This is a genomic window from Shewanella sp. Iso12, assembly GCF_012030025.1.
Lineage (GTDB): Bacteria > Pseudomonadota > Gammaproteobacteria > Enterobacterales > Shewanellaceae > Shewanella > Shewanella algae.
The window spans coordinates 344,605-452,655 of the sequence record NZ_JAAUHW010000003.1 but is presented as its reverse complement, the minus strand read 5'-3'; the positions used below and the strand labels follow the sequence as shown (position 1 = coordinate 452,655).

At 53.6% G+C, this 108,051-nt stretch carries 87 protein-coding genes, 4 tRNA genes and 2 pseudogenes; 44 read left to right on the top strand and 49 right to left on the bottom strand.

What is annotated here, in order from left to right; translation table 11 throughout:
• The 7 genes from HCX89_RS08745 to HCX89_RS08715 all read left to right on the top strand — a co-directional run.
• The coding region (locus tag HCX89_RS08745) for a type I secretion C-terminal target domain-containing protein (RefSeq protein ID WP_273643484.1) at positions 1-5,274 on the top strand (5,274 nt) is incomplete at its 5' end.
• Positions 5,275-5,376: 102 nt separating this feature from the next.
• The gene (locus HCX89_RS08740) at positions 5,377-7,548 is read left to right on the top strand and encodes a type I secretion system permease/ATPase (RefSeq protein ID WP_028780118.1); all 2,172 of its coding nucleotides are present in this window, start codon (positions 5,377-5,379) and stop codon (positions 7,546-7,548) included.
• A 1-nt stretch (position 7,549) separates the two neighbouring features.
• Positions 7,550-8,932: an HlyD family type I secretion periplasmic adaptor subunit gene (locus tag HCX89_RS08735; RefSeq protein ID WP_045283239.1), complete on the top strand. Its 1,383-nt coding sequence runs from the start codon at positions 7,550-7,552 to the stop codon at positions 8,930-8,932.
• A 33-nt stretch (positions 8,933-8,965) separates the two neighbouring features.
• The gene (locus HCX89_RS08730; RefSeq protein ID WP_045283240.1) at positions 8,966-10,369 is read left to right on the top strand and encodes a TolC family outer membrane protein; all 1,404 of its coding nucleotides are present in this window, start codon (positions 8,966-8,968) and stop codon (positions 10,367-10,369) included.
• A complete protein-coding gene (locus HCX89_RS08725) occupies positions 10,369-10,974 on the top strand; it encodes an OmpA family protein (RefSeq protein WP_025010062.1) in 606 nt (201 codons plus the stop codon). Before HCX89_RS08730 ends, HCX89_RS08725 begins: the two co-directional genes overlap by 1 nt.
• A 17-nt stretch (positions 10,975-10,991) precedes the next feature.
• The gene (locus HCX89_RS08720) at positions 10,992-11,699 is read left to right on the top strand and encodes a transglutaminase-like cysteine peptidase (RefSeq protein WP_025010063.1); all 708 of its coding nucleotides are present in this window, start codon (positions 10,992-10,994) and stop codon (positions 11,697-11,699) included.
• 8 nt (positions 11,700-11,707) lie between these two features.
• Positions 11,708-13,627 (top strand): EAL domain-containing protein, encoded by a 1,920-nt coding sequence (locus tag HCX89_RS08715; RefSeq protein WP_062793964.1) that lies wholly within the window; start codon positions 11,708-11,710, stop codon positions 13,625-13,627.
• A gap of 160 nt (positions 13,628-13,787) precedes the next feature.
• Here the strand turns inward: HCX89_RS08715 and HCX89_RS08710 are convergent.
• The 5 genes and pseudogenes from HCX89_RS08710 to HCX89_RS08690 form a co-directional block, all read right to left on the bottom strand.
• Positions 13,788-13,876: pseudogene (locus tag HCX89_RS08710) on the bottom strand.
• Between the two features lie 102 nt (positions 13,877-13,978).
• Positions 13,979-14,055, bottom strand: a tRNA-Pro gene (locus HCX89_RS08705).
• A gap of 47 nt (positions 14,056-14,102) precedes the next feature.
• Positions 14,103-14,179, bottom strand: a tRNA-Pro gene (locus HCX89_RS08700).
• 132 nt (positions 14,180-14,311) lie between these two features.
• A tRNA-His gene (locus tag HCX89_RS08695) sits at positions 14,312-14,387 on the bottom strand.
• A 44-nt stretch (positions 14,388-14,431) separates the two neighbouring features.
• Positions 14,432-14,508, bottom strand: a tRNA-Arg gene (locus HCX89_RS08690).
• Between the two features lie 221 nt (positions 14,509-14,729).
• Between HCX89_RS08690 and HCX89_RS08685 the strand changes: the two genes are divergently transcribed.
• A complete protein-coding gene (locus HCX89_RS08685; RefSeq protein ID WP_144226297.1) occupies positions 14,730-17,378 on the top strand; it encodes a diguanylate cyclase in 2,649 nt (882 codons plus the stop codon).
• Between the two features lie 21 nt (positions 17,379-17,399).
• On the opposite strand, the gene rep is transcribed toward HCX89_RS08685, so the two are convergent.
• Positions 17,400-19,412, bottom strand: a complete 2,013-nt coding sequence (rep, locus tag HCX89_RS08680) for a DNA helicase Rep (protein WP_129979327.1) — start codon at positions 19,410-19,412, stop codon at positions 17,400-17,402.
• 261 nt (positions 19,413-19,673) lie between these two features.
• Here rep and HCX89_RS08675 point away from each other — a divergent pair, with 261 nt between their 5' ends.
• Positions 19,674-19,928 (top strand): accessory factor UbiK family protein, encoded by a 255-nt coding sequence (locus tag HCX89_RS08675; RefSeq protein WP_025010065.1) that lies wholly within the window; start codon positions 19,674-19,676, stop codon positions 19,926-19,928.
• Between the two features lie 63 nt (positions 19,929-19,991).
• Here HCX89_RS08675 and HCX89_RS08670 read toward each other — a convergent pair whose 3' ends face one another.
• Positions 19,992-20,957, bottom strand: coding sequence for a DUF3187 family protein (locus tag HCX89_RS08670; RefSeq protein WP_037436802.1), 966 nt, complete (start codon positions 20,955-20,957; stop codon positions 19,992-19,994).
• A 272-nt stretch (positions 20,958-21,229) separates the two neighbouring features.
• Here HCX89_RS08670 and creD point away from each other — a divergent pair, with 272 nt between their 5' ends.
• Both creD and HCX89_RS08660 read left to right on the top strand, forming a co-directional pair.
• Entirely contained in the window at positions 21,230-22,651 is a 1,422-nt protein-coding gene (gene creD / locus HCX89_RS08665; RefSeq protein ID WP_025010066.1) for a cell envelope integrity protein CreD, read from the top strand.
• A 168-nt stretch (positions 22,652-22,819) separates the two neighbouring features.
• A complete protein-coding gene (locus tag HCX89_RS08660; protein ID WP_044735363.1) occupies positions 22,820-23,587 on the top strand; it encodes a phosphatase PAP2 family protein in 768 nt (255 codons plus the stop codon).
• Between the two features lie 43 nt (positions 23,588-23,630).
• Here the strand turns inward: HCX89_RS08660 and HCX89_RS08655 are convergent, their stop codons facing one another.
• The 6 genes from HCX89_RS08655 to ilvC all read right to left on the bottom strand — a co-directional run bounded on the left by HCX89_RS08655 (position 23,631) and on the right by ilvC (position 32,161).
• A complete protein-coding gene (locus HCX89_RS08655) occupies positions 23,631-24,761 on the bottom strand; it encodes an alanine--glyoxylate aminotransferase family protein (protein ID WP_167715719.1) in 1,131 nt (376 codons plus the stop codon).
• A 127-nt stretch (positions 24,762-24,888) separates the two neighbouring features.
• Positions 24,889-26,442 carry a threonine ammonia-lyase, biosynthetic gene (gene ilvA / locus HCX89_RS08650; protein ID WP_107352465.1) on the bottom strand — a complete coding sequence of 518 codons (1,554 nt, stop codon included), beginning with the start codon at positions 26,440-26,442 and terminating at the stop codon, positions 24,889-24,891.
• Between the two features lies 1 nt (position 26,443).
• Complete coding sequence (gene ilvD / locus HCX89_RS08645; protein ID WP_167715717.1) at positions 26,444-28,300, bottom strand: dihydroxy-acid dehydratase; 1,857 nt, start codon at positions 28,298-28,300, stop codon at positions 26,444-26,446.
• A gap of 36 nt (positions 28,301-28,336) precedes the next feature.
• A complete protein-coding gene (ilvM, locus tag HCX89_RS08640; protein ID WP_025010070.1) occupies positions 28,337-28,594 on the bottom strand; it encodes an acetolactate synthase 2 small subunit in 258 nt (85 codons plus the stop codon).
• Positions 28,591-30,267 (bottom strand): acetolactate synthase 2 catalytic subunit, encoded by a 1,677-nt coding sequence (gene ilvG, locus HCX89_RS08635; protein WP_167715715.1) that lies wholly within the window; start codon positions 30,265-30,267, stop codon positions 28,591-28,593. Before ilvG ends, ilvM begins: the two co-directional genes overlap by 4 nt.
• A 412-nt stretch (positions 30,268-30,679) precedes the next feature.
• The gene (ilvC, locus tag HCX89_RS08630; protein ID WP_167715713.1) at positions 30,680-32,161 is read right to left on the bottom strand and encodes a ketol-acid reductoisomerase; all 1,482 of its coding nucleotides are present in this window, start codon (positions 32,159-32,161) and stop codon (positions 30,680-30,682) included.
• Between the two features lie 148 nt (positions 32,162-32,309).
• On the opposite strand from ilvC, the gene ilvY reads away from it, so the two are divergent.
• The gene (gene ilvY, locus HCX89_RS08625) at positions 32,310-33,182 is read left to right on the top strand and encodes an HTH-type transcriptional activator IlvY (protein ID WP_167715733.1); all 873 of its coding nucleotides are present in this window, start codon (positions 32,310-32,312) and stop codon (positions 33,180-33,182) included.
• A 375-nt stretch (positions 33,183-33,557) separates the two neighbouring features.
• On the opposite strand, the gene HCX89_RS08620 is transcribed toward ilvY, so the two are convergent.
• Positions 33,558-34,889 (bottom strand): hemolysin family protein, encoded by a 1,332-nt coding sequence (locus tag HCX89_RS08620; RefSeq protein ID WP_167715711.1) that lies wholly within the window; start codon positions 34,887-34,889, stop codon positions 33,558-33,560.
• A 174-nt stretch (positions 34,890-35,063) separates the two neighbouring features.
• Here HCX89_RS08620 and HCX89_RS08615 point away from each other — a divergent pair, with 174 nt between their 5' ends.
• A complete protein-coding gene (locus HCX89_RS08615) occupies positions 35,064-35,867 on the top strand; it encodes an ABC transporter substrate-binding protein (RefSeq protein ID WP_071238989.1) in 804 nt (267 codons plus the stop codon).
• A 31-nt stretch (positions 35,868-35,898) separates the two neighbouring features.
• Here the strand turns inward: HCX89_RS08615 and HCX89_RS08610 are convergent, their stop codons facing one another.
• The 4 genes from HCX89_RS08610 to HCX89_RS08595 form a co-directional block, all read right to left on the bottom strand.
• A complete protein-coding gene (locus HCX89_RS08610) occupies positions 35,899-37,689 on the bottom strand; it encodes a diguanylate cyclase (RefSeq protein ID WP_167715709.1) in 1,791 nt (596 codons plus the stop codon).
• Positions 37,686-38,762, bottom strand: a complete 1,077-nt coding sequence (locus tag HCX89_RS08605) for an ABC transporter substrate-binding protein (RefSeq protein WP_167715707.1) — start codon at positions 38,760-38,762, stop codon at positions 37,686-37,688. Before HCX89_RS08605 ends, HCX89_RS08610 begins: the two co-directional genes overlap by 4 nt.
• Positions 38,763-38,843: 81 nt before the next feature.
• Complete coding sequence (locus HCX89_RS08600; protein ID WP_025010076.1) at positions 38,844-39,092, bottom strand: hypothetical protein; 249 nt, start codon at positions 39,090-39,092, stop codon at positions 38,844-38,846.
• Positions 39,093-39,247: 155 nt separating this feature from the next.
• Positions 39,248-40,063, bottom strand: coding sequence for an EAL domain-containing protein (locus tag HCX89_RS08595; protein ID WP_096142467.1), 816 nt, complete (start codon positions 40,061-40,063; stop codon positions 39,248-39,250).
• A gap of 318 nt (positions 40,064-40,381) precedes the next feature.
• Between HCX89_RS08595 and HCX89_RS08590 the strand changes: the two genes are divergently transcribed.
• The 4 genes from HCX89_RS08590 (at position 40,382) to HCX89_RS08575 (ending at position 44,341) form a co-directional block, all read left to right on the top strand.
• The gene (locus HCX89_RS08590; protein WP_025010078.1) at positions 40,382-41,179 is read left to right on the top strand and encodes a winged helix-turn-helix domain-containing protein; all 798 of its coding nucleotides are present in this window, start codon (positions 40,382-40,384) and stop codon (positions 41,177-41,179) included.
• Complete coding sequence (locus HCX89_RS08585) at positions 41,167-41,667, top strand: hypothetical protein (RefSeq protein WP_025010079.1); 501 nt, start codon at positions 41,167-41,169, stop codon at positions 41,665-41,667. Before HCX89_RS08590 ends, HCX89_RS08585 begins: the two co-directional genes overlap by 13 nt.
• Positions 41,668-41,824: 157 nt before the next feature.
• Positions 41,825-43,345, top strand: a complete 1,521-nt coding sequence (locus HCX89_RS08580) for a YifB family Mg chelatase-like AAA ATPase (RefSeq protein WP_167715705.1) — start codon at positions 41,825-41,827, stop codon at positions 43,343-43,345.
• A gap of 99 nt (positions 43,346-43,444) precedes the next feature.
• Entirely contained in the window at positions 43,445-44,341 is an 897-nt protein-coding gene (locus tag HCX89_RS08575) for a LysR substrate-binding domain-containing protein (protein ID WP_093983872.1), read from the top strand.
• A gap of 102 nt (positions 44,342-44,443) precedes the next feature.
• Here HCX89_RS08575 and phnX read toward each other — a convergent pair whose 3' ends face one another.
• From phnX to HCX89_RS08545, 6 genes are all read right to left on the bottom strand, one after another.
• Positions 44,444-45,253 (bottom strand): phosphonoacetaldehyde hydrolase, encoded by an 810-nt coding sequence (phnX, locus tag HCX89_RS08570; protein ID WP_054744203.1) that lies wholly within the window; start codon positions 45,251-45,253, stop codon positions 44,444-44,446.
• Positions 45,241-46,368 carry a phosphonoacetaldehyde reductase gene (locus HCX89_RS08565; RefSeq protein WP_167715703.1) on the bottom strand — a complete coding sequence of 376 codons (1,128 nt, stop codon included), beginning with the start codon at positions 46,366-46,368 and terminating at the stop codon, positions 45,241-45,243. Before HCX89_RS08565 ends, phnX begins: the two co-directional genes overlap by 13 nt.
• 18 nt (positions 46,369-46,386) lie before the next feature.
• Entirely contained in the window at positions 46,387-47,190 is an 804-nt protein-coding gene (gene phnE / locus HCX89_RS08560; RefSeq protein ID WP_028780103.1) for a phosphonate ABC transporter, permease protein PhnE, read from the bottom strand.
• Positions 47,184-48,011, bottom strand: a complete 828-nt coding sequence (gene phnC, locus HCX89_RS08555; RefSeq protein WP_167715701.1) for a phosphonate ABC transporter ATP-binding protein — start codon at positions 48,009-48,011, stop codon at positions 47,184-47,186. The genes phnE and phnC overlap by 7 nt, the downstream gene beginning before the upstream one ends.
• Positions 48,012-48,027: 16 nt before the next feature.
• The gene (phnD, locus tag HCX89_RS08550; RefSeq protein WP_025889647.1) at positions 48,028-48,876 is read right to left on the bottom strand and encodes a phosphonate ABC transporter substrate-binding protein; all 849 of its coding nucleotides are present in this window, start codon (positions 48,874-48,876) and stop codon (positions 48,028-48,030) included.
• 109 nt (positions 48,877-48,985) lie between these two features.
• On the bottom strand, positions 48,986-50,089 hold the full coding sequence (locus tag HCX89_RS08545; RefSeq protein ID WP_167715699.1) for an OprO/OprP family phosphate-selective porin: 1,104 nt from the start codon (positions 50,087-50,089) through the stop codon (positions 48,986-48,988).
• A 215-nt stretch (positions 50,090-50,304) separates the two neighbouring features.
• Here HCX89_RS08545 and HCX89_RS08540 point away from each other — a divergent pair, with 215 nt between their 5' ends.
• Both HCX89_RS08540 and HCX89_RS08535 read left to right on the top strand, forming a co-directional pair.
• Positions 50,305-51,732 carry a PAN domain-containing protein gene (locus HCX89_RS08540; RefSeq protein WP_167715697.1) on the top strand — a complete coding sequence of 476 codons (1,428 nt, stop codon included), beginning with the start codon at positions 50,305-50,307 and terminating at the stop codon, positions 51,730-51,732.
• A 116-nt stretch (positions 51,733-51,848) separates the two neighbouring features.
• Positions 51,849-52,217, top strand: a complete 369-nt coding sequence (locus HCX89_RS08535) for a hypothetical protein (protein ID WP_051541835.1) — start codon at positions 51,849-51,851, stop codon at positions 52,215-52,217.
• A 4-nt stretch (positions 52,218-52,221) separates the two neighbouring features.
• On the opposite strand, the gene HCX89_RS08530 is transcribed toward HCX89_RS08535, so the two are convergent.
• Together HCX89_RS08530 and HCX89_RS08525 are read right to left on the bottom strand one after the other, a co-directional pair.
• Positions 52,222-52,833 carry a response regulator transcription factor gene (locus HCX89_RS08530; protein WP_368039293.1) on the bottom strand — a complete coding sequence of 204 codons (612 nt, stop codon included), beginning with the start codon at positions 52,831-52,833 and terminating at the stop codon, positions 52,222-52,224.
• The gene (locus HCX89_RS08525) at positions 52,808-54,562 is read right to left on the bottom strand and encodes a PhnD/SsuA/transferrin family substrate-binding protein (RefSeq protein ID WP_167715695.1); all 1,755 of its coding nucleotides are present in this window, start codon (positions 54,560-54,562) and stop codon (positions 52,808-52,810) included. Before HCX89_RS08525 ends, HCX89_RS08530 begins: the two co-directional genes overlap by 26 nt.
• A gap of 179 nt (positions 54,563-54,741) precedes the next feature.
• Here HCX89_RS08525 and HCX89_RS08520 point away from each other — a divergent pair, with 179 nt between their 5' ends.
• Genes HCX89_RS08520 through HCX89_RS08510 form a run of 3 tightly spaced genes read left to right on the top strand, consistent with a single transcriptional unit; the run spans position 54,742 to position 57,690 of the window.
• Positions 54,742-56,262, top strand: coding sequence for a flavocytochrome c (locus HCX89_RS08520; protein WP_167715693.1), 1,521 nt, complete (start codon positions 54,742-54,744; stop codon positions 56,260-56,262).
• 10 nt (positions 56,263-56,272) lie between these two features.
• Positions 56,273-56,644 carry a cytochrome c3 family protein gene (locus HCX89_RS08515; RefSeq protein ID WP_167715691.1) on the top strand — a complete coding sequence of 124 codons (372 nt, stop codon included), beginning with the start codon at positions 56,273-56,275 and terminating at the stop codon, positions 56,642-56,644.
• 14 nt (positions 56,645-56,658) lie between these two features.
• On the top strand, positions 56,659-57,690 hold the full coding sequence (locus tag HCX89_RS08510) for a porin (RefSeq protein WP_167715689.1): 1,032 nt from the start codon (positions 56,659-56,661) through the stop codon (positions 57,688-57,690).
• A gap of 69 nt (positions 57,691-57,759) precedes the next feature.
• On the opposite strand, the gene caiA (HCX89_RS08505) is transcribed toward HCX89_RS08510, so the two are convergent.
• On the bottom strand, positions 57,760-58,896 hold the full coding sequence (gene caiA / locus HCX89_RS08505) for a crotonobetainyl-CoA dehydrogenase (RefSeq protein WP_028780099.1): 1,137 nt from the start codon (positions 58,894-58,896) through the stop codon (positions 57,760-57,762).
• 348 nt (positions 58,897-59,244) lie between these two features.
• Between caiA (HCX89_RS08505) and HCX89_RS08500 the strand changes: the two genes are divergently transcribed.
• The gene (locus tag HCX89_RS08500) at positions 59,245-59,892 is read left to right on the top strand and encodes an MBL fold metallo-hydrolase (RefSeq protein WP_156018591.1); all 648 of its coding nucleotides are present in this window, start codon (positions 59,245-59,247) and stop codon (positions 59,890-59,892) included.
• 75 nt (positions 59,893-59,967) lie between these two features.
• Here the strand turns inward: HCX89_RS08500 and HCX89_RS08495 are convergent, their stop codons facing one another.
• The 5 genes from HCX89_RS08495 to fixA all read right to left on the bottom strand — a co-directional run bounded on the left by HCX89_RS08495 (position 59,968) and on the right by fixA (position 65,017).
• Positions 59,968-61,287 carry an MFS transporter gene (locus tag HCX89_RS08495; RefSeq protein WP_145839360.1) on the bottom strand — a complete coding sequence of 440 codons (1,320 nt, stop codon included), beginning with the start codon at positions 61,285-61,287 and terminating at the stop codon, positions 59,968-59,970.
• Positions 61,288-61,644: 357 nt separating this feature from the next.
• Positions 61,645-61,932: a 4Fe-4S dicluster domain-containing protein gene (locus HCX89_RS08490; RefSeq protein ID WP_025010089.1), complete on the bottom strand. Its 288-nt coding sequence runs from the start codon at positions 61,930-61,932 to the stop codon at positions 61,645-61,647.
• Positions 61,929-63,221, bottom strand: coding sequence for an FAD-dependent oxidoreductase (locus HCX89_RS08485; RefSeq protein WP_167715687.1), 1,293 nt, complete (start codon positions 63,219-63,221; stop codon positions 61,929-61,931). The genes HCX89_RS08490 and HCX89_RS08485 overlap by 4 nt, the downstream gene beginning before the upstream one ends.
• Before the next feature lie 60 nt (positions 63,222-63,281).
• A complete protein-coding gene (locus tag HCX89_RS08480; protein ID WP_167715685.1) occupies positions 63,282-64,232 on the bottom strand; it encodes an FAD-binding protein in 951 nt (316 codons plus the stop codon).
• 11 nt (positions 64,233-64,243) lie between these two features.
• Positions 64,244-65,017 (bottom strand): putative electron transfer flavoprotein FixA, encoded by a 774-nt coding sequence (gene fixA / locus HCX89_RS08475; protein ID WP_144164998.1) that lies wholly within the window; start codon positions 65,015-65,017, stop codon positions 64,244-64,246.
• A 533-nt stretch (positions 65,018-65,550) separates the two neighbouring features.
• On the opposite strand from fixA, the gene HCX89_RS08470 reads away from it, so the two are divergent.
• From HCX89_RS08470 to HCX89_RS08435, 8 genes are all read left to right on the top strand, one after another.
• A complete protein-coding gene (locus HCX89_RS08470) occupies positions 65,551-66,657 on the top strand; it encodes a hypothetical protein (RefSeq protein ID WP_129586084.1) in 1,107 nt (368 codons plus the stop codon).
• Between the two features lie 127 nt (positions 66,658-66,784).
• On the top strand, positions 66,785-68,305 hold the full coding sequence (gene caiT, locus HCX89_RS08465; protein ID WP_025010093.1) for an L-carnitine/gamma-butyrobetaine antiporter: 1,521 nt from the start codon (positions 66,785-66,787) through the stop codon (positions 68,303-68,305).
• Between the two features lie 62 nt (positions 68,306-68,367).
• Positions 68,368-69,510 carry a crotonobetainyl-CoA dehydrogenase gene (gene caiA / locus HCX89_RS08460; RefSeq protein ID WP_025010094.1) on the top strand — a complete coding sequence of 381 codons (1,143 nt, stop codon included), beginning with the start codon at positions 68,368-68,370 and terminating at the stop codon, positions 69,508-69,510.
• A 118-nt stretch (positions 69,511-69,628) separates the two neighbouring features.
• Positions 69,629-70,855 (top strand): L-carnitine CoA-transferase, encoded by a 1,227-nt coding sequence (caiB, locus tag HCX89_RS08455; protein ID WP_167715682.1) that lies wholly within the window; start codon positions 69,629-69,631, stop codon positions 70,853-70,855.
• A 73-nt stretch (positions 70,856-70,928) separates the two neighbouring features.
• Positions 70,929-72,485: a crotonobetaine/carnitine-CoA ligase gene (gene caiC, locus HCX89_RS08450; RefSeq protein ID WP_144191437.1), complete on the top strand. Its 1,557-nt coding sequence runs from the start codon at positions 70,929-70,931 to the stop codon at positions 72,483-72,485.
• Between the two features lie 239 nt (positions 72,486-72,724).
• Entirely contained in the window at positions 72,725-73,510 is a 786-nt protein-coding gene (gene caiD, locus HCX89_RS08445) for a crotonobetainyl-CoA hydratase (RefSeq protein WP_025010097.1), read from the top strand.
• A gap of 65 nt (positions 73,511-73,575) precedes the next feature.
• A complete protein-coding gene (gene caiE, locus HCX89_RS08440) occupies positions 73,576-74,166 on the top strand; it encodes a carnitine operon protein CaiE (RefSeq protein WP_115389631.1) in 591 nt (196 codons plus the stop codon).
• Between the two features lie 25 nt (positions 74,167-74,191).
• Positions 74,192-75,133, top strand: coding sequence for an alpha/beta hydrolase (locus tag HCX89_RS08435; RefSeq protein ID WP_167715679.1), 942 nt, complete (start codon positions 74,192-74,194; stop codon positions 75,131-75,133).
• 158 nt (positions 75,134-75,291) lie between these two features.
• Here the strand turns inward: HCX89_RS08435 and HCX89_RS08430 are convergent, their stop codons facing one another.
• Positions 75,292-75,753, bottom strand: coding sequence for a conjugal transfer protein TraF (locus HCX89_RS08430; RefSeq protein ID WP_096142479.1), 462 nt, complete (start codon positions 75,751-75,753; stop codon positions 75,292-75,294).
• A gap of 2 nt (positions 75,754-75,755) precedes the next feature.
• Positions 75,756-77,924: a TonB-dependent siderophore receptor gene (locus tag HCX89_RS08425; protein WP_093983885.1), complete on the bottom strand. Its 2,169-nt coding sequence runs from the start codon at positions 77,922-77,924 to the stop codon at positions 75,756-75,758.
• Positions 77,925-78,220: 296 nt separating this feature from the next.
• Here HCX89_RS08425 and HCX89_RS08420 point away from each other — a divergent pair.
• Positions 78,221-78,501 (top strand): annotated as a pseudogene (locus HCX89_RS08420) (IS4 family transposase); the annotation flags it as partial.
• A 58-nt stretch (positions 78,502-78,559) separates the two neighbouring features.
• Here the strand turns inward: HCX89_RS08420 and yjjG are convergent.
• From yjjG to HCX89_RS08405, 3 genes are all read right to left on the bottom strand, one after another.
• Entirely contained in the window at positions 78,560-79,252 is a 693-nt protein-coding gene (yjjG, locus tag HCX89_RS08415; protein ID WP_028780088.1) for a pyrimidine 5'-nucleotidase, read from the bottom strand.
• An 84-nt stretch (positions 79,253-79,336) separates the two neighbouring features.
• Positions 79,337-79,822 (bottom strand): DMT family transporter, encoded by a 486-nt coding sequence (locus HCX89_RS08410; protein ID WP_223828871.1) that lies wholly within the window; start codon positions 79,820-79,822, stop codon positions 79,337-79,339.
• An 18-nt stretch (positions 79,823-79,840) separates the two neighbouring features.
• Positions 79,841-80,362, bottom strand: coding sequence for a DMT family transporter (locus tag HCX89_RS08405; protein ID WP_217351525.1), 522 nt, complete (start codon positions 80,360-80,362; stop codon positions 79,841-79,843).
• 173 nt (positions 80,363-80,535) lie between these two features.
• Here HCX89_RS08405 and HCX89_RS08400 point away from each other — a divergent pair, with 173 nt between their 5' ends.
• Positions 80,536-81,429, top strand: coding sequence for a LysR family transcriptional regulator (locus HCX89_RS08400; protein WP_167715677.1), 894 nt, complete (start codon positions 80,536-80,538; stop codon positions 81,427-81,429).
• 154 nt (positions 81,430-81,583) lie between these two features.
• On the opposite strand, the gene HCX89_RS08395 is transcribed toward HCX89_RS08400, so the two are convergent.
• From HCX89_RS08395 to HCX89_RS08370, 6 genes are all read right to left on the bottom strand, one after another.
• A complete protein-coding gene (locus HCX89_RS08395) occupies positions 81,584-82,747 on the bottom strand; it encodes a VWA domain-containing protein (protein WP_167715675.1) in 1,164 nt (387 codons plus the stop codon).
• Complete coding sequence (locus HCX89_RS08390; RefSeq protein ID WP_167715673.1) at positions 82,735-85,044, bottom strand: DUF5682 family protein; 2,310 nt, start codon at positions 85,042-85,044, stop codon at positions 82,735-82,737. The genes HCX89_RS08395 and HCX89_RS08390 overlap by 13 nt, the downstream gene beginning before the upstream one ends.
• A gap of 27 nt (positions 85,045-85,071) precedes the next feature.
• Positions 85,072-86,151 carry an AAA family ATPase gene (locus tag HCX89_RS08385; protein WP_044735391.1) on the bottom strand — a complete coding sequence of 360 codons (1,080 nt, stop codon included), beginning with the start codon at positions 86,149-86,151 and terminating at the stop codon, positions 85,072-85,074.
• 4 nt (positions 86,152-86,155) lie between these two features.
• Positions 86,156-87,625, bottom strand: a complete 1,470-nt coding sequence (locus HCX89_RS08380) for a DUF5691 domain-containing protein (protein ID WP_167715671.1) — start codon at positions 87,623-87,625, stop codon at positions 86,156-86,158.
• A complete protein-coding gene (locus HCX89_RS08375; RefSeq protein WP_167715669.1) occupies positions 87,619-88,998 on the bottom strand; it encodes an SWIM zinc finger family protein in 1,380 nt (459 codons plus the stop codon). The genes HCX89_RS08380 and HCX89_RS08375 overlap by 7 nt, the downstream gene beginning before the upstream one ends.
• Before the next feature lie 375 nt (positions 88,999-89,373).
• Entirely contained in the window at positions 89,374-89,523 is a 150-nt protein-coding gene (locus HCX89_RS08370; RefSeq protein ID WP_167715667.1) for a hypothetical protein, read from the bottom strand.
• A 401-nt stretch (positions 89,524-89,924) separates the two neighbouring features.
• Between HCX89_RS08370 and HCX89_RS08365 the strand changes: the two genes are divergently transcribed.
• Entirely contained in the window at positions 89,925-90,359 is a 435-nt protein-coding gene (locus HCX89_RS08365) for an HNH endonuclease (protein WP_167715665.1), read from the top strand.
• 43 nt (positions 90,360-90,402) lie between these two features.
• Here HCX89_RS08365 and HCX89_RS08360 read toward each other — a convergent pair whose 3' ends face one another.
• The 3 genes from HCX89_RS08360 to HCX89_RS08350 form a co-directional block, all read right to left on the bottom strand.
• Positions 90,403-91,467, bottom strand: a complete 1,065-nt coding sequence (locus HCX89_RS08360) for an aminoglycoside phosphotransferase family protein (protein ID WP_167715663.1) — start codon at positions 91,465-91,467, stop codon at positions 90,403-90,405.
• Positions 91,460-92,395, bottom strand: coding sequence for an NTP transferase domain-containing protein (locus tag HCX89_RS08355; RefSeq protein ID WP_117200081.1), 936 nt, complete (start codon positions 92,393-92,395; stop codon positions 91,460-91,462). Before HCX89_RS08355 ends, HCX89_RS08360 begins: the two co-directional genes overlap by 8 nt.
• Positions 92,396-92,506: 111 nt before the next feature.
• Entirely contained in the window at positions 92,507-93,958 is a 1,452-nt protein-coding gene (locus tag HCX89_RS08350) for a hypothetical protein (RefSeq protein ID WP_117200082.1), read from the bottom strand.
• A 230-nt stretch (positions 93,959-94,188) separates the two neighbouring features.
• Here HCX89_RS08350 and gmk point away from each other — a divergent pair, with 230 nt between their 5' ends.
• From gmk to HCX89_RS08315, 7 genes are all read left to right on the top strand, one after another.
• Complete coding sequence (gmk, locus tag HCX89_RS08345) at positions 94,189-94,812, top strand: guanylate kinase (protein ID WP_025888535.1); 624 nt, start codon at positions 94,189-94,191, stop codon at positions 94,810-94,812.
• Between the two features lie 59 nt (positions 94,813-94,871).
• A complete protein-coding gene (gene rpoZ / locus HCX89_RS08340) occupies positions 94,872-95,153 on the top strand; it encodes a DNA-directed RNA polymerase subunit omega (protein WP_025010112.1) in 282 nt (93 codons plus the stop codon).
• 25 nt (positions 95,154-95,178) lie between these two features.
• A complete protein-coding gene (gene spoT / locus HCX89_RS08335) occupies positions 95,179-97,287 on the top strand; it encodes a bifunctional GTP diphosphokinase/guanosine-3',5'-bis pyrophosphate 3'-pyrophosphohydrolase (protein WP_028780077.1) in 2,109 nt (702 codons plus the stop codon).
• 22 nt (positions 97,288-97,309) lie between these two features.
• On the top strand, positions 97,310-97,693 hold the full coding sequence (locus HCX89_RS08330; RefSeq protein ID WP_025888534.1) for a RidA family protein: 384 nt from the start codon (positions 97,310-97,312) through the stop codon (positions 97,691-97,693).
• Between the two features lie 57 nt (positions 97,694-97,750).
• The gene (gene trmH / locus HCX89_RS08325; protein ID WP_025010113.1) at positions 97,751-98,443 is read left to right on the top strand and encodes a tRNA (guanosine(18)-2'-O)-methyltransferase TrmH; all 693 of its coding nucleotides are present in this window, start codon (positions 97,751-97,753) and stop codon (positions 98,441-98,443) included.
• Between the two features lie 160 nt (positions 98,444-98,603).
• Positions 98,604-100,259 carry an AMP-binding protein gene (locus HCX89_RS08320; RefSeq protein ID WP_044735397.1) on the top strand — a complete coding sequence of 552 codons (1,656 nt, stop codon included), beginning with the start codon at positions 98,604-98,606 and terminating at the stop codon, positions 100,257-100,259.
• Positions 100,260-100,429: 170 nt separating this feature from the next.
• Positions 100,430-101,359, top strand: a complete 930-nt coding sequence (locus tag HCX89_RS08315) for a calcium/sodium antiporter (RefSeq protein ID WP_167715661.1) — start codon at positions 100,430-100,432, stop codon at positions 101,357-101,359.
• Between the two features lie 150 nt (positions 101,360-101,509).
• Here the strand turns inward: HCX89_RS08315 and HCX89_RS08310 are convergent, their stop codons facing one another.
• On the bottom strand, positions 101,510-101,812 hold the full coding sequence (locus HCX89_RS08310; RefSeq protein WP_368039294.1) for a DUF3332 family protein: 303 nt from the start codon (positions 101,810-101,812) through the stop codon (positions 101,510-101,512).
• Positions 101,813-101,904: 92 nt separating this feature from the next.
• Here HCX89_RS08310 and HCX89_RS08305 point away from each other — a divergent pair, with 92 nt between their 5' ends.
• From HCX89_RS08305 to HCX89_RS08295, 3 genes are all read left to right on the top strand, one after another.
• A complete protein-coding gene (locus tag HCX89_RS08305) occupies positions 101,905-102,582 on the top strand; it encodes a tetratricopeptide repeat protein (RefSeq protein WP_232786061.1) in 678 nt (225 codons plus the stop codon).
• A gap of 136 nt (positions 102,583-102,718) precedes the next feature.
• A complete protein-coding gene (locus HCX89_RS08300; RefSeq protein WP_167715659.1) occupies positions 102,719-103,909 on the top strand; it encodes a sensor histidine kinase in 1,191 nt (396 codons plus the stop codon).
• Positions 103,906-104,502 (top strand): DNA-binding response regulator, encoded by a 597-nt coding sequence (locus HCX89_RS08295; protein WP_025010119.1) that lies wholly within the window; start codon positions 103,906-103,908, stop codon positions 104,500-104,502. The genes HCX89_RS08300 and HCX89_RS08295 overlap by 4 nt, the downstream gene beginning before the upstream one ends.
• 126 nt (positions 104,503-104,628) lie before the next feature.
• On the opposite strand, the gene HCX89_RS08290 is transcribed toward HCX89_RS08295, so the two are convergent.
• Complete coding sequence (locus HCX89_RS08290) at positions 104,629-106,182, bottom strand: L-lactate permease (RefSeq protein ID WP_167715657.1); 1,554 nt, start codon at positions 106,180-106,182, stop codon at positions 104,629-104,631.
• Positions 106,183-106,306: 124 nt separating this feature from the next.
• Complete coding sequence (locus HCX89_RS08285; protein WP_123117104.1) at positions 106,307-107,599, bottom strand: amino acid permease; 1,293 nt, start codon at positions 107,597-107,599, stop codon at positions 106,307-106,309.
• Between the last annotated feature and the right edge of the window lie 452 nt (positions 107,600-108,051).

The window sequence follows — 108,051 nt, the reverse complement described above, 5'->3', positions numbered from 1 at the left end:
AACCCACCAAGCATAGGTAACATCACCAATGTTGCCGTATCTGAAGAGGGGCTGACCGATGGTGCGCCGGATGATGTAGGCGACACAGATACAACAGATGCCGTGATAGCCAACGGTACCATTGAGCTGCAAGATCCTGACAACGATGAGCTGGAAGTTACGCTTAGCGGCCCATCAGGTATAACCTCCGGAGGCGTCGATGTAACCTGGAGTTGGGATGCCAGTACTCAGACTTTGACAGGCTCTGCCGGTTCAACTGTGGTGATGACCATATCGCTCACGGCTCCTGCGGGTAACAGCAGTGGTACTTGGGGTTATGAGGTCACACTGCATGCTCCACTGGATCATCCTGTAGCCAATGTTGAAGATGTGCTCAATTTGAACTTTGGCATTGATGTCGCGGATGGTTCAGGAGCGACAGACTCAAGTTCATTCCAGGTTACAGTTGAAGACGACTCACCTGTTGTCGATGTTGAACCTATCTTGGATGGGGTCAACACTGTTGGCACCTATACTGGGGTCATGAACACATCAGGAGCAGATAAAGACTATAGTGCCGATCTCAGCGGCAACGTAAACGGCTGGGATGCTGGTTCTCAAACCTACTTTGGTGCTTCTGATATCACGGCCGGAGGCAAAACAGTCTTCTTCTTTGTCGATCCAAACAACCCGGATCAACTGTTCGCTTATACAAGCGATGAAAGCCCTGCTACGGCCTATGATGCGTCTAACCCTGATCAGACGCTGATCTTTACCCTCAACACAGATCCAAACAGCGACAGCTATCAACTGGATATATTGCAGAGCATAGACAAGCTGGAAGAGATAGACATTGGCGCGTTGGACGGAGGTAAAGGAGGCATCAGCGGTACCGTGTATGTCACTTATGACAACGCTACCGGTGCCTACAACATATACAACGATCCAAGCAAAGTGCCCTCTGATGCCGAAGTTGCTTTCACGCTTTACGGCCGTGATGGCAACGGAGACTTGGCCGATGTCAATGGTACAGACAACGGCTTTGGGGTGGCTAACCCTTGGGTTTCAGGTGATGAGACCCTTATCGTTGACTATGCAGACACAGTAGCCAGTGCCAGCTTTAACTTCAACGTCGGTAATAACGACCCTGTGCTGGTGCACTACAAGGCCTATGATGCCAACGGTCAACTGCTGGGTGAAGGCGAAATCGGCCCCAACGAAGTTATCAGTGATTTGGGCGCTATCGCCTATATCGAGCTGAGTGCTGTAACGCCTGACGGTGCCAAGTTCCAACTGACCGGCACAACCGCTCAGGAGATCGTCAGCTCCACAGAGCCTCTGGATCTGGACTTTGGTGTAGTGGTCACTGACAGTGACGGCGATCAGACCAACGGCAATCTGGATATTCACCTGGATGCTCCAGGAGGCGCTCCAGTCGCGATTACCTCCTATGCACTGGCCAGTCTGGATGAATTTGGTTTGCAGGATGACAACCTGGATACCGATCAACAGTCACTGCGCTTCAAGGCTGGTGACAGTGAACTTTCAGACTTCGGCTTCAACTATCAAAATGGTGACTTCAGCGGTATTACAGTGGAAGGGATAAGAGAAAACTTCCCATTGAGCTGGCGCCTTGAGGGTGAGTACCTGATAGCTTCAATGCCGGGTAATGGTCCAAATAAAGACGTATTGAAGATCAGTCTGGATTGGTCTGCCATAGCGGCAGGCAGTGAAGGCAATATCATAGTCAACGCTGAGCTGATAGGGAATCTCCCCCACAACATAGATGTCGACTCTCTGAAGATTTCAGGTATTGAGATTGTTGGTACAGATAACAACAACCAAACCGCAGTATCGACTCTGGATGTTAAAGTCGAGAAGTACACGGCTGCTGTGGATGATTACCAGGAAATCAATGAAGATCAGCTGGCAACCGGCAACATTTTTGACAATGACACAGGTGAATTCAGCGATGGCCAAGACATTGAACTGGCCAGCTTTACCGTAGCCGGGGATAGCCAGGTCTACAGCGCAGGAGAAAATGTCACAGTTGAGGGCGGCACTCTGGTTATCAATCTGGATGGTAGTTATACCTTTACACCGGAAGCCAACTGGAACGGTACTGTGCCCGTTATCACCTATGTGACCAACAATGGTGATACTGCGACCCTGACCATCAAGGTCAACAGTGTCAACGACGCACCGACTATTGTTACCACTACCAATGCTGTTGTCTCTGAGGAAGGCTTGACCAATGGCCTGCCGGATTCAAACGGCAGCAGTGATACCACTGACAGTGCCACTGCAAATGGCACTATCCAGCTTCAGGATGTGGATGGTGATGCACTGACTGTTAGCCTGACACCACCAAGTGGTATCACCTCAGGTGGCCAGGCTGTTACCTGGCAGTGGGACGTTGCGACTCACACCCTGACAGGCTCTGTAGGTAACCTTGCAGTAATGACTGTGGTACTGACACCGCCAGCGGGTAATGGCAGTGGTGATTGGGATTATCAGGTCAATCTGTTGGGACCAATAGATCACCCTGATACCAGCATTGAAGATGTTAAAGATCTGACATTTGGTGTCAGTGTTAATGACGGCAATGGCGGTACTGTCTCCGGTAGCTTCGTGGTCAGTGTCGAAGATGATGCGCCTTACATGCCTGATACAGCTCCGGTAACGGCTACGGTAACCGATATTCCGGATACTCTCATAGGCGCCTTCGATCTGACAGGTTACACAGGTAATAGAGGGGAACTGGACTTTAATGGTTTCACCATCACTGCCAGAGGTTTTACCTCATCTACCGACCACACTCTGACCTCGGCAAATATTAACGGCAGCAGTTCAGGCATAGGGGTTGCCAGTGTTGGCTCGCCATACCACAACATAGCCAACGAAGTAGATTTCCGTGAATTTGCTGATGGCACCGGCGTTTCTGAAGAAGTCATCATAGATCTGGATCCCAACACCCTGGCGTTCGGCATGAAGATAGAGTTTGCCAACATCTTCGGAGGTGAGCTTGAAAGCGGTGTGGTTGAGTTCTGGCGTGATGGCCAACTTATATCGACCCAAACCTTCAGCTCTGATGCCAGCAACGGTGACTATGCGGCTGACTTTAACGTGCAGGATGGTGGCTTTGATAGAGTTGTTATCAAGGCAACCGACAACGGCACAGCCCCCAGCCATGGAGACAACAGTGACTTCACGATTTCCTCCATAGAATTCACTGGTACAGGCAATGCCCCGGCAATCGCCTATGCTTCCGGTGAAGTAACGGCCCAATGGGGCGCTGATGGCCAAGGCAGCCTTGCATTGGCAGGTGTGACCGACACGTCCCTGGTTACCGCCAGCGGGGAAGCCGTTGAAGTGACCCTTTCAGGCAATACTTTGCTGGGCCAAACAGACTCGGGCGACTTGGTCTTTAAGCTGGAATTCACCCCAGGTACAGGCCACTGGGACTTCTATCAGTACCAGACCATGCAGGGCACCGAAGACGGCGACCTGGACTTTGCAGTAACGGTAACCGATGCCGATGGTGACTCTTACACCGGCAATATTGCGGTGGTGCCTGTATTTAACTATCAGGTCACTGAAGCGGGTCCAGGCGATCAAACGGTCAATTTGGGTAACGCCGAAGATATCGTTATCGGCGACCTGGATGGCACAGTCGTGGTTCCCGGGCAGGATTACAATATCGCCTTTATGGTCGATAGCTCGGGGAGTATCAACACCAGCACACTTAATACCATGAAGTCCCAGTTGGCACAGGTATTTGAAACTCTCAAAGACAGTGCAGGTGGTGAGCAAAGCGGCACCGTGAAAATATTCTTGGTCGATTTTGATACTCATGCCAAGGGCAGCATCAGTGTAGATCTCAATGACCCCAATGCATTGAGCACTCTTCAGAATGCCCTGAATGACATGAGCAGCGGTGGCGGCACCAACTATGAGGATGTCTTCACCACCACAGCCAACTGGTTCGCCAATGGCGATGCTCAAGATAATAGCGGTGCCACTAACCTGGCCTTCTTTATCACTGACGGCAAACCAACTTACTACAACGCCAATGCCGGTGGGAACCCGAAGATCTACGACACGTGGTGGAGTGGTAATGATCGTAGCTTGTCACAAGTCATTGGCGCAGCCTACGTATTCGGCCAAGTCTATACCGTTAACGGACATGTGGTAATTGACGAAAGCGGTAACGTGTTCAGTGTAGAAGACTTTAACAACGTGAGCAGAAGCCCTGTTGGAGCCATGCGACCCGATGCCCAAGGTAACTATGATTACTATGCCTTGGCTGGTACCGGCAGCAGTACCAATTCGGACACTACGGCGAATTCCGAAGCTGGTTTTGCTCTACTCTCTGGCCTGGGTGTCACGGTTGAAGCCATAGGAATGGGCTCCAATATCGATGAGGATGACCTGCAGTCTTACGATACAGATGGCAACGTCCAGACCAACATCGATGCCGATGAACTTGCCGACGCTATTCTCGGCAATGAAATCACCAATATGCCTGGCTCAGATACCTTGGATGGCGGTGCGGGTAACGACATCATCTTCGGTGACGTGATTCGCTTTGATGGTATTCAAGGTCAGGGTTACAACGCGCTCAAAGCCTTTATTGCCGGCGAGTTGGGCCAAAGTGATGTGACCGATGCTGAAATTCACAACTATATCAGCGAGCATTCAAACCTCTTTGATAAGTCAAGCGCCAACGACAAGGGTGATATCATCCGCGGCGGTGACGGAAGCGATATTCTGTTTGGCCAAGGCGGTAATGATGAACTCTACGGCGGCAATGGTAATGACATGCTGTTCGGTGGTAATGGCAACGACCTGCTGGTTGGCGGCAATGGTGATGATTGGCTCACCGGTGGCCAAGGCGTAGATACCTTCAGCTGGAAAGCGGGTGAAACCGGCACCGACCATATCACTGACTTTGAGCTCAACAAAGATCAGCTGAACCTCAGTGATCTGCTGTTGGGTGAAGAGCACAACTCACTGGAGCAATATTTCGAATTCAGTGTTGCTGATGGCAATACCACTATCTCGATCGATGCAGATCTGGATGGTGAATTCGATCAGCACATAGTGCTCGACGGTGTCGACCTGTTTGCGACATACGGCAGTGATGAAAGCGACATTATCAATGGCTTACTGGGGAACAGTGGCGATGGCCCTCTGATTGTCGACACTCAATCGGGTAACCCTGGTTCCTCCTATGTCAGTCAAACCAGCTCCAGTGGGCTGGATGAGCAAAAAACGCTGGATTCAGTGTTTTAAAAGCTCTGTTGTTTGAATGCTAGCCCATATTGCAATTCGCAATATGGGCTAGCATGGCTGATACTAGAATTAATCATATAAAACGAAAGGATAAGTCGTTCTGTGACCGCATCCGCTTCACCTAAACCTGAGCAATGGACTATCTCGGCTTCCCAGCGAGTCACTGTGGATCCCCTGCTCGACAGTCTGGTTCTATTGACGGAATACTTTGGCAGCCCCTGTTCCAGTGAATCTCTGGCGGCAGGCCTGCCCCTGTCTTCGGCTATTCTGTCCCCGGAACTGGTGCCTCAGGCAGCTGCAAGGGCCGGCCTAACCGCCAAGCTTTCACGTAAAGGCTTGAATCAGGTTACTGCCATTCAGCTTCCCTGTATCTTGCTTTTGAAAGACAAGAAAGCCTGCATTCTTCGCGAGCTGGATCTGGAGCAACAGCATGCCGTGATCCAATTACCTGAAACCGGCGGCGAACAACGCCTGTCCATGGAGGAGCTGGAAACTCTCTATGTAGGCTATCTGTTTCTGGTTAAACAGCAGTACCGTGGCGATATGGGGTTTGATGTTTATCATCACGACCACAGTAAACACTGGTTACTGCAAACCATCAAAGACTCGGCCCCCATCTATCGTGATGCCCTGATTGCCTCAATCCTGGTGAACTTGTTTGCCCTAGTTTCACCGCTGTTTATCATGAACGTCTACGATAAAGTGGTGCCCAACCTGGCATTCGAATCACTGTGGGTACTGGCCATCGGAGCCGGTATTGCTTATCTGTTTGATTTGGTCATGAGGCAGTTGAGGAGTTACCTTATCGATGTTGCCGGTAAGAAAGTCGACATCATCGTCTCGTCGCGACTGTTCTATAAGGCAATCGGCATTCCCCTCGAAAACCGCTCGGCCAGTGTCGGCGGCATGGCGCGTCAGTTAGGTGAGTTTGACAGTATCAGGGAGATCCTTACCTCGGCGACCATCACCACCTTGGTCGACCTGCCCTTCGCCCTGCTGTTTATGTTGATCATCTATCTGGTCGCCGGCGATCTGGCGCTGATCCCATTAATCGCCAGCTTAATCATCATCAGCTATACCCTGATCATTCAGCCCAGGCTCAAGACTGCCATTGAGGAAAGCAATAAATTTGCCAGCCTCAAACACGGCCATCTGATCGAAAGTCTGGCCTCTCTGGAGTCCATCAAGTCATACGGCGCGGAAGGCCTGGTACAAAAAGCCTGGCAGCAGATGATAGGCCACACTGCCAACTGGCAGTTGAGATCGAAAAAGCTCTCCAATTCAGTGGCCAACGTTGCCAACTTTGTGGTGCAGTTGACCGTCGTCAGTGTCGTCATTCTCGGCGTCTACCGGGTTGCCGACAATGATATTTCCATGGGTGGGATCATTGCCGCTGTGATGCTTGCCAGCAGAGCAGTTGCCCCCATGGCGCAACTGGCCGGCTTGATGACTAGAGCCAACCAGACGGCCAGCGCGCTGAGACAGCTGGATCAGATAATGACCCAGGAAGACGAGTTTGAAAACAAAGGCCACCTGGTCAGCAAACAGCGCCTGATGGGCAAGATAGAAGCCGACGACCTCAGCTTCAGTTACCCTGGTTCGGAAAAACCTGTATTGCATCCCTTCGCCTTGAGGATCCGCCCGGGCGAGCGGATAGCCATTATTGGCCGTAATGGCAGCGGCAAGAGCACCTTAGCCAAGCTGCTGGTCGGGTTATTCAAACCCAGTAACGGCAGCCTAAGATACGATGGCATAGACAGTGCCCAGATCCACCCCAGCGATCTACGCCGTAACTTCGGTTATCTGCCACAGGATGTCACCCTGTTCCACGGTTCGGTCAGAGACAATATTCTTTTCGGCACCCGTCAGGTCACCGAGCACCAGTTGATCCGAGCGGTACAGCTTTCCGGGGTCAACCTGTTTACCGATATGGAATCGGAAGGCCTGGATCAACAGGTAGGTGAAGGCGGCCACTCTCTGTCCAGGGGCCAACGGCAAACCGTGGCCTTGGCCAGAGCCATACTCAATGACCCACCCGTGCTGTTGATGGATGAACCCACAGCCAGCCTGGATGCCAGAGCCGAGAAGCAATTCATGCGCTCAATGCATAATGTCAGCCGAGACAGAACCTTGCTGATCATTACTCACAAGATGCACCTGCTGAATCTGGTGGATCGCATCATAGTGATGGATAGAGGCCACATCATTGCCGACGGTCCTAAGGATAAGGTGCTTGAAAAGCTCAACCAAGGGCTGATGGCAGGAGGCAAGTAATATGAATAAGCACCTGACTTCTGATGACTTGGAAATGGTAGACGATGTCTACGGCGCCATGATGACAGATGCTCCCACCAGCCACAGATTGATCATCTGGTCGCTGGCGATAATGATGCTCTGCTTCCTGACCTGGGCCTATTTCGCTTCTCTCGACCGAGTTACCAAGGGCACGGGTAAAGTGATCCCCTCTTCCCAGGTACAGGTCATCCAAAGTCTGGACGGCGGTATTTTGAAAGAGATGTACGTTCAAGAAGGCATGCTGGTCAAACAGGGTGAGCCCTTGGTTCGCATCGATGACACACGTTTCCGTTCCGATGCCGCCCAGCAGGAGCAAGAGGTCTACAGCCTTCAGGCCAACGTTATTCGCCTGCAGGCCGAGCTGAACAGTATCTTTATCTCAGACATGGCCAACGATTGGCGGGAACAGCTCAAGATCACCAAGATCCCGCTGGTATTTCCTGCCGAACTGGCCGAGAAGGAGCCTGAGCTGGTCAAGCGCCAACAGGATGAATACGCCGGCCGTCTGGACAACCTCAGCAACCAGGTCGAAATCCAGGCAAGGCAAATCCAGCAGCGGCAGCAGGAAACCGAAGAGTTAACCTCAAAAATCGGCACCCTGAGTACCAGTTATCGCTTGGTCAGCCGCGAGCTGGAACTGACCAAACCTCTGGCACAGAAAGGCATAGTGCCCGAGGTGGAACTCTTGAAGCTGGAACGTACAGTTAACGACATTCAAGGCGAGCTGGCGACCCTCAGAGTAATGCGCCCTAAGCTCAAAGCCAACATGGATGAGGCGATACTCAAGCGCCGGGAAGCGGTATTGGTTTACGCCGCCGATTCCCGCGCACAACTCAATGAAATGCAGGCCAAGCTGGCAAGAATGAATGAGGCCCAAGTGGGAACCAAGGATAAAGTCAGCAAAGCCGTTATCACTTCACCGGTCAACGGAACCATTAAAACAATAAATATCAATACATTGGGCGGCGTTGTTCAGCCAGGTATCGATATTATGGAGATAGTTCCTTCCGAAGACCAATTGCTGATCGAAACCCGAATTTTGCCAAAGGATATCGCCTTCCTGCATCCGGGGCTGCCCGCCATAGTTAAGGTTACCGCCTATGATTTTACCCGTTACGGCGGGTTGAAAGGCACTGTGGAACAGATAAGTGCAGACACTACTCAGGATGAAGAAGGCAACAGCTTTTATTTGGTAAAAGTGCGGACCGAAGAGTCCAGTTTAATTAAAGACGATGGCACTGAGATGCCCATTATTCCCGGCATGTTGACCTCTGTTGACGTAATTACCGGGAAAAGAACTGTCCTTGAGTACATACTTAATCCCATTCTAAGGGCCAAAGAAACAGCGTTAAGAGAACGCTAGGCTCAAAGTCACAATAAACCTGGAGGGTTTAGCATGAACAAGAAAGTTACTCGGCTGGTGAAACCCAGTGCCTTGGCACTGGCGATTACCGGGCTGATGTTGCCCACGGCAGGGTTTGGTCAGACCCTGGAACAAGCCGTAGCGCAGACATTGGATACCAACCCGGAACTACGGCTCGCCTTTAACCGCTTCAAGGCTCGTGAAGAGCAGGTGAACCAGGCCATAGCCGGTTATATGCCAACGGTAGATATTACCGGTGGCTACGGCTATGAATACACAGACAGTCCGGCCACTCGTCGCCGTTTGGCCGGCACCCTGGATGATGAAATTGAACTCAAACGAGGCGAATTCGGTGTCAGCATCAAGCAGATGCTGTTCGACGGCTTCTTTACCAGCAGTGAAGTCGACAGATACAGCTTCGAAGCCAGTGCCGATCAATGGGCGCTGTTTGCCGCTGCCGAAGATATGGCGCTGGATGTTGCCAAGGTCTATATCAACTACATACGTACCGAGCAGGTGCTGACACTGGCAGAGAAGAACCTCAAGAGCCACCAGGATATCTACGAGCAGATCAAGCAGCGTACTGATTCGGGCCTGGGTTCTACTGCGGATCTGTCGCAAATCACAGGTCGTCTGGCCCGTGCCAACGCCAACGTAGTGTCGGCGCGCAATAACTTCCTCGATGCCAAGAGTCAGTTTTTCCGCATCACCCATCAGCAGCCGGAAGACCTGATAGTACCGGTTCCGGATGCCGATATGTTGCCGGCAGATATAGATGCCAGTATCAAGATGGCTCAGGAGTACCATCCTATTCTCAAGTCGGCCACCAGTGATATTCGCGCCGCCGAGTATGAGAAGTCGTCGGCTCAGTCCAACTACTACCCCAAGATCACGCTGGAGGTGGAAGGCAACCTGAACAACAACCTGGACGGTGAAGACGGCTTTAGCCGTATCGCCAGCCAAAATGTCGGCGGCTACAACAATGACATTCTGGCCATGGTCAGGGTTCGTTATAACCTGTTCGCCGGTGGCCGCGACTTGGCTCGTGAGAAAGAGGCCAGCTACAAGATAGGTGAAGCGAAAGAGATCCGTGAGCGCGCCTATCGTGAAGTGGTTGAAGGCGCCAACCTTGCCTGGAACGCTTATGAGTTCCTGGGGCCACAGAAGCAGTATATTCGCGAGCATGTCATTGCAGCCAAGGACACTCAAGTCGCCTACTCACAGCAGTTCAACCTGGGTCAGCGCACCCTGCTCGACTTGCTGGATACCGAGAATGAGCTGTTTGAAGCCAGAAAAGACTATCTGACCGCCGAGTACGACGAAGTGATTGCCAAATACCGCGTACTCAATGCCACAGGTCAACTACTAGACTCGCTTAGAGTCACTCGCCCCGATGTATGGAAAGGGGAGCGTGAATATGAAGGAGGAGTTAAATAATGAAACTCTTTATCACCCTGCTTAGCGTCGCCATACTGGCGGGCTGCTCAATGCGTGACACGGTTTCCATGGATCAGCCGACAGCTCAGGTCAACGATCTCAATGATAATGACAGAGACGGTGTTATCGAAGCCCGTGAGCGCTGCTCAGGTACCGTTGAAGGTGCCAACATTGATAACTATGGTTGTGGTAAGATCAAGCCTATCAATGAGCGTTCCGAGTTGAAAATACTCTTTGCCAACGACTCCTTCTACATAGATCCTCAGTACTATGATCAAATTGGTGTTATTGCTGACTTTATGAAGCAATATCCCAGCACCAAGGTGACGATTGAAGGACACTGTAGCCGTACCGGCAGCTATGAGCATAACCTCGAGCTGTCACAGAATCGGGCAAACGCCGTAACCAAAGTGCTTGAAGATCAATTCGGTATCACTGCCGATAGACTGACAGCCATAGGTTACAGTTACGATAGACCAGTAGATCCAACAGATACGCAATTGGCCCACAAACGTAACCGCCGAGTGATCGCCGAAGTAACAGGCGAAGACACTATGGCCGATATGAAGTGGAACATCTACACTGTGGATCAAGAAGTGAAATAGGACCTTGATATCCCCATATGACAGGCAGGCTCAACCAGTATTCACTGCTCAGACGGGTCTGCCATTACACAGTACTGGCATCGACTCTAGCAGTGTCATGCCTGTACGCCGCTTCAACCCAACAGCTCGACCCCAACAGCATTACCAGGACACTGGAAGCTCGTTATGGCGAGCGGGCAGGCCTCAGAGCCAGAGCTTGGTTCAAGATATTGGACGAGGCGCAAGGGTTGGACGATATGGGGAAAATCACCAAGGTAAACAACTTCTTTAACCTGTTTCGCTTTGTAGATGATATCAAGCTCTGGGGGATGGCCAACTACTGGGCCACCCCTTTAGAGTTTATCGGAGTAAATGGTGGTGACTGTGAAGACTTCTCCATCGCCAAATACTTCACTCTGCTGCAGTTGGGCATACCTGAAGACAAGATGCGCATCACCATGGTTAAGGCAACCAGTGTTAATCAGTACCATATGGTGCTGGCCTATTATGAGACGCCCTCCTCTGTTCCTCTTATTCTGGACAACCTGGATCGCGAGCTCAAACCGGCAACTCAACGCAGAGACCTGATCCCTGTGTACAGCTTTAACGGTAAGCAATTGTGGCTAAACAAAGAGAAAGGACGCGGTGTATTGGCAGGCTCATCCGCTCGCTTGGAAAAGTGGAATGACCTGAGACACAGATTAGGGGCTGATCGCTTACGTCAGCCAAAATTAAAACTGGAGTAGCTACAGCAATGACACTGTTTCGACAGATATACTCGTTACTGTTTGGGCTGTTTCTCTTGGTTGTAGCCAGTGTGGGCTATGTGCAATTCAATGAGACCCAGAACTTTCTGACCGAGCAGATGGAGTCGGACCTCAATAATGTCAGCCATTCATTGGGATTGATGTTGGTTCCATCGCTGGAGGCCGGTGATCTCGCCACCGCAGAAACCATGGTGAATGTCATCTTCGAGGGTGGCTATTACCAAGAGGTGAAACTCACCTGGTTGGTCGACGGTAAACAGCAGGTCTGGAATAACAATATCCGCATCGAAGATGTGCCCCAATGGTTTATCGATCTGGGGATCTTCACCCCGTTACGCAAGGAAAGCACCATCACTTCGGGTTGGTTGCAGTTGGCCAAGTTGGAAATTACCGCGCACCCGGGTTTCGGCTACCATGAACTGTGGCGCATTATGAGCCACACCCTGATAGCCTTTTCAATCCTGTTTTTGGTCGCCATTCTATTCGCCCGTCTGGGCCTGACCTGGATCCTCAGTCCACTGCATGCCATTGCCGAACACGCCAAGAGCATTGCCAAACGGGAATTCGGCCCGGATATGCCGCTCCCCAAAACCCTGGAACTCAGGGATGTGGTTAACGCCTTCAACAGCATGTCGGCCCAGTTGAAGAAGATCTTCAGCTCTCTGGACGAAGAAGTTACCGCACTCAGGAAGAAGAATCTGGTGGATCAGGTATCCAACCTACCCAACCGTCAATATATGATGGGCCGAATTGGTGGTTGGCTCGGTGAACCCGGCAGCGGTGCCCTGATGATGACCAAGTTCGATTGGCTCGAAGAAGTGCATAGCAAGTATGGCTATCAGGTAAGAGACGAAACTATCAAGCTACTCTCGGAAAAACTGCAGCATGAGCTGGGCGAAATCTGTGAATCTGTCATTGCCCGTATCGCCGCCTATGAATTTGCTTTCCTGGTCACCAATGTTGAGCGTGAACAGTTAAGTAAGTATCTGCAGACGTTGATCCGCACCATCAACCAGGAAATGGTCAAGGCGGGTTGCAAACCCAATGAAGACTACGCCATAGGTATTGCCGAGCGCATAGGACAGATGAACAGCTCAGAACTGCTGGCACGCTCGGACAATGCCCTGCAAATCGCCCTCAAGGAAGGCAAGGTTTATCACTGGTTGGAGACCAATGAGCAGCAGTTGTTCAGTCGCGAACAATGGCGCGACAAGCTTACCGAAGCAATTAACCGTAAGCAGTTCCGTTTCCGTTGGCAGCCAGTGCACTATCAGGACTCAGACAACGTACTGCAGCGGGAGCTTTTCTGTCAGCTGCAGATAGGTGACAAACTGGTACACGCCGGCCAGTTCATGCCTTATGTCGAGCTATTGTCCTTGGGTAGCCTGCTCGACCGCTGCCTGATTGAAAAGATCAGCGAAGATGAGTTGTTGGAGAAAAATGCCGAAGCAGTTGCGGTTAACCTCACCCATCACAGCATCAGCGATCCCAAGTTCCACGAATGGCTCAATCACTTCCTGCGTAACAGTCGCCATGCAAGCCGGTTGGCCTTTGAATTACCGGAAGCCGCCATCTATACCGATATCGATGCCTGCCAGGCGCTGTGTACCGTTATCCGCGACAATGGCGCCAGCATAGGGATAGACCACTTCGGCCGTCAGTTCGGCTCCATGTCTTATTTGCAAAGCCTGCGGCCGGCTTACGTCAAGCTGGATCAATCCTTTGCACAATATGATGAAAACCAGCACAACAGCGAACTGTGCCGGGCACTGGTGAACGTGGCCCGAGGACTGGAAATCGATGTGATAGTCACAGGTATTCAGGAGAAAGGTCAGTTGGAGCGCTTTACGCCACTCAAGACCCAAGCATACCAAGGCTTTATTTCACCGCCGGTGAATGTTGCGTAACTGATATAAGGCTCCCTTCGGGGGGCCTTTCCTTTACCAGAAGCTGCTAGAGACAGCGAAGACCCAAGACACTTAAGCATCTAGAAGATGAAAAAAGGAAGGCGTTGAGTACTCAGAAATCAACAAAAAAGCCCCTGATTTCTCAGGGGCTTAAATGTTTTGGTCGGTGATAGAGGATTCGAACCTCTGACCCTCTGCTCCACTCTGGTTTCCAAGTCAGGATACGCTACCAGACCGCGCTAATCACTGAACTCCACTTGTACCCATGAGAATATCTTTAAGGTCATCACAAGTTCGAAACTATCAAGATAAAAACAAAAAGCCCCTGATTTCTCAGGGGCTTAAGTGTTTTGGTCGGTGATAGAGGATTCGAACCTCTGACCCTCTGCTCCCAAAGCAGATGCGCTACCAGGCTGCGCTAATCACCGAAATACTTTCCAGCTTTTACCCGACTTTAAGTCAGATAAATCAAATTTGGTCGGTGATAGAGGATTCGAACCTCTGACCCTCTGCTCCCAAAGCAGATGCGCTACCAGGCTGCGCTAATCACCGAAATATTGTTTTATTGGGCACCTAGAAAGGAAGAGGGTCACCCTCTGCTCCACTCTGGTTTCCAAACCGGGAGGCGCTATCAATTGCGCTAATCACCGTAAGATTTGAAGCTGACTCGCTTCACGAAAGAAGTGGGGTGACTGATGGGACTTGAACCCACGACAACCGGAATCACAATCCGGGGCTCTACCAACTGAGCTACAATCACCACTGATATTTCTTTCACTGACTGGCACAGCAGTTGAATCAAACTGGTGCGCCCAGAAGGATTCGAACCCTCGGCCTCACCCTCCGGAGGGGTGCGCTCTATCCAGCTGAGCTATGGGCGCCCGCCGTGTCAGCGCCGCATATAGTAGGAGGATTTACTCCCCGCGTCTACACCTGATTTGCTTTTTTTCGGCTGTTTGCTCAAGTTTTGACTTAAATAGCACAACAATTATCCGACACCAGCCAAAAAATTGACTTGGATAATACCGTATTTCATGCTATTCCTATCCTTTGATTGAAAACCACACAACAATTATATTGCAATTATTCCTTGGCGGATAACATGTTTAGGGATGAAACTCTCCATCAGCATTCGGCTCAGGAAGTCTCGAGTTTAGAAAAAAGGGTTGCCAGACTCAGACGACTGGCGGCCAAATACAAAAGAGCCGAAGCCACTCAGAACGCGCTGCTGGAGATCTCCAATATTGCCAATAAGGCAACCTCAATGGAGAGCTTCTACCAAGGCATGCACTTGCACCTTCAGCAACTGATCCCTGCCGACAACTTTTATATCTCCCTGCTCGATGCCCAGAGGCAACATCTGGAACTGCCGTTTTTCTCCGATGAAAAAGACTCCCACCCTTCTGAGCTCTATCCGGAACAGGAGCTATCTGAAATTCTGATGCAGGGTCTCACCGGTTATGTGCTGCGAACGGCCAAGCCCCTGTTGTGTGATGAGCGCAAAGCTGAAGAGCTGGCCGCCGCCGGGGAAATCATGTCCCTCGGCTCTCCCTGTCATCAGTGGCTCGGCGTGCCGATAATGCAAAATGACAGAGCAATCGGTGTCTTGGTGGTACAGAGCTACAATCCTGCCAGTTCCTACGGCGAGATGGAGTTGGAGCTGATGGCCTTCATCAGCCACCACATAGCCGGGGCCATGGAGCGATTACGGCATCATGAACAACTGGAACAAGCCATCACCCAGAGAACCCAGGAGCTGAGCCAGGCCTACGATAAGCTGAAACAGGAAGTCTATGAGAGGCGCCGCGCCGAGAGACTGCAAAAGTCTCTGTTTGAAATCGCCGAACTCTCCTCCTCCAACCTGGATGACAGCGAGTTTTATACCGAGCTGCACCGGGTCCTCAGTCATCTGTTGCCCGCCAATAACTGTTACATAGCCCTGCTGGACGACACGGCAACTGAGCTGCACTTTCCCTTCTATGTTTCCCAGCTCAGTGACCAGCCACCCAAATGCCGTCCCTTAATGGACGGACTGGTGGAATACCTGCTCAGATTGAAACGTCCCGTATTACTGGATCAGAGTGATATCCAATCTTTGGTGTGCGCCAAAGAGATATACAGCAAGGCTCCTGAGCTCAATCACACCCAGAGCATGCACCAGTGGATTGGTGTGCCACTGTTTATTCAGGACAGAATTGCCGGCGCCCTGACTATCTATAGCTTCAGCATGCACCAGAACTATCAGTTCAAGGATCTTGAGCTGCTGACCTTTGTGTCGCAGCATATAGCTACGGCCATAGAGCGTAAGCTGGCCACCGAGGCACTGAAACGCAGCAACGAAGAGTTGGAAGAAAAGATCCTGGAGCGCACCCGCGAGCTGGCCACCACCAACCAAGAGTTACAAAAAGAGATCTCCCAGCGCCGAAAGGCAGAGCAACAACTGCTGCATGATGCCAAACACGACGCCCTGACAGGCTTGCCCAATCGGCTGATGTTTATGGAGCGTTTGAGCCAGGCCGTTAAGCATAATCGCCGACACATGCAGGACAAATTCGCTCTGCTGTTCGTCGATCTCGACCGTTTCAAGCTGATTAACGACACCCTGGGGCACCTGGAAGGCGACAAGTTTCTGGTTGAGACAGCCATCCGCCTCAAGTTTTGTATTCGCGACAACGACACCCTCGCCCGTCTCGGTGGCGATGAGTTTGTTATTTTGCTGGACGGGTTACGCACGGCCGACGATGCCAAGGAAGTCGCCGAGCGGATCCTCAAAGAGCTGTCACGCCCCTACGAGTTGGCCGATAAACAGTTCAACTCAGGCGCCAGTATCGGTATAGCCGTCAGTGGTCATCACAGAGATGACACCAGCGAGTCCATTCTGCGGGATGCCGACACCGCCATGTATATGGCCAAGACCCGAGGCAAGGGTTGCTATGTGGTATTCGATGAGAAATCGCATCAGCAACTGATGCAGGATGTGAGCCTGGAAAATGAACTGAGAAACGCCCTGGATACCCAGCAAATTCGGCTCAGTTACTTCCCGGTGCAGGATCTTAAGACCGGGCAGCTACAGGCACTGGATGTACGCCTGTATTGGCCTCATCCACAACACGGCAAAATCAAACAGCAACAACTCGCCAATTTGGCAGAGCAAGCCAACTTACAGCTGGAACTGGACAGGTATGCGATAGAGGCGCTGAACAGCGAACTTCCCAAGCTGCAACTGGCCGCAGGTACCAAGTTGCATCTGGCCATCTGTAGCCAGCACCTCAAACATAAACACGCGCTGCGCAGTCTGAAAAACTGCCTGAGAAACTGCCGCTTCCCGCTTAACGACCTCTGCTTGTTTTTCAACGAGCAATCCTTGTCACGGGATCTGGAAAACCATATCAACGGCTTTGAAGTGCTCAAACGCTTGCAGGTCACTCTGGGGATCACAGGCTACGGCAGTGGTTACAGCCCCTTGATCAGCCTATCCTTCCTGCCTGTCAATGTGCTGAGACTGGATGCCAGCCTGGTGTCACATCTGCAAAGCCCCCACCACAGACGCTTGCTCAAAGCGATACGCTTGAGTGCCGGCGCGCTGGAGCTTGAATTGGTATTGGATGGCGTCAATACCCAAGAGCAGAAACAGCAACTGGCGCAAATGGGCTTTAACTCAGGCCAGGGACAAGCCTTGGGGAGTCGCTTGAGCGCCGCTGACAGCAACAACACCGAGGTCATAGATACGGCAACCCAGGTTTGTGCCTGAGTCGGGTCTTGAAGCCAAGGCTTACTTCTTGAACATATCCCGCAGGTTGGCAATATTGGCCTTGCCGGTTTCCATCCGTTGCTGCTCACTCTGCTGCGGCTTGCGGTTTTCCCAGATAAGGTCGTCCTGAGGCAGTTCCATCAAAAAGCGGCTGGGTTCGCAACGCATGGTTTCGCCGAATTGGCGCCGCTCACGGCAAAGCATAAACCACAGCTCTTTCTGGGCCCGGGTGATGCCAACATAAGCTAGACGCCGCTCTTCATCGACATTGTCTTCATCTATGCTGGTTTGATGCGGCAGAATCCGCTCTTCCACTCCCACCATAAACACATAGGGAAACTCCAGCCCCTTGGAGGCGTGCAGTGTCATCAACTGCACCTGATCGCCGCCCTCATCCTCATTGTTTCTTTCCATCATGTCCCTGAGCGTCAGCCTATTGACCACTTCGGGTAGGCTCATGGGCTCATCCAGATCGTCACCGGCCAGCATCTCTGTCACCCAGCGATACAGCTCGGAGATATTTTTCATCCGCATCTCGGCCGCCTTGGCGCTGGCACTGGTTTCGTAGAGATAGTCTTCATAGTTGATTTTGCGGATCAACTGCTTGATGGCATCAACCCCTTCACCACGCTGAGCGATTTCACCGGTATCGACAATGAAACGACCAAACTCATACAGTGAGCCCATGGCCGCCGGTGGCAGATGATGGTTCAATTCAGCGTCGAAAATCGCCTCAAACATGGAGATATGCTTCTGATTGGCAAAATTCCCCAGTTTTTCCAAAGTTGCCGGACCAATTCCGCGTTTAGGGAGGTTGACGATACGCAGGAAGGCATTGTCGTCATCCGGGTTCACCACCAAGCGCAGATAGGCCATGATGTCCTTGATTTCGGCTCTGGCAAAGAATGAGGTACCACCACTGAGCTTGTAGGGAATACGGTTGGTCATCAGCGCCCGCTCCAACAAACGGGATTGGTGATTTCCCCGATAGAGAATGGCGTACTCGCCATAACTGGTCTTGCCCATAAACTTGTGGCGAATAATTTCGGCCACCACCCGTTCCGCTTCCTGCTCTTCGTTGGCGGCAAACAGTACCCGCAGCGGCTCGCCATAGGCCAACTCACTGAACAGCGACTTATCATACACATGGGGATTGTTGGCGATCAGAATATTGGCCGCCCGCAATATTCGCTGACTGGAGCGATAGTTTTGTTCCAGCTTAATGAGCTTGAGCTCGGGAAAGTCTTTGCCCAGCAGCACCAGGTTTTGTGGCTTGGCACCGCGCCAGGAGTAGATGGACTGGTCATCATCGCCCACCACAGTAAAACGTGCCCGCTCTCCCACCAGTAATTTAACCAGTTCATACTGGCTGGTGTTGGTATCCTGATATTCATCTACCAACAGGTAACGGATCCTCGCCTGCCAACGGACTCTGACATCGGCGTTATGCCGCAGCAACAGGGTTGGCAGCAGGATAAGGTCGTCAAAATCCAGCGCATTGTATGCCTTCATATGCTGGGCGTAACGCTGATAAAGGAGCGCGAACAGTTGTTCCTGTTCACCCTTGGCTATCTTGCGGGCATGATCCGGGATCACCAAGCCCCCCTTCCAATTGGAGATCATGGTCGCCAGCGCCCGCAGCAGATCTTTGTCCTCCTGTAGCTCGTCCTGGGTCAGCTCTTTAAGCAGAGCCAAGGTGTCCTGATCGTCAAACAGAGAGAACCCGGCCTTTAGGCCCAAAGTCTTGTGTTCACGCTTGATGATTTCCAACCCCAGGGTATGGAAAGTAGAGATCCACAACCCCCTTGCTTCTTTACGGCCCATGGATTGAGCCACCCGCTCTTTCATCTCCCGTGCTGCCTTGTTGGTAAAAGTCACAGCGGCGATATGCTTGGCCTGATAACCACACTTCTGCACCAAATGGGCTATCTTGTTGATGATAACCCGTGTTTTGCCACTGCCGGCTCCAGCCAATACCAGGCAGGGACCGGAAACATAATGGACGGCTTCATTCTGGGCAGGATTGAGCTTCATGGGTTATCGATATCTCACACAAGGAAGGTTTAGAGGCTGAGATCATACCAGAATCAGTGCCGGAGGCAGCCCCAAAATCCCCTTAGGGAAGTGCTTCTTGCAAAGGACTAGGGCCATTTGCTGCGAACCACGCCTTGCATCCGGCCTGTAAGCCGACGCAGAGCACACATGGGACTTGTTCGCACCTTCCTTAGGTTAACCTTGGGTTCAGTACGGCCTATAAGTTACAATCAGTTAAAACCTTGCCAGTGGATTAAAGAGATGATCAACCCCAAGAAAATTGAAGAAATGGCCAAACAGCTGAGCGAAAACCTGCCTTCAGGGCTGAAGCAATTTGCCGGCGAGTTTGAAGAGCGCAGCAAGCAAGTACTGCAACACCAGTTGCTGAAACTGGATCTGGTCTCCCGGGAAGAGTTTGAAGTGCAGCAGCATGTATTGCTCAAGACCCGCGAAAAGCTGGAAGCCCTGCAAGCCAGAGTCGAGGCACTGGAAGCCAAGGCTGAACAGGCAGAGTAATACCTCTCACCCCAAAATGGATAAGGCCGCTCATGAGCGGCCTTATGTTTTAACACGGCTAAATTAGAGCATATGCCGATAGCCCAGAGTAAAGGCGATATCCGTGCTGTTATCCATGTTGAGGAAGTTTTCAATCACAGTGAACTCTATGGCGCTGCGATCCAGATAATAACGGTAGCCCAGCAAGGCTTCATTTGAGGCTTCAGAGAAGTCGTCATCCGACTCGGCCATTCCCTCGTATCTGTGGTACTCCAGCATCCAGCCATGACGCCCGACACGGTATTCATAGCCCAGGCCGACCATCAAAGCGTTGGACTTATAGGGTACATCCGACAACACCTCTTCGTCCTGACGAAAGCTCAGACCAAGTGTTGAATGGAAGTTGTGCCGTCCGTTGCGATAGCTGTAATTAAGCTGCAACGCCTGTTCAAAGTTCTCATTGGCAAAAGGCCCCGAGCCCACATAGTTGTAATACAGGCTGCCCCCCACAGACAGGCCGTGGTGCTCATTTTGCAGCAGTTGATACCCCAGATAGACGTTGAAGGCGTTATTCATCGTCTTGCCGCCAAAATCACTGAGATCGATACCGTGTTGCTTGGAGTAAATCTGATTCTGGTTTCGCGGCTGATGCTCACGACCGTTCTGATCGAAACCGAAGGAATCGTGGAACCACATGGTCAGCGAATCCAAGTGGTTATTGCCACTGAAACGCCAAGTGTAATTGGCGTCCAGCATCCAACGGTCATCGATTTGCCACTTGAGACCACCAGTTAAGGAGTTGTGATAGTAATCGGCCAGATAATCGTCCGTCTCGGCCCACACACTGGCGATGTTACCGGTCAGATACCATTCTTTTTGTCCCTCAGCCATGGAAAAGCCCGAGCGCAACATGGGGGCCAGGCTACTGGATTGCAGGGGAGACTGGGCATAGACCCGCAGCGGCCCATAGTCATCAAAATCGGCCAGTTCAGCATGCAGGGGCAAACTGAAAAAAAACGGCAACCAACAGATTTTGGAAAAGTTCTTCATAGGTATCTTCACAGCAGATTGTATAGGCGGTTATTTTAAATGACTGCAGCATTGATTCACACTCATTATAGATGATTCAATCACGACCACATTGTCATAATAAATGTGACAGTAACAGCAGAATCCCTTGAGCATAACATCCAAGAAGCCAAATCAGACCGGGGCAAAAAGGGCCGTGCCATAATTTCGCCATTATTGATCAGTGACTTGTCATGATATGTCAGGTCAAATCTGTTCTAATACTGCCACTATAGGTTAAAGGAACATACCTCATGTTTGAAATTATCGTCCTGGTGGTAGCGCTGGCCTTTCTTGGTGCCATGGGTTTCGGGGCTTATCTGCTGCTGAAAAGCGTGATGAAGAAACAAAACGGCCAAGCGGCGCTGCCTCAATTCAAATCCAAATTAACGCTCAAACTCTTTGCTGTGGCCATGGTGGGCCTGTTGTCATTGATACCGCTTGGGATGATCCAGGATCTCAGCCAGGACAGAGAAAGCCTCTATCGCCAAGTGGTGCGCGAGATAGGCCACACCTGGGGCGATTCCCAAACCTTGGCCGGTCCGGTTTTGGTACTGCCGTTTCGCTATGAAGTGATCTCCGACAGCAATATCGACGGCAAACAGCACCGCAGTCGCCAGGTTTACAGCGATGAACTCTTGATCCTGCCCAAAGGCATGACACTGGATGCCGGTCTGCAGCACGAATTCCGCCATCGCGGTATCTATCAGTCACTCGTATATCTGGGACAAGTCAAGGGTCAGGCCAACTTCGAACTGCCCAAGGTCAATATCCCAGGCTTACTCGGCTTTGATTATAACCAGGCCCGGCTGGTGTTCGGCGTTTCAGCCAACCAGGCTATTGAGACTGTCAGCCGTTTTAATCTGGCTGGAGAGCAGGGCATGCCCAGCTTGATGTCAGGTACAGGCCTGGATAACACAGGCGGCCTTGGCCGCGGCTTTCATCGCACCATAGCGCTGGATCCGAGCCAAGGTGAATATCAACTGACCTTCCAGCTCAGCCTCAGGGGTTCTGAAGGCTTGGAGGTACTACCGCTGGCGGAACTGAGCCAGATAGATATCCATGCCGATTGGCCGCATCCCAGCTTCCAGGGTTACCTGCCCGCCAGCCGTAATCTCAGCACTGAAGGTTTTGATGCCAACTGGCAGATAAGCCATCTGAGTCGTAACTTCCCTCAGGTATTCCGCGCCAGTGATGGCCGGGATCTTACCGAGATCAGTGCCAGTGTTACCCTGTTCGAACCCGTGACTCACTACGGCAAGATAGAAAGGTCGCTCAAGTACGGCATACTCTTTATCTTACTGACCTACATACTGCTGCTGATCTTCGAGCTGGGCAACAAGTCACGCCTCAGCGCAGTACAGTATCTGATGGTGGGTGGCGCCATGTGCCTCTTCTATCTATTGCTGCTGTCGCTGTCAGAACACCTGCTGTTTTTAACCGCTTATCTGGTGGCCGCGGCGGTTCCCCTGCTCAGCATTCCACTTTATGTCGCCAGTGCCAGTGGCAGTCGACGCCAAGGAGCTATAGTTGCGGCCATGCTGGCGAGTCTCTACGGCGTACTCTACTCCATACTCCAGTTGGAAGATTACGCCCTCTTGATGGGAACCGGACTGTTGGTACTGATCATGCTGGTGCTAATGTACCTCACCCGTCACCAACAAATTGAAGAGTAGTATTTACTGCCAACCAACGGCTGCCACACTTGGGCAGCCGTTTTTTTACAAGTGTGCTGACAAACTGCCGCCCAAAGGGCCTACTTCGACGGAGGACGCCATTAATGCTTGCCGCGTTCCTCCCCTCTGGCACAATGGCGGTTTGTCCGTTCCGATAAGGGTGTATTAATGAAATATGCAGCCGTCCCTTTGACCTCTCTGGCCATTTGTTGGCTGTTTCTGCTCAGCTTGCCGCTGGCGCTGTTTTCCCTGTCAGAGCCGCTCTTCCCTTGGCTCAATCTCGATAGCGCCGCCGCTCAGTTTTGGTACTGGTTAACCGTGTCCGGTTCGGCGCCCTGGGGCGTAAGCACCGTGTTGTTGGTGTTTGCCATCAGCTTTTTTATCCTGCCAAGGGGCAGCTGGCTGAAGATGATGTTCTGCACTTCGCTGGGCTTGGTGCTGTGTTTGCTGCTCAATGAACAGCTCAAGCTGGTATTTGCAGAATCCCGGCCCTATATCGAATGGCTGTCCCACCAGCAGCATCTGGATATCAAGGAGTTCTACAGCATAGACAAGTACGCCCGCAGGGAACTGCTGGCACAGGTTCTTCCCGGGGTATCACCGCTGGATATGCCCATCTCGGCACAGATCCAGCGCCACTGGCAGATAGAAACTGGGTTTTCCTTTCCCTCCGGCCACACCATTTTTGCCGTGACCCTGACTATGTGCAGCAGTTTCTTTCTGCTGAGGCACAACAATCTCTGGCTTCCGGCGCTGCTTATCTGCTGGGCGCTGTTGATGGGGCTGAGCCGTATGTTGCTGGGGATGCATTGGAGTGTCGATGTATTGACCTCGACCCTGCTGGGAGGAATATTGTCGGCCTTGGCTATCTATGTCGGCAGCCACAGCTATCGCCGCCTGGAACCTTGGTTCACAGGGGCTGTGAGTAAAGGCTGAAACGAAAACGCCCCGTCATTGAACGGGGCGTTTATCTATAGGATCAGTTGAGCACTTCGGCCAGGGCCCGCAGGCACAGGGCAACATTTTCCCGTCTGGCACCGTAACCCATCAGGCCGATACGCCAAGCCTTTCCGGCCAAGGCGCCGAGACCGGCACCTATCTCCAGATTATAGTTATCCAACAACTGCTTTCTCACGGCGCCATCATCGGCACCTTGCGGGATATAAACCGCGTTGAGTTGCGGCAAGCGGCTCTGCTCGGCCACCACAAATTCAAGCCCCATGGACCCAAGCCCCTGACGCAGCAAAAGGTGCATATCCCGGTGGCGTTGCCAGGCATTTTCCAGCCCCTCTTCGGCCAGTAACCGCAACGCTTCGTGCAGTGAGTACAGAGCATTAACAGGCGCCGTGTGGTGATAACTGCGCTTGCCATCACCGCTCCAATAACCCATCACCAGGGACTGGTCCAGGAACCAGCTCTGCACCGGGCTCTTGCGCGCCTTGAGTTTAGCCACTGCGGCCGGTGAGAAGGACACGGGGGACAACCCAGGCACACAGGAGAGGCACTTCTGACTGCCGGAATAGATGGCATCTATGCCCCAATCATCAACTCTGAGCTCGACGCCTCCGAGGGAAGTTACGGCATCGACAATCGACAGACAGCCGTGCTCACGCGCCAGGGCGCACAGTGTTTTGGCGTCGGAAAGCGCGCCGGTGGAGGTTTCGGCGTGCACAAAGGCCAGGAAGGCGGCATCGGGATGCGCCTTCAGTGCGGCTTCCACCACTTCTGGGTCAACCGCTGTGCCCCATTCGAAATCCAGCATCACCGCATCGGCGCCAATCCGCTCGACGTTCTGGCGCATTCTGTCGCCAAACACCCCGTTACGGCAGACAATCACCTTTTCGCCCGGCTCCACCAGGTTGACGAAGCAGGTCTCCATACCGGCGCTGCCCGGGGCAGATACCGCTATAGTCATCTCGTTGCGGGTTTGAAACGCATATTGAATGAGGCTCTTGAGCTCATCCATCATGGCCACAAACAGAGGATCCAGATGCCCGACCGTCGGCCGCGACTGCGCCGCCAATACCTGAGGATAGACATCCGAAGGGCCGGGGCCCATCAGGATCCGGCGGGGAGGGTTGAAAGCGCTAACCGAGGGTGCAGCAAACATCTTGGCTCTCCTTACAAGAGGTTTCAGGGTACGGATTAGAATAATAACTCAAGACCATAGCATAAAACTGACCGCCGGACTGCCCCTGCTTTTGGCGAAGACAGTCGACCTTTTCCCTTTCAGGATCTCACTGGCCTGGGCGCGCCAGAAACAGCCGGTAGGCGGGGTTATCCGTCTCGTCCTGACAGACAAACCCCAACTCATCCAGAAACTGACCAAAGGCGGCTTCATCGGCCTTGGGCACTTCAAAGCCGGCCAGCACCCGCCCAAAGGCGGCGCCATGGTTGCGATAGTGAAATAGACTAATGTTCCACTTGCTCTTCAACGTCGTGAGAAACTGCAGCAAGGCTCCGGGATGCTCCGGGAATTCAAAGCTGAGCAGTTTTTCTTCCAAAGGCTCGGGTGGCAAGCCGCCCACCATATAACGCACATGCAGTTTGGCCGCCTCATCGGCAGACAGATCCTGCACCGCAAAACCGGCACTCTCCAGAGATGAGATAATCGCCTGCAGCTCGCTGATACCTTCGCTAAGACGGATCCCGGCAAAGACCACAGCGCGATCGCGCCCGCTGAAACGGTAGTTGAACTCTGTCATCACCCGCCGCTCCAGCAGTTCACAAAAATGCAGGAAGGAACCAGGCCTTTCCGGAATGGTCACTGCCAGCACCGCCTCTTTGTGCTCGCCCAGCTCGCAGCGCTCAGACACATATCTCAGGCTGTGAAAATTGACATTGGCCCCGCTGAGAATCGCCGCCAGTTTCTCGCCCTTGCCCTTATCACCGACATACTTTTTCAGCCCGGCCAACGACAAAGCACCGGCCGGCTCGGCAATGGCGCGGGTATCTTCGAAGATATCCTTGACCGCGGCGCAGATTTCATCCGAGCTGACAGTCACCACTTCATCGACATATTCCCGCGCCAATCGAAAAGGCTCCTGACCTATACGCTTAACCGCCACCCCATCGGCAAACAAACCCACCTGCTCCAGCGTCACGGGTTCATCCGCTTCCAGCGCCGCCTTGAGACAGGCGGCATCTTCCGGCTCGACGCCGATAATCTTCACCTCAGGCATCACGGCTTTGTAGTAAGCGGCAATTCCGGCGATTAAGCCACCGCCACCCACTGGCACAAACACCACTTCAAGATCTCTTTGCTGCTGCAGCATCTCCTGGGCAACCGTGCCCTGCCCGGCGATCACCGCCTCATCATCGAAGGGTGGAATAAACACCCGCCCCTCATCCTGGGCCAGCGACATGGCATACTGATTGGCCTGATCGAACGACTGCCCATGAAGCACCACATTGCCGCCGAGGCGGCGCACCGCATCTATCTTGATGTCCGGAGTGGTGGTTGGCATCACTATCACGGCGTCGACGCCGCGACTCGAAGCCGACATGGCAACGCCCTGGGCATGATTACCGGCCGAGGCACATACCACTCCGTTTTCGCACTCAGCGGGGCTCAAGGCGGCGATACGATTATAGGCGCCGCGCAGTTTGAACGAGTGTACCGGTTGCATATCCTCGCGCTTGAGAAACACCTGGCAGCCCAAACGGGCCGACAGCTTGTTCAGACTCGACAGCGGGGTAACCCGCGCCACATCATAGACATGGGACAAGAGGATCTTCTGTAGATAATAGTTGGCCAGCGACAGCTGACTCTTGGATGCCAGCGCCAACATACTAGCCCTCCAACTTAGTGCGATCGCGCACGGCGCCCTTGTCGGCACTGGTGGCCAACATGGCATAAGCCTTGAGCGCCAACGACACAGGGCGCACCCGTGCCAACGGCTTCCAGGCCAAAGGCCCCTTGGCCTGCATCGCCTCACGGCGCTGGGCGAGCTCAGCATCGCTCAACTTAAGTGTGATGCTGCGGGCCGGGATATCGATTTCAATGGCATCGCCATTTTCAATCAAGGCGATAGTGCCCCCTGAGGCGGCTTCCGGTGACACATGGCCTATGGACAGCCCGGACGTACCGCCGGAGAAGCGGCCATCTGTGATTAAGGCGCAGGCCTTGCCCAAACCGCGGGACTTGAGGTAACTGGTGGGATAAAGCATCTCCTGCATGCCAGGGCCACCTTTGGGGCCTTCGTAGCGAATAACCACCACATCCCCGGCGACCACTTCACCGCCGAGGATCCCGGCAACGGCCTCGTCCTGGCTCTCATATACCCTAGCCACGCCTTTGAACCTCAGGTTGGATTCATCCACCCCGGCGGTTTTCACTATGCAGCCATGCTCGGCCATATTACCGGACAGTACCGCCAAGCCCCCTTCCTGACTGAAGGCAAACTCGCGGCTGCGGATACAACCTTCGCGGCGATCTGTATCCAGTGATGGCCAGCGGCAATCCTGGCTGAAGGCCTGGGTAGTAGGGATCCCCGCGGGACCGGCGCGGAAGAAGTCTTTTACCTTCGCAGACTCGGTGCGCATCACATCATAATTGGCCAACACAGACTCAAGCGAGCCATCATCAGAAGCCACATGGTTAACATCCGTATGCAATAAACCGGCGCGCTCCAGCTCACCCAAGATCCCCATTACGCCACCGGCTCTGTGGACATCTTCCATATGGTATTTGGGGGTCGAAGGTGCCACCTTGCAAAGGTGCGGCACCTTGCGGCTGAGACGGTCGATATCCGTCATGGTGAAATCCACTTCGGCTTCCTGAGCCGCCGCCAACAGGTGCAGCACAGTGTTGGAAGAACCGCCCATGGCGATATCCAAGGTCATGGCATTCTCGAACGCCTTGAAGTTGGCGATATTGCGCGGCAATACCGAGGCATCATCATCCGAGTAGTAACGCTTGGCCAGCGCCATCACTCTTCTGCCCGCCTCCAGAAACAGTTCGCGTCGATCACTGTGGGTCGCCAACATGGAGCCGTTGCCCGGCAGCGACAGCCCCAACGCCTCGGTCAGGCAGTTCATCGAGTTGGCAGTAAACATGCCGGAGCAGCTGCCACAGGTTGGGCAGGCGCTGCGTTCGATTTTCTCGCTGTCAGCATCGGATACCCTGTCATCGGCCGCCGCCACCATGGCATCCACCAGATCCAGCTTGATAAGTTTATCGGACAGTTTGGTCTTGCCCGCTTCCATAGGCCCGCCGGAAACAAATACCACGGGGATATTGAGCCGCAGCGCCGCCATCAACATGCCGGGGGTGATCTTGTCGCAGTTGGAGATACACACCAGAGCATCGGCGCAGTGGGCATTGACCATATATTCGACGCTGTCGGCAATCAGTTCACGGGAAGGCAGGGAATAGAGCATGCCGCCATGACCCATAGCGATGCCGTCATCGACCGCTATGGTGTTGAACTCTTTGGCGATGCCGCCGGCCTCTTCGACGGCCGATGCCACCAGAGAGCCCATGTCTTTCAGATGCACATGACCGGGGACAAACTGAGTGAAGGAATTAGCAATGGCGATAATGGGCTTACCGAAGTCGCCTTCCTTAACCCCAGTGGCACGCCAAAGGGCTCGGGCTCCGGCCATGTTGCGGCCTTCGGTACTGGTTGCTGATCTGAGTTTGGGCATTGCTCAATTCCTTACGCTTATTCTGATGATTCTTGGTTAGCCGTTGACGGTACGGGAGAGGCTGCTCGCGGGCCGCACAGTGCAGCGGGCCACGTCTACCAGCTTAGTCAACTGACGGCTCAGCAACTCGATAGCTCTGTCACTGTCGACCGCCATTGCCAGCTGCAGGCGCTGATCCTCGGCCAGTGTCATATGCATATCGCGGACGGTAAAGCCGCGGTGGCGGGTTACCCGCAATACACGTTCCAGTACTTCGGGGCGTTGTTCCAGGGTCAATTCCAGATTATGGATCATGATCGCTTCTCCGTTTGTTCCATCATTTCACAGTTGGAGGCGCCGGGGGGAACCAGCGGCCAGACATTAAAGGCATCGTCTATGGCGACGTGCAGCAGGAAGGGGCCTTTGGCACCGAGCATCTCATCCAGTGCCTGCTCAACCTCATCGGCCGAGTAGATGGTGCGTCCGGGGATATCGAAGGAGGACGCCAGGGTAACAAAGTCGGGGTTATCGGACAGGTCGGTTTCGCTGTATCTCTCTTCAAAAAACAGCTGTTGCCACTGCTTCACCATGCCCAACTTCTGGTTATCTATCAAAAGTATCTTCACCGGCAGTTTACGACGCTTGATGGTGGTCAGCTCCTGCACATTCATCATGAAAGAGCCGTCGCCGGAAACCGTGACCACAGTGGCATCCGGCCGGGCCATCTGCGCGCCTATGGCCGCCGGCAAGCCAAAGCCCATGGTGCCAAGCCCGGCACTGGAAAGATGATCTTCCGGGCGGCGAAAATGCATATGCTGGGCAACCCACATCTGGTGCTGGCCGACATCACAGCTCACCACAGAGTCGCTCGGCAGCTTGTTGGCCAGACGGCGCAACATGGCCGGCGCATAGATGAGTGAGCCTGGATGGGCGTAATCCCACTGGTGCAGCGCCCGCAGGTGCTCGACTTCAGCCTGCCAGGGCGCTATTTGCAGCGCTTGCGGCGCCAGTTGCGTCAATATGCTTCTTAAGTCCCCATCCATGGCCACATCCGGCTGACGCAGTTTGCCAAGTTCGGCGGCATCGATATCCAGGTGGATCACCTTGGCCTTGCTGGCAAAGCTCTCCAGCCTACCCGTGACCCTGTCATCGAAACGGGCACCGACCACCAGCAGCAGATCGCACTGCTGCACCGCCAGATTGGCGGCCTTGTTGCCGTGCATCCCCAGCATCCCCAGGTAACCTTGAGTGCCATGGGCTATGGCGCCCAGCCCCTTAAGCGTTGCCACCGAAGGAATACCGCTACGCTGGATAAAGGCCCGCAGCGGCTCCACTGCGCCCGCCATACCGACGCCGCCACCGACGTACAACATGGGTTGGCGCGCGGCCGCCAGCAAGGCGTTGGCTTCCGCCAAAGCCGCCTGGTCCAGCTCCGGCTCATCGGGCACCGCCTGCAACGGCGCCTTGTATTCCACTTGGGCAAGCTGGATGTCTTTGGGGATATCCACCAACACAGGACCGGGACGGCCGGAGGCGGCGATTTCGAAGGCGCGGTACAGGGTAGCAACCAGTTCCTCGGCGCGGGTCACCATAAAACTGTGTTTGGTACATGACAGGCTCATGCCCAGCACGTCCATCTCCTGAAAGGCATCTGTGCCTATCACAGAGGTGGAAACCTGGCCCGTGATGGCCACCAGCGGCACTGAGTCCAACAGCGCATCGGCCAAGGCGGTGATCAGATTGGTCGCCCCCGGGCCCGAGGTGGCCAGGCAGACGCCTGTCTTGCCGCTTGAGCGGGCATAACCGACGGCAGCGAAGGCGGCGCCCTGTTCATGACGGGAGAGCAGATGTTCGACCTGGCTGTCGTAGAGAGCATCATAGATAGGCATGATGGCGCCGCCGGGATAACCAAAAACCGTGTTCACCCCATGGGCGGCCAATACCTTGATAACCGCTTCACTGCCGCTGATCTTCTGCCCTTGTTCCATCTTGTTGTCTCGCCTATTTTTGCTGCTGTTTAAGTTTTCAATGGCCCTGAAACGACAAACCCCCCGGTCCTTTCGGAGCGGGGGGTTTGTTTGCAATTTCTGACCCTATCTGGTCTGTCGTCGCGCCACGAGCCGCCCCCGCTGTGATGGAATAATCACGACGGTAATAATCACGAGGAGGAGCTTGGCGCTTAAGTTAAACATTTCTCAGACAGTTTCCTGTATTCAATTTATCTGCTTGGCGAGCCCTTTGGCAGCGCACTTATTAACCATTACCATAAAGTGTTTTCAGAACACAACAAAAAAATTCACAACCTGAAAATCTTCCAACTTGGCCTGGCTATGGCACCCTCGGCAATGGCTCGCCTAAACAGCTTAATTGCCGCCGGCGGCAATCAAGCTAACGCTTACGTCAATCTTGCAGGTTTATCCTTTTCATTTCAGTCATGTAACCGCGAAGTTCGGCACCGACATATTCGACGGCCGTATGGCGAATCGCTTCGTTGACCTCGATCAGACGCAGATTATCGACCCCATTGCCCGAATCCTTGAGACCGGCGCCCAGGACCTCGGGAGAGAGGGCGTTAACATAGTCACGCAGCAGCGGCACGGCGGCATGGTTGAACAAGTAACAGCCATATTCGGCGGTATCCGAGATCACTACGTTCATCTCATAGAGGCGTTTGCGGGCTATGGTGTTGGCAATCAGCGGCGTCTCGTGCAGCGACTCGTAATAGGCCGACTCTTCGATGATCCCGGCATCCACCATGGTATCGAACGCCAGTTCCACCCCGGCCTTGATCATGGCCACCAGGAAGATCCCCTTGTCGAAATAGGTCTGCTCATCTATCTGCTCGGCGCAGGTCGGCGCCTTTTCAAAGCCGGTGTTATTGGTCTCTTCACGCCAGCGCAGCAAATTGGCGTCGTCATTGGCCCAGTCGGCCATCATAGTGGCGGAAAACTCGCCGCTGATGATGTCGTCCATATGTTTTTCAAACAGCGGAGTCAGCAACACCTTAAGCTCTTCGGCAATCTCAAACGCCTTGATCTTGGCCGGGTTGGACAGGCGATCCATCATATTGGTGATACCGCCATGCTTGAGCGCCTCTGTGATGGTTTCCCAGCCCTGCTGGATAAGCTTGGCGGCATAACCCGGCTCAACGCCATCGGCCACCATCTTGTCATAACCCAGAATCGCTCCCGTCTGCAGCATGCCGCAGAGAATGGTCTGCTCGCCCATCAGATCCGACTTCACCTCGGCGATAAACGAGGAGTGCAGCACGCCGGCGCGATCGCCGCCGGTAGCACTGGTATAGGCCTTGGCTATCTCCAGGCCGTCGCCATTGGGATCATTCTCAGGATGCACTGCGATCAGTGTCGGTACCCCAAAGCCACGCTTGTATTCCTCACGCACTTCAGTACCGGGGCACTTGGGCGCCACCATGATGACAGTAATGTCCGGGCGCACCTGCATCCCCTCTTCCACTATGTTGAAGCCATGGGAATAGGACAGGGTCGCACCTTGCTTCATCAAGGGCATTACCGCATTGACCACAGGAGTGTGCTGCTTGTCAGGTGTCAGGTTCAGTACCAGATCGGCCCCGGGGATCAGCTCTTCGAAGGTGCCTACCTTGAAACCGTTTTCGGTGGCTCGCTGCCAGGAGGCGCGTTTCTCGGCTATGGCTTCGCTGCGCAGGGCATAGGCGATGTTCAGCCCTGAGTCACGCATGTTCAACCCCTGATTCAGGCCCTGGGCACCACAGCCAAGGATGACAATATTCCAGTCCTTGATATAGTCACAGCCGTTTTCAAACTCGCTGCGCTCCATAAAACGGCACTGGCTCAACTGTGCCAACTGTTGCCGCAGATTCAGGGTATTGAAGTAATTTGCCATCTTAGCCACCTGTTTAACCGAATTCCTGGGACCAAGCCGAAACGGCTCAGTGATGCAAATCACTATAGCCCATGGTTTAAATTGCTTGAAATGATATATTCGGCATGTCATGTTGCACAAAACGCAACAAAAAGAGAGGCAAAACGGCATGGATATTCGGGCGATAAAACTCTATCTGGATCTCTGCGACACCCTGCATTTTTCCCGCACCGCCACCCGGATGCATGTCAGCCCTTCAACCTTAAGCCGCACCCTGCAAAGGCTGGAAGATGAAGTGGGCAGCAAGCTGCTGGAACGGGACAACCGCAGCGTTACCCTGACCCACGCAGGCGAAGCCTTTCGCCGCTTCGCCAGCCAGACATTGACTCAGTGGCAGGAGCTGCGCCGCGAGCTGGATCCGCAGCAAAAGCTGCTGAGGGGCACATTGCAACTCTATTGCTCAGTCACAGCCGCCTACAGCCACCTGCCGGCCCTATTGGATAAGTTTCGCCGCCAGCAGCCCCTGGTCGATATCAAACTCACCACGGGTGATGCCGCCGATGCGGTGCAGGAAATTCAGCAGCAGAGGGCGGATATCGCCATCGCCGCTCTGCCGCAGGACTTTCCGCCGAGTCTGCACTTTGCCCCCATAGGAGAGGTGCCACTGTCGGTTATCGCGCCCACCATCAACTGTCAGTTGCAGTCGCTGCTGGCGCAAAATCCTATTCCCTGGGAGCAACTGCCCTTTATCGTGCCAGACCACGGCCCCGGGCGTTTACGGGCCGAGCGCTGGTTCAAGGCGATGGGGATCAAGGCCAATATCTATGCCCAGGTATCGGGCCACGAGGCGATAGTGCCCATGGTGGCTCTGGGCTGCGGTGTCAGCATCACTCCGGATGTAGTGGTAGCCAACAGTCCGCTGGGCGAGAGGATAAAAACCCTGGCCTCACCGGCCGAGATAGCCCCCTTTGAACTGGGGTGCTGCTGCAAGGCCAAGCGGCGCCAGGATCCCTTGGTGAATGCATTTCTGGAAGTGATTTAGCTAAGGAAGGTGCAAACAAGTCCCATGCGTGCTCTGCGTCGGCTTACAGGCCTGGATACAAGGCGTGGTTCGCAGCAAATGGCCCTAGTCCTTTGCAAGAAGCACAACACCGCAGGCAGGCTTGTAAGCCACGCCCTTCGGGGCTTGCACAGCAATCGGCTCTCTGCGTTATCCGACTTCGACAGGCCCCGGCATGCCTTCAGTCAGATGCCTTGAATGCCAATTGCTGTGTAAGCCAGAGTGCCGCGAGGACTTATTCGCACCTTCCCTAAGCTCGGCTTGGAAAGTCGGGCGGGCTTTACCGCCTATGACTGAGCCCTCTGCAAAATGCATAACTCAGTCTATGGTCTGTATGCCACGCCCTTTAAGCTTGCCTTAAATATCGAGTGACTCTTCATCCTTGGGCAGTTGATCTTCCTGAGGCAAGAGGCGGGTAACCAGCAACTGGTCTACCTTGTAGGCATCTATGTCCACCACCTCAAACTTATAACCTGCGTAGTTGACCGAATCGGTGCGCTTGGGGATCTTGCGTAATGTGTACATCATAAAACCGGCGATGGTTTCATAGTTTTGGTTTTGCGGGAACTCCTCAATACCAAAGGCACGCATCACGTCGGTTATCGGCGTCACCCCGTCCACCAGCCAGGAATTGGCGTCACGGGGCACTATCTGCTCTTCACTTTCATGCAGCGACCAGGCGCCCATTACCGCACTTTGCAGATCATCAGTAGTCACTATCCCCACCACCAGGGCGTATTCATTCATCACCACGGCAAAGTCGGCCCTGTGATGACGGAAGTACTCCATGGCTTCCGACAGGCTCAGGGTGTCGGGAATGATCAGGCTGCTGCGCACTAACGAGGTATCTTTCAAATCTATCTTGCGACCGTTGATCACCCGGATCAGCAGCTCCTTGGCGTCTACCACCCCTTTAATATTGTCCAGCTGACCATCACAGACCAAAAACTTGTTGTGCGGATCTTCGGCGATTTTTTTCTTGATAGTGTCTTCGTCATCCTGCAGCAGAAAATACACCAGGCTCTCACGGGCGGTCATCGCCGAGGTAACGCTGACAGATTGCATCTCGAACACATTCTCTATCATCTGCTGTTCGCCCTTATCCAGCACACCGGCCTCGGCACCGGCATCCATGATGGCGTAGATATCGTCCGGGGTGATCTCATCATTGCGGGCAGTAGGTATCTGCAATAGCTTGAAGATACCGTTGGCCATGCCGTTGAAGATCCACACAAAGGGGCGCAGTAGGGTGATGCATATCAGCATGGAGTTCACCAGGTTAACCGCCACTTTTTCCGGTAAGGCCATGGCGACCCGCTTTGGCATCAGGTCGGCAATCAAAATAAACAGGCTGGTCACCAGCACGAAGGACAACACAAAGCTTAGCTGTCCGACCCAAGCCTGAGGGATCACATGGGCCAAAGCTGCTGCGAAGTAAGGGGTAAAAGCAGACTCACCGACAATCCCCCCCATGATGGCGACGGCATTGAGACCAATCTGCACTACGGTGAAAAAACTGCCCGGAGTGGTTTGCAACGCCAATACTTTTTCGGCGCGCAAGTCTCCCTCCTCGGCCATCTGCCGTAAACGGATTTTACGGGATGCGGCCAGAGCAATTTCAGACATGGAAAAAAAGCAGCTGGTTCCGATCAGGCAAAAGATAATCACCAAATTATCGAATAAACTCATACAACACCTTAGGTTAGTTACAAAGCGCTTCTATGCCGTGCCCTTATCCAGGCCTGAAAATGGAATGACTGGGAGGTCAGAAAGGCGAACTGGTTACCGGTATGGACAATTACATGGCGAATTGAGTGGCTTTGCTATACTCCAAGAAACCCATTGCAGGCCTCTTTTACCGGAATGAAGTTCACATTATATCCGTTTGCGGCATTTTTGACAGTGATGCTTATCTCACCGGTTTCAATGGCTGAAGAAGACTCTAACGGCATTAAGTTAAGGATATGTGTCGAAGAGTCTGAATTTCCCCCCTTCAATTACTTTTCCAGAGTCGATGGTTACAAGACCCACGATAGTGACGGCTATGACATTCAGCTGCTTTATCGGCTGTTTACGCCACCACGCTGGCAGCTGCAAATCATCACCCTTCCCTGGCCAAGGTGCATGCTGGAAGTGGAACAGGGCAAGATAGACGCAGCCATGAGCGCCTCGGCCAATCCCGAGCGACGGCGAAAGTTCCTGCTGTCGCGCTCCTATTACTATCTCACCCCGGGGGTGGTCTTTCTCAAGCGTCGTTTCCCGCAGGGCTTGAGGTTCAACTCACTGGCCGAGCTGGCACAGTTGGGCACAGTTTGCGGCATTCGCGGTTTCAATTATCGTAACTTCGGTTGGGACAACTCTCAGCCATTGTCCCTGAGCAAAGATCTGCCGTTGATCCCCGAATTATTGATCCGGGGCCGGTGTGACTTCTTTCTGGCACGACTGGAGATTTTCAGCGGCACCTTAAAGCTGATGGATCGCGACCCACAGGTCATAGGGCTGGCAACGCAAGCCATTCCCAACACTCGGCCAGAACCCTTCTATATGCTGGTTTCCAGGCAAAGCCCACACAAGATGGCGCTGCTGGAAGAGTTCAATACCGGTGTAACCCAATTGGAAAAAAGCGGCGAACTGCAGCTGTTACTGCAAACATTCACCGGCCACTGATCCCCCGCGTTACTCCGTCAAAAACCAAGTGTTATTCCGCCAGAAACCACGTGTTGCGTCCCAAATGCTTGGCCTGATAAAGCGCCTTGTCTGCCACTCGAATAACCTCACTCAAATCCAGTTCATCCCGGGGCAGAAGTGCCAGCCCAAGACTTATGGTGACTATGCCTGCGGGCGATGCTGCGTGAGAGATCTGCAACGCCCTGACTCGATTCAACAGGGTTTCAGCCAAACCCTTGGCTTGCCGGCGGTCGACTCCCGGCAAGACCAAAGCAAATTCCTCGCCGCCGACCCTGGCCAACAAGGCTGATTCAGGAAGCGCTTTTTGCATGGTCTGTGCCAGGCGCTGCAGCACACTGTCACCGGCCGGATGACCGAAACTATCGTTGAAGGCCTTGAAGTGATCCACATCCAGCATGATCAGTGCACCGGCTTCTTCCGAGGCCAGCAGCCGCGCCAGGGATTCGGTAAAGGGGCGGCGATTGGCCAGCCCGGTAAGTTCATCGGTTTCCGACAGCTGCTTGAGCTTGTGATTCAGCCCCAAAAGTTCCCGCTGCAGCCCCAGCATCTGCAAGTCCCTGCGCTCCCTAACCAAGAGTTCATTGAGCGCAGCGGCAAACTGGGTCAACATGGCACGGCGGGACTGTGGCCACGGCTGAGGTGATTGACCATTACTCAGCGACAATACCCCCAACAGATCGTGACCATCGGTAATGGCAAACAGTGCCAGGGAACGTAACTGCAACTGCTTGAGCAGACGATATTCCGCATCCGCCTCTGGCCTCAGGGTTTCCACATCTTCCACCACCATCATCTGGCGGGAGTTGAGCTGCTCTGAAAAACGATTCAACTCACTGATATCTATATAGCGTGAAGCCTGAGGGTCACCCCGGCGGCTCCAGACACTGCGGTAGAAGAGTTGCTGCCCCTTTATCTCCAACAAGGCGACCCGTTCGACGGCAAACAATTCGGCAATCTGACGACCAACATCGGCCAGGGCCTGATTGACTTCTCCCGGCTGCAACTTCAAAAATTGTAATGACAGATCCGCCAACAACTCATTGGCTCTGGCCTGCCAAGCCAGCTCCTTATGGCTTAGCTCTACCAACTCAGACAACTGCCTTTGCCCCCGGGCCAGATGTCTCTGTTGCCAACGTTTGCGGGCAAAATCGGTTCTAATACGTCGATACATCTGCTCTATGGCGCGGGCGACACTGCCAATTTCATCCTGATTCGCCGCACCAACCGCATCGGGCAAGGGCACTTTTCGCGGTTGCCCCAAATCTATGCGGTTAACGTATGCGGCCAGCGCCGCCAGCCTTCCTGTAACCAGGCTGCGCACCAGCGTCAGAATCACATAGATCATCAGCAGGGTTTTCAAGCCATTACCCACGACGATCAGAATCATCTGTCGCCACAACTCATAATAGAGTTGGTTGCGGCTGCGCTGAACCTTGAGCTCACCTATCTGTTGCTGACGGTAGATGATTGGAAACAGAAAGGTCTCATTATCCTGGGCCTGATTATTTCCCACCTGCAGGGCAATCCCGTCGGCACTGGACAAAGACGCGCCGGAAACATAGGGCTGCATGCCTATGCCAATCAGTATGTCCCGCAGCAGCTTATGGTCCACATCCCAAATAGCCTGCGCCATGCCGGGCAGATTTGCCTCGACATATTCATGTAACCTGCGATTGCTGCCTTCAACGCCATCCTGATAGTTCCAGAACAGCTGGGCCGCCATGGTCACCAAGGCAAAAAATGAACTGACACCTATGATAACCAGGGTCATCTTGTGACTGATGACGGAGCTTTGTTTCAATGCGTTACTTCCGATGTCTGTTGGTACCAGGCGAGCAGTGCCCGCCAATTTCGTTGCTCGAGCAGATTGAAAGGCTCAGTGCCCGGCACCAGAAGCCTGAACATTGGGGGAACCTTCTCATTCCATGGCCTGGCCTCGCTGTCGTCACGGATGCGCATGAGCGCCTCTGCCCCCGCCAGCAAATGACCGCCGCCCAAGACACTGATGTGCCCCTGACTACGCCAATCAAGTACCTTGGAGGAAGTGTTGATACTGGCGATGAAAATATCCTCTCCAGGTCTGAGCCCCTTGTCCTCCAATGCCGCAATGGCACCAAAGGCCATATGATCGTTGGCGGTCCAAATCCCTTCCAGCCCGGGGTAACGATTCAGCAACACCTGAGTCTGCGCCCTGGCTCTCTGTTCTTGCCAGTGACCATAGACGAGTTGCAGCGGTTCTATCCCCGCCTGCCGAAAACCGTTTAAAGCTCCTTGAGTCCGTTCGATAGACGCCGGTGTCCCCTTGTCACCTGAGATCAATAATACCTTGCCCTGCCGCTTATTCCCCATTTGCATTAACAGTGCCTGGGCGGTCAGAAAACCTATTCTTTCATTGTCCGGTACCAATGGCGGTAGCAAATGCTGCTGCCAATAAGGCTCCTGCAACAATGAATGACGCGCCTTGGGCTCAATATCATTGAGCAGCAGTAGCGTTTTAAAGGGTAGCCCTTCAAAGGCTGCCAGCATTTTTGCAGCAACATTTTTTTCATTGACCAAAATGACATACCGGGGCAATTGCTCGCGAGCCGCCAACTCTTGTGCCAGGGCTATCATCCTGAAATGATCCCTGTTGGCATGCAGTATTTCCAACTCAATGTTGAGCTCGGCCGCCGCCACCAACATCAGCTTATCTATATCGCCCCAGAAACTCTCCTGAGCAGAGCCTGGATTAATAAAGCTAACCCGTAACGGCTGAGCTTGAGCCAATACCTTGGTCGGGTAGTTCAGAAAAACCGTCAGCAAAAGCAGAAAAAGGGAAAGGAGTTTACGTGGTGGGGTGAATAAATCACCCCACCACGTATTAAATAGACTCAACAGCAAGGCATCCATCCCCCAGCAAACAATGCATATCGTATACCGGAGAATTAAAACACAGATGGGCTGCCCTTGTGGAGATTAATTAACCTCTGGCAAACTTTCCAGAAGCTGATAACCCATTTCGTTGAGTTGATCATTAACGCAAGTCAGCAGATATTCCTGACGTTCTTCGGCTGGCACCGCGTCTTCATCGGCCATTTGCAAACAGGCTTGCTGCAGTTGTTGAATATCGGTTTCACTGGCTTGAGGCAGGGCGTTTTCTTCATCGGCTGCCAGGGCAGCACCACTGAGTAACATACCGGCCAGCAGCAGAGTTAAGCTTTTCATCTTGTTTCCTTGTGTGAGTAAAGTGCCATCCCATGGGGCAGCACAGAGAAGTCTCACACAATCTATCAGTAGATTTTACATTCAGATAACGAGAAATTTTTGCCGTGACAGTGACCTTTTTTATCCGTTAAACAAGTGAATTAGCGCCTGCGATGTCACCCAAAGGCATGCCGGTGCAACTCTATTTGCGCCAGCTTTTCCGGCTGGGAAAACAGGTATCCCTGCAAACCATCATAGGGTACCAACTCCATCGCCAGAAATTGCTCCAGCGTCTCTACCTTTTCAACAATCACCTTAACCTGAGCCTGATTTTTTAATTGATATATATAGTCAATAAAATCCAGCCTGACTTTTTCTGATTTTTCAAAACCGCGGGGAAGGATCAATTTGATATAATCGACGCAAGCAGTATTAATCCAATGCCGTCTCAAATCACCTTTAGGCTCAAAGTCATCCAAAGCAAATTTAACACCAAAATCATGTAACTTGGCGATACTGGCAAAAGCAGTTGTAGCAATCTTGGCTGACAAACGTTCCGTAATTTCAACAACCAACTCCACCTCTTGTTGTTTCAATGTTTCTTTTAGCCAAACCAATTCAGCCTCTAAAGAGGAGATGATTCTAGCTTCTATATTGATAAACAGACGTGCAATTTTGTGGCCAGCCAGGGCCAAAACATCGAGATGCCTGTAATCAATAGCCGCCAATTGATGCAACTGCTCCAGAGATAAATTCAATAGCTCTTTTTGATGCAGATTAGCATAGAAGCCTTCCACACTTAAGCATAGCTTTCCAGGCCTGAATAATACTTCATAAGCCACCTCTTGGGCACAGCCGCTTATTTTTCTGGCAACTATCTCCTGAAAATGAGCTTCAGTTAATGGTGCGTTATTGTACTCATTAAACAGCTTGCCTATGCTGCCCGGCTCATTGCCGGAATCCGTATTGTCACATCTCTGCTGCGTAAGCATGTTTCCCCCTTGATAGCACTGAACAGCAACAACCCGACAAACAGACCAGCATTCGGTTAACACTATGCATTTTGCGGGATCAAGGCGGAGATTCTCACCAGTGGAGTTAATCCCGCAGTTATAAAAACTAATAAATGGAGCCTAAGGGATACCCACTATTGACAACACAGGCATTGAGCTTAAGAATCAACAACTTGCAAAATTAACACTCTATTGATTAATGAAACATTATCTCAACAACAGGATTTTTTATTACTTATTATTAGGGCGTAAAACATGTAGAAACTTAAATTAAAAACAAAAACAATAGGAATAAAAATGGACATCACTAAAGGTAGGAAAATAATCACAGCTCGCCAAAACAACGACAACCCAATTATCAAAACAGACACCAAAGGATATAAATGTTCAATTCCAGAATTTTATATATTAAAAGAGCTATACCTCAGTCGAGGCCAAGCAGTAAGCAGAGATAAACTCTTGGATGCCGGCTGGCATGGAAGAATTGTTTCCCCCAATTCCATTCCAGTTGCCATTGCCAATCTGAGAAGAATATTCAGAGAAATTTCAGGCAACAACATTATATTCACCAAGAAAGGTTTTGGTTACGGCCTTGATACACTTCAGGGCAATATCCAGCTGGAGTTCATCAATGACAACATCAATCCCGTTTATACCGAAGCGGTAACGCCTACCCCACAAAAGACCAACTTCAGCTTAAGACGAATTCTGTATATCACAAGCATATCATTGGCATTATTCTTTGTACCATTCGCAATAACAAAAGCGCTGACACACACACCACCCAGAATAAAAATATACACCAACGGAATAAATAAGATAATTACTATATCAAGGATCAAGAACACAATAGACAAGCAAGCCATAAACTCAGTCATTGAAGAACTAAACTATCAACTCATTGGCACTGTAGACTTCTATGAAATTGGGAGAACAATAAAGGATAACAGAGACACTATTATCTTGAGCCATAGATCAGGTTTATTTTCTATCGACTGCATTAATAAATCGCATAACAGTATTAATACCTATGTCAGTTATGCAGATGCCTCAATACTCAATAAGCTGAAGGATGGAACTGTATGCCAAAGTTAAAGAAACTGCTGCCAATCACCATCCCTCTAGCCCTCTTGCTGAGTTCCATCATCATTAACCTTCTATATGACTATCACGAGGTTCAGGACATAGATGGCATGTACCAGATGATCAAGGAAGTAGAAGGCCCTGATAAGCAGGTCAAGCGCATCACTTTTTCCCTCTACATAGATATTGATTCAGAAAGCTTCTGGGGGCTGTTGCAACTGAGTGACAACAAAGAAAAAACGGATGGGAAAATACTCTTTTCCGGCAAGGTCTCCAGGCTGGTACTGCACGACAATGCAGTTCAGGTCGAACAGGTTAAAGTCTACCCTGTCTCAGCCGATTCGCTGGAAGTCTTGTTTGCCAACCCTGCACTGTCACTGTTGAAGCTCTTGCTGGCGACTGACTATAAAGTGGTGTGGCACTACACTTTGGTCGACCAAATTTTCTGCTTCTCCAATGAAACAGACACCAGTCTAAGGTGTATGAAGAAAGTCATCTAATCCCGCCTTCCAGGGTGATAGCTATTGGTGCAGTCCATTCCCGGGTTCTGGAAACCTCTGTCGATAAGGCCAGAACCGCTATTCCCTCAAGCCACTGTAAATCCAGGCAACTGCTACACTCTACTGAATCAGGGAAGCGCACTACAAAGGAACTGTTATGCCCATAGCCAGAGTTGCCACCCGAGCCGCCAAAGGTGTGGAGGCGCCTCAGGTACTGGTCGAAGCTCACCTCTCCAACGGCCTGCCGGCCTTCAATCTGGTGGGGTTGCCGGAAGCTTCGGTCAAGGAAGCCAGAGAAAGAGTCCGCAGCGCCATAATCAATGCGGGTTTTGAATTCCCCATGCGCAGGATAACCATCAATCTGGCACCGGCCGATCTGCCCAAGCAAGGTGGACGTTACGACCTTCCTATTGCCATTGGTATTCTGGCAGCATCCGGGCAACTGCCACTGAAATCTCTGGACGATCATGAATTTGTCGGTGAGCTTGGGCTGTCAGGTGAGGTCAGGCACTGCACTGGTATCCTGCCGGTGATCATCGCCGCCCGTCAAAGAGGCATCAAACTGGTATTGCCACAGGATAACCGCAGTGAGGCGGATTTGGTGGGCTACCGGCAATGTTGCCTGGCCCAGCACCTGCAACATATCGCCGCCTATCTGCATGGACAGCAAACTCTGCCGGGGATAGTACCGGGAACCGAATGGCTGGAACAGTCAAAGCCGCACTCGAGTGACTGCCTGTCGGAGGTCATAGGCCAATATCAAGCCAAACAAGCGCTGGAAATCGCTGCCGCCGGCGGGCATAACCTGCTGATGCTGGGGCCACCTGGCACAGGCAAAACCATGCTAGCCAGCCGGATAATCTCACTCCTGCCCCCCATGAGTTATGAAGAGGCGCTGGAAGTGGCTGCGATTCATTCAGTGGCCGGTATGGCTACTGAGCCGGGGGAGTTTTATCGCCGCCCGTTTCGCGCTCCGCACCACACCAGCTCGGCCATCTCTTTGGTGGGTGGAGGCTCGATTCCCAAACCCGGCGAAATTTCACTGGCTCACCTGGGAGTACTGTTTCTCGATGAAATTGCCGAGTTTCCCCGCAAGGTACTCGACTGCTTGCGTGAACCCATGGAAACCGGCCATGTCATCATCTCCCGCGCCGCAGCCAAACTGCGCTTCGATGCCCGCTTTCAACTTATCGCCGCCATGAACCCCAGCCCCTGTGGTGATGCTGGCCCGGGAAGCCGCGCCAGCCCAGAGCAGATCCGCCGTTACCTGGCCCGGCTGTCAGGCCCTTTCATTGACAGATTCGACCTCACCATAGAGGTGCCCAAACTCCCGCCAGGCGCCTTGACCTCAGAGGCGGCGCAGGGTGAAACCAGTGAGCAGATAGCCGCCAGAGTAGCGGCAGCGCGGGAGCTGCAACTCAGCCGCGCCGGCGTACTCAATAGTCAGTTGGGCAGTAAGGCATTGAAGCAGGCAGGTTTCAAACCAAGCGATCTGGCGTTTCTCGAACAGAGTGTCAATCAGCTAGGATTATCGGTGCGCAGCTTTCATCGGCTGCAACGAGTGGCGCGCACCATAGCCGATCTGCAGCTCAGCCCCATGGTCGAGCGGCGCCATCTGGCCCAGGCCCTGGGTTATCGGGCGATGGACCGTTTGCTGGCCAGCCTGCAACAGCTCTGATCTCTGCTCTTATGTCCTAGTTGTATCCAGGTCATGTCATAGTGGCGTCATAAATTGGTAGCAAAATTATGCCATCAGCCCCTGTTTACTCGCGAAAAGATGCCCAAGCCTCAAATTTCACTCGCTCAGATCCGCGCCTTCTGTGCTCTGGCGCAGCAGCGCAGTTTTAAAGAGGCCGCCGAACACCTGCAAGTATCGCAACCCTCTATCATCAATCAGATAGCCTCTTTGGAAGAAGCCTATGGCGCCAAGCTATTTCTGCGCCAGCGGGAAAATAATCGCCTGACCCAGCTCGGGGTGGCACTGTTGCCTTCATTCAGGGCAATTCTCAGCCAGCTGAAAGAAGCCGAGTTTATTTTGCTTTCCCACAGCATAAGCCAAACCGGCGAGCTGCATATCGCCGCCGTCAACCCTGTCAGACTGTCGGCCATAGTGCGCGAGTTTCGGCTTATTTACCCCAACATCAAGGTCAATATCACCTTTGCCGCCTCCAACAAGGTATTGCAACTGCTGGAGACAGAAACTGTGGATGCCGGTTTCTTTGTTCTGCCGCAGAGTCAGCCTGGGCTGCAGGCTTTCCATTATTATCGCTATAAGCTGATGGCGATTTTGCCAAGAGACCATCGGCTGTGCCGTAAGGACACCCTGAGCATAGAAGACTTTGCCAATGAGGAGCTATTGATCCGCGAGCCAGGTTCCCTGACCCGCAAGCTGTTTCTTGGCGCGCTGCAAAACGCGGGCATTGCCCCTCAGCTTGCCTATGAACTGGGCAGCCGCGAATCGGTGCGCGAAGCTGTCGCCCAGGGCCTGGGTATCTCTGTGGTGGCCGAGGATGAGCATACGCCCCACGAACAGATAGTAACCAAGCGGATTGTCAGTGACCAGCTCAAGGCCAGCAGCAGCCTGGTGGTGCACAATAAACAGCTCAACTCCCCCATGATAAAGACCCTGATAGCCCTAGTCGCCCAGCACAAGGATACCCAGATAAGTGTTTGATCCCGGCTTGCCAGCACTGGTTAAACGCAATCCAGTCATACAAAAAAAGCAGCCCTTTCCTGCTGGGAATAAGGGCTGCTTAACAGTGATTTTACTTGAATATCAGGGCCGCTCCCCCCGTGCCAATCTGGCGTTGATATCCAGCACTACCTCAGGCAACTGCGCAATAGTATCAATGATGTAGTGCGCCCCTGCAGCAGCCAGATTGACAGAAGCGGTACGGCGGGCAAACACCTTGTCGGCCTCTGTAGCAGCCAGAAAGTCTGCCAGTGTCATACCGGATTCGTTACCGGAAAGACTCAGACCTACAGTCCACATGCCGGCACTGCGCCCTTCGTGAATGCCAGGCGCCGAATCATCCACCTTGAGGCAATGTCCAACATCGGCAATCCCCAGATTGAGCACGTTTTGCAGCGCCATCCAGGGGCCTGGACGGCCACCGGCACTGAGTTCACCGGTAGCGACCACAGAGTCGGGAACAAAGCCGCGCGCCTTGGCCGCCGGCAACAACTCAGCCATCACTTCCCTCGGATAACCGCTGCAAGAACCTATTTTGATCTCTTGCTGCCTGAGCCAGGCCACTGTCTCCAGCGTCCCCGGGATAAGGTCGGCAAACTCGCCGACCTTGGCAATTTGCAACGGCATAAAACGCCGGTAGATAGCATCGACATCCTCATCACTCATGGGACGGCCAAATTGCACCAACCAGCGTTCGGCGATGGCTGGAGTATCACCCAGAGCGCGAATATGGTCCCACTTGCCCAACCCCATGGGGCCACGGGCTTCCTTGAGTGAAAGTTCGAAATCATAGGCCTGGGCAAAGGCCTCGACAAAGATACTGGTCGGTGCAAAGGAACCAAAGTCCACTGTAGTTCCGGCCCAATCGAATATCACACCCGCTACTTTTGACATGAAATTACCTCATCCATCTGAAAACTTTGTTGATAGAGCGCCAGCAGGCGCTGCGGGTCGCCGCTGAAGTTGCGCCCTCGCTGACCATCGGCCGCTTCGGCTACCAGTGCCAGCCACTGCTGGGGCCGATAACCATAACGTCTGGGGTCAACATCGATACCCAGCCTGAGCAGTAGCTGTTCCAACCGCTCTGCGGCCAATAGTGGCGGGCAACCAAAAATCTGCTCCAACAGCGGCTGTACGTGAGTATCGCCACTCATGGCGCGGATGATCATCGGCAGAGTAAAGCTGCATGCTTGGCCGTGGCTGACCCCTTTTTCCAACGTCACCCGGTAGGAGATGTTATGTGCCAGTGAGGTCTTGGTATTGGAAAACGCCAATCCGGCAAACAGGGAGGCCAGCTGCAGTGTCTCCCGTAGTGCCAGTTCATGACTGCAAAGCTTAAGCCTAGGTAGCTGAGATAAAATCATCTGTGCTGCTCTAACTGCATATTGGCTGCTCAGCGGATTCCGGTTGTGATTCCACAGGCTTTCCAGCGCATGAGACAGGGCATCGAGTGCGGTAGAAATGCTGAGATTCAGTGGCAAACTCAAGGTCAACTCGGGCTCCAACAAGGCGCTCCGGGCATAAAGCGCCGGGTGCGCCAAGGAGTGCTTACGCTGCGTCTCGGGATCCCAAACCGTGGCCCAGCAGGTCACTTCGCTGCCGGTACCCGAGGTGGTGGGAATCGCGATATAGGGCAAGGGCACCAAGGGCTCGGTTCCATTGAGCATGGCTCTCAGGCGGTCAAAATCGCCCCCTGTGGCACAAAGTACCTTGCAGGCATCTATCGCCGAGCCACCGCCCAACGCCAACAGCAGCGCTGGCTTGGCTGGCAGGGCCTGTAATTGCCGACACAGACGCTGCAGGTTGGCCAGTGAAGGATTGTCTTCCACATCGGTCAAGCAAGCCAGTGGTGGCCTACCGGCTGCGGCAATCACCCGCTCTGCCATGGTCGTAAACGTCTGCCCTGGGTGGGTCAACAGCACGTAGTCTTGTTGTGCCACCCGGGATTCAAGGGCGCGCAGGGCCCCCTGCCCTGTAATTATCTCTACAGGATTGTGATATCTGTACATCTTGTTGTGGTCCTGAAATCAGCGAATAAAACTGCGTAATCTGGCGGAGATGATGTCGGTAGCAAACACCAGCAAGAGGATAACCAGCACACAAGCGGCGGTATTCTCATACTCGAATAACTTCATGGTGGTCATCAGCTCAAAGCCTATGCCTCCGGCGCCGACCATTCCCAGAATAGTGGAGATACGGATATTGGCTTCCAGGCGGTACAGCACCACCCCGATCCATGCCGGCAATACCTGCGGCAGTATGCCGAACAGCACGATTTTCGGCGTCGAGCAACCTGAGGCGCGCATCGCCTCTATCGGGCCCTGATCTATCTCTTCAATCGCTTCAGAGAAGAACTTGCCCACCATGCCTGCACCATGCACTGCCAACGCCAGCACACCGGCAAAGGGCCCAAGGCCAACGGCGGCTACGAAGATCAGTGCCAGAATAATTTCATTTATGCCCCTGAGCACGTTCAGCACCTGACGACTGCTGTGATAGAGCCAGGCGTTGGGTGACAGATTACGGGCAGCCAGCAAGCTGACCGGCACGGCCAACACTATGGACAACAGAGTCCCCAACAGCGCAATTTGCAAGGTCTGCAGCGCAGGGCCTATCAGGTTGTCAGTGATATAGCTTAGATTGGGAGGCAACATGCGGCCGATAAAGTCGGCTATCCAGGGCAGTCCCTGCACTAATTTGCCAATTTCAGTGTCTGTGCCTGTCACCGTCCAGCTGAGTGTGGCCAGCGAGACCAAAGCTATGGGCAGCAACACCCACCAGCCCATGGGGCCACGTGGCGCATTGGCCACAAATCGATACTGTTTCAACATAGGGCCTCCTTCAACACCGGTGCGCCGGCCTTCTTGCGCCGCAGTTCTTCGGCGGTGCGAGTGACCAACTTGGCAATGCCTTCATCTTCCAGGCCGGGATAGATCTGCGCCACTATCTCGGGGGTCAGCTCCTCGGGTTTGCCGTTGAAGACTATGTGGCCGCCGGAGATCCCTATGATCCTTTGGCCGAATTCCATGGCGTAATCTATCTGGTGCAGATTGCAGAGCACGGCGATGTTGTTCTTGCGGCTCACTTCGCGGATATACCCCAGGATCTGCCTTGAGGTCTTGGGATCGAGACTGGCCACTGGCTCGTCGGCCAATATAAGGTCAGGCTCCTGGGCCAGCGCCCTGGCGATGCCAACCCTTTGCTGCTGGCCGCCGCTGAGGTTATCGGCGCGATTCCAGGCCTTCTCCTCCAGTCCAACCTGGGCGATGGCGTTCAATGCCGCCTCCACATCCTGTTTGGGAAACAGCTGCAACAGACAGGCCCAGAAGGGGATCTTGGCCATGCGCCCGGTGAGCACGTTTTTGATTACAGATAAACGATCAACAAGATTATGATGCTGAAACACCATCGCAATTCGCTGAGATAATATTCGGTAGGCATGCTTGTCTCCCACGGGATAGGACTCGCCGTCGATCAACACCTCACCGCTGGAAGGCGGCGTCAGGCGGTTGATGCAGCGCAGCAGCGTGGACTTTCCCGCCCCCGAGGGGCCGAGTACCACGACAAACTCACCGGCTTCGACCTTGAAGTTGATATCTTCCAATACCCGGGTCTCGCCGTATGCTTTACTCAAGTTTCTGACTTCAATCATCTTTCTGACCCTGCCATTACTGCCGTGCCAACTTGGCAGCTTCGCGGACAACATCGTATGCGGCATCATCTGTAGCCACATAGCGATTGACCTCACCCTGATCGCCGAACTGCAGATTCTTCAGGCTCAGGAAGGCAGTGCGGATCTTCTGCTTGTCTTCTTCGGCCAGGTCTTTACGCCAAACCATGGGAGACTCGGGGATAGCCGGCGAGCGCCAAACCACACGGTATTCCTCACTGCCAATCATGCCTTTGTCGACGGCGGCACTGAGGATCCTGTCGGCCACAGTCGCAGCATCCACCCGGCGATTTTTCACTGCCAGTATGTTGGCATCGTGAGCCCCTGTGTAGATGAGGTTGGCAAAGTCGTCTTTGGGTTCAATACCGGCATGCTTCAATCCCACCATAGGAAACACATAACCCGAGGTGGAAGTAGGGTCGACAAAGGCGAAGTCTTTACCCTTAAGATCCTGAATATCTTTGATATCTGAATCGGCTCTGGCGATGATCTGGCTGTGATAGGCCACTGCGCCCTTCTTCTTGGTTTCGGCCACCACAAAGGCCTCAACATCCGTGACCTGAGTCGCCTTGACATAAGAGAAGGGACCCAGATAGGCGATATCAATATGCTTGGCTCTCAGCGCTTCTATCACCCCGTTGTAGTCGGTAGCAACAAAGCCTTCGACCTTAACCCCCAATTGTTTACCCAGTTCATCCATCAGCGCCTGTGACTGTTTGATCATGGCGCGGGAATCTTCCGATGGGATCAAGGCTATTTTCAGCGACTCCAATGCCAGCGCGCTTTGGCTGAAAAGAGCCGCCCCGGTAAGGCTCAGAGTGAGCAGCAGTTGATTGAGCTTGTTCATCTTGTTTTCCTCGCTGTGCTATTGAACCTGCGCCTGCCGGCGTAACAGAAACGTCATTATTACGTCATATCAAGACAGAACTGTGACAACCCCAGGCGCAGCCATTGAATTAAAAGGCGTACTGGAACCTGGCCCGCAGTTCACTGCCGCTGAACTCGTTCCCCAGCAGGTCCTCGGCTTCACCCTTGGAGTAGTTGAGGCCCAAACGGACATTTTTATCTGCGTAGTAGTTCACCCCCAGGGTGTACATATTGCCGTCGTACACTTGAGTGCTCTTGTCCAGGCCAATATCACCATAATTGCCGTCGCCCTGTTCGAACCTCAATACCAGCTCCCAGGCACCATAGGCATTGCCCGGTTGGACCCGGCCGAAGTTGCCTTGCTTGTAAGGACGGGATTCCCCGGTAATCACCCAGCCGCCCTGAACATAGAAACCGTCGAGATCTTCATCGCCGAACTCGCTGCCGAAGTATTCCGCCTGCAAATGCAAAGGGCCGCTACTGGCCGCCAGTTCCAGGCCATAGCCCTTGACCTCATCTTCGCTGACATCGGCATCACGCTGGGTGTAGCTGGCGCCTAAGTGAATAACGGCATCACCTACTTGGTAGGGGGTATAAGTAAAGCGCCCTGTCATCGCCTTATGTTCGAAGTCGTTGCCACCGTCGCCATCTGACTCAAATACCCCCAGGGCATAGGTCCAGTTGCTTCCGACACCGTGCAGTTTGACCCCGAGCGCCCGGCCCGGACTGTGCAGTTCAGTCATGGCACTGCGTTCGAGGGCTGAAATATCCTTGGAGCTCATCAGGCGTTCCAGGCCGAAAGGCTCGGCCTGTTTACCTATGGTGATCTGCGCCTGTTTGCCAAATCCCAGGTAGCTCAGATAGAGGTCTTCGGCATTGCCCCCCTTGCCGCCGTCACTCTCGGCAATGTTGAACTGCGCCTTGTAACCCCAGTCACCGACATGCCCTTTGACATACAAACGTGCCCGGCGCACATCGAAGTCCTCGGTATCGAGCTGGTTATCTTTTGATTCGGTGGCGTCATAGTCGAATTGCAAGCGACCACCCAACTGAAAAGTGGCCGATTTGTCGTGATTGGCGACCTTGATGCCGCCATCAGTATTCAGAGTAAATTGCAACGGAGCCGATTCTTCGGCCAGGGCTGGAGTCGCCGCCATTATGGGCAGCAACAGGCAAGCTAAGGTGGAGCGCATTTCATAGGTCCTCGTCTGTGTTCGAATGCAGCCATTCTCAACAGAGGCAATGACACTCGGGTGACCCGGGGCTTGCTTTTGCCTAGCCGTAATTAACTAAAACTGAATCAGGATTCACAGCCCCGTCATTAGCTTTCACTGAAATAAATCGGGAACCCATAACCGGGGAAGAGGCAAATACCCACTTGCCTTCCCTATAAAGCAAGGAGCTAACAATGAAAACTTCACCCCTGAGTCTCAGCCTATTGCTGCTGGCCGCGGCCGGCGCCCAGGCGAGCGACAATCCGCTGTCCAGGTTTGAGATGACAGACAATGCTGCGATTTCCGGTTACAACTCAGAGAAGTTGTCCGGGGTAACCGCGGCTCAATGTGCCAGTGCCTGTCTTGAGGAAGGACGCAGTTGGTGCGTCTCTTTTGATTATCACAAACAGAATCAATCCTGCGATCTCAGCGACAAACGCGCGGCCGATGTCGGTGGACTCAAGACAGATTATCCCGGTAACCCCTATGCCCATTACAGCTTAAAGCCAAGTTCACTCGAACAGTTTGTTCATGTGGAGCAAGCCTTTTTACCCGGGTACAACAGCGAACAGCTGCCCGGCCTGAGCGCAGAGGCCTGTGCCGATGCCTGTGTCGATGATCAGAGAAGCTATTGGTGTCAGTCATTCAACTACCACACCCAAAGCGGTAATTGCAGCCTCAGCAGCCAGAGAGCCGCCGACGTAGGTGGGCAGCTCAATAAGGGGCAACAGCCGATGGACTACTATGAGCGCTTCGACAGCCACGGCATCAAGAACCCGATACCCGGTAATAAACACATTCTGGTGATAGGACTGGACGGTTTGAGGGGCGATGCCATCCAATGTGAGGATTGCGCCGAGACGCCGGCACTGGATAGCCTGATTGCAACAGGCGCCTTTCACAACAATCTGCTGGCCGGTGGACACCAGTCCACCTTCAGTGGGCCGGGTTGGTCCAGCGTCTTCACCGGATTCTGGGCCGATAAACACGGCGTCCACTCCAACGACAGTAGCCTTGTGCTGCAAAAACCTCATGTCTTTGATCTGATAAAGCAGGCCTACCCTACCGCAACCACGGCGCTGGTTGCCGATTGGTTCAATCTGACCCACAACCTGAAACCCGCCAAGGCCGATCTCGTGGTCAGCAATGCCAACAAGAACTCACAACAGGCTACAGACACGGTCAAACAGTGGCTGGGCTGGCAAAACCCACCCACGGCCATCTTCTACTATCTGCATAACACAGATATTCATACCCATGCCTATGCACCACTGCATCCCACCTATCAGCAAAAGATACGCGACGAAGATCAGCAGATAGCCCAAGTGCTGCAAGCGCTGACCTCAAGGCCCAACTATCAGGACGAAGAGTGGTTGATTCTGGTGACTTCAGATCACGGCGGTTTGGGAACCGGTCATGGCGGCCAGAGTACCGGTGAGCGCAATACCTTTCTGATCCTCAACAACAGCCTGGATAACCCGGGCATTAGCCCCTATTGCCAGGGAGATTTAAGCCAAATCGCCATGACGCAGGTCGATGGCGTGACCCCACATATCCTCGATTTCCTCGGGCTTGGCAACAACACTGAAGGTGTTATACATCCAAGCTGTGGTAAACATTAACCAGCCGATGGGTGAACACTGAGTTCTGTGCTCACCCATCAATTCACTTGGCTTCAGACTAGGTACAGGCCGCCTTTGTTACAGTAAAACGCCATTTCACTGACAAGGAGCCCAAGATGAAACCACTGATGCGTTCCCTTTCCATCAGCTCCATGCTGACATTAACCGCCTTACTCTGGGGTTGCAGCGATGTCATCAGCGAACAATACCCCACCGAGGCCGAAGCACGGGCTGAAGGAGTATTCGAGCGAGGCTGGCTGCCACCGATATTGCCGCCCTCGGCCACGGAGATAAAGGTCAACAATGATCTGGACAACAACAGCTCCAGCGGCAGTTTCCGTCTGCCCGCCGCGGCAATGAGCGAGTTCACTTCTCAGTTAAAAGCCGAAGAAGGCCTGGCCAACAGCTGGTATTACCGCGAAGGCGACTCCCTGTGGATCTTCCGCCTGACCCAGGACGGAGTTATCCAGTACCAACTACAGTAAGACTTCAGATAGGTAACGGTTGCAGCTTGGCCAACAGGAAGGCCAACTCGGCCACATTGTGGACGGCCATCTTCTCCAGTACTTTCTTACGGTGCAGCTCCACCGTTCTCTGGGTGACGTAGAGCTCGGCGGCAATCACCTTGTTGAGCTTTCCCGCCAAGACTCTTTGCATTACCTCTCGCTCCCGCGGGGTCAAGGTTGCCAGACGGGAACGGAGCTCGGCCTGTTCACTGCCGACAGCAAAACGCTGCACCGTCAGGGCTGCGCCCTTGCTTAGCAGTTCAAGCAGCCGATCACCATCGACTGGCTTTTCGAGAAAATCCATCGCCCCTTGCTGCATCGCCTTTACTGCCATGGCGATATTGCCATGACCTGTCAGTATGATGACCGCCAATGGACTGGACGCTTGCAGCAGTTGTTGATGTAGGCTGATCCCATCCATGCCGGGCATCTGCACATCGAGAACCAGTACCCCGGGCTGTTGCCAGGCCGCACCATCCAGGAAGCTTGCCGCACAGTCAAAACCAACCGCCTCTATGCCTTGGCCTTTGAGCATCCACTGTAGTGATTCAAGCACATCCTGATCATCATCAACCAGATATACAGGGGTCATCATCAACTCTCCTCGGCAGTACCACCACCATGTCCAAGCCGCGCTCGCTGTTGTGGGCACTGATGCTGCCACCATGTTCTTCCACAATACGTTTGCAGATAATCATCCCGAGCCCCAGGCCGTTGCTCTTATTGGTTTCAAACGGGAAAAACAGCCGTTCCAGCTTGGCCTCACTCAAGCCTGTGCCCGCATCGGATATCGTCAGCCGACATTGCTTGGCGTTGCATTCGAGACTGAGTCTTAACCAGGGTTCCTCACTATGCTCCATGGCATCCAAGGCATTGAGCAACAGATTGACCAACACCTGCTGCAACAAGTTGGTATCCCCATCTATGGTCACGGCTTGCAACTCACACACAGGGACAACCCCCAGACGCTTGAGCTCTGGCGCCGTCAGCGCCAGAGTGTCGCGAATGAGCTCGTCCAGACGAAAACAGCGGCGCTCGCAGGGCTGCTGACAAAACTCCCGTAATCGGCGAATCGTGTCCTGGGCCCTGTCCACCTGGCTGATGAGCTTGCCGAGGGCGTCTTTGATCTCCTGCTGCTCGTCTCCCAGACGATACAGACACCCCTGGGCCAGATAGCGGATCCCGGCCAGAGGCTGCTTGAGTTCGTGAGAGATGCCTGAGGCCATTTCACCTGTCAGCAGCACCCTCTGCGCCCGATAAAACTGATTCCGCTGCTCAAGCAGAGCCTTTTGGGTTCGGCTGTGCTGCTCCATTTCGCTGCGCAGTGCCCCGGTGCGCTGTACCACCAGACGTTTTATCCGTAGGTGATGCAGATACCCCAACAGCAGGCACAGCAAGATGGCCCCCAGCCAGGGAGCCACACCTGAAACCACCCTGTGCCAGTTGGTTTGAAAAGGCCATTGCTGCAAAGTACGCCGCAGTGCAAACACGCTGCTATCGTTCACCGGCACAGACCAACCCGCATACCCGGCCGCCTTGGCCGCGGCCGAACCCTCAGTCAGCGCCAGCAGTGCCCTGGCCACTTCGGTTGCCAGGGCATTATCTGTGTGACCCGGCTTGGACAGAGCGGTATAGGGATATAAACGGCTCGATACCTGACACTGAAACCCAGGGTGCTTTTCCGCCAGCAACACCTTAAACGCCTCTTTGGGATAACGTCCGGAGGCGATGGCCTGCTCCAGCACACAGGCCGGCAATACCGCCAGATCGGCCTCGCCACTCAGCAGCCTGTCCAACAAAGCGGTCTGCGGAAAGCCGACAAACTGCAACGCCTTGAGCTCGGTGGCAGGGTTGATCCCCCGCCGAGCCAGTTCACCGCAGAAGATCAGAAAACCGCCGAAGGCCTTGGGATCGGTAGAGATGATCCTCAGTTGTGACAACTGCTGCCAACTCGTCAGTTGCACCTCGGGGCGGGCCACCAGCGTCGACCCCATCGCCAGTTCCGGATCCCGGCCATCTCTGGGTATAAGCGTCAATAACTGGCTGACACCATGGTCTTTCTTATAACCCACAGTGGCGTATTGATTGGCGAGAATAAAATCCAAAGCGCCTTGGCTCACCTGTTGATCCAGCTCAGCCGGAGTCAGGGGCAACAGAGTCACCCTCTGGCCAGTATGCTCGCTTATTGCTGTCGCCGTGTCCTGCCAGGCCAAGAGGGCATCGGCCGGCTCGCCAAAAGTGAGCATGCCGATACGGATATCGGCCCAGGCCTGGGGCAGGCACAGGCAAAACAGCAGCAACACGCTTGGCAAATAACGGCACATGGCAAATTAGTTAAGCATTAAACACCTCGCCATTATGCGTTATTTCATGCCGCGACAAGCGGCTTTAAGCGCGGGAGTTGATCGGCTTCACATCTGAGATTCGCTTTCGGAAAACCGCTATATAGCGGCGCTGATGATTTTGATTCCATGGTGCCATGCAAACAAAAAGAGAGGCTGATATGAACGCTAAAGTGACACAAAGCCGGCGGGCTTTTCTCAAGGGGGGGCTGGCCGTTTCCGCCCTGGGGCTGGCACCTGTGGCTCTGGCTGCCGACAAGAGCAGCAAACCCCAAGTCCAGTGGGATGAAACTTTCGATGTCGTGGTGGTCGGCAGCGGCCTGGCCGGTACCTGCGCCGCCATTCGCGCCAAGGAGCAAGGTGCCGCCGACACCATCATCATCGAGAAAATGCCGGTGCTCGGCGGAACGTCGGCGATCTCCGGACTCAACTTCTCTGTGGTCAACAGTCATCTGCAACAGCGAGACGGTATCCAGGACTCGGCCGAGCTGTTTGCCGAAGATATCAGTCGCGCCGGTGGTTTTCAGAACCACAGAAATCTTACGCTGACCATGGCCGAAACCACGACCCGAGTGCTGCCTTGGGCAATAGAGCGCGGTTGCCGCTTCCACGACAAGCTCAAGAGCCTGGGTGGCCATTCAGTACCCAGAACCCTGTATCCGGTCAATGGCGGCGGCAAGGGGATCCTAAGACCACTGCGAGCCTTTTACACCCAGGAGTTGCAGGGTGAGGTCCGCCGCCGGGTCAAGTTCGAGCGGCTGATCCAGAACGAAAACGGGGATGTGCTGGGGTTGCAGGTCCGGGAGCTATACCACTTCGATCCCGCCCTGGCCAACGATGATCGTGACAACCGCAGCGGCATTATCAAGCATTATCGAGTGCGTAAAGGTGTGGTCATGGCCGTGGGAGGCTACAGCCGCGATGTGGAGTTCCGCTCGGCCGAGTTTCCCAATATCCGCGAATACATCCCCACCACCACCCACAGAGGCGCCACGGCCGGTGCGCTCAAGGCTCTGGTGGCCGCCGGTGCGCAAACTGTGCACCTGTCGCTGATGCGTTTTGCCTTCGATATTCCCACCGAAGACCTGCAGTGGGGCGCCTTGGTTGACCCGGCCAGCGGCAAGCGTTTTATCAGCGAGCGAAATAACCGCCAAGTAGTGGCTGAAGCCATCTGCAACATAATGGATCGCAACAATGGTCGCTTCCCGCTGAACATCTATGACCAGGACGGCATAGACAACTTCCACGACAAGCAGCGCCTGCAGCTGGCATTGGAAGAAGGCATGATGCAACGCTACGACACGCTCGAAGCCCTGGCCCAGGGCGAAGGCATAGATCTACCTGGCCTGAAGGCGACACTCAACCAGTACAACGCCGATGCCCAAACCGGCACCGACAGTCAGTTCGGTAAAGACTTCAAGGCCCTGAAGCAGGTCAGTGTCAAACGCGCCCCCTTCTATGCCATCAAGGCCCGTCCCAAGTTCAATTACACCCAAGGTGGCGTGTTGATCAATGAACAGGCCCAGGTCATCTCGCTAACCACAGGGCAAGCCATCAAGGGGTTGTATGCCTGCGGCGAAGCCACGGGTGGTTTGTTCGGCCGTATCCGTCTTACCGCCTGTTCCTGCCCGGATGCCTTCGCCTTTGGGGTGATTGCCGGTGAACAAGTTGCCAAAGCTTAAGGAGTCGCCCATGAAAACTTCACTGATCTCAGCCCTGTTGATGGGCACCTTGCTGGCGAGCCAAGCCTGGGCCGGCGAACTGACCAAGATGTCCGGCTCCCGCGAAGGCCGCAGCAACCACGTCTTCATGTATCAAGAAAAGGACTGTAAGACCTGTCACTTGGGTGCCCCCAAAGGTCCGGCAACAGAAACCGCCTGTCTCGAATGCCATGGCGATTACCAACAAATTGCCGAACAAACCCGTGACAGTAAGCCCAACCCACACGATGCCCCCCACTGGGGAGCCGATGTGCCCTGCACCGTGTGCCACAGCGAGCATAAGCCGGCAAAGGTGTTATGTAACGACTGCCACCAGTTCACATTCTCCAATTTCAGCCACTGAATTCAGAGGTCAAGATGAAAAAATTACCACTGGCTATCACTGCCATCGCCGCCTTTTCCGGAGCCGTCAGCGCCGCCCCGACTCTCTATGGCCGCTTGGATTATTCGACCACCCACTCGGACTCTGGCAGCGCCACCCATAAAGCCAAGTCAGGCACAGTGCTGGAAAACAACTTCACTCGCCTGGGCGTCCGGGGGCAGAACGATCTCGGCAGCGACTGGCAGGTTTTCTACCAGATTGAGCTTGGAGTCAACGCCGCCGCACAGGATGCGGGCAATAAACCCGTATCGGCGAGATCGACCTTTCTCGGACTACGGCATCAAGAGCTGGGCTCGCTGGCGGCCGGGCGCATGGAGCCTGTGTTCAAGATGACCAAAGGCTTTGTCGATGTGTTCGACAACTACAGCATGAAACACGATCGCCTGATGGCCGGGGATAAACGTTGGGGCGACTCACTGGAATATCGCACGCCAAACTGGAACGGCTGGCAACTGGGGGTCAGCTACCTGCTGGAAGACAACCACTTTGACGCGGACGATGCCCGTCGAGACAACGGCAACTTCCAGTTGGCATTGAGCTGGGGTGATAAGCGTCTCAAGCAAGGCGATCTGTATCTGGCCGCCGCCTACTCAGACGGAGTGGAAGATATCAAGGCCTGGCGCCTGGTGGGGCACTGGAAGCTGCAGCAGCTCAGGCTGGGAACCCTGATCCAACACTCGGAACTGGTCAATCCGGCCAAGCCGCAATGGCAGGCGCGGGAGGGCACAGGGTATATTGTCAGTGCCTCCTATCAACTGGACAAGTTAATGCTCAAGGCCCAGTACGGCCGAGATGATTCGGGAACCGGACTCATAGCCACGCGAATTTACGATGCCCTGGGACAAGCAGCCCAGACAGTGCCTGAGGTCAGCCAATGGGGCATAGGCGCCGAGTATCTGCTGTCCAAGTCCACCAGAGTCCACACCGAAATCGGCCAGTTCGATGCCAAGGGTTACAGTGACTTTGACGACACTATCACAAGCATAGGTTTAAGATACGACTTCTAAAACCACTGCAGTCAAAGGCCCGCATTCGCGGGCCTTTTCAATGAAATAACGCTGCGAAGTCAGCGCCTGTTACACATACTCCCGGAGCACTTCCCGGCCCAGCGTCAGCACCTGCATCTCTTCCGAGCCGCCGGAAACTCTGTCGACCCGCAGATCGCGCCAGAAACGGCTGATGCGATGCTCGCCGGTGATCCCCTGGCCGCCAAACACCTGCATGGCATTGTCAACCACATCGAAAGCCGCCTTGGAGCAGTAGAGCTTACACTTGGCGGCATCGCCCGGGGTCATCTGGCCGTTGTCGGCCTTCCAGGCGGTGTGATAAATCATGTTCTTCATGTTGGTGAGCTGCACCGACATATAGGCAAACTTTTCCTGGATTAGCTGTGTCTTGGCGATCGGCAAGTCAAACTGTACCCGCTTGTTGGCGTAACGGGCGGCATCTTCGAAGGCGCAATAGGCGCAACCATAGTTGCTGCAGGCAATGAGGAAACGCTCCAGATCAAACTCCTTCTTCACCCTGGCAAACCCGTTGCCTTCGGTACCGAAAAAGTCCTTTTCCTCCAGCTCTACATTGTCGAACTCCACCACACAGCAACTGTCCATCTTCAGTCCCAGCTTGGGCAAGTGGCTGACAGAGATCCCCGGTTTACTCATATCGACAAAAAACTCGGAGAAAATTGGTTCGAAGCTGGCGGAATCTTTGGCCATCACCACCAGGTAAGGGGTCTCGGCGGCACTGGTGATATAACATTTGGTGCCATTGAGGTAGACCTTGCCCTTCTTTCGGGTATAAGTGGTCTGTAGGCTGCGAACATCCGAGCCGGCATCCGGCTCGGTGACCGCCGAGTTCCACACCTGTTTGCCGGTACCTATATAGGCCATGATCTTGTCGATCTGCTCCTGGGTGCCTTCCTGCAATATAGTGGGAAAACCCGCCATCTGATAAAGCACATAGGTTGGCGCACCGAGACGGCCCAACTCTTCCCAGATCAAGGCCAGAGTCACCAGACCGGCATCGCTGCCACCGTATTCTTCCGGAAGCAGCAAACTGTCCAGCCCCAGCTTGGCCAGCTCTTTGACAAAACGTTCAGGATATTCATTGTTGTCGTCGCAGGCGGAGAAATAGCGCTCCCAGTCCTCCTGTGACATCAGGTCTCTTACTCCTGCAATAAATGCTTCTTGTTCGTTTGTCAGTCGATAGTTCATCGATACCTCAGCAAGTTTTCATCAGTAAGCAGGATGCCTGTCTAAACTCTGCGACAGGTACCTACGGCAGTATAACCCCAGGCATATTCGAGTCAATCCAGATAGAAATGCTGGAACATGGTCAATATTATAGAAATTAGCCCGCAATCCCTTTGAGCCATTTCACAATAATCCAAGTGAAATAGATTATTGAACAATAAGGTATAAATTTAAAGCCTGAAACAATCAATTTAATTAATTTAAATATAAAATCACAGAAAATAATTTTTGATTTATTGAGCAATATCAACCAATAGAATCCATCGACAAGTAAACTCAACTTATCGTTATATAATTGTGGAGATATAAATGACTCAAAATGTAAACTTCAAAATTATTCCTGTAACTCATTACAAACAAAATGCCTGTATTGTTTGGCAAGATGGTTGCAACAAGGCTGCTGTAATAGACCCAGGTGGTGAAGTAGAAAAGATAACAAGTTTTATTGAAGACAATAAACTGGAGCTGGATAAGATATTCCTGACCCATGGTCATATAGATCATATCGGCGCGGCCAGATTATTGGCCAAGAGTTCATCTGCCGAAATACTCGGCCCTCATAAGGATGATACCTTTCTGTTTGATATGTTGCCGGAGGAATGTCGTCTATATCAATTTCCCCACTGTGATGTCTTTTATCCAGACCGCTTTCTTGAGCAGGATGACACTATTTGGGTAGGCGAGTTACAACTTCAGGTGATTCATTGCCCGGGCCATACACCAGGCCACCTGGTATTCTTTGCCCCGGCGGCCAAGTTGGCCTGGGTTGGCGATGTGCTATTCAGACACTCCATAGGCCGCTGCGATTTTCCCGGCGGGAATCACGCAGCGCTGCTGGATTCCATCAAGAACAAACTCTGGTCGCTGGGGGGAGATACCTGCTTTATTCCCGGTCATGGCCCCATGTCCACTTTTGCTGAAGAGCGGCGCCACAACCCTTATGTCGCCGACCGTTGAAGCTGTTGCCGCCTCCCATGAGGCGGCGATTTCTCAGTATTTGATAACTAGCGAAAGATGATTAGCATTTTATAATCAGTGCTTTACAAATCCTGCAACACTGGTGTCCGCCAGGTTCATGCCACGGGTTTCCGGTGCCAGCAAGATGGAAACCACCAGGCCCAACAGTGAAATACCGGCACCGGCCATCATGGTCCAGGAAACGCCGTAAGCGTTCATAAACACAGGCAAGGCATAGGTCGAGAGTATGGTGCCTATACGGCTGAAAGACATCACGGCACCCACGGCCGAAGCGCGGATATCGGTAGGGAACAGCTCATTGGGGTAGAGCCACTGCAAGATCCCAGGGCCTCCGGAGCAGAAGGCGTACATGCCAAAGGCCGCAATCACTACCCAGATACCAGGCGAGGAAACCAGTCCCAGCATGGCCAGCGACAAGGTCATCATGGCAAAGCTGATGATAAGCAGTGGTCGACGGCCCATGGAATCCAGCCAATACATGGCCGGAATACAACCTATGATAAAGAAGGTACTGATAATAATGTTGCCAAGCGCCGAGTCTTTGCCATCGTAAAAACCCAAGGCCCCGACTATCTGCGGCCCAAAGGTGTAGATGGCAAACATGGGAATGATCTGGCAGGTCCAAATTGTGCCGATAAAGATGATCATGGTGAAGTTGCGTTTTTCGAACAGTTTACGATACTGGGTATCGATCTTCTCTTCCGCTTCAATATGAATATTGCCGCCAAAGTACTGTTGCATAACTTGTTTGTACTCGGCAATACGGCCCTTGCGCAGCAGCCAGCGTGGCGACTCGGGCAGATGAAAACGCCCAAGCAGGATTACCAGACAAGGGATCAGGCCGCTGCCGAGCATCCAGCGCCAGCCCCCTTCAACGTCATAAAGCAGATAACCTACCGCATTGGCCGCAGTAGCGCCCACATACCACATCAAGGCTATGAAGCCCATGGTAAAGGCCCGCTTCTTGGTTGGGGAAAACTCGGCCACCATGGAGGTGGCAATGGGGTAATCGGCCCCTATCACTACCCCGATAAGGAAGCGCATCACCACTAACTCTATCGGCGATGAAACGAACATAGTGGCGACAGATAACACGGCTATCGCTATGATATCTATTAGAAACATTAACTTACGACCGAATAGGTCGGCGATGTAACCAAAGAGTGCGGTACCGACAAATAGGCCCACCAGGGTAGATGCCCCAACCAGGCCTATCCAGTTGGCATCCAGCTGCATTTCAGGGATCAGTTGCTCAAGCGCCAGGCCAATAATGACCAGAATATAACCGTCGAGGAAGGGACCACCACTGCCCCAAAACATGATTTTCTTATGTAATGGCGTAAACTCCATTTCATCGAACTTTTTAGCTTTCATATGCTAATCTCTTATATTAAACCAATAAACATGGTTGATTTATTCGTTCACAAAATGTGCCATTAATCTTCAGCCTGATTTCTCAGTCGAGAAATACTGAATAATAAATGGGACTAAAACAAATCTGAAGCTCAAAAGTGAGAAAACGGTTACAGTTAGCAAACTACATAAGTCGCAGACAAATCTTTAAACAGGTTAAAAGTTAAAACAAATAAGAGCACAGCGCTTCAAGTTAATCATTATCAAAATCTGTTTATTCAACAGGGCTAATAACATTAAAAGTGTATGCTCTCATTTTGCACAATCGAGCTCGTTAGAAAACTAACTTAAATTCAGATTTAAGGTTTTCAAGCAGCACTAGCCATAACGATATTCAATACCGAATGTACCCCTGGGATATTCCCATTTCTTGATAATGGTTTCACCGCAAAGCATTTTACAGGTGCCACATTCCAAACAACCGGCAGAGTCAAATTTAAGGCTGCCGTCGTCCTGAATTTTATAGAGTCCTGCTGGGCAGGCGTTAACCAACTTACGGAATTCATTGATATCCGGGTTTTCAACAAGCTCAATATGTGGATGTCCCTCATCGACATAGAACTTGTTCACCCCCAATTTCACATCAACATTGACTGGCTCGCTCATATCGCTGTCATCCCCTTAATACCATCTTTAATCAGATTCATATAACCCACTTCTTTGGCATGCTTCATCAGGGTCTTGCGCAGAGGTTGCGAGGCGCTGCCATCTATGGTGAACATCTCCTGCATAATGTCGGCGACCAGCTTGGGATACTGATTGAAGATCCTTGGGTTCTCCATAAAGGCGGGTAATTTCTGGTACAGCTTGAGATCTTTCATGATGAAGCTGTTGTCCAGCAGTGTTTGATAGGCACCGAGTCCGGCGGCACTGAAGTCATTCTTGGCCTTGGCGGCAAGTACGGCTCTGGCAGCGGCCTCACCGGATGCGATAGCCAAGTCCATTCCGCGAACCGTATAGCCCACGTTGAGACAGAAGCCTGCCGCATCCCCGGCAATCAAGACACCGTCATCCACCAGCTTGGGCAGCATGTTCAGTCCGGCCTCGGGAACCACGTGGCCTGAGTACTCAAGCAACTTGCCACCTTCAATCAAAGGCTTGATCGCCGGATGATTCTTGAAGTCTTCCAACATCTGCGGCACTGTCTTGGAAGAGGTTTCTATGTGGTGCAAGCCACAAACAATCCCCAAAGAAACAGTGTCTTTATTAGTGTAAAGGAAGCCCCCACCCAAGAGACCATTGGAGGGTGAACCGGCAAACAGCCAGGCAACGCCTTCATCACCGCTGACATTAAAACGATCCCGTATCTGCTGCTCTGACAGGGCGATAAGCTCCTTGGCTCCGACCGCCATGGCACTGGATTGCACCTTGGGCTTAACCATGCCGAGCTGTTCCCCCAGAAGAGGGTTGACCCCTTCAGCCAGAATCACTGTCTTGGCCAACAGTGAGTCGCCATCGGCCTCCACCCCTATGACCTTACCGTCTTCCTTGAGGATTTTTTCAACCCGAATACCGGTAATAAACTGAGCACCGGCTTCCTCGGCTTGTTCGGCCAGCCACTGATCGAAAGTGCCCCTGAGCAGAGTATAAGATTCCTCTACCGGCTCCTGACCACGGCCGTTGTGATAGTCCAGGGTTACTGCAGTATCATCAGTGAGAAACGATACTTTTTCCTTGGTAACCTTACGCTCCAGCGGCGCCCGTTTGGCAAAATCGGGCATAATCTTTTCCATGCTGTGGGCGTAGAGTCTACCGCCAGTCATATTCTTGGCCCCGGCATAGTTGCCGCGTTCAATCACCAGAACATCGGCGCCCTGACTGGCCAGGACATAGGCAGCAACGCAGCCGGCGAGCCCGCCTCCCACTATGATTGCGTCAAATGCATCTTCTGACATGCTGATCCTCTCTTGAATTCGAGACTACCGGCCCCTTGAGCCGGTAGCTGGGCCAGATAGTTAGCCTTTGAAGCTGTTCAGCAGGGCTGGAACTATCTTGTTGATATCACCGACAATGCCGTAATCCGCATACTGGAAGATGGGGGCATTCTTGTCTTTGTTGACAGCAATAATGGTCAGGGAGTCGTTGACGCCAACCATGTGCTGGATCTGACCGGAAATCCCTATGGCCATATAGACATCAGGCTTAATCATCACACCTGAAACCCCAATGTAGCGCTCACGCTCCATCCACTTTTCAGTTTCGGCAATCGGACGGCTGCAGCCCAGTTCGGCACCAACCTTGGCGGCCAGCTGTTCAATCAGCTTCAGGTTATCCTGCGAACCTATGCCATTGCCCACACCGATAACGCGCTTGGCCTTACCCAGGTCGATATTGGATTTTTCCTTTGGCCGACGTGCCAGGCAACGAATGCCATTGGCTGGGGCAACAAATTCCAGAGTGATAGTTTCGGCGCTGCGGCCCGCTTCTTCGGCTGGCAGCTCCTTGAAGGCGCCGGCGGCCAGGGTCACCACAGCAATTTGAGAGGTGATCTTCTCTGCGCCGATGGCCAGACCACCGTAGACCAGGTGCTTGGCACCGACATGGCCTTCGCCATCGATTGTGAGTTCGGCGGCATCATTGAAAACCCCGGCACTCAGGCGCACACCCAGCTTGGCGGCCAACGCCTTGCCGCGGCGGCTGGCTGGCAGCAAGACCAGGGACGCCTGCGCTTCGGCTTCAATCGCCTTGGCCATGGTCAAGGCGTACTCTTCCACTATGCGGCTTGAGTCCTTCTCACCCAGGTGATACACCTTGTTTGCGCCCAATGCTGCAGCCCTGGCAACCTCATCGGCACCACCCAAGACGAATACAGAGACACTGTGACCCAGTTGCAGACCGGCGGCCATCACTTCGGGCAGACGAGCAGCCTCGCTGCTGAAAACCCAAACATTTGCTAGCTTGTTCATTTCATCCCCCCTCAATTCAACACATTGCCAATATGGCCGACAAACTCGGCAACCTGGCCTTCATCATCACCCTCGATAATGATCTGCTTGCGGGCCTTCTGTTCAGGCGCAGTAATAGACACCAGCTCCACCAGCTGCGGGATCTCTTCCAGCGCCAGTTCGGCATAAGCCAGCTTGTTGACCGGCTTTTTGCCCGCCGCCAGAATGGCTTTCATTGAAGGGATTTGAGGTTCGTTGATATCGGCAGAAACGGCCAACACGGCAGGGAGCGACAACTCCAGCTCTTCAACTTCGTCGTCCAACTCGCGCTCAATCCTGACCATACCGTTGGCGACTTCCAGAATTTTGCTGACACCATTGATGCAAGGTACTTGCAGCAATTCACCAAGCAGCAAACCTACCTGCTGGGCGTAGAGGTCACCCGAACCGTCACCGCAGAGGATCAGCTCAAACCCTTCCTGCTTGGCAGCAGCAGCCAAGACTCGGGCAGTTTGATGGGGCAGCGCCTGCTCCAGCTTGGGATCGCAAACCAGGGTCAGCGCGTCCGGGCCTCTTGAGAGGATATCTTTGCAGGCTTTGGGGGCGGCCAGTGCATCTGCGCCTATACTCAACGCCGTAATGCTGCAATCGCTCTGGGTTGCCTTGATTTGTACCGCAGCTTCAACGGCACACAGATCGAATTGGCCTATCTTTTTGTTTACATTACTTGTATCTACAGGAAGGTTGGGAATGACTTTGATATCCTGCTCTTCCGGGACAAGCTTATAACATGCAATGATCTTCATCTTATCTCCAGTCTAAGTATCACTATAAACATTCGTCTCTACTGGTTTACATTCCTCAACATTGGTGATCGGAAACCCATAATTAATAAAATTTCAGGCTTGCATCACACAAAGTCGCACCCTCCTGGGTAACGAAAGGGAATAAAAGTCCACACCCATTTAGATATCAACATGGATAATAGATTAGTTCACCTTAACCAAATTTAGAGTTGCTTAATTGATTATCAGATTAATTAAATAAACCTCTCACAATCCATCAGCGTCATTTTATTAATACAAGCTATTTTCGATTAAGACCAAACAAATTCGTTTGTTGAGCCGCTTTTTGTGAGCAATATCCAATTTTTCAACCAAATTAAACAAAACCTGATTATATAACGACCTTCAATGGTTCATTTTTACCGTTTTTATTGATTTACATCACACATTTTCGAGCAAGGTAACAATCCATTGACCAAAAGTGTGATGCGGGAATGTTTTTTTATTCATGACCGAAACCATAATCGGTTCAAATTAAAAACGGAGGGTGGTTAATGAATAAGTTTAAGCTAAAAAATCTAAGCTTGATGTTATTAGGATTAACGCTTAGTGCGCCAAGTTTGGCGGTGGATATCAGTGGTTCAATAAGAGCGAACTACAGCATTAAAGATTTTAGTGACGCTTCAAAAGCTACGGGTGGTGATTTCGATTTCAACACCTTGGGAATAAAACTCTCCCAGGATTTTGAAAACTATGGTTTTGTCGCCGAATATCGTTTTGCCGATGGTTACGACTATCTTAAAAACGGTTATGCCTATTGGAATGCCAATGAAGATCTGACCCTGCAGCTCGGTGTGGTCAGCAAGGCATTCGGTAATAAGAACTTTGCTTCCCATAACTGGTGGTACAGTCTCAACTACTACCTTGGCTTCGAAGATGACTATGGTGTTGGATTCAATATCAACCATAAATTCAATAACTTCGAAACAGACTTTTCCTTCATCCAGAGCTCTCTCTACAAGGGCAGCGACTATCGTAACTTCGCTGGTACCATAGGTTCGGGCACCATAGACGGCACAACCTATAACAACAAGGAATACAACACTGTCAGTTTGCGCGAAAGCTACAGATGGGAAAATGACAACTGGCAGGTGCTCTTGGGAGCCTCCGTTGAATACGGCCAACTTTATAATCCGGTGGCCGATGAATCAGGAGACAACCTGAACTATGCCGTACACCTGGATGCAAAATATCGTGGCTGGGGTGTACAACTTCAATATTTGAAGTATGACTTTGATCAATATGATGATGGTCAAATAGATACTTCAAAAATTGGTGTTGGTGCAGTTAATGGCTTCTATGAAGTAGCAGCCAAAGGCGACATCATGACATTCAACCTGTCAAAAGTAGTCGATACCCAATGGGGTGGCCAATTCACCTTCTACAACGACTTCAGTATTTTGACACCAGATGAATCCAACTTTGACGACTCAGTACTGAATAGCACAGGGGTCTCACTTTCTTACAAACAATTCTTTGTGTACGTCGATTATTATCATGCCAAAAACGTTGTGTGGTTGGGTGACAATAGTCTGGGCCTGAAAGACAGCGATAAGGAGTGGAATGGTCGATTCAACATTCACTTGCAGTATTGGTTTTAATAACTGAGCTATTTAGCCAGTAGCTCAAACCCAAATCATTTTTTATTAATCTGGGGTTTTTAATTAAACCTCACGGGCTCACCTTTCCTGAAAATCAGTTAAAGACTTTTGGGTATGGAGAATTTTGATGAGTGAAAATAAAAAGATCAAAAAGGCCGGTATTGAAGCGAAGATATTTTTCCCTTCACTATTGGTAGTGATCCTTCTCTCCTACTTTACTGTGAGAGACCTTGATGCCGCCAATGAAGTAATCAGCGCAGTCTTCCATTACTTAACCCACAGCTGGGGTTGGGCATTTGAATGGTACATGATAGTCATGTTGGCAGGCTGGCTCTGGTTGCTGTTTGGTCCTTATGCCAACAACCGCCTCGGTAATGAAGAACCTGAATTCAGTACCGGAAGCTGGATCTTCCTGATGTTTGCCTCCTGTACTTCAGCCGCAGTGCTGTTCTGGGGCTCGTTGGAGATCTACTACTATGTCAGCTATCCCCCATTTGAACTGGAACCTTTGTCGGTACAGGCCAAAGAACTTGGACTGGCTTACAGTCTGTTCCACTGGGGACCGTTGCCATGGGCCGGTTACGCCTTCTTCTCCGTGGCTCTGGGTTACTTCCTGTTCGTGAAGAAGATGGACGTGGTACGCCCAAGCGGCACCCTCTATCCCATCATGGGCAAGAAGTGCGAAGGCATCATAGGCACCATAATAGACAACATCTATGTCGTCGCGCTGATCCTGGCCATGGGTACCAGTCTGGGTCTGGCGACACCTCTGGTTACCGAATGTATTCAGTATCTGTTCGGTATTCCGCGCACCATAGAAGTGGATGCCACCATTATTTCAGCCTGGATCATCTTCAACGCCATTTGTGTGGCCTTTGGTCTGCAAAAAGGGATCAAGATTGCCAGTGACCTGCGCAGCTACCTGAGCATCATCATCCTCGCCTGGGTACTCATCATTGGTGCCACCACGTTCACAGTGAACTACTTCACCGATTCCATCGGGGTATTGCTGATGAACATGGGCCGCATGCTGTTCTACACAGCCTCTGTCAGTGACAGCAGCTTCCCTCAGGACTGGACAGTGTTCTACTGGGCCTGGTGGGTAGTTTACGGCATCCAGATGTGTATCTTCCTGGCCAAGATCTCCCGCGGCAGAACCGTGCGTCAGCTGTGTCTGGCCATGGTAGGTGGTCTAACAGCTTCTACCTGGTTGCTGTGGACCATACTCGGCAGTAACACACTTAATTTGATGAACGAAAATATCGTCAATATGCCTGCCCTGATTGAACAGTATGGTGCCGCCAGGGCCATTATTGAAACCTGGGCCGCTTTGCCTATGAGCACCATTACCATGTGGATGTTCTTTATTCTGTGTTTCCTGGCAACAGTAACATTAATTAACGCCTGTTCTTACACCTTGGCCATGTCTACCTGTAAAGGGGTTGATGCGGATAATGAACCACCGGTTTGGGTTCGTGTAGGTTGGTCTGTATTGGTCGGTGTTATCGGTATTGTTTTGTTGGCTTTGGGCGGATTAAAACCACTGCAAACAGCCATTATTGCCGGCGGTGCACCTCTCGTTTTCGTGAACATAATGATCATTATCTCATTCTTGAAAGATTCACGAAAAAATAACTGGAAGAGTTGATCGGATTATAGATTCACCTCACACCTTACTTTGAACAAATGTATTTATATAGGGGACTTTTCATGGATTATCGTTTAACTGATGAGCAGGAATTATTTGTTAAAGGTGTTCGTGACTTAATGGAGAGAGAAAACTGGGAACAATATTTCTCCGAGTGTGACGAAAATAGTCAATATCCAGAAAGATTTGTAAAAGAACTGGCAGAAATGGGCATAGATAGTCTGTTATTGCCGGAAGAGTTTGGTGGCTTCGAAGCCGGACTGATGACCCTGGCGGTTATCTGGGAAGAGCTGGGCCGCCTCGGTGCCCCCACCTATGTCCTGTTCCAACTGGCCGGCTTCACCACAGTACTGAAACACGGCACCCAAGAGCAGATCGACAAGATCATGGCTTTCCTGGGTACCGGCAAACAGATGTGGAACTCCGCCATCACCGAGCCTTCAGCCGGTTCCGATGTTGGCAGCCTGCAAACCACCTATACCCGCCGCGACGGCAAGATTTACCTCAATGGTACCAAGTGCTTTATCACCAGTGCCGCCGGTTGCCCCTTCCTGGTGGTGATGGCCAAAGACTCAGCTTCCGAGAAACCTGTGTTCTCCGAGTTCTTTGTCGACATGACCAAACCTGGCATCAAAGTCAGCAAGCTTCCCAAACTCGGCCTGAAGATGGATAGCTGCTGCGAAGTGCAATTCATCGATGTTGAGCTGGAAGAGAAAGACTTCTTCGGCACCGAAGGCAACGGTTTCCTGCGGGTGAAAGAAGAATTCGATGACGAACGTTTCCTGGTGGCCTGCACCAACTATGGCACGGCTTACTGCGCCTTCGAAGATGCCGCCAAGTACGCCAACCAAAGGGTACAGTTCGGCGAGGCCATCGGCCGTACCCAGCTGATCCAGGAGAAGTTTGCCCATATGGCCATTGAGCTGAACAACATGCGCAACATGATCTATCACACCGCCTGGAAAGCCGACAACGGCATCATGACTTCAGGTGACGCAGCCATGTGTAAATACTACTGCGCCAATGCCGCCTTCCGGGTAGTTGACCATGCCATGCAGGTCTTCGGGGGTTACGCCATTGCCGGTGAGCACCGCATCAGCCGCTTCTGGCGCGATCTGCGGGTAGACCGAGTTTCCGGCGGTTCAGACGAGATGCAGATCCTGACTCTGGGTCGTGCTGTGCTGAAAGAGTATCGCAACAGGTAGTTGCCCATGAGTACCGGCCGGGTTCGCCTATCTCCCTGCTCCCGGTGAAACCGGCCGGTCGGTATGGCGCAGCACAATCTGCGCCATCAATGCCAAGAATCGATAGAAGGAACAGATCATGTCACATCATTTAGCTATGCCAACATTTGGCCCTCTCTCGGGTGTCAGAGTCGTGTTCTCCGGCATAGAGATTGCCGGCCCATTTGCCGGGCAGCTGTTTGCCGAATGGGGCGCCGAAGTTATCTGGATTGAAAACGTGGCTTACACAGACACTATCCGGGTGCAACCCAACTATCCTGAGCTGTCACGCCGTAACCTGCATGCCTTGTCGCTGAATATCTTCAAGGATGAAGGGCGCGAAGCCTTCCTCAAGCTGATGGAAACCACTGACATCTTTATCGAAGCCAGCAAGGGCCCGGCCTTCGCCCGTCGTGGCATCACGGATGAAGTCTTGTGGGAACGCAACAAAAAGTTAGTTATCGCTCACTTATCAGGCTTTGGTCAGTACGGCACCGAGGAATACACTCACCTGGCCGCGTATAACACCATAGCCCAGGCCTTCAGTGGCTATCTGATGCAAAACGGCGATGTCGACCAACCCATGGCGGCCTTCCCTTATACAGCTGATTATTTTTCAGGTATGACAGTAACCACATCTGCGTTGGCAGCCCTTTACAAGGCGCAGCAAACGGGTGTTGGCGAAAGTATCGACGTGGCCATGTATGAAGTTATGTTACGCATGGGCCAGTACTTCATGATGGACTACTTCAACGGCGGCAAGATGGCACCACGCCAGTACAAGGGCCGTGACCCTTACTACGCCGGTTGTGGTCTGTACAAGTGTGAAGACGGCTACATAGTGATGGAAATGGTCGGTGTCACCCAGATTGAAGAGCTGTTCAAAGACATAGGCCTTGGCCACCTGCTGCACACGGAAACGGTACCGGAAGGCATCCAGCTTATCCACCGCATCGAATGCCCACATGGACAGGAAATTGAAGATGCACTGGAGCGTTACATAGGCCAACGCACCATAGAACAGGTGCGCGAGCGCTTCGCCGAGCTGAAAATTGCCTGTGCCAAGGTACTCAGCGCCGAAGATCTCGAGTCCAATCCTCAGTACATCGCCCGAGAGTCTATCACCCAGTGGCAAACCATGGACGGCCGTACCTGCAAGGGTCCCAATGTGATGCCCAAATTCAAAAACAACCCAGGCCAGATCTGGCGCGGCATGCCCAGCCACGGCATGGATACCGATGCCATTCTCAAAGATATCGGTTATGACGAAGCTGCTATCCAGGAGTTGGTGAATAAAGGGCTGGCCAAAATCAAGGGAGAAAAATAACTCCTGAAGTCGTGCGAAGGCCGGTATTTACAGGCCTTCGCTGCATAACCCGTTTTATTGAGCAAGGTGTCAAATGGATATAATAGCTGGACAAGATTTACGTCAGACCTGGGATGATCTGGCCCTCAACTATGGAGAGAAAACGGCGCTTATCGTCGAAAACCTTCAAGGGCTGGCCCAGGAATACAGTTATGCCGGGCTCAATAAAGAGATCAACCGCACCGCCAACCTGTTTCATTCGCTGGGCGTCGCCAAGGGCGACAAGGTGGCGCTGCATATCAACAACTGTGCCGAATTCATCTTCTGTTGGTTCGGTCTGGCCAAGATAGGCGCCATCATGGTGCCGATAAACACCCATCTGCTGCAGGAAGAAACCGCCTATATTCTGGACAAGTGCGCTATCTCTCTGGTGGTTACCAGCAGTGAGTATCAATCACTCTATAGCTGTTTGCAGCAAGATCCCGGCTCTCCACTACAGCAGATCCTGCTGATTGCCGACGAGTCGGCCACTGCACCGGCCAGTATTCTCAATTTCCACCGCCTAAGGCTGGCACAACCCGATGAACTGCAACACAGAGTGCCATTGAGCAGCGGCGATGTCGCCGAAATCCTGTTTACCTCGGGTACCACTTCCCGTCCCAAGGGGGTGGTAATTACCCACTACAACCTCAGATTCGCCGGTTACTACACCGCCTGGCAATGTGCCCTCAGGGACGATGATATCTACCTGACTCCCATGCCCGCCTATCATATCGACTGCCAGTGCACCGCAGCCATGGCGGCCTTTTCGGCGGGAGCCACCTTTGTGATGCTGGAAAAATTCAGCGCCCGCGCCTTCTGGGGTCAGATTTGTAAGTATCGTGCCACTGTCACTGAGTGTATCCCGCTGATGATCCGCACCCTGATGATGCAGCCTACAATGCCTTGGGAGAAACAGCATTGCCTGCGTGAAGTGTTGTTCTACCTCAATCTGTCAGATCAGGAAAAAGACGCCTTCGTCGAGCGCTTTAACGTGCGTCTGTTTACCTCATACGGCATGACAGAGACCATAGTCGGCGTCATAGGCGACCGCCCAGGTGACAAGCGGCGCTGGCCCTCCATCGGCCGGGTCGGCATGGGCTATCAAGTGGAAATCCGCGATCAACAGGGGCGCCCCTTACCTACCGGTGAAACCGGGGAGATCTGCATCAAGGGCGAACCGGGCAAGACACTGTTTCGCGAGTACTACAAGTTGCCGGAAGAGACCGCCAAGACACTCTCCGCCGACGGTTGGCTGCACACGGGTGACTCAGGCTACGTCGATGAGGAAGGTTTCTTCTATTTTATCGATCGCAGCTGCAACATGATCAAACGCTGCGGCGAAAATATCTCCTGTGTCGAACTGGAAAACATTATTTCAGAGCACCCCAAAATTGCCGATGTCGCCATTATTGGGGTGAAAGACTCTATTCGAGATCAAGCCATCAAGGCTTTTATTGTCTTGCATGAAAACCAGACAATTACCGAAGAGGAGTTCTTCGAATATTGCGAAGAACATATGGCTAAATTCAAGGTACCTTCTTTCCTTGAGATCAGAAAAAGTTTACCGAGAACCTGCTCGGGTAAAATAAAAAAGAAGAGTCTTTGCTGATAAATAGCCAAACCAATAAACCGAATTTAAATTTTAAGCCTTCAAGATATCGAAGGCTTAAAAAGCAAACCGTAAAAACCAAGAGAGTAATTGGTAATGTCTTTATTACCAAAATTGTCGTAGCTGGGTAATATCTGCTTAAGTCATAAATAGTTATGGCCTTAGGCTGGCGATAAGCGTTAACTGTATTTCGCACATACTCAGTGATATTTTAATTTTTATCCAGATGGAGTATTAGCATGAACGAATCGTTACACATACGCCGCAATGGCCATATTCTGGAAATCACCCTGGATCGCCCCAAGGCCAACGCCATAGATGCCAAGACCAGTTTTGCCATGGGTGAAGCCTTTATCGCTTTCCGTGACGATCCGGAACTGCGGGTGGCAATTATCACTGGGGCCGGTGAGCGCTTCTTCTCTGCCGGCTGGGATCTGAAAGCCGCCGCCGAGGGTGAAGCCCCGGATGCCGACTTTGGTCCAGGCGGTTTTGCCGGTCTGACCGAGCTGTTCGATCTGGACAAGCCAGTTATCGCCGCCGTCAATGGTTATGCCTTCGGTGGTGGTTTCGAGCTGGCCCTGGCCGCCGACATGATAGTCTGCAGTGACAACGCCAGCTTCGCCCTGCCGGAAGCCAAACTGGGCATAGTACCGGACAGCGGCGGCATGCTGCGCCTGCCCAAGCTGATCCCGCCTGCGATCGTCAACGAGATGATGATGACCGGCCGCCGCATGGATGCCCAGGAAGCGCTGCGCTGGGGCATAGTCAACCGGGTAGTGGACAACAGCCAACTGATGGAAACCGCCCGAGAGTTGGCGCAGGAGATCACCCAGAGTGCCCCTCTGGCCATCGCCGCCCTGAAAGAGGTTTATCGCACCACCAGCGAAATGCCGGTGGAAGAAGCCTATCGCTTTATCCGCAGCGGCCAACTAAAACATTATCCTTCCGTATTGCACTCAGAAGACGCGCTGGAAGGACCACAAGCCTTTGCCGAAAAACGTGATCCTGTCTGGAAAGGCAAATAATTTAAGGAAAGCACGCCAACCGGGACAAGGATGTCCCACCCCTGCAACCCACCAGGATAAATACCATGAGCTGTTATGCATTTGAAGGTCTGATCCCTGTTGTCGACCCCAGCGCCTTTGTTCATCCCAGTGCCGTACTGATAGGCGATGTGATAGTCGGCGCCAATGTCTACGTTGGCCCTCACGCTTCCCTTCGCGGTGATTATGGTCGGCTGATCCTCAAGGCCGGCAGTAACCTGCAGGATGGCTGCATCATGCACGGCTATTGCGATCAGGACACCATAGTCGCCGAAGATGGCCATATCGGCCATGGCGCCGTGCTGCACGGCTGCATCATAGGCCGCAATGCCCTGATAGGCATGAACAGCGTGATCATGGATGGCGCCGAGATTGGGCCAGACAGCATAGTCGGCGCCATGAGCTTTATCAAAGCCGGTTTTCAGGGCCAACCGCGGCAGTTACTGGCAGGCTCTCCCGTCCGATATATCCGCGATGTCACAGAGCAAGATCTGCACTGGAAACGCCTCAATACCCGGGAATATCAGGCGCTGGTGCCGCGCTGCCACAACTCCCTTCGGGAAGTGAGGCCGCTGACACAAGCCGAAGCCAACCGTCCCAGGCTCAAAGGGGTCACAGAGGTGACCTACAAGGCCTGATCCCCTTGCTGAATGGAGTACCCGTATGCCACTCAATCCCCAGGTTGAAACCTTCCTGCAGCAAACCTATGCCGCAGGCTTTACGCCCTATGAAGATCTGGTGCCCGAGGCCGGTCGTCATCAGGAACACAGCGATATTCCCCCGGCCAGGCCACCGGAAGAGATGGCCGCCGTTGAACACAGATTTATTCCCGGCCCTACCGCCGACCTGCCGGTTAGGATTTACCGTCCCAAAAACAGCGAGCAACCCCAACCGGCGCTGATCTACTTTCACGGCAGCGGCTGGATGGTGTCGAACATAGAGATCAATGACCCCTTCAGCCGGGCACTGGCCAAGAATTGCGGCGTGGTGGTGATTGCCGTCAATTATCAAAAGGCGCCGGAGCACAAGTTCCCCATCCCAATGGATGACTGTTACGCGGCAACCCTGTGGGTGTTCAAACACGCCGAGAGACTGGGACTGGATCCCAAGCGAATCGGTATCTTCGGCGACAGCGCCGGTGCCAATCTCGCCGCTGCGGTGGCATTGAGGTGCCGCGATGAAGACTCGGCGGATCTCGCCTGCCAGGTGCTGGTTTACCCGCCGGTGCAGTACGGCTGGCACACGGCCTCGGCGGAGAGATACGCCAGAGGTTTTTTGCTGCACAAGGACAGCATGAAGTACTACTGGAACCACTATCTACGCAGCCCAGCCGATGCCATTCATCCCTATTGTTCCCCTTTGCTGGCAACCGACCACAGCAAGCTGCCCACTACCTTACTCTACTGCGCCGAATGCGACCCCCTGTGCGACGACAGCCGTCTGTACGCCGACAAGTTGGCGACTTCCGGCGTAGCCCTGCACTATCAGCGCTACCCGGGCACGATTCACGGCTTTATCAAGATGTTGGGAGTGTTCGATCAGGCCGATGAGTTCCAGCGCGATGTCGGCGCCCAAGTAAGAGAGTTGCTGACGGTCAAGGATTAACAACCCAAGCGCCTGATTTTGGCACCCCTGAAATTGGGCACCCAAACAGCCACCATAAATCACCACCTCCATGGGAGGGGTTTAAGATTGACAACAAAATGCCCGGCTCGATGCCGGGCATTTTTATCTCGATGGGGTCAGGTTTGAAATTGGCTCACTCAGGCCGCCGGGCAGAGCTGCGCCTGCAGTTCTGTTTCCCCGGTCAAACCACGATAACCCTTAATCAGCCTGCCCTTACTGTCCAGCAATAACAAGATAGGTGTTGCCGGAATGCCGCCCATGTCTCTGACCAACTCCAGTGGCGCTCTATAGGCCTCAAACGGAAAGTTGAGGCGGAACAGCGCCCGTTTCAGGGCGAGTTGATTACCATTGACGCCGAGCGCCACCGGCTGCAGATGACCAGGGCACAGCTGATGTAACTTTTTCAGCACCGCCGCCTGCTTAACACACCAGGGGCACTCGGGCTCAAAGAACATCAACACAGCACTCTGGCCCTCGAGATGTGCCAGCGTCTGCTGCTCTTGCCCGCGAAGGGGCTGGAACAGATAGTCGCGGGTCAGCTGTGAGGCCTGCAACGGCATGGCACACAGCAGCAATAATCCCAGGGCCAGGCGCTTCATAATCAGAACACCAGTTTCATGCCGGCATAGATCTCTCTGCCACGCAGCGGACCATAGATGTAACCCACATCGAAGGCGCCTTCGGCGTCATAGAACAAGGGGCTTTCCTCGTCACCGGCCTGGGTATAGTCAAACAGGTTGCTGACCCCGGTATAGAAGGACAGGTTGTCGTTGAACTGATAGCTGGCACGCAAGTCCAGGGTAAAGTAGGACGGCGCATCGGTACGCTTCTTCGAGTCGGGATCCACCTTACCGTTGGCATCCAGGCGGTTATAACCTTCATAACCGTACTGCGACAGATCGCGGCCGCCAATCCACACTAGGTTGGCGAAAAATTCCCAATCGTTGACGTCCCAATCCACGCTCAGGGTCACCCGTTCCTCGACCGGTGCCACCGCATAGGAAGACTTGAATACCGAATCATAGTCGAAGTGCTCGCCGGTAAGGTTAACCGTCAGATCATCGGTCAGGCGATAGCCCAGGGCGATATCTGTGGTCACCACGCTGGCCTTCTCATCCAGCTGGGTCAACAGCGGGATCCCCTGGTCGTTGGTGGTCAGCGCCGCCAGATGCTCGACTTCAGTCCAGGCCACAGAGGCGGTGGATGTGAGTCTGTCACCCTCGTAGCTCAGGGCATAGTTCACCGAGTTGGAACGTTCCAGCTCGTCGATGTCGATATCAAACCCCAATGAGCCATCCAGAATGCCGTGATCAGTCTCGAAGAATGACAACGGCGCCCGATAGCCACGGCCGGCAGACAGACGCGAAGTCCACAGCTCATTGTGACGCAGGCGGATATCCACTCTGGGCGAGAGTATCGACTCGTCCAGCTCTGTGCCCGGCTTGCTGGGGTCGGTAAAGTCGGCAGTGATGCTGTCGTAACGCAGCGCCATGGCGACTTCGAGGGCATCTGTCACCTGCCAGGTATCCTGCAGGTACAAGCCCTTGACGTCATAGTCAAAAGAGTCGGAGACATAGTCAGGGTTGGCGCTGCCGGCGCGGGAGTGGGAGCGCATCTCTTCGGTACGCAGATCGGCGCCGAAGGTCAACAAATGGCTGTCGTTGAGCAGGTAGTTGAATCTGGCGTCGAAGAACCACATCTTGTCATCGGCGGTATAATCGAACCCCTCGTAGAAGGAATCCTGCTTGTGCTCGGCATAGCTTACCGCCAGGTGCATGTTCCAGTCGTCACTGAACTCCTTCAGCCAGGCAAGCGATGCCTCGTTGCGCTCTGTCTTGATCCACTCTGTGGTTTCCCAGGCCTTGCCCTTGTAGCGCTTGCGGATATCACCGTCTTCAAACAGCTGCTGCGGCTCACTGGGCTTATCATCAAAACCTGAGAGTACACTGCCAATGCTGGAAGCTGTGCCATCGGCAAAGTTGCTGCCCAGCATGGGGCCACCGAAGATCTCCGACTGGATATTGGCAATTCGCAGCACCAGGTTGTCAAAGTCGCCGATATCCTGGGAAATTCTTGCGGTTACGCTGCGGTTTTCCTGCAATGGCGCCTCGTTGACCTTGTTGTCATCGGCGTCGAACTGATCTCTGTCGTCATACTGAGCCACCAGCGTCGCCCGGGTGCGGCCGTCTTCACTGACGCCCTTGCCAAGGAAGCCCACTTTGCGATAGCCATTTTCACCGGCGGCGATATCCAGCTCGGCACCGTTTTCGGTCGGCTCATAGCTGATGATGTTGATGGTGCCGCCAATCGCCTCAGGGGCAATCAGTGAAGCCCCGGCGCCGCGGGCCACTTCGATGCGTTCAATCCCTGTGGTAGGAATGGCATCGACGGCGTAATAACCGGAAATCATGGTATGCACCGGCAAACCATCCACCAGAATTGTGGTTTGCTCCCCTTTCATGCCGTTGAGCATGATGCGTTTCACACCACACATGGAGCATTCGTTGGAGACTTTTACCCCGGGAGAGTTATCTATAGCTTCCGACAGGTTAACGGCATTCTTGTTTTCTATGATGCTGGCGTCTATCACCTCTGTCTTCATTATGGTGTTGGCCAGGGTGCCGGCTTGCTCCAGCCGCTGCCTAACCCCTACCACACTCAAGCGCTCCATGTTTTCTGCAGCCGGCTCCTGCGCTTCTTCTGTTTCTGCCGCCATCAACTGCGGGCTCAACAGGGCCGCCAAAACAACTGCCAGATAAGTCGGTTTCACTCAGATATCTCCCCAAATCAACAAAGTTGCGTAATATTATACGAATGAGAATAATTATCAATTGACTTGGATCATGTTTTTAACAGCCGCTCTAAAGGTGTATCAGCGTCCCCTAAAGGTATTAACTGGTGGACGGCGGTTTTTCTCGGCAGTGCAGAAATGCCCAAGGCCCGCATAATGGCGCAACGTAGATCAGATAAGGATCGGTTGACCGATCCTTCTGATGAGAGACAATCGGAAACCTGTTTGTAGGTTTCCGATTTTTTATGTCTATTCAAAACTGCTTTGCCGACTTTGGTTATAACTTGGTGAGACGAGAAACGAGTCAGGCGGCAGTAGAGCATGGTCGAATACCCAATGAAATCAGCTTTAAGTACCTTGTCAGTTCATCGCAAGTCAGCTCAAAGTCATGAGCAAAGCGGTGTCACCAGGTAATACGCCGAAGCGTCTAAACAGTCTACGAGGAGACTTGTCCATCCTTTTTATAGACAAACGCCCTAAGCCAAATCGGCCTAGGGCGGTAAAAATATCAAAGATCCGATATCCAGTTAATCACAAGGCAGCTCCGCTTAAGTGAACTACGTTGCGCATAATGGCGGGCCTTGGGTTTAAAAATGCTTTGAGTAAGATGCGGATCAGCTACAGAGTTGCCTTTGCAGTTCACTCAGTGAACGCACCTCGATATGGGGCTTAATCCCTTCGGGTGCCGCCTCGCCCTTAACGTTGAGCCAACAGGTATCCAGACCGGCTTGAAGGCCGCCGAGAATATCCGAATGGGGGTTGTCACCCACCATCAATACCCGCTTACGCTCGGGTTGCTGCATCTTGGCCAGCGCATGCTCGAAGATACCCGGATCCGGCTTGGCCAAGCCGACCTCTTCTGAAATAACCAACAGATCAAAGTGTTCGGCAAAGCCGGTCTTTTGCAACCGCACCTGCTGCAGCTCGGTAAAACCATTGGTGATAATCCCCAAGCGGGCACGGCCCTTGAGGCTATCAAGCAGCTCGGCAGCACCGGGAAGCGGCTCACAGATATCGGCCATTGCCGTCATAAAGGCGCTGTTGAGTTCAAAAGGTGTTCGCCCGAGACGTTTGGCCCAATGGCTGAAACGGGTCAGCTGCAACTCGCTGGCGCTGATCTTGCCATCCTGGTAGGCCACCCACAGCGGCGCATTGGTTTGCTGATACTCGGCATAGTCGGCATCGCTGAAATCCACTCCCTGACGGGAAAACATCAGCTTGAGCCCCCGGGGCGCATCGAACTGAAACAGGGTTTCATCGGCATCAAACAATACCCACTGGTAAGCCTGACTATTAGAGTACGGCATTCTTCTCTCCTGTTCCCCATTCTTCTTTAAACCAAAAGCCATAGCCCGAAAACATAGCGTTATGCAGGACACAAGTTGCGAATTTTACGCCTTGACGTCGGCGGCGTCCAACCCGCTGCCGACTCGACGGGTCTGCGCCTTGGCCGCCAGGCGCTGCAGTATCACACCAGCCAGGATCAGCGCCGCCCCCAGCCAGGCCTGCCAGCCCAACTCACGGGAAAGGCTGTCGAGCCAGACACCGGTCAGCATCTGTCCGGAAATCACCAACAGGGCACAGGCCATGGCGCCAAGCCTGGCCAGAGCCCAGCTGCTGGTCGCAACAAACAAGGCGCCTATCACGCCGCCGAGCCAAGTGTAAGCCGGCGTAGCCTGCAGCTGCCATACTGCGCCGCCCTGAAACAGGGTATAAACCGCCAATACCAAGGTCAGCAGTAAAAAACCCAATAGGTGGTTCAGCAACGATGCCTGCAGCGCGCCTTTATTTGCCGCCAGTGCACCGTTAAAACTGCGGCTCAGGCTGACCATGACGCCGTTGGCCAGCGCCAACAACAAAAACAGTGACAACATCATCTTATCCCCAGGTAAAAATTAAGCGTGAGCGGAAAATATCAGCAACAGCGCCCCGGCCAGTACCAGCAGTAATGCCGGCCACTCGAGTGGATGCAGTTGCCGCTTTGGCAACAACCACCAGCCTCGAGAATCACTGATGGCGCCGAACAGTAACTGCCCCAGCAGCAGAAGTGCCAGGGTTCCGCCCAGCCCCAGGGGAGAGTTGACGCAGATGGCCGCCAGAATCACAGTCATGGCGCCGGGCAGACCGCCAAGCCAGGCCCAAAGTGGCAAGGTGCGCTTTGGCTGCTTATTCTGCTCCGGCTCAGGCCCCCCTGGCGATGGGGCTGCCTTTCGCCTTCCCATAAATAGCCATAACAACAGGGCGGTCAACGCCCCGGTACCATGGGCTATCCAGGAAGCCAGCAGGGGTGAGCCGGCCGAGGCCAACTGGCTGTTAAGCTGGATCATCAGCGCCAGTAAGCCACCGGCAACGAATGCCACCAGGGCGGCTCCCCAGGATAGCGGCATATTGGACTCTCGGTTGCGGCTGCCTTGCATCTCTCTTCTCCGGCGTGTGCGAATCAATCTTGGCCAGCCAATGGCGGGCATTATTGGGGCTCGGCCGGGCGTCTGTCGCCGCCCTTCAAGCAGACGCCACTCTACATTGTTTTGCCATTTAGGATAATTACCGATAATGTCGCAATACAGTTTCCAAAAACTCAACTATCAAGATGGATCACTTCAATGCCCTGCCGGTGTTTGTTGCTGTGGTGGAGTCCGGCAGCTTCTCGGCCGCTGCCAAGCAGCTCGGCAGCAGTAAGTCGGCAATCAGCAAGCGAATAAGCCAGCTCGAAACGCGCCTCGGGGTGCAACTCCTGTACCGCACCACACGTTCGCTCAGCCTGACGGAAGCAGGCGAGCGCTACTATGACTCTGTGCGCCATGCGGTGCGTTTCGCCAGGGAGGCGGAAGATGCCATAGGCGAGCTGCAACACAGCCCCAAGGGGCTGCTGAGGATGTCTGTGCCCATGGTGTATGGCCGCCGCTATGTCGCGCCGCTGATGGCTGAATTTCTGCAGCGTTTTCCTGATATTCGCCTGCAACTTGAGTTGAGCGACAGCCATACCGATCTGATTGCCGAAGGTTTTGATCTGGCGCTGCGCATTGGTGAACTGGCAGATTCCAGCCTGGTTGCCAAGCGCATCGCGCCATGCGAGAGCTTCCTGGTGGCCTCTCCCGAGTACCTAAAGCGCCACGGCACGCCGCAAACGCCGGAGCAGCTCGGCCAACACAACTGTTTGTTCTATTCGCTGTTTCGCGGTGGCAGCGAATGGCGCTTTCAAGGCCCCCAGCAGCAATCGGGCGGCGAAGTCAGAATTGAGCCCAAAGGCAACTTCGAGGTCAATAACAGCGATGCGATTCACAGCGCGATTCTCCAAGGCCTGGGGATAGCCAACATGCCGGACTTTATTGTAAGAGGCGATATCGCCAAGGGCCACCTGGTCGCCCTGATGCCCGAGTATCGGCTGCCCCGACACGCTATTTACTGCGTCTACCCCAGGCGCAAGCACCTGCCGGCCAAGGTCAGCGCCATGATAGATTTTTTAACCGCGAAGCTACCGTGATGGCAGCATGAAAGACAGTGGCCTTGCCCAAGGCGCAGGTGACGGATTCACGAGTAGCGCCCAGCGTGCTCTTGGCTGTGATGTGAGATAAGGGAAAGCTTCGGCCTGAACCTTTGGATTAAAAAAGCAGGCATCAGCCTGCTTCTTCATGGTATTACTCAGTCGCTCTAACCGTGGCTATGCCGGCGTCTGCCGCCCATTGCAGCACATCCTCCCTTTTTAGCGCCGTAGCCATCAACTCGGGAAATTTGTCCGGCGTACAGGCAAACACCGGGCTGCCGATTGCGGCAAAATCCGCAGCCATTTGGTTGTCATAAGCCGGACGCCCATCGTCGCTCAACGCCAACAGGGTGATCACATTCACTTCGCGGCGCAGCAGTTCAGCAACCCGAGCCTTAAGCTCCTTTTCATTGCCCCCTTCATAGAGATCCGTGATCAGGATAAGGTGAGTCTTGGATGGGCGCTCAATTTTGTCGGCGCAGTAAGCTACCGCTTGGTTAATATCTGTGCCACCACCCAGTTGCACGCCAAACAACACTTGCACCGGGTCGGCCAATTCATCAGTAAGGTCCACTACCGCAGTATCAAAACACACCAACCGGGTTTTCACCGCTGGAATGGAGGCCATCACAGCCGCAAAAATGGAACTGTAGACCACAGATGTCGCCATGGAGCCGGACTGGTCAACGCAAAGGATCACCTCGTCCAAATCCACCTGTCGCCGCTGCTTGCGGGTATAGCCCACCAGTTTTTCCGGCATCACAGTGCCAAGTTCAGGTTGATAGTGGCGTAAATTGGCACTGATGGTTCTGTGCCAGTCGATGTCGGCATGACGGGGACGAAAACTGCGTTTGCTTTTATCCACGGCACCACGAATGGCCTCGGCAGTTTTTTGTTCCAGCCTGGCCAGGAGTTCATCTACCACCTTGCGAATGATCTGCCGCGCCGTTTCCATGGTTTGCGCCGGCATCATGCCCCCGAGGCTGACGAGATCCGCAACCAAGTGCACATCGGCCTCCATAGCTTGCAGGAACTCGGGCTCCATCAGCATCTGTTTCAGGCCCAAGCGCTCGAAGGCATCCCGCTGCACCAACTGCACCACAGATGCCGGGAAAAATTCGCGAATATCCCCAAGCCAACGCGCCACCCTGGGTGCTGAGCCACCCAAGCCCCCGCGACGTGTCTCTGAATGTTTGCCGTCACCATAGAGTGCCGACAACGCCTCATTCAAACGCTTGTCGCTGCCATTGAGGGGCGCCTGTTCCAATTCCGCGCCAAGGGCCAGTTGCCAGCGACGCTGTCTCATCAATTCATCCATTGATTGTCTCCTGCAAGCAACTTGCCCAGCGCTTCCAGATGGGCAGGCCAGAGCGGTACCAAGGCATCATTCACGGAATACTGAGTGCCTTTTGCCACAGCTTTGGCATTGAGACTATCCAGCAGTCGGCGACGCTCCATGGCATCCAACTCGGCAAATACCCGCCGCAGCAACGGCAGACTCTCGACAAACGCCTCTTCCTCAAGCGATAACAGCCAATTGTCCACCGACTGTCGCAACCTGGGGTCGTAAAGCAAGCGTTCGGCAGCCCCGCTGAAGAAGCCCTCGAAGAACCCCTTGGCTTCGGCAATCGGATTGGCCGGTGACAACATTTTCGCCATCAATTGAGCCAGGTAGTCTTCATCCAGGCGTTTGGCCTGATACAGCAGGCGACAGCACAGCCCGCGGACTCCCGCATCACATAGGCCAGTATTGACCACTTCGATTAACGCCTGCCACCAGCCCTCCATGACAGAATCTGCCACTTGTGCCAACTCCAACTGGGCATGTGCTCTGCCTACGGCCAGCCGGTAATGATTACTTTCGTCCTCATTTAACTGGCGAACAGCAATGGGCAAGGATAAAGATGCCTGCACCGCCAAGCGTTCAATCAACTCATTGACATGCGCCAGCGACAGGTTTCTCGAGGTACCGTAGCGGCTGATATCCACCAGAGGAGGCAAACAATCCAGCAGATCCAAGCCCTCGGCAGTGTGTGCTGCACGCTCGGCCAACAGTTCGAAGCCCAGCTCTACCGCTCGGGGCAATTCAGCCTCCAAGGCCTCCAACACCAGGTTTGCCAGCTCACCCAGTTGCCTTTGCTCCCGCATGCGCTGGATGGTACGTTCGGCTGCCGCCTGTACAAGTGAACTGCCATAGATTTGATTTTCAACCAGTTGCACCGCAAACTCAGGTTGCCAGGCGATCACCCAACGCTCACGGAAAGTTCCTCGGCTTGCGCCGGCACTGCCCTGCTCGCCCCAAGGCACATCGAGCAGCCTCAGGCGATGCAAAAACCAGGATTTCAGCTGGCCCGACTCACTGCGCAAGTCGAGAGAAAGCTCCCGCGGCAAAGCCTCGCTCTTGAGACGGGTTTTCTTTTGCCAACGCTGCAAGTCATCCAAGAGGGGGGCCAAAGGCACATCTGCGGGTATTTCACCGACCCGGGAGCCGAGCAGGAGTTGCTGCGAAATCTGTTGCCACCACCTGGCTTCTCCGCCGCACATAGTGGCGATAGATGCATCCCGCACCTCTTCGAATCCAGGACTGGGACGAGCGCGAATGGCAGCCAAGCTATGACACAGGCGCAGGGTCTCAATCACAGCGGCGGTTGAAACCATTAGCCCGGCCGCTCTCAACATGTCGGCAACCTGGGTTAGCCAACGAGTCAAAGATACCTCGTCATAACCGTGTTGCCACAGGTGGCTATACCACATGGGCGCGGCCACCCCGGCCCCATAGCCAGACTCACTGGCAAGCCTTGGGCTGGTCCAGGGGATCCAGGTTGAACTCACCCGCTTGGGCGCCAGTTTTGCCGGGAGGCTTTTCAATTGAGCCTTATCTTCTTTCTGGCTAACCTTAGTCTTCAACCCCGGCAGATGCCAGGCACCGCAAACCACAGCGATTGGTCCCGCGTTTTGTTTGGCCGCCTCGGCAATTTGCAGCCGCATAAAGGCTTCTCGCTGGGCTTCTCTCAAGCTGTCATTGGGCATGGCACTCCTGAGCTCGGCCATGGCCTGGGCCAACGCATCAAATAGCTCAGGATCGTCATCACTGCCCTGTTCTATGACATGATTCCACCAACTTTCACCGTCCTCATAACCGGCAAGCAAGGCCAGTGCTGAGACAGGATCCTGACGGAGCCGGCCCTCGTAAGGCGCGGTGGAATCTTCAGGAAGAGAGGCTGAATCTGTATCGTCAGCTTCTGTCGCTGTATCGTTGTCATCTTCCGACTCAGGCCCAATATCCTGCAGCCTGGATGCCAACTGCACAGATACAGGCAAATCAATAAAACGCACCTCGGTATTGGTGTTCAATGCCCAGCGGCACGCCTGATACTCGGGCGAATATTCGGCAAAGGGATAATAGAGGCTGTGGCCTGTTTCATCGGTGACAAATGACAAGAGAGCCACCGGCGGTTTCATCTCGTCACTGGCCAAAAATGGCACCAGTTCACTGCAATCAGCCGGTCCTTCTATCAGAACCAACGCCGGGTTCAACCGCTCCAGCGCCGCCACCAGCCGCCGGGCCGAGCCCGGACCATGGTGGCGAATGCCAAAATAATGGATATTCTTCATGGGCAAGTGTTCTCTGGCGGTCACGGCTCACAGCAGTTCATTGATGCTGTGGTAATAGGAGCTGTAATCACTGCGTTTTTTCAGCACAGTCTCGAGATACTCCTCGAGTACCAACTTGTCCTGCACAGGGTCTTTCACTATGGCTCCCACCAGGTTGGCTCCCACGTCAGCAGCTCCCAGTTGACCATCGCCGAACCAGGCTGCCTGACTCAAGCCGCCAACCATCACGGCAATAGCCTCGGCAGTGGACAGATTCCCCGAAGGCACCTTGAGCGCCATCTTGCCATCCAAGGTAGCGCCGCTTCTCAGTTCGCGGAAGATAGTTACCACTTTCTCAATTTCACTGCTGGCACTGGCGGGCACCGGCAGTGACAGGCTTTGACCCATCTCGACCACCCGGCGACGAATGATCTCTACTTCTTGCTCCATATCATCGGGTAGCGGCAACACTACTACGTTGAAGCGCCGCTTGAGTGCCGAAGACAGCTCATTCACACCTTTATCGCGGTTATTGGCGGTAGCTATGATGTTGAAACCACGCTTGGCAAACACAGCATCGTTCAGCTCGGGCACCGGCAACATTTTTTCAGACAATACGGTTATCAGGGTATCCTGGACATCCGAACCCATGCGGGTCAATTCCTCCAGACGGCACAAGGTACCAGACTCCATGGCCCGGAACAGTGGTGTCGGCACCAAGGCGTCCTTACTGGGCCCTTTGGCAAGCAGCTGAGCATAGTTCCAACCGTAACGAATTTGGTTTTCATCTGTGCCTGCAGTGCATTGGATCACCTGGGTACTGTTGCCCGAAATAGCCGCAGCCAGATGCTCGGACACCCAGGACTTGGCAGTACCCGGTACCCCAAGGAGCAACAGCGCCCTGTCAGTGGCCAAAGTCGCAACCGCTGTTTCGATAAGGCGACGATTGCCTATGTATTTGGGGCTGATAGACACCCCGGAATCCGTAGTGCCACCGAGTAGATACTTGACCACACTTTTAGGCGTCAGTTGCCAATTCTCGGGCTTTTGGCCATGATCTTCTTCTTTCAGAGCATCCAGCTCGGCTTGATAAATGACTTCCGCCGGTTGCCTTAATACGTCACTCATCTTTTCATCCTTCTCGTTGCAAACTTACGTTAAATTTCAAATAGTCGAGTATTGGGTGCATGGGCGATATCCCCAGCGTCTTTGTCTCGGCCAGCAGCCACTGAGCACACTCGAGGTTCAGGCACAAACCCAATTGTTGCATCACCCAAGCGAGTTGCCGTTCTATCTCGTCCGCATCCTTGGCTTGCACCAGAGTTTTAAGTTGTTTAAGCAGTTCAGCCGTGGCCTTGCAACGGCTGAACTCAGCGACACTCAGCCAGTGCCATTCACCGCTAAATAGTGCGTACGGAGCATTGGGGAGCAGATCGCCGGGAGCCTTGGACAGTAGCGCCTGAGCCAGGTTGACCTTGGCTTGCTCGTTTAACCTGGATACCAATAAACCCAGTTCAACCATGGGATTTTCATTTTCCTCAACGGCCCAATCGAGCAGTCGATTGGCCACCAACAACACCTGTTCCTCGGGCAAACTGGCAGCAACATTCAGCAGCAAGGCCTGATTGGGGCTATTGAGCCCCTTACCGGCGTTGTCGGCAAAGGACCACTGGCACAAAAGCTGCTCCAGACTCATGCCCAGCCCAGTTGCCAGCAAAGGCAAGGAAATGCTCTTCAGTGCGGCGCAGCGGTCACGATTCTGGACACTGTTTTTCAGCACAGGAGCAAGCAGCACAGTTTCGCGCCGTAGCAGCCCCCGAGGTTTCAGTGACAGCCAAGTTACCAGCTCAGTGAGTGCCTCATCTTCCGCTTGCAGGTTGCCCTGACCTAAGCGCATCTGCAATTGATTGGCCAGTTCCTTCACTTTCTGGGATCTGTCTTTTTCCAGAGATACCAATAAGGGCAAGTCTGCCGAGCTCAGTCCATCTGCCAATACCTGATAGAGATTCAGGCGTTTATCGGCGGCTTCCGAGGCGGCCATGCTTGCCAGCAAATCACGAGCGGCATCCGGCGATCGGCGCCGCAGCAGCCTAAGCGCAGCCAGCCTCTGTGCCGGGCTTTTATCGGGCCAGCTCTCTTCGGTAAGCGGTGCATCCCTGGCATCGGTAACCCAGCAAACCCAAGGTTCAAACTCAGGCGGCAGCTCTGCATCCTGTCGACCGGGCAGCCAGTCTTCGGGATGAGGGGAAAAACCACGACTCACCAGCAGCGCCAACAGCGCCTGATATTGACTACCGGATGTGGTGGTCAGCGCCAGTAACTGCCTGAATGCCGGGCGACATTGGCCGGGCAATAGGGATAGACTCAGTTGCGGCAAGCCGGGCAAGGTTTTAAGCGCCCCGGGGGGATGGGGTTGTTGCAACAGGGGATACTGGCTGCAATAGGCCAGCGCCATCAGGGTGCGCTCGTCATCGTCGGCATCGGCGGGCACTGTCCAGTGCTCAGGAAGCAAAACCGGCGCGCCGCCATCACCTATCAACCAACGCTGCTTGAGTTCGTCAATCTGCGCCAGATCCTGTTCCAGGGTTTCAGCATTTAGCATGAGATCACCCCCCAGGCACTGGTACAAACAGACAGAAGCTCGGCTCCATCACCACGCCAGCAGACAAAGGCCCCTTGCAAGTCTCCCTGTGCCAAGGGTGGCAAGTCTCTCCCCTTCACCGGAATTAGCTGCTCCTCGACACTGAGCCAATAACCACCGTCCTCTGCCTGCTGCAAACGGCAAGGGCCCAGCACCAAAGGCACTGAAGTTTCCCATGGCAAGGTGCGCCGCAGCATAAACAAAGCTTGCTCTGGTGTCATAGCCGAGGCTGCGGGCCAGGATACGGCTTCTGGTGCCAGAATCTGGTACTGGGTCAATATGGCGCGCTGCGGCGCCCTGGAGGGATAAAAGACCAGTTCCCCTTCAAGCAAGGTACCGGCCCTGAGGCTGGCCTCACGTTTGCCTGCCGTGGCTGGATAATAGTCGAGCAACATGGCGCCTGAGCTACACTGGCCATCCAGTGGCCAAAGCCAGGTCGCATGGCTAACCAAACCATCCCGTCGGGTTTCGATACGCTCACCAAGGCATAACCAGCGGCCACTGACCCCGGTTGCGACATTGGCCAGCAGCTGTTCTCGATTTTCCGCCCCAACCAGCGCCCGGCGAACATCGGGATCCTGCGGATTGATTCGCCAGGCCCGGGAAAGCAAGACCCAGATCCCCAGCTCTTCTATCAGCCGGGCCAGTTGCCGCTCAAACGGCAGTCCAGCCAACAAGGACGGTAATTCATCGACTCTGGATGCCAAGGCACTCGCTTTAGCATCCACCAACCTTGCGGCAATGCGTCGAACCCTGGGGCGTAAATCCTTAAGCAGTCCAGAAAGACCGGTTCGCTGTTGATCGCGGATCCACAGCTCAAGCTCGGCCAACCCTTCGCGTATGCTTTGCTCGCTGGCTTGCTGCGCCGCCAAAGCCCGCTTTTGCTTTTGCGCGGCATTCTTGGCGAGTTGCTCCGGGCTGAGCATTGGCTCTTCATCACCGGCGGTGGCGATATTTTTTGCCACCGAAGGCTTGTTATCCTCAGTTGCGGTGGCAGAACCGCGACGACGACGGGACAACCATTCCCCAACCCAATCGGGCGGGGTTGACTCATTGAAGCTGTCTTGGCTTTCACTGAAGATCCACATCAATGCAAGCACATGTTTACACGGGAATTTTCTAGATGGGCAGGTACACTTGTAGCCATGGTCGACCACATCTGCCATGGTGAGGTAGGGATTGGCACCCGATCCCTGGCACTGCCCCCAAATACTATTGAGTTCAGAGGCTACGCCCAACATGGGCCACTTGGATGTATTGAGCAGCTTTTTGGCAGCCCCCAGAGATGACTGATCCGGGGCCAGGTCCTGCACTACCTGTAATGGGAGTTCCATTTCCAGTCCTTGTTCTCTTGCCCGCCGCCAACGAATGAGGGGCAGACAAAGACGTCCTATCCTATTGGGCTAAAGACAAAAGCCCTTCAAATTCAAGTGCGAGATTCTGCCTGAATTAGACTGGAAAAGAAATTGCCTTTACCCGAATGGCAAGAGTTTTAGATAAGCATTTGATCTTAAGCACAGCAAAGGAAAGTGCCTTGCCTCCCGGCTGTAACAAGCTGAAATAGGCAGTAGACAAGTTCGATAACCGGGAGAAATCAATTTTCTAATTGATTTTAAAGGGGTACTGTCCATACTGGCAGCATCTCTAGGAGGGCTTATGGCAAATCAACGTAGGTGGGAACGGGATGAACTACTGGTGGCTTTTTATCTTTATAGCCACACGCCCTTTGGCAGAATAAGCCAGCGTAACCCAGAAATAATCCAGATAGCCGAACTCATGCAAAGGTCGGCCTCATCGCTATCGATGAAGATGGCGAATATTGCCAGCTGTGACCCCAGCATCACCTCTACAGGTCGCAAGGGACTCCCTGGTGCTTCTAGAGCCGACAAAGCCATGTGGCAAGAGATGACCCAGGACTGGGAAACCTTCTATCTCAAAGCTTATGCTGCCCACCAGCAGTTAATGCAATCCTCTGAGCCACAAAATGTAAAGTCCGCAGGAACAGACGATTTTCACGGTAGGGAAAGAGAGACGCTGACTAAGGAAGGTGCGAACAAGTCCCATGTGTGCTCTGCGTCGGCTTACAGGCCTGGATGCAAGGCGTGGTTCGCAGCAAATGGCCCTAGTCCTTTGCAAGAAGCACAACACAGCAGACAGGTCTGCAAGCCACGCCCTTCGGGGCTTTCACAGCAACCGGCTCTCTGCGTTATCCGACTTCGACAGGCCCCGGCATGCCTTCAGTCAGATGCCTTGAACGCCAATGGCTGTGCAAGCCAGAGTGCCACGAGGACTTATTCGCACCTTCCCTAAGGCCAGAGTCGGCCAACAAGTATTTAGAAGCTCGGTTTTGAGTGCCTATGATTTTCGCTGTTGCATAACAGGATTAGACATTCCAGAGTTACTGATTGCCAGCCATATAGTGCCTTGGAGCCAAGAGCCTAAGCAACGTCTCAACCCCAGTAACGGCCTGTGTCTTTCCAGCTTGCATGACGCAGCTTTTGATAAAGGCTTGATCACTTTGAATTCCCATCTGGAGTTGCTGCTATCCCCTAAACTCCTGACGAAAGAAAATCGATATTTGAGTGACAGTTTTGAGCGCTTTGAAAACCAGCCCATTCGTCTACCAAACAAGTTTGCCCCGGCAGAAGAATATCTAGCCCTGCATCGCCAGCAGATTTTCCAGGCTATATCGTAAAGGAGACCTCTCACCGCCCCCTTTTCAGAGACGGCGAAATAGCTCAAACCAAGCACGCCTTAAGCGCCTCGCTCTGCTGCAATAGGCTGAGATAGAGGGTGAACTGGTTGGCGGCTCTGTCCAGGTTGTGGCCTTCGCGGTGGATATGGAAATACTTATCCCCCAACAGATAGTCGGTGAGGAAACGCACACCTATCATAAGACAAATCACCCGGGCACCCAGCCATAGGCTCTGGCGCTCCAGTGGCGTCAACACCTCGCCCAGCTCTGCCAGGTAACCCCGGCAGATGGCGGCAAACACTTCGGGCCTGACTCTGACCTTATCGAGTGCGGTGGAGTCTTCTGCCTCGGGCGAGCAGAAGGTGCGCACCATGTCGCCGAAGTCATACATCAGGAAACCCTTCATGCAGGTGTCGAGATCTATGATAGCCATGCTGGACATATCACGCTTGTCGAACAGCATGTTGTTGATCTTGGTGTCGTTGTGGCAAATTCGCAGCGGCAAACCGGCACAGGTATCTTCAAGCTCCGCAAGCAGCGATTGCTGGGACAAGGCCAACTCTGCCCACTGCCGACAGTGCTGCAGGCGCCCAAGCGGGTCCTCGGTAACCGCCTTGGAAAGGGCTTCGATTCTGCCCGGCAGATGGTGAAACAGAGGGATCACATCTTCCAGTTCATGGGGGTCTACTTGGCTCAAGGCGCGGGCGAAATGGCCAAAGGCACGCGCCGCCTGTTCGGCCTCGGCCTCAGAGCGCACCACTTCGATGCTCTGACTGAAAGGCAGATAACTGATGGCGCGCCAGAATCCCTGTTCACCGAGATCCACCGCCAATTGCTGCTCGCGGGTCATCACAGGCCTTATCAGCTGCAGTTGATAGTCGCCTTGCGCAGCACACTGACTTAAATGCTCGCTGACCTTGGCCGCATTATTGACCAAGGCCTTGGGCGCGCGAAATACCTGGGTGTTGATCTTTTGCAGCACAAGTTCGCTATCGGCGCTGCGGATCAGAAAAGTGTCGTTGATATGGCCATTGCCCAGTGGGCTAATTTTGGCATTGTCAGGGATCCCGAAGTGAGGCAGCACCTGCTGCCGGATAAGCTCAAGCACCCATTAACTCCTGTAATTGCTGTTTCACCCGGGCGGCGTCCTGGGGATATGTAACTCCCAACCAGGCCTCGCGGGCGGTTTCCACCCTGACACTGCGGATGGCAAGGTTTTGCTGTTGTTGGCACGGCTCTGGGTCTGGCTGCTCGATTGCATTTTGCACTATCGCAGGCAGATAACACTCGGCTTTAAGATCATCGCCATGGGTTGCCAAAAAGCGTCTGAGCCCCAGCTCCAGTGCGGCAAATATATTCGCCGAAAAACCCCAGCAGGTCATGGATACCAAGGCATCGGCGGCTATCGGCCGACGTTCGCCCTGAAGCTCTCCCTCAAGGCCATGGGTGCCTTGACGAATATCGAGCCACTCCTGCACCGAAGTCAGGTAACCCTTCCCATTGACCTCACACAGGCCACGATTCACTCCGCCATGCTCGGACAAGGTCAGTCCCAGCGGCCAGGCCACCATCATCCATTCATTGGGATGTTGCCTAAGCCCCTCGGCCAACTGCACAAAGGCATGATCGCCATAATAATCATCTGCGGTGATCACTGCCATGGGGCCATCGACCAGATGCCTGGCACTCCAGAGGGCATGCGCCGTGCCCCAGGGTTTTTGCCTGTTACTGTGGCGCTTTGTGATATCCCCTGTCTGCCTTGCCGATACCGGCTGTGGCAGATCGTCCAGCGTCTGATAACAACAGTGCCACTCAAACCCGGAAGGCAGGAAGTCGCTTAACTGGCGACGGATCTCGCTTTCAAGCTCAGGGCGGATAACCAGCACGGCGCGGGCAAACCCGGCCTTGATGGCCGAGCGTAACGCCAATTGCAGCATGGTTTCCCCATTGGGCCCCAATGCCGCCAACTGTTTATCACCGCCAAAACGGCTTCCCAGCCCGGCGGCCATAATCACCAGAGTTAATTTTGTATCCATAAACTGTCGAATATGCCGCGAAGAAAGCCGAGCCGAAAGAAGCGAGGCAGTATAACAGAATCACAGCTCTGATGAACCAAAGCTGTGGTTAACCGTGCACCAACATGCGCCCTATTCAATAAGCTGCCGGAAGGCAGGAACAGAACCCAATGCCGCCTGACTGCCCTTGAGGCTGAAGTCATAGCCGCAGAGCTTAACCGAGCCCCGCCGCGCCATATCCTGAACAATCACCTGACTATCCAGAGGACTGAAGGCCGCTTCGACCTTGCCGTTATCGCCGATAACGACCGACATGGGCCGATAGCCAGTGCCATTGTTGAACACCAGCTCGGCGCAGCGGCGATCGCCCTTGGCGGTAGCCAGATCCCACAAGGGGCCAGGGGCGTCAGTATCGCCAAGCCAGCTCATACGCAGCAAGTCGCCATCGAGCGACAGGTTGAAGCTGTCCGGCAGGCGCACAGTCACCCTGTCGGAAGTTGCGGCCGCAATCTCAGTAGTCTCACGGCCTGATGCGTCATTAGGCTCAGCCTGAGGCCACAGCAGCCATATGATCAATCCCAAACCAAGCAACGCTGTGACCAGAGCGGCTATGGCAAGTCCCTTACGCTGGGCGGCCGAGAGGCTGCCAAGCCGCTGCCAAAGTTGCAATACGGCATCGCGCCAGGAGAGCAGCAATACCGACAAGGAACCGGTGCGGTCGACCTCATCATCAACCCCAGGCTCAGTGCTATTGACCTTATGCCGGGCTTGCTTCTCTGTATGCCAGCCAGGCTCTGTATCTATCGCTGAGGTATCGACCTCGGTCGGCGCCGAGTCGAAATAACGGCTGCGGCCAGGTCCATAGGATATGGCGTCATGACTGATATCATGGTCGCTATTGGCAGCAGCAAAGCTTGCCGGCTCATGCGCTTGGCTCAGAGGGTGCTCAGGCTGCTGCCCCGCGGCACTATACCCGGCGCCGCTGTGATGCGGTTGGTTATCATCGTGGTCGCTGCTCTGATAAACGTGATCATCTGAATAGCCTTGAGCGTGGTCATCCGCATAGCCATGAGCTTGATTATCTGAATAGCCTTGAGCGTGGTTATCCGAATAGCCATGAACATCACTGCCCAGGGTTGGCTCGACCCGTCTTATCTTGCTCTTACGCTCGGCGCTCAAAGGCACAGGGCCACAGTATCCCTGCACATAGTCTCGCTTGCTGCGGGCGCCGCGGCCGCGATTCCCACCAGGCAACAGCGCCAAACCTGCATGCAGCACCAAAGCCAGCACCAGGGCACCTATCAGATAACTGCCAGCCTGGTCGGTACTCAGGGCCAACAGCAGAATGAGCCAAGGCAGCAGGGCTATCAGTGACAACCAGGGGTTACGGCCGCCATCACCCAAGCGACGACGGCAACTGAGCAGTAGTACGGGCACCAGTAAAATCCCGGGCACCCAGATGAAACTGCCGCCACCAAAAAGCAACCCCAGCACGAGTAGCAAAAGATAGACGGCGCCACTGATGGCCGCGTGTCGCAGACCATTATCGTAACCCTGAATACAGATGAGCGATTTATACAGCACAGAACCCCTTAAAAATCGACCGACTTATTGATGCCAGCCTAACGAATTTGATGGCAATTGTCAGCGCCACTGGCATGGCAGCATTGCCTGCCTATATAATAGCTGCCCTTAAGGAAGCTGCCTTGAACACCTGTAGCTGGCACAAGCCAGAGTGCCGACAGAGCATAGTTCGCAGCTTCCCTCATCAGCCACCGGCTTTTTTACAGCCAAAGACTTGGAACCCAAATATTATGAGTGCACGCGGAAACCTTTTTATTGTCTCGGCCCCCAGTGGAGCGGGCAAATCGTCACTGATTGCAGCCCTGCTGGCCAATAAACCGGCCGACAAACAAGTTTCCGTATCGCACACCACCCGCCAGCCCCGTCCGGGAGAGGTTCACGGCCAGCACTATCATTATGTGTCGGTGGAGGAGTTCAAGGCGCTGATTGCCGAAGAAGCCTTCTTCGAGTGGGCCGAAGTCTTCGGTAACTTTTATGGTACTTCCCGCAAGGTCATTGAAGAGACGCTTGAACGGGGCATAGATGTGTTCCTGGATATCGACTGGCAGGGTGCCCAACAAGTGAAGAAACTGATGCCCGAGGCCATCGGCATCTTTATTCTGCCACCGTCCCGCGAAGAACTGGAGCGCCGTCTGACCGGGCGCGGTCAGGACAGCAGCGAAGTCATCGCCTCCCGCATGGCACAGGCAGTGTCAGAAATGTCCCACTATAAAGAGTATGATTTCATCATAGTCAACGACGATTTTGAGACTGCACTGGGGGATCTGAGCGCGATCATTCGCTCGCAACGCCTGACTCGTGCTAGTCAAATTAATACTCACAATGATATGCTTAAGGGTCTGTTGGCAGATTAATTGCCTTCGTGTACAATTTTGCGTCATTTTTTCCATTCAAATCACTGGAGTTTCAACACATGGCTCGCGTTACTGTAGAAGACGCCGTTAAACAAATCGGCAACCGTTTTGATATGATCATGGTTGCGGCGCGTCGTGCCCGTCAGATCGCCGTCCAGGGTAAAGATCCTTTGGTTGAAGAGCAAAACGACAAACCCACTGTTATCGCACTGCGCGAAATCGAACAGGGACTGGTTAACTCAGCGACTCTGGATGCCGATGAGCGCCAGAGCGTACGTGAGCGCGAAGCAGCTGAAATTGCTGCCGTGGCAGCGATTGCAGAAGGTAACTCTTCACTCTAAGGCATATTCTTAGGAGAACAGCCACTTGTATCTGTTTGAAGGTCTCAAGGAGTCTGCCGCCAGTTATCTGGAGCCGGAGCAGGTAGAATTACTCAAGCAGGCCTATCAGGTGGCGCGTGATGCCCATGAAGGGCAGATGCGCACCAGTGGCGAACCCTATATTACCCATCCGGTTGCGGTTGCCCGCATCCTGGCCGAAATGCGTCTCGACCACGAGACGCTGATGGCCGCCCTGCTGCACGACACCATAGAAGACACCCAAGTTACCCATCAGGATCTGGCCGAACTGTTCGGCGCCTCGGTGGCGGAGCTGGTAGAAGGTGTCTCCAAGCTCGACAAGATCAAATTCCGCGACAAGAAAGAGGCCCAGGCGGAAAACTTCCGCAAAATGATGATGGCCATGACCCAGGATATCCGGGTGATCCTCATCAAACTGGCCGACCGCACCCACAATATGCGCACCCTGGGCGCCCTGCGGCCCGACAAACGTCGCCGCATTGCCCGCGAAACCTTGGAAATTTACGCCCCCATCGCCAACCGTCTGGGTATTCACAATATCAAGACAGAGTTGGAAGATCTCGGCTTTCAGGCCTATTACCCCATGCGCTATAGGGTACTCAAAGAGGTGGTTCGTGCCGCCCGCGGTAACCGCAAGGAACTGATCCAGAGCATAGAAACCGCCATTCGTACCCGCCTGGAAGATGTGGGTATCAAGGGCAAGGTCAAGGGCAGGGAAAAGAACCTCTATTCCATCTACAACAAGATGCGCAGCAAAGAGCTGCAATTCCAGGAAGTGATGGATATCTATGCCTTCCGCCTGATAGTGGACTCCATAGACACCTGTTATCGGGTGCTCGGAGTAATGCACGGCCTCTACAAGCCGCGTCCGGGCAGATTTAAAGACTATATCGCCATTCCCAAGGCCAACGGCTATCAGTCGTTGCATACCTCGCTGTTTGGTCCCCATGCGGTACCGGTGGAAATTCAAATCCGTACCGAAGACATGGACCAGATGGCCGATAAAGGGGTTGCGGCCCACTGGATGTACAAGAGTGGCCAGACCGGCGCCTCGGGTACCACTACCCAGCTGCGTGCCCGCAAATGGATGCAAAGCCTGCTGGAATTGCAGCAGAGTGCTTCCACCTCGTTTGAATTTGTTGAAAACGTCAAGACAGAGCTGTTCCCGGAAGAGATCTATGTGTTCACTCCCGAGGGCCGCATTCTGGAACTGCCGGTAGGCGCCACCGCAGTGGATTTCGCCTATGAGGTGCACACGGATGTAGGCAACACCTGTGTCGGCGCCCGGGTCAACCGCCAGGCCTACCCCCTGAGTCAGCCACTGATTTCCGGGCAAACGGTCGAGATCATCACCGCCAAGGGTGCCCGCCCCAACGCCGCCTGGCTCAACTTCGTGGTTACCGGCAAGGCCCGCGCCAAAATCCGTCAGGTGCTCAAGAGCCTCAAGCAGGACGAAGCCAGCACCCTGGGTAGGCGTCTGCTGAACCATGCACTGGGCGAAACCAAGCTGGAACAGATAGATCCGGCGCAGATAGACAAGGTAGTCAAAGACACCAAACACGCCGATCTGCAGTCACTGCTGGCCGACATAGGTCTTGGCAATGCCATGAGCATAGTCATAGCCCAACGCCTCAAGGGCGACAAGATAGAGCCGCAGAAGCAGCATGATGAGCACAAGCTGATGCCGATCCGCGGCGCCGAAGGCATGCTGGTTACTTTCGCCAACTGCTGCCGCCCCATTCCTGGGGATGCCGTGATTGCTCACGTGAGCCCGGGCAAGGGCCTGGTGGTGCACATGGAAAACTGCGCCAACATCCGCGGCTATCAGGGCGAGCCGGACAAGTATATTCCGGTGCAGTGGGATGCCGTCGATGGCGTCGAATTCCAGGCCAACCTGAGGGTCGAAATCGTCAACCATCAGGGCGCGCTGGCGAAGATCACCAATATCATTGCCGCCGAAGGCTCCAATATTCACAATCTCAGCACCGAAGAGCGCGATGGCCGCGTCTATCTGATCAACCTGCGCATCTCGGTTCGCGACCGGATCCATATGGCAAATGTTATGCGCCGAATCAGGGTACTGCCCGAGGTTCTGCGTACATCCCGTAACCGTTGATAACAGAAAAAGAGAGAGCGTTATGGCAGAGAAGATCATCATAGCAACAGACAAGGCTCCCGCCGCTATCGGCACCTACTCCCAGGCAGTCAAAGTAGGCAGCACAGTCTACCTGTCCGGGCAGATCCCGCTGGATCCAGCCACCATGGCACTGGCAGGTGACGACTTTGAAACCCAGGTTGTACGGGTATTCGACAACCTCAAGGCCGTCTGTGAAGCCGCCGGCGGTTCCATGGCCGATATCGTCAAACTGAATATCTATATGCTGGATCTGGGCAACTTTGCCACGGTCAACGAAATCATGAGCCGTTACTTCAACCAGCCTTACCCGGCCCGCGCCGCCATCGGCGTGAAAGAGCTGCCAAAGGGTTCTCTGGTCGAAATGGACGGTGTGATGGAACTCTGAGTTCCATCCCCAATACAGGGCGCTACGGCGCCCTTTTTCATATAGGATCCCCCGCCAATGAGCCCCGAACGCTTCGCTCGCATCAACCAAATGCTGGATATGCGCCAGCCGGATCTGAGCCTGATCCTGGACAAAGTCCACAAGAGCAACAATATTTCCGCCGCGCTGCGCAGTGCCGATGCTGTGGGTATCCACGAAATTCATGCAGTCTGGCCCGATGCCGATATGCGCCTGTCCGGCAATACCGCCTCCGGCAGCCAGCAGTGGGTCAAAACCATTAAACACTATGACTTCGCCTCGGCTGCCAAGGCCTGCAAGGCGCGCGGGATGCAGCTGGTCGCCACCCATTTCGGCCCTCAGGCCCGTGACTTTAGGGAGCTGGATTACCGCCGCCCCACCGCCTTTATTGTCGGCAATGAACGTGATGGTATCAGCGCCGAAGCCCTGGCACTAGCCGACGAGCAGGTAGTGATCCCCATGGTCGGCATGGTGCAATCCCTCAATGTCTCGGTGGCGTCGGCGCTGCTATTGTATGAGGCGCAGCGTCAGCGGCAGGAGGCCGGGCTCTATGGCGCCCGCAAGCTGGACAATGACTATTGCCAGACCATGTTGTTTGAGCAAGGCCACCCCATTTATGCCAAAGCCTGTCGGCGCAAAGGCATTCCCTACCCGGCCATAGACACGCAGGGCCAGATAGTCGCCGCTGCCGACTGGTGGCAGCGGATGCGTGAACCCATCCCCGAACTGTGAAGCTTTTCAAACAACCGATTAAATATTGCGCCAGATCACAATTGTCGCCATACTGGTTTGGCCACTGCATAGCGAAACTAACAGATAATCAGATCGTTGCAGCCGCCGTGGGGGAAGCTGCAGCTACGCAGATAACAAGAACAGTTAAAGGGGACACCCCATGGAAGCATCATTCAAGAGCCCGGTGGAAATGCTCGACCACTGGGTAGAGACTCAAGGCGATGAGATCTATCTCAGGCAGCCGATCAACGGCCAATATCAGGATCTGACCTGGCGTCAGGTACAGGCCAAGGTGCAACAACTCTGCGGCGGCCTGCGTCACTTGGGGCTGCAACCCGGCGACAAGATAGCCGTGCTGTCGAAAAACTGCGCCGAATGGTTCATTACCGATCTGGCGCTGATGCACGGCGGCTATATCAGTGTGCCCATTTACCCCACTGCCAATGCCGATACCATACGCTACGTGCTGGAACACAGTGGCTGTAAGGCCATCATGCTGGGTAAGCTGGATCACTGGGCCGATCAGGAAGCCGGTGTCGGCGGTGATATTCTGCGCCTGGCAATGCCTTATGACACCATGCCGGCTCAATATCACTGGCAGCAGCTGTTGAATCTCGGTACACCTTTGGTGGATGCCCCTTATCCCGAGGCCGAGCAGGTGATGACGCTGATCTACACCTCAGGTTCCACCGGCAAGCCCAAGGGTGCCATCCAAACCTTCGGCAGCTACGGCTGGACCTGTAATGCCGTGGTGCGCGATCTCAAGACAGATGGTAAAGACAGACTGCTATCCTACCTGCCGCTGGCCCATATCACAGAGCGGGTGGCGATAGAGGGTTCCTCTTTCTATTCCGGCTCCTGCGTTGCCTTTGTCGAAAGCCTCGACAGCTTTGTTGCCGATGTGCAGCGAATGCGGCCAACCGTGTTCTTCTCGGTACCTCGGCTGTGGACCCTGTTCCAGAAGAACATTATCGATAAGGTCGGCTACGCCAGGCTCAATCTGCTGCTGAAGATCCCCCTCATCAGCCATCTGGTCAAACGCAAGATCCATAAAGGGCTGGGGCTGGACAAGTGTCGTTTGCTCGGTTCAGGTTCGGCGCCCATACCGCCGTCACTGGTGGAGTGGTATCACAGCATAGGTTTGGATATCTGCGAAGCCTGGGGCATGACAGAAAACTGCGCCTACTCAATCATCAACTTCCCCTTCGATGCCAGTAAGATAGGCACAGTCGGCAAGCCGGTGATCGGCTGCGAAGTCAAGCAGGCGGCCAATGGCGAACTGCTGGTGAAGAGCCCGGGATTGATGCGTGAATACTATAAGGCGCCGGAAGCCACAGCCGCCGCCTTCGATGAAGAGGGCTTTTTCCTCACCGGCGATCTCTGCGCCATAGATGCCGACGGTTGCGTCAGCATCACAGGCCGGGTCAAGGATAACTTCAAGACCGCCAAGGGCAAGTATGTGGCGCCTGTGCCGATTGAACGTAAGCTGGCGCAGGATCCCCATGTGGAGCTTATCTGTGTCATCGGCCTGGGACTGCCTCACCCTGTGGCTTTGGTGCAACTCTCTGAAGGGGCGGCGCTGCAAGCCAGAGAAGAGGTGCGCGCCTCGCTCAAGGCCACTGTGGATGCGGTTAACCCCAACCTGGAATCCCATGAAACCGTGGAAGCGGTTCTGGTGGTCAAGGAGCCCTGGACCATAGAAAATGACGTGCTGACTCCGACGCTGAAAATCAAGCGCCATGTGTTGGAGAGCAGATACGCCAGCCGGATGGAAGGCATTCGCGGTGCCAAGGTTGTCTGGGAAGATGAAATCTAGAGCCGACGCTCCTTGGTTTATCTGATTATCCCGGCTTCGGCCGGGATTTTTGTGACATATTCTGTCAAAAAGAGGTTGCCTTCGGGAGGAAAAACCTTATGCTGGCAGCCCAAACACATTCATCTGTGCCGTTCTGCATGGCACCTTACTGACAGGAAAAGCGGTTTTTAATGTTGATTGCACTCTCTATTCTCGGCGGCTTCTTGATCCTGACTCTGGGAGCCGAAGCCTTGGTTCGCGGCGCCAGCGTCATCGCCCTGCGTCTGGGGATCACCCCGCTGGTGATCGGCCTGACGATCGTCGCCTTCGGCACCAGCGCGCCCGAGCTGGCAGTGAGCGTTAAGTCAGCACTGGCCGGCAGTCCGGGTATTGCCCTGGGTAACGTGGTGGGCTCCAATATCGCCAATATCGGTCTGATCCTGGCACTGACCGCGCTGATCCGCCCGATAGGGGTACAGTCACAGATGGTCAGACGCGACATTCCGCTGATGATAGGCGCCTCTATTTTGATGTGGCTGCTGGTACTCGACGGTGAACTGAGCCTGATTGACGGCGCCGTACTGACCAGCTTACTGGTCGGCTATCTGTTGCTCAGCTATTTCAGCAGCAAGGGCGAAGAGACTGATGAACCTATTGAAGGCCCCAAGAACCCTCTGTTGTCGCTGCTGTTTATCATCGCCGGTATCGGCATGTTGGTGGGCGGCGGCATACTGTTTGTCGATGGCGCGGTCGAGTTGGCCCGTACCTTCGGTATCAGCGAAGTAGTGATCGGCCTGACCATTATTGCCATAGGCACCAGCATGCCGGAATTGGTGACCTCGATTCTGGCCGCTCTCAAGGGCCAGAGCGATATCGCCATAGGTAATGTGGTTGGCTCCAACCTGTTCAACCTGCTGGGGATCCTCGGGGTCACTGCCCTGGTGCATCCTATCAGCTCAGCCGGTTTTAGCAGCCTGGACTTCAGCGTGATGCTAACCCTGGCACTGTTGGTGTTGCCCTTTGCCTGGAGCGGTTTTCGTATCGGCCGCCGCGAAGGCGCCGTATTATTGCTGGGTTACTGCGGCTATATGGGCTATCTGGTTACCCACGCCAGCGCCTGAATCTGAGTACGCCACTGGCAACGGAATGATTCTGAAAAGCTTTGTTGCCAAGCCGCAGTAGCATAAAAAAATCCCGGGTTTTGACGTCAAGAATGGATAGTCAAAACCCGGGATATCACCAAGTTAAGGGCCCAAACAGCCCAAGAGCGCTCAGGAGCGAGCCGCTACATAATTCTCCATTTCAGTTATGCTGACACTGGCAATGAATTCCTGATCCAGGTAGAAGTCCACCATCTCCCCCTGCTTACGCCCCAGCATTACCTGCTTGGTGCCATCTTCATAGCTCAACGTCATCGCCAGGGTATTGTCATCTATGGCTGACATGCTGGCATGGCTCAGTTTGACCGGCGCCGTGGTCAGATCCTTATCCAGTTTATGATTGATCTTGAACACGGCATCGGCCGGCATATCCATCAAGGCCGGTGACTTGCCGGTAATGATGACATTTGTCACCTGCAACTTATGACCTTTGTGAATACCGTCAATTCAGGCTCTCGGGAATACTAAACCCGACTCAGATTCGAGTCTGTTCATCCAAGGAGCGAATGATGCGTAAACTCACACTGTTATTGGGCCTGAGTCTGGCCCTCTCAACCCAGGCTGCCACCATTGATGAAATCGATGCCGCTGCAAATCAAATCGACATTGACACCTTGAGCCTCTACGCCGACAACAGTCAGGGATATCAACAGGCCTACGCCAACTATCGTTTGGCTGTCAGCGCCAATATACTCGGCCAGCTTCAGACCCGGGATCAGGCCTTGGCCACAGCGGCCGAAAGCCTGGCTCAGCCGAACTTCAACAAGGACGGTGAAGCTCTGGCACTTCTATCTGCCGTTTATGGTATGCAGATAACCGCCAATCCAAGCCAATCGGCAACCCTGGGGAAAGCTGCAGGCAAGTCTCTGCAAAATGCCAGACAACTGGCGCCCAACAGCCCCAGAGTCGCGCTCATTGGCGCCATCTCCAGTTTCTATACGCCAGTCGAGTATGGTGGCAGCAGTGACAGAGCCCTGCAGGAAATTGAACGCGCCCTGAAACTCTATGCCAATCCCTGCAGCGATATCTGCTGGGGCCAGGCCGAAGCCTATACCTGGCGGGGAGTGATACAGCAACAGCTGGGGCAATCCAAAGCCGCCAGCCAGAGTTGGCAACAAGCGCTGGCACTGGATCCTGACTACGCCTGGGCGGGTTTTCTTCTGTCAAAACAAACGCAGCAATAAGGGAAGGTGCGAACCAGAGCGCCACTGGGGCTTATTCGCACCACCTTAAGGTCTCGACCGGATCTCCGCCCGGAGATCCGGTTTACTTGTGCACCGATACACGCCATTATTTGCGCTGGAGATGCGAGGACAACCGATGCAGGATCCACAGACTCAAACCGAACTCAAACTGGCCAAATACTATCTGGTCAATCTGGCCTTTTACTTTATCCCACTGTTTATTATGCCGGTGTCGTCCTGGCAATGGCTCGCCAGCCTGCTGGTTTTGCCGCCCTTTATCTACTGTTATTTTCGCGCCTATGGCGCCGATAGAGCTAAAGTGCACTGGCCTATTCTGGGGATCATCCTACTGGCTATCTTGATCACCCCCGCCAATCCGGGTTCTTTGTCGCTGTTTACCTTCGCCGCCTTCTTTATCGGCTTTTTTTATCCTCTCAGGCTGCTCTTGCCGGCATTATTGCTGATCGCCCTGGTGCTACTGGCATTGAATCAGTTGCTGGGTTTTAACGGCCTCTATTTTGTCTATTATGGCTGCGGCCTGACAGCCGCTACCTCTCTGCTTGGGGTCGCTGAGCGCAAACGCCAACAGGCCAAACGACAAGCCCGCCGTAGCGAAGAGGAGATCCGTGCCCTGGCGACCATGTTGGAGCGGGAGCGTATCGGCAGAGATCTGCACGACCTCATGGGACATCAACTCTCTTCCATCGCCCTCAAGGCCGAGCTGGCGAACAAGCTGCTGCAAAAAAATGATCTGCAAGCCAGTCGGGAACAACTCACTGAACTGGCGCAGATTGCCCGCGACAGCCTGAGCCAAATTCGCCGGGCTGTGGCCGACTATCGGCATCAGGGGCTGGATAGCTGCTGCGCCCAACTCTGTCGGCGCTTGCGCGAAAAAGGCTTGGCGGTCAGCCTGGAGGGGGAACTGCCTGTGCTGTCGCCACTGGCAGAAAGCCAACTGATACTGATCCTGACCGAACTGGTGAGCAATATTCTCAGGCACAGTGATGCCACAGAGGCATACTTGAGCTTTACCCTGGAGCCTCAACTTACTATTTGCCTGCGAGACAACGGCACGATAAGGCTCAAACCCACTCCGGGGAACGGCCTCAAAGGCATAGCCGAGCGGCTTGCCCTCTTGGGTGGCGAGCTGCAAATCGATACAGCAAAGGGTTTCAGCGCTCTTTTACTGCTGCCCAGACAACAGCTGTTATCGGCCCAGGGAGAGGGCATTGAGAAAGCAAAGAGCACAGTGAAGACCGAGAGTACCGAGAACATGGACAAGCTCGCCCAAGAGCAACACAAAAATCCCCTGGAGGGCCAGGTATGAAGATATTGCTGGCGGAAGATCAAGCCATGGTTCGCGGCGCGCTTGCCGGCCTGCTGCAACTGTCCGGGGACTTCAGCGTCACCCAGGCCACGGATGGCGACCAGGCATTGGCACTGCTCAAGACCGAGGATTTTCAACTGCTGCTGACAGATATCGAAATGCCCGGCACTTCGGGGCTGGAGCTGGCTGCCTGGGTCGCCCGAGAGCAACCTGCGCTGAAGACCATTATCATCACCACCTTTGGCCGCGCCGGCTATATCAAACGGGCGCTGGAGGCCGGTGTCTGCGGTTTCCTGCTCAAGGATGCCCCGGTGGAGGAACTGGTCGAGGCCATTGCCAAGGTGATGCAGGGTAAAAAAGTCATTGCCCCCGAACTGGCCATGCTGGCTCTTGGGGAGCAAGACCCACTCTCCGACAAAGAACGCCGCGCCCTGCGACTGGCCGCCGAGGGCAAGAGCAGCGGCGAGATTGCCGCCGCTCTCTTTATCAGTGAAGGCACGGTACGCAACTATCTGTCGGAAGCCATCAATAAGCTGGGAGCCTCCAATCGTATCGATGCCGCCCGAATCGCCAAACAAAAGGGCTGGCTGTAAGCAGGCGGGCAAGTAACAAGCATACTGCCATTACTCAGGCCTGTCAGCGGCAAGCTCTCTTTGCACAAAGAGTACGCGAGACAATAACTCCTCGCGTAAACTCCTCGTCGAAGAAATTCTCTGACATCAGCTCATAAACAGGTAATACACCAGGCCCACCTTAAGCCCCAGGATCAGGATGTAAGCCATACAGTATTTGATGGTGCCGGACATGATAGCGCTGCCCTGGCCCTCCATCCGGGTCGCAGACACGGCAATGGCTATGCTCTGGGGCGAGATCATTTTCCCGCCCGTGGCTCCGGAGGTATTGGCGGCAGCCAGCCACAGCGGATCCACCTGCAGCTTTTCCGCAGCCACTGTCTGCAACTTACCAAACAGCACATTGGAGTTGGTATCGCTGCCGGTGACAAAAGTCCCCAACGCGCCAATCAAGGGGGCGATAAACAGATATGCCCCTCCGGTAATATTCACCAGGGTATGGGCCATATCTGTTATCAGACCGCTGACATCCATCACGGTTGCCATCGCCACTATGGCGGTGATGGCTATGATGGAGGTTTTCAGCTGCTTTAACGTCGCGCTGAACACCTTTAACATGCTGGCCAATGAGGCTCCCTGAAGGGTACCGCCGATAAAGGTCGCCAGAATGATCAAGACACCCGGCGTGGCAATCCAGTCAATGGTCAAACTCAGCTCCACCCCATTGGCCAGCGGAAATACCGGCTTGGAAGACACCTGAGTCAGCAGGCTCTTGATTTCCGGAAACAGCGGCGAGCACAGCAGAATAAACACAAAGATCAGCAGATAGATGGCGCAGGCTTTGAAGATTTGTCCGCTACTGTAGTGGCCGGTGATGCGGCACTGGTCATTGTCGATACGATAAGCGGCCGGGGTGGGCTTTTGGCGTTTTTTAGCCATCAAGGCCACCACCAGCAAACTGACCAAACTGCCGGCAAAGGCGGGCAACTCAGCCCCCAGATGAATGGCGACAAAGTACTGCGGCAGCAGTGTTGCAATTCCGCATACCAGCGAAATACCAAACACTCCCCGTATCGCCTTGAGTCCATCCCCTATGATGGCGACAATCACAAAAGGCAGCAGCAAGGTAAACAGTGCCAGCTGCGCAATAACTGTGCCGCTGAGCTCAGTCACAGGCAGGTTTACCTGCTCAGCCAGAATCGACACAGGGATCCCCACGGCACCAAACGCCGTAGGCACTGTGTTGGCCACCAGAGAAGCAATCGCCGCCTTCAGCGGCTTGAAACCCAAAGCAATCAATATCCCGATAGGAATCGCCACTGCAGTACCGTATCCGGCGGCGGCCTCGAGAAATCCGCCAAAACACCAGGAGATCAGTAACACCTGGATCCGCTTATCGTCGCTGATCCCGGCGAGAAGGTTTTTCAGTACCTCCATGCTGCGGGTTTGAAGCATCAGGTTATAGCTGAAGATTGCCCCCAGGATCACTATCACTATTGGCCACAAGCCTTTGATAACCCCATAAGCCATGGCCGAGCCCAAGGTCTGTGCCGGGGTATGCCAGAAAATGGTTGCCTCGACCAGGGTCAGTAACAGAGTGACTAACACCGCCTGATGTATCGGCATCTTGATTTTCAGGATCAGCAGGATCATGACCAAGAGCGGTAATACGCCCAGGGAAAACAGCAGATACTCGTGCATAGGATTCCTTAAATGACCAGAGATAGAGTGAATTGCGTGATGGATTACGTCCCAAAACCTGGGGGTGAAGCTGGGTAGGCCTTGAGCAGGAACTCCAACCTGCTCAAGGCCTTACGACAAGGCTTCAGCTGAATGTCAGCAAGGGGGACAGACACAGCAAGATGCCGGTCGCGATAACTATGTAGAGAGACAAGCCCTTATATTTATGCAGCGCAGGCACCCGATAGACCAGGTAAGCCGGGATCAAACATCCCACCAGGCCGAAGATCGGGCTGCTGATGCTGGTAAAGCTGAGCACAGGCGCATTGAAACAGATGGCGCCCCAGGCAAGCAGTATGGTGAACAAAATAATGCCGCGATTGACGTACTTGGTATTGATCTTCTCTTCCGCAGTGGTGCGCCTCAGCAAGTTCATGGTCAGGCCATAACAGGCTTCACGAAACCCCATGTAAACCGCAAAGAAGGCTGTCATAACGGCAAAAATATTCAGGATCAGGCTGAACAGCTTGATGGTGTCTCCGGGGATACCCTGAGCCACCATGGCCAAGGCGGAGATATTCTCATCGTAGGCTTTTAGCGCCTGGTCATGCCCCATGGCCAGGCTGAAAGACACGGCATAGAAAAATACCACCACAAAAAGTATGCCGAAGGCCAACTTCATCGCTCTCTGAGCCTTGTAGCGCGCCACCTCTATCGACTTTTCCCTGGCGCGATAGGAGATCACCAGAGGGCTCAGGTTGGTCACAAACAGAATCGATGACAGGGTAAATGGCAGCATGACAATAGTGTCTTTGAAGCCACTCTGGGGAGTGGGAACCGCACCTATGTTATTCAGATCCCACTGCTCTATCATCATGAAACCCAGTATCGCAATCACACTCAATTTGGTGAGTACCATAAAGGATGAAACCTTGAATAGCAGCGCCTCGCCTCTGGATGCCAGACTCACCAGGATGCAAACCAGTGCCAACCCGTAGAAGGGATTATCGGACAACAGCTGTTTGGTGAGGCCAAAACTCTGCAGGAAAGAAGCGCTGTCATTGGTAATTGCGGTCGAATAAACCAATACCCAAATCACCAACATCAAGAAATAGAGCACACCCAGTAATATTCCCCAGTTTTTCCCCAGATAACCGGAAATCACATCCGGATAATCCCGGCATTTGGGAGATTCCACCAAGGTATTAATAAATAGTTTCTGAAACATATACATGGCTGGATAGCCAATAATGGCCGATAGCAGGAATACCCAAAGTCCCATCAAGCCTATTTGAATGGGCAGAAATACTATCCCCGCGCCAATGGCCATGCCTATACTCATGACCACCCAGCCCCAGTCCGTGCTGTCGAAGCGGGTTGCCGCCTTCCACTGTGCCGAGCCCCTGGTGATTTCTACTGCCGATATTGCTGCTGTCATTACGCCCCCTGGTTCAATTATTTTTTATTTATTTTTTGAACCATTTAATATTCAAGGAATATAAATTCCTAATGTATTTTCATTAATCTCAATGAGTTAAATATGGGGCCAAACCTGTATGATTATTGTAAATAGATAAAGTCTACCTCGGCAGATGTATAGACTAAGTTAAGCCAAATACGGCTCAAATATTGAAGCCGATCTGCTTTAGCAAACATTCCGGCGAAATTTGTATTGCCAATCCAATCGATCAATATGAAATTGGCCGTCCGCAGATGAACTATCTTTCACACTTCCAGCATCCAATGAATATATTTTCATCATAAGTGCATAGAAGTTAATTTATATGAGTTTACCCAAACACTGCGAATACGGATAAAAAGAGTGCCTGTAGCTGGTTTTCGGGTTCACCGCCGAGGCTAAAAGCTTTACCATGACTCGGCGACCAGCAA

Coding starts and splice junctions, on each gene's coding strand:
- HCX89_RS08735 (WP_045283239.1), top strand. CDS start 7,550: ATGAATAAGCACCTGACTTCTGATGACTTGGAAATGGTAGACGATGTC.
- HCX89_RS08730 (WP_045283240.1), top strand. CDS start 8,966: ATGAACAAGAAAGTTACTCGGCTGGTGAAACCCAGTGCCTTGGCACTG.
- HCX89_RS08725 (WP_025010062.1), top strand. CDS start 10,369: ATGAAACTCTTTATCACCCTGCTTAGCGTCGCCATACTGGCGGGCTGC.
- HCX89_RS08720 (WP_025010063.1), top strand. CDS start 10,992: ATGACAGGCAGGCTCAACCAGTATTCACTGCTCAGACGGGTCTGCCAT.
- HCX89_RS08715 (WP_062793964.1), top strand. CDS start 11,708: ATGACACTGTTTCGACAGATATACTCGTTACTGTTTGGGCTGTTTCTC.
- HCX89_RS08685 (WP_144226297.1), top strand. CDS start 14,730: ATGTTTAGGGATGAAACTCTCCATCAGCATTCGGCTCAGGAAGTCTCG.
- rep (WP_129979327.1), bottom strand. CDS start 19,412: ATGAAGCTCAATCCTGCCCAGAATGAAGCCGTCCATTATGTTTCCGGT.
- HCX89_RS08675 (WP_025010065.1), top strand. CDS start 19,674: ATGATCAACCCCAAGAAAATTGAAGAAATGGCCAAACAGCTGAGCGAA.
- HCX89_RS08670 (WP_037436802.1), bottom strand. CDS start 20,957: ATGAAGAACTTTTCCAAAATCTGTTGGTTGCCGTTTTTTTTCAGTTTG.
- creD (WP_025010066.1), top strand. CDS start 21,230: ATGTTTGAAATTATCGTCCTGGTGGTAGCGCTGGCCTTTCTTGGTGCC.
- HCX89_RS08660 (WP_044735363.1), top strand. CDS start 22,820: ATGAAATATGCAGCCGTCCCTTTGACCTCTCTGGCCATTTGTTGGCTG.
- HCX89_RS08655 (WP_167715719.1), bottom strand. CDS start 24,761: ATGTTTGCTGCACCCTCGGTTAGCGCTTTCAACCCTCCCCGCCGGATC.
- ilvA (WP_107352465.1), bottom strand. CDS start 26,442: ATGTTGGCGCTGGCATCCAAGAGTCAGCTGTCGCTGGCCAACTATTAT.
- ilvD (WP_167715717.1), bottom strand. CDS start 28,300: ATGCCCAAACTCAGATCAGCAACCAGTACCGAAGGCCGCAACATGGCC.
- ilvM (WP_025010070.1), bottom strand. CDS start 28,594: ATGATCCATAATCTGGAATTGACCCTGGAACAACGCCCCGAAGTACTG.
- ilvG (WP_167715715.1), bottom strand. CDS start 30,267: ATGGAACAAGGGCAGAAGATCAGCGGCAGTGAAGCGGTTATCAAGGTA.
- ilvC (WP_167715713.1), bottom strand. CDS start 32,161: ATGGCAAATTACTTCAATACCCTGAATCTGCGGCAACAGTTGGCACAG.
- ilvY (WP_167715733.1), top strand. CDS start 32,310: ATGGATATTCGGGCGATAAAACTCTATCTGGATCTCTGCGACACCCTG.
- HCX89_RS08620 (WP_167715711.1), bottom strand. CDS start 34,889: ATGAGTTTATTCGATAATTTGGTGATTATCTTTTGCCTGATCGGAACC.
- HCX89_RS08615 (WP_071238989.1), top strand. CDS start 35,064: ATGAAGTTCACATTATATCCGTTTGCGGCATTTTTGACAGTGATGCTT.
- HCX89_RS08600 (WP_025010076.1), bottom strand. CDS start 39,092: ATGAAAAGCTTAACTCTGCTGCTGGCCGGTATGTTACTCAGTGGTGCT.
- HCX89_RS08595 (WP_096142467.1), bottom strand. CDS start 40,063: ATGCTTACGCAGCAGAGATGTGACAATACGGATTCCGGCAATGAGCCG.
- HCX89_RS08590 (WP_025010078.1), top strand. CDS start 40,382: ATGGACATCACTAAAGGTAGGAAAATAATCACAGCTCGCCAAAACAAC.
- HCX89_RS08585 (WP_025010079.1), top strand. CDS start 41,167: ATGCCAAAGTTAAAGAAACTGCTGCCAATCACCATCCCTCTAGCCCTC.
- HCX89_RS08580 (WP_167715705.1), top strand. CDS start 41,825: ATGCCCATAGCCAGAGTTGCCACCCGAGCCGCCAAAGGTGTGGAGGCG.
- HCX89_RS08575 (WP_093983872.1), top strand. CDS start 43,445: ATGCCCAAGCCTCAAATTTCACTCGCTCAGATCCGCGCCTTCTGTGCT.
- phnX (WP_054744203.1), bottom strand. CDS start 45,253: ATGTCAAAAGTAGCGGGTGTGATATTCGATTGGGCCGGAACTACAGTG.
- HCX89_RS08565 (WP_167715703.1), bottom strand. CDS start 46,368: ATGTACAGATATCACAATCCTGTAGAGATAATTACAGGGCAGGGGGCC.
- phnE (WP_028780103.1), bottom strand. CDS start 47,190: ATGTTGAAACAGTATCGATTTGTGGCCAATGCGCCACGTGGCCCCATG.
- phnC (WP_167715701.1), bottom strand. CDS start 48,011: ATGATTGAAGTCAGAAACTTGAGTAAAGCATACGGCGAGACCCGGGTA.
- phnD (WP_025889647.1), bottom strand. CDS start 48,876: ATGAACAAGCTCAATCAACTGCTGCTCACTCTGAGCCTTACCGGGGCG.
- HCX89_RS08545 (WP_167715699.1), bottom strand. CDS start 50,089: ATGCGCTCCACCTTAGCTTGCCTGTTGCTGCCCATAATGGCGGCGACT.
- HCX89_RS08540 (WP_167715697.1), top strand. CDS start 50,305: ATGAAAACTTCACCCCTGAGTCTCAGCCTATTGCTGCTGGCCGCGGCC.
- HCX89_RS08535 (WP_051541835.1), top strand. CDS start 51,849: ATGAAACCACTGATGCGTTCCCTTTCCATCAGCTCCATGCTGACATTA.
- HCX89_RS08530 (WP_368039293.1), bottom strand. CDS start 52,833: ATGATGACCCCTGTATATCTGGTTGATGATGATCAGGATGTGCTTGAA.
- HCX89_RS08525 (WP_167715695.1), bottom strand. CDS start 54,562: ATGTGCCGTTATTTGCCAAGCGTGTTGCTGCTGTTTTGCCTGTGCCTG.
- HCX89_RS08520 (WP_167715693.1), top strand. CDS start 54,742: ATGAACGCTAAAGTGACACAAAGCCGGCGGGCTTTTCTCAAGGGGGGG.
- HCX89_RS08515 (WP_167715691.1), top strand. CDS start 56,273: ATGAAAACTTCACTGATCTCAGCCCTGTTGATGGGCACCTTGCTGGCG.
- HCX89_RS08510 (WP_167715689.1), top strand. CDS start 56,659: ATGAAAAAATTACCACTGGCTATCACTGCCATCGCCGCCTTTTCCGGA.
- caiA (WP_028780099.1), bottom strand. CDS start 58,896: ATGAACTATCGACTGACAAACGAACAAGAAGCATTTATTGCAGGAGTA.
- HCX89_RS08500 (WP_156018591.1), top strand. CDS start 59,245: ATGACTCAAAATGTAAACTTCAAAATTATTCCTGTAACTCATTACAAA.
- HCX89_RS08495 (WP_145839360.1), bottom strand. CDS start 61,287: ATGAAAGCTAAAAAGTTCGATGAAATGGAGTTTACGCCATTACATAAG.
- HCX89_RS08490 (WP_025010089.1), bottom strand. CDS start 61,932: ATGAGCGAGCCAGTCAATGTTGATGTGAAATTGGGGGTGAACAAGTTC.
- HCX89_RS08485 (WP_167715687.1), bottom strand. CDS start 63,221: ATGTCAGAAGATGCATTTGACGCAATCATAGTGGGAGGCGGGCTCGCC.
- HCX89_RS08480 (WP_167715685.1), bottom strand. CDS start 64,232: ATGAACAAGCTAGCAAATGTTTGGGTTTTCAGCAGCGAGGCTGCTCGT.
- fixA (WP_144164998.1), bottom strand. CDS start 65,017: ATGAAGATCATTGCATGTTATAAGCTTGTCCCGGAAGAGCAGGATATC.
- HCX89_RS08470 (WP_129586084.1), top strand. CDS start 65,551: ATGAATAAGTTTAAGCTAAAAAATCTAAGCTTGATGTTATTAGGATTA.
- caiT (WP_025010093.1), top strand. CDS start 66,785: ATGAGTGAAAATAAAAAGATCAAAAAGGCCGGTATTGAAGCGAAGATA.
- caiA (WP_025010094.1), top strand. CDS start 68,368: ATGGATTATCGTTTAACTGATGAGCAGGAATTATTTGTTAAAGGTGTT.
- caiB (WP_167715682.1), top strand. CDS start 69,629: ATGTCACATCATTTAGCTATGCCAACATTTGGCCCTCTCTCGGGTGTC.
- caiC (WP_144191437.1), top strand. CDS start 70,929: ATGGATATAATAGCTGGACAAGATTTACGTCAGACCTGGGATGATCTG.
- caiD (WP_025010097.1), top strand. CDS start 72,725: ATGAACGAATCGTTACACATACGCCGCAATGGCCATATTCTGGAAATC.
- caiE (WP_115389631.1), top strand. CDS start 73,576: ATGAGCTGTTATGCATTTGAAGGTCTGATCCCTGTTGTCGACCCCAGC.
- HCX89_RS08435 (WP_167715679.1), top strand. CDS start 74,192: ATGCCACTCAATCCCCAGGTTGAAACCTTCCTGCAGCAAACCTATGCC.
- HCX89_RS08430 (WP_096142479.1), bottom strand. CDS start 75,753: ATGAAGCGCCTGGCCCTGGGATTATTGCTGCTGTGTGCCATGCCGTTG.
- yjjG (WP_028780088.1), bottom strand. CDS start 79,252: ATGCCGTACTCTAATAGTCAGGCTTACCAGTGGGTATTGTTTGATGCC.
- HCX89_RS08410 (WP_223828871.1), bottom strand. CDS start 79,822: ATGATGTTGTCACTGTTTTTGTTGTTGGCGCTGGCCAACGGCGTCATG.
- HCX89_RS08405 (WP_217351525.1), bottom strand. CDS start 80,362: ATGCAAGGCAGCCGCAACCGAGAGTCCAATATGCCGCTATCCTGGGGA.
- HCX89_RS08400 (WP_167715677.1), top strand. CDS start 80,536: ATGGATCACTTCAATGCCCTGCCGGTGTTTGTTGCTGTGGTGGAGTCC.
- HCX89_RS08395 (WP_167715675.1), bottom strand. CDS start 82,747: ATGGATGAATTGATGAGACAGCGTCGCTGGCAACTGGCCCTTGGCGCG.
- HCX89_RS08390 (WP_167715673.1), bottom strand. CDS start 85,044: ATGAAGAATATCCATTATTTTGGCATTCGCCACCATGGTCCGGGCTCG.
- HCX89_RS08385 (WP_044735391.1), bottom strand. CDS start 86,151: ATGAGTGACGTATTAAGGCAACCGGCGGAAGTCATTTATCAAGCCGAG.
- HCX89_RS08380 (WP_167715671.1), bottom strand. CDS start 87,625: ATGCTAAATGCTGAAACCCTGGAACAGGATCTGGCGCAGATTGACGAA.
- HCX89_RS08375 (WP_167715669.1), bottom strand. CDS start 88,998: ATGGAACTCCCATTACAGGTAGTGCAGGACCTGGCCCCGGATCAGTCA.
- HCX89_RS08365 (WP_167715665.1), top strand. CDS start 89,925: ATGGCTGTGCAAGCCAGAGTGCCACGAGGACTTATTCGCACCTTCCCT.
- HCX89_RS08355 (WP_117200081.1), bottom strand. CDS start 92,395: ATGGATACAAAATTAACTCTGGTGATTATGGCCGCCGGGCTGGGAAGC.
- gmk (WP_025888535.1), top strand. CDS start 94,189: ATGAGTGCACGCGGAAACCTTTTTATTGTCTCGGCCCCCAGTGGAGCG.
- rpoZ (WP_025010112.1), top strand. CDS start 94,872: ATGGCTCGCGTTACTGTAGAAGACGCCGTTAAACAAATCGGCAACCGT.
- HCX89_RS08330 (WP_025888534.1), top strand. CDS start 97,310: ATGGCAGAGAAGATCATCATAGCAACAGACAAGGCTCCCGCCGCTATC.
- trmH (WP_025010113.1), top strand. CDS start 97,751: ATGAGCCCCGAACGCTTCGCTCGCATCAACCAAATGCTGGATATGCGC.
- HCX89_RS08320 (WP_044735397.1), top strand. CDS start 98,604: ATGGAAGCATCATTCAAGAGCCCGGTGGAAATGCTCGACCACTGGGTA.
- HCX89_RS08315 (WP_167715661.1), top strand. CDS start 100,430: ATGTTGATTGCACTCTCTATTCTCGGCGGCTTCTTGATCCTGACTCTG.
- HCX89_RS08305 (WP_232786061.1), top strand. CDS start 101,905: ATGATGCGTAAACTCACACTGTTATTGGGCCTGAGTCTGGCCCTCTCA.
- HCX89_RS08300 (WP_167715659.1), top strand. CDS start 102,719: ATGCAGGATCCACAGACTCAAACCGAACTCAAACTGGCCAAATACTAT.
- HCX89_RS08295 (WP_025010119.1), top strand. CDS start 103,906: ATGAAGATATTGCTGGCGGAAGATCAAGCCATGGTTCGCGGCGCGCTT.
- HCX89_RS08290 (WP_167715657.1), bottom strand. CDS start 106,182: ATGCACGAGTATCTGCTGTTTTCCCTGGGCGTATTACCGCTCTTGGTC.
- HCX89_RS08285 (WP_123117104.1), bottom strand. CDS start 107,599: ATGACAGCAGCAATATCGGCAGTAGAAATCACCAGGGGCTCGGCACAG.